This window comes from Micromonospora sediminicola, from assembly GCF_900089585.1.
GTDB lineage: Bacteria > Actinomycetota > Actinomycetes > Mycobacteriales > Micromonosporaceae > Micromonospora > Micromonospora sediminicola.
Map to the genome: position 1 here is coordinate 2,037,344 of NZ_FLRH01000003.1, position 113,603 is coordinate 2,150,946.

The 113,603-nt window shown below is 72.7% G+C and carries 101 protein-coding genes, 1 tRNA gene, 1 other RNA gene and 1 pseudogene (1 of these 104 cut by a window edge); 69 read left to right on the top strand and 35 right to left on the bottom strand.

Annotated elements, in window-relative coordinates; translation table 11 throughout:
- Window positions 1-73: 73 nt before the first annotated feature.
- From gltX to GA0070622_RS10260, 3 genes are all read right to left on the bottom strand, one after another.
- Window positions 74-1,483: a glutamate--tRNA ligase gene (gltX, locus tag GA0070622_RS10250; protein WP_091572589.1), complete on the bottom strand. Its 1,410-nt coding sequence runs from the start codon at window positions 1,481-1,483 to the stop codon at window positions 74-76.
- Window positions 1,484-1,598: 115 nt separating this feature from the next.
- Window positions 1,599-2,876, bottom strand: coding sequence for an MFS transporter (locus GA0070622_RS10255; RefSeq protein ID WP_091572592.1), 1,278 nt, complete (start codon window positions 2,874-2,876; stop codon window positions 1,599-1,601).
- A complete protein-coding gene (locus GA0070622_RS10260) occupies window positions 2,873-4,183 on the bottom strand; it encodes a GH1 family beta-glucosidase (protein WP_091572596.1) in 1,311 nt (436 codons plus the stop codon). The genes GA0070622_RS10255 and GA0070622_RS10260 overlap by 4 nt, the downstream gene beginning before the upstream one ends.
- Before the next feature lie 202 nt (window positions 4,184-4,385).
- On the opposite strand from GA0070622_RS10260, the gene GA0070622_RS10265 reads away from it, so the two are divergent.
- On the top strand, window positions 4,386-4,832 hold the full coding sequence (locus GA0070622_RS10265) for an SRPBCC family protein (protein ID WP_091572600.1): 447 nt from the start codon (window positions 4,386-4,388) through the stop codon (window positions 4,830-4,832).
- Between the two features lie 138 nt (window positions 4,833-4,970).
- Here the strand turns inward: GA0070622_RS10265 and aceE are convergent, their stop codons facing one another.
- Window positions 4,971-7,715 (bottom strand): pyruvate dehydrogenase (acetyl-transferring), homodimeric type, encoded by a 2,745-nt coding sequence (gene aceE, locus GA0070622_RS10270; protein ID WP_091572604.1) that lies wholly within the window; start codon window positions 7,713-7,715, stop codon window positions 4,971-4,973.
- A 182-nt stretch (window positions 7,716-7,897) separates the two neighbouring features.
- On the opposite strand from aceE, the gene GA0070622_RS10275 reads away from it, so the two are divergent.
- Together GA0070622_RS10275 and GA0070622_RS10280 are read left to right on the top strand one after the other, a co-directional pair.
- Window positions 7,898-8,233, top strand: coding sequence for a hypothetical protein (locus GA0070622_RS10275; RefSeq protein ID WP_141684544.1), 336 nt, complete (start codon window positions 7,898-7,900; stop codon window positions 8,231-8,233).
- A gap of 23 nt (window positions 8,234-8,256) precedes the next feature.
- Window positions 8,257-8,661 carry a YjbQ family protein gene (locus GA0070622_RS10280; RefSeq protein WP_176558923.1) on the top strand — a complete coding sequence of 135 codons (405 nt, stop codon included), beginning with the start codon at window positions 8,257-8,259 and terminating at the stop codon, window positions 8,659-8,661.
- 89 nt (window positions 8,662-8,750) lie between these two features.
- On the opposite strand, the gene GA0070622_RS10285 is transcribed toward GA0070622_RS10280, so the two are convergent.
- Window positions 8,751-9,521, bottom strand: a complete 771-nt coding sequence (locus GA0070622_RS10285; protein WP_091572617.1) for an AraC family transcriptional regulator — start codon at window positions 9,519-9,521, stop codon at window positions 8,751-8,753.
- A gap of 87 nt (window positions 9,522-9,608) precedes the next feature.
- On the opposite strand from GA0070622_RS10285, the gene GA0070622_RS10290 reads away from it, so the two are divergent.
- The 7 genes from GA0070622_RS10290 (at window position 9,609) to GA0070622_RS10320 (ending at window position 16,201) form a co-directional block, all read left to right on the top strand.
- Window positions 9,609-11,030: an MFS transporter gene (locus tag GA0070622_RS10290; protein ID WP_218060572.1), complete on the top strand. Its 1,422-nt coding sequence runs from the start codon at window positions 9,609-9,611 to the stop codon at window positions 11,028-11,030.
- A 21-nt stretch (window positions 11,031-11,051) separates the two neighbouring features.
- Window positions 11,052-11,513 carry a MarR family winged helix-turn-helix transcriptional regulator gene (locus GA0070622_RS10295; protein WP_091572621.1) on the top strand — a complete coding sequence of 154 codons (462 nt, stop codon included), beginning with the start codon at window positions 11,052-11,054 and terminating at the stop codon, window positions 11,511-11,513.
- A 51-nt stretch (window positions 11,514-11,564) separates the two neighbouring features.
- Window positions 11,565-14,279: a thiamine pyrophosphate-dependent enzyme gene (locus tag GA0070622_RS10300; RefSeq protein ID WP_091572624.1), complete on the top strand. Its 2,715-nt coding sequence runs from the start codon at window positions 11,565-11,567 to the stop codon at window positions 14,277-14,279.
- Between the two features lie 111 nt (window positions 14,280-14,390).
- Window positions 14,391-14,828 carry a DUF3052 domain-containing protein gene (locus GA0070622_RS10305; protein ID WP_091572628.1) on the top strand — a complete coding sequence of 146 codons (438 nt, stop codon included), beginning with the start codon at window positions 14,391-14,393 and terminating at the stop codon, window positions 14,826-14,828.
- A gap of 43 nt (window positions 14,829-14,871) precedes the next feature.
- On the top strand, window positions 14,872-15,339 hold the full coding sequence (locus tag GA0070622_RS10310) for a peroxiredoxin (protein WP_091572632.1): 468 nt from the start codon (window positions 14,872-14,874) through the stop codon (window positions 15,337-15,339).
- A gap of 79 nt (window positions 15,340-15,418) precedes the next feature.
- A tRNA-Val gene (locus GA0070622_RS10315) sits at window positions 15,419-15,493 on the top strand.
- Window positions 15,494-15,721: 228 nt separating this feature from the next.
- A complete protein-coding gene (locus GA0070622_RS10320) occupies window positions 15,722-16,201 on the top strand; it encodes a hypothetical protein (RefSeq protein ID WP_245666170.1) in 480 nt (159 codons plus the stop codon).
- A 45-nt stretch (window positions 16,202-16,246) separates the two neighbouring features.
- Here GA0070622_RS10320 and GA0070622_RS31995 read toward each other — a convergent pair whose 3' ends face one another.
- Both GA0070622_RS31995 and GA0070622_RS10325 read right to left on the bottom strand, forming a co-directional pair.
- Window positions 16,247-16,432: a hypothetical protein gene (locus GA0070622_RS31995; protein ID WP_098746800.1), complete on the bottom strand. Its 186-nt coding sequence runs from the start codon at window positions 16,430-16,432 to the stop codon at window positions 16,247-16,249.
- A 297-nt stretch (window positions 16,433-16,729) separates the two neighbouring features.
- Window positions 16,730-16,936, bottom strand: a complete 207-nt coding sequence (locus tag GA0070622_RS10325) for a hypothetical protein (protein ID WP_091572641.1) — start codon at window positions 16,934-16,936, stop codon at window positions 16,730-16,732.
- Window positions 16,937-17,111: 175 nt separating this feature from the next.
- Between GA0070622_RS10325 and GA0070622_RS10330 the strand changes: the two genes are divergently transcribed.
- Window positions 17,112-17,447 (top strand): glyoxalase superfamily protein, encoded by a 336-nt coding sequence (locus GA0070622_RS10330; protein WP_091572645.1) that lies wholly within the window; start codon window positions 17,112-17,114, stop codon window positions 17,445-17,447.
- Window positions 17,448-17,453: 6 nt separating this feature from the next.
- On the opposite strand, the gene GA0070622_RS10335 is transcribed toward GA0070622_RS10330, so the two are convergent.
- Window positions 17,454-19,301, bottom strand: a complete 1,848-nt coding sequence (locus GA0070622_RS10335; protein ID WP_091572649.1) for a glycoside hydrolase family 15 protein — start codon at window positions 19,299-19,301, stop codon at window positions 17,454-17,456.
- Window positions 19,302-19,359: 58 nt separating this feature from the next.
- Window positions 19,360-20,346 carry an NAD(P)/FAD-dependent oxidoreductase gene (locus GA0070622_RS10340; protein WP_091577116.1) on the bottom strand — a complete coding sequence of 329 codons (987 nt, stop codon included), beginning with the start codon at window positions 20,344-20,346 and terminating at the stop codon, window positions 19,360-19,362.
- Window positions 20,347-20,425: 79 nt separating this feature from the next.
- Between GA0070622_RS10340 and GA0070622_RS10345 the strand changes: the two genes are divergently transcribed.
- The 3 genes from GA0070622_RS10345 (at window position 20,426) to GA0070622_RS10355 (ending at window position 23,610) form a co-directional block, all read left to right on the top strand.
- Window positions 20,426-21,010: a helix-turn-helix domain-containing protein gene (locus GA0070622_RS10345; RefSeq protein ID WP_091572654.1), complete on the top strand. Its 585-nt coding sequence runs from the start codon at window positions 20,426-20,428 to the stop codon at window positions 21,008-21,010.
- A gap of 229 nt (window positions 21,011-21,239) precedes the next feature.
- On the top strand, window positions 21,240-22,730 hold the full coding sequence (locus GA0070622_RS10350) for an NCS2 family permease (protein WP_091572658.1): 1,491 nt from the start codon (window positions 21,240-21,242) through the stop codon (window positions 22,728-22,730).
- 82 nt (window positions 22,731-22,812) lie between these two features.
- Window positions 22,813-23,610 (top strand): alpha/beta fold hydrolase, encoded by a 798-nt coding sequence (locus GA0070622_RS10355; RefSeq protein ID WP_091572661.1) that lies wholly within the window; start codon window positions 22,813-22,815, stop codon window positions 23,608-23,610.
- A 23-nt stretch (window positions 23,611-23,633) separates the two neighbouring features.
- Here GA0070622_RS10355 and GA0070622_RS10360 read toward each other — a convergent pair whose 3' ends face one another.
- From GA0070622_RS10360 to GA0070622_RS10375, 4 genes are all read right to left on the bottom strand, one after another.
- Window positions 23,634-25,061: an MFS transporter gene (locus tag GA0070622_RS10360; protein ID WP_091572665.1), complete on the bottom strand. Its 1,428-nt coding sequence runs from the start codon at window positions 25,059-25,061 to the stop codon at window positions 23,634-23,636.
- A gap of 73 nt (window positions 25,062-25,134) precedes the next feature.
- Window positions 25,135-25,605, bottom strand: coding sequence for a MarR family winged helix-turn-helix transcriptional regulator (locus GA0070622_RS10365; RefSeq protein ID WP_396837245.1), 471 nt, complete (start codon window positions 25,603-25,605; stop codon window positions 25,135-25,137).
- A gap of 118 nt (window positions 25,606-25,723) precedes the next feature.
- Window positions 25,724-26,671, bottom strand: coding sequence for a phosphotransferase family protein (locus tag GA0070622_RS10370; RefSeq protein ID WP_091572674.1), 948 nt, complete (start codon window positions 26,669-26,671; stop codon window positions 25,724-25,726).
- Window positions 26,672-26,794: 123 nt separating this feature from the next.
- Window positions 26,795-27,391 carry a dihydrofolate reductase family protein gene (locus GA0070622_RS10375; RefSeq protein ID WP_176710440.1) on the bottom strand — a complete coding sequence of 199 codons (597 nt, stop codon included), beginning with the start codon at window positions 27,389-27,391 and terminating at the stop codon, window positions 26,795-26,797.
- 64 nt (window positions 27,392-27,455) lie between these two features.
- Between GA0070622_RS10375 and GA0070622_RS10380 the strand changes: the two genes are divergently transcribed.
- Both GA0070622_RS10380 and GA0070622_RS10385 read left to right on the top strand, forming a co-directional pair.
- Window positions 27,456-28,034, top strand: coding sequence for a TetR/AcrR family transcriptional regulator (locus GA0070622_RS10380; protein ID WP_091572680.1), 579 nt, complete (start codon window positions 27,456-27,458; stop codon window positions 28,032-28,034).
- A gap of 92 nt (window positions 28,035-28,126) precedes the next feature.
- Window positions 28,127-29,272: a polysaccharide pyruvyl transferase family protein gene (locus GA0070622_RS10385; protein ID WP_091572684.1), complete on the top strand. Its 1,146-nt coding sequence runs from the start codon at window positions 28,127-28,129 to the stop codon at window positions 29,270-29,272.
- A gap of 10 nt (window positions 29,273-29,282) precedes the next feature.
- Here the strand turns inward: GA0070622_RS10385 and GA0070622_RS10390 are convergent, their stop codons facing one another.
- A complete protein-coding gene (locus GA0070622_RS10390) occupies window positions 29,283-29,489 on the bottom strand; it encodes a hypothetical protein (protein ID WP_091572688.1) in 207 nt (68 codons plus the stop codon).
- 83 nt (window positions 29,490-29,572) lie between these two features.
- Here GA0070622_RS10390 and GA0070622_RS10395 point away from each other — a divergent pair, with 83 nt between their 5' ends.
- Window positions 29,573-30,094, top strand: coding sequence for a DinB family protein (locus GA0070622_RS10395; protein ID WP_091572692.1), 522 nt, complete (start codon window positions 29,573-29,575; stop codon window positions 30,092-30,094).
- Window positions 30,095-30,097: 3 nt separating this feature from the next.
- Here GA0070622_RS10395 and GA0070622_RS10400 read toward each other — a convergent pair whose 3' ends face one another.
- Window positions 30,098-30,958: a carbohydrate kinase family protein gene (locus GA0070622_RS10400; protein WP_091572697.1), complete on the bottom strand. Its 861-nt coding sequence runs from the start codon at window positions 30,956-30,958 to the stop codon at window positions 30,098-30,100.
- Window positions 30,959-31,023: 65 nt separating this feature from the next.
- Here GA0070622_RS10400 and GA0070622_RS10405 point away from each other — a divergent pair, with 65 nt between their 5' ends.
- A complete protein-coding gene (locus GA0070622_RS10405) occupies window positions 31,024-34,308 on the top strand; it encodes a DEAD/DEAH box helicase (RefSeq protein ID WP_091572701.1) in 3,285 nt (1,094 codons plus the stop codon).
- Complete coding sequence (locus GA0070622_RS10410; RefSeq protein WP_091572705.1) at window positions 34,305-35,309, top strand: SWIM zinc finger family protein; 1,005 nt, start codon at window positions 34,305-34,307, stop codon at window positions 35,307-35,309. The genes GA0070622_RS10405 and GA0070622_RS10410 overlap by 4 nt, the downstream gene beginning before the upstream one ends.
- Before the next feature lie 51 nt (window positions 35,310-35,360).
- On the opposite strand, the gene GA0070622_RS10415 is transcribed toward GA0070622_RS10410, so the two are convergent.
- Entirely contained in the window at window positions 35,361-35,618 is a 258-nt protein-coding gene (locus GA0070622_RS10415) for a DUF3040 domain-containing protein (protein WP_091572710.1), read from the bottom strand.
- Window positions 35,619-36,192: 574 nt separating this feature from the next.
- Between GA0070622_RS10415 and GA0070622_RS10420 the strand changes: the two genes are divergently transcribed.
- The 5 genes from GA0070622_RS10420 to GA0070622_RS10440 are packed head-to-tail and all read left to right on the top strand — an operon-like array spanning window position 36,193 to window position 42,451.
- Window positions 36,193-38,268: a DUF1800 domain-containing protein gene (locus GA0070622_RS10420; protein ID WP_091572714.1), complete on the top strand. Its 2,076-nt coding sequence runs from the start codon at window positions 36,193-36,195 to the stop codon at window positions 38,266-38,268.
- A gap of 14 nt (window positions 38,269-38,282) precedes the next feature.
- On the top strand, window positions 38,283-39,656 hold the full coding sequence (locus tag GA0070622_RS10425) for a DUF1501 domain-containing protein (RefSeq protein ID WP_245666580.1): 1,374 nt from the start codon (window positions 38,283-38,285) through the stop codon (window positions 39,654-39,656).
- Entirely contained in the window at window positions 39,653-41,068 is a 1,416-nt protein-coding gene (locus tag GA0070622_RS10430; RefSeq protein ID WP_091572721.1) for a ferredoxin reductase family protein, read from the top strand. Before GA0070622_RS10425 ends, GA0070622_RS10430 begins: the two co-directional genes overlap by 4 nt.
- Window positions 41,069-41,082: 14 nt before the next feature.
- Complete coding sequence (locus tag GA0070622_RS10435; RefSeq protein WP_091572726.1) at window positions 41,083-41,679, top strand: FMN-binding protein; 597 nt, start codon at window positions 41,083-41,085, stop codon at window positions 41,677-41,679.
- A 46-nt stretch (window positions 41,680-41,725) separates the two neighbouring features.
- Window positions 41,726-42,451, top strand: coding sequence for an FAD:protein FMN transferase (locus GA0070622_RS10440; RefSeq protein WP_091577119.1), 726 nt, complete (start codon window positions 41,726-41,728; stop codon window positions 42,449-42,451).
- Window positions 42,452-42,715: 264 nt separating this feature from the next.
- On the opposite strand, the gene GA0070622_RS10450 is transcribed toward GA0070622_RS10440, so the two are convergent.
- Window positions 42,716-43,387, bottom strand: a complete 672-nt coding sequence (locus tag GA0070622_RS10450) for a bifunctional DNA primase/polymerase (protein ID WP_091572730.1) — start codon at window positions 43,385-43,387, stop codon at window positions 42,716-42,718.
- A 217-nt stretch (window positions 43,388-43,604) separates the two neighbouring features.
- Between GA0070622_RS10450 and GA0070622_RS10455 the strand changes: the two genes are divergently transcribed.
- The 7 genes from GA0070622_RS10455 (at window position 43,605) to mctP (ending at window position 50,311) form a co-directional block, all read left to right on the top strand.
- A complete protein-coding gene (locus GA0070622_RS10455) occupies window positions 43,605-44,834 on the top strand; it encodes a helix-turn-helix domain-containing protein (protein WP_091572735.1) in 1,230 nt (409 codons plus the stop codon).
- 16 nt (window positions 44,835-44,850) lie between these two features.
- On the top strand, window positions 44,851-45,432 hold the full coding sequence (locus GA0070622_RS10460) for a flavoprotein (RefSeq protein WP_091572740.1): 582 nt from the start codon (window positions 44,851-44,853) through the stop codon (window positions 45,430-45,432).
- Window positions 45,433-45,521: 89 nt separating this feature from the next.
- Window positions 45,522-46,388: a Nif3-like dinuclear metal center hexameric protein gene (locus GA0070622_RS10465; protein WP_091572744.1), complete on the top strand. Its 867-nt coding sequence runs from the start codon at window positions 45,522-45,524 to the stop codon at window positions 46,386-46,388.
- Entirely contained in the window at window positions 46,385-47,122 is a 738-nt protein-coding gene (locus GA0070622_RS10470) for a zinc ribbon domain-containing protein (RefSeq protein ID WP_091572749.1), read from the top strand. The genes GA0070622_RS10465 and GA0070622_RS10470 overlap by 4 nt, the downstream gene beginning before the upstream one ends.
- Window positions 47,123-47,127: 5 nt before the next feature.
- Window positions 47,128-48,276 (top strand): bifunctional RNase H/acid phosphatase, encoded by a 1,149-nt coding sequence (locus GA0070622_RS10475; protein WP_091572752.1) that lies wholly within the window; start codon window positions 47,128-47,130, stop codon window positions 48,274-48,276.
- Between the two features lie 134 nt (window positions 48,277-48,410).
- Window positions 48,411-48,656 (top strand): DUF3311 domain-containing protein, encoded by a 246-nt coding sequence (locus tag GA0070622_RS10480; RefSeq protein ID WP_091572757.1) that lies wholly within the window; start codon window positions 48,411-48,413, stop codon window positions 48,654-48,656.
- Window positions 48,656-50,311: a monocarboxylate uptake permease MctP gene (gene mctP, locus GA0070622_RS10485; protein ID WP_091572762.1), complete on the top strand. Its 1,656-nt coding sequence runs from the start codon at window positions 48,656-48,658 to the stop codon at window positions 50,309-50,311. The genes GA0070622_RS10480 and mctP overlap by 1 nt, the downstream gene beginning before the upstream one ends.
- Window positions 50,312-50,370: 59 nt before the next feature.
- On the opposite strand, the gene GA0070622_RS10490 is transcribed toward mctP, so the two are convergent.
- Window positions 50,371-50,838 carry a MarR family winged helix-turn-helix transcriptional regulator gene (locus tag GA0070622_RS10490; protein WP_091572765.1) on the bottom strand — a complete coding sequence of 156 codons (468 nt, stop codon included), beginning with the start codon at window positions 50,836-50,838 and terminating at the stop codon, window positions 50,371-50,373.
- 57 nt (window positions 50,839-50,895) lie between these two features.
- Between GA0070622_RS10490 and GA0070622_RS10495 the strand changes: the two genes are divergently transcribed.
- Window positions 50,896-52,125: an MFS transporter gene (locus GA0070622_RS10495; RefSeq protein WP_091572769.1), complete on the top strand. Its 1,230-nt coding sequence runs from the start codon at window positions 50,896-50,898 to the stop codon at window positions 52,123-52,125.
- Window positions 52,126-52,132: 7 nt separating this feature from the next.
- Here GA0070622_RS10495 and GA0070622_RS10500 read toward each other — a convergent pair whose 3' ends face one another.
- Window positions 52,133-52,894: a sulfite exporter TauE/SafE family protein gene (locus GA0070622_RS10500; RefSeq protein ID WP_091572773.1), complete on the bottom strand. Its 762-nt coding sequence runs from the start codon at window positions 52,892-52,894 to the stop codon at window positions 52,133-52,135.
- Window positions 52,895-53,090: 196 nt separating this feature from the next.
- Here GA0070622_RS10500 and rnpB point away from each other — a divergent pair.
- The 3 genes from rnpB (at window position 53,091) to GA0070622_RS10515 (ending at window position 56,529) form a co-directional block, all read left to right on the top strand.
- Window positions 53,091-53,499, top strand: an RNA gene (gene rnpB / locus GA0070622_RS10505) — RNase P RNA component class A.
- A 609-nt stretch (window positions 53,500-54,108) separates the two neighbouring features.
- The gene (locus GA0070622_RS10510; protein ID WP_141684545.1) at window positions 54,109-54,951 is read left to right on the top strand and encodes a hypothetical protein; all 843 of its coding nucleotides are present in this window, start codon (window positions 54,109-54,111) and stop codon (window positions 54,949-54,951) included.
- Between the two features lie 693 nt (window positions 54,952-55,644).
- Window positions 55,645-56,529 carry a DNA adenine methylase gene (locus tag GA0070622_RS10515; protein WP_091572783.1) on the top strand — a complete coding sequence of 295 codons (885 nt, stop codon included), beginning with the start codon at window positions 55,645-55,647 and terminating at the stop codon, window positions 56,527-56,529.
- A 23-nt stretch (window positions 56,530-56,552) separates the two neighbouring features.
- Here GA0070622_RS10515 and GA0070622_RS32000 read toward each other — a convergent pair whose 3' ends face one another.
- Together GA0070622_RS32000 and GA0070622_RS10520 are read right to left on the bottom strand one after the other, a co-directional pair.
- Entirely contained in the window at window positions 56,553-58,106 is a 1,554-nt protein-coding gene (locus GA0070622_RS32000; RefSeq protein ID WP_141684546.1) for a hypothetical protein, read from the bottom strand.
- A gap of 413 nt (window positions 58,107-58,519) precedes the next feature.
- Complete coding sequence (locus GA0070622_RS10520) at window positions 58,520-58,942, bottom strand: GntR family transcriptional regulator (protein ID WP_176710441.1); 423 nt, start codon at window positions 58,940-58,942, stop codon at window positions 58,520-58,522.
- Between the two features lie 548 nt (window positions 58,943-59,490).
- Here GA0070622_RS10520 and GA0070622_RS33030 point away from each other — a divergent pair.
- The 4 genes from GA0070622_RS33030 (at window position 59,491) to GA0070622_RS10540 (ending at window position 61,879) form a co-directional block, all read left to right on the top strand.
- The gene (locus tag GA0070622_RS33030; RefSeq protein ID WP_245666171.1) at window positions 59,491-59,823 is read left to right on the top strand and encodes a hypothetical protein; all 333 of its coding nucleotides are present in this window, start codon (window positions 59,491-59,493) and stop codon (window positions 59,821-59,823) included.
- Between the two features lie 34 nt (window positions 59,824-59,857).
- The gene (locus tag GA0070622_RS10530; protein WP_245666172.1) at window positions 59,858-60,160 is read left to right on the top strand and encodes a hypothetical protein; all 303 of its coding nucleotides are present in this window, start codon (window positions 59,858-59,860) and stop codon (window positions 60,158-60,160) included.
- Between the two features lie 133 nt (window positions 60,161-60,293).
- Entirely contained in the window at window positions 60,294-61,115 is an 822-nt protein-coding gene (locus GA0070622_RS10535; protein WP_091572794.1) for a GntR family transcriptional regulator, read from the top strand.
- The gene (locus GA0070622_RS10540) at window positions 61,103-61,879 is read left to right on the top strand and encodes a glycosyltransferase family 2 protein (RefSeq protein WP_245666173.1); all 777 of its coding nucleotides are present in this window, start codon (window positions 61,103-61,105) and stop codon (window positions 61,877-61,879) included. Before GA0070622_RS10535 ends, GA0070622_RS10540 begins: the two co-directional genes overlap by 13 nt.
- Here GA0070622_RS10540 and GA0070622_RS10545 read toward each other — a convergent pair.
- A complete protein-coding gene (locus GA0070622_RS10545) occupies window positions 61,863-62,312 on the bottom strand; it encodes a hypothetical protein (protein ID WP_425412759.1) in 450 nt (149 codons plus the stop codon). The genes GA0070622_RS10540 and GA0070622_RS10545 overlap by 17 nt on opposite strands.
- A gap of 849 nt (window positions 62,313-63,161) precedes the next feature.
- Between GA0070622_RS10545 and GA0070622_RS10550 the strand changes: the two genes are divergently transcribed.
- From GA0070622_RS10550 to GA0070622_RS10590, 9 genes and pseudogenes are all read left to right on the top strand, one after another.
- A complete protein-coding gene (locus GA0070622_RS10550; protein ID WP_091572799.1) occupies window positions 63,162-63,557 on the top strand; it encodes a transcriptional regulator in 396 nt (131 codons plus the stop codon).
- Between the two features lie 355 nt (window positions 63,558-63,912).
- Complete coding sequence (locus GA0070622_RS10555) at window positions 63,913-65,442, top strand: FtsK/SpoIIIE domain-containing protein (protein ID WP_091577128.1); 1,530 nt, start codon at window positions 63,913-63,915, stop codon at window positions 65,440-65,442.
- 6 nt (window positions 65,443-65,448) lie between these two features.
- Window positions 65,449-65,703 (top strand): hypothetical protein, encoded by a 255-nt coding sequence (locus GA0070622_RS10560; RefSeq protein WP_091572803.1) that lies wholly within the window; start codon window positions 65,449-65,451, stop codon window positions 65,701-65,703.
- A 5-nt stretch (window positions 65,704-65,708) separates the two neighbouring features.
- A complete protein-coding gene (locus GA0070622_RS10565) occupies window positions 65,709-65,900 on the top strand; it encodes a hypothetical protein (RefSeq protein ID WP_091572807.1) in 192 nt (63 codons plus the stop codon).
- Window positions 65,897-66,442 carry a DUF2637 domain-containing protein gene (locus tag GA0070622_RS10570; protein ID WP_091572810.1) on the top strand — a complete coding sequence of 182 codons (546 nt, stop codon included), beginning with the start codon at window positions 65,897-65,899 and terminating at the stop codon, window positions 66,440-66,442. The genes GA0070622_RS10565 and GA0070622_RS10570 overlap by 4 nt, the downstream gene beginning before the upstream one ends.
- Window positions 66,439-68,192 (top strand): annotated as a pseudogene (locus GA0070622_RS10575) (replication initiator). The gene GA0070622_RS10570 and the pseudogene GA0070622_RS10575 overlap by 4 nt, the downstream one beginning before the upstream one ends.
- Window positions 68,189-68,371, top strand: coding sequence for a helix-turn-helix domain-containing protein (locus GA0070622_RS10580; RefSeq protein ID WP_069088959.1), 183 nt, complete (start codon window positions 68,189-68,191; stop codon window positions 68,369-68,371). The pseudogene GA0070622_RS10575 and the gene GA0070622_RS10580 overlap by 4 nt, the downstream one beginning before the upstream one ends.
- The gene (locus GA0070622_RS10585; protein WP_091572815.1) at window positions 68,371-69,588 is read left to right on the top strand and encodes a tyrosine-type recombinase/integrase; all 1,218 of its coding nucleotides are present in this window, start codon (window positions 68,371-68,373) and stop codon (window positions 69,586-69,588) included. The genes GA0070622_RS10580 and GA0070622_RS10585 overlap by 1 nt, the downstream gene beginning before the upstream one ends.
- A 32-nt stretch (window positions 69,589-69,620) precedes the next feature.
- Window positions 69,621-70,250, top strand: coding sequence for a hypothetical protein (locus tag GA0070622_RS10590; protein ID WP_091577131.1), 630 nt, complete (start codon window positions 69,621-69,623; stop codon window positions 70,248-70,250).
- Window positions 70,251-70,436: 186 nt separating this feature from the next.
- On the opposite strand, the gene GA0070622_RS10595 is transcribed toward GA0070622_RS10590, so the two are convergent.
- A complete protein-coding gene (locus GA0070622_RS10595) occupies window positions 70,437-70,667 on the bottom strand; it encodes a hypothetical protein (RefSeq protein WP_091577133.1) in 231 nt (76 codons plus the stop codon).
- A gap of 100 nt (window positions 70,668-70,767) precedes the next feature.
- On the opposite strand from GA0070622_RS10595, the gene GA0070622_RS10600 reads away from it, so the two are divergent.
- On the top strand, window positions 70,768-71,691 hold the full coding sequence (locus tag GA0070622_RS10600; RefSeq protein WP_091572819.1) for a hypothetical protein: 924 nt from the start codon (window positions 70,768-70,770) through the stop codon (window positions 71,689-71,691).
- A gap of 151 nt (window positions 71,692-71,842) precedes the next feature.
- Here GA0070622_RS10600 and GA0070622_RS10605 read toward each other — a convergent pair whose 3' ends face one another.
- On the bottom strand, window positions 71,843-72,328 hold the full coding sequence (locus GA0070622_RS10605; RefSeq protein ID WP_091572823.1) for a roadblock/LC7 domain-containing protein: 486 nt from the start codon (window positions 72,326-72,328) through the stop codon (window positions 71,843-71,845).
- Window positions 72,325-72,696 (bottom strand): hypothetical protein, encoded by a 372-nt coding sequence (locus GA0070622_RS10610; protein WP_091572826.1) that lies wholly within the window; start codon window positions 72,694-72,696, stop codon window positions 72,325-72,327. Before GA0070622_RS10610 ends, GA0070622_RS10605 begins: the two co-directional genes overlap by 4 nt.
- A 648-nt stretch (window positions 72,697-73,344) precedes the next feature.
- On the opposite strand from GA0070622_RS10610, the gene GA0070622_RS10620 reads away from it, so the two are divergent.
- From GA0070622_RS10620 to npdG, 3 genes are all read left to right on the top strand, one after another.
- On the top strand, window positions 73,345-74,064 hold the full coding sequence (locus GA0070622_RS10620; protein WP_245666174.1) for a histone: 720 nt from the start codon (window positions 73,345-73,347) through the stop codon (window positions 74,062-74,064).
- A gap of 83 nt (window positions 74,065-74,147) precedes the next feature.
- Window positions 74,148-75,584: an RNB domain-containing ribonuclease gene (locus tag GA0070622_RS10625; RefSeq protein WP_091572833.1), complete on the top strand. Its 1,437-nt coding sequence runs from the start codon at window positions 74,148-74,150 to the stop codon at window positions 75,582-75,584.
- Between the two features lie 99 nt (window positions 75,585-75,683).
- Entirely contained in the window at window positions 75,684-76,382 is a 699-nt protein-coding gene (npdG, locus tag GA0070622_RS10630) for an NADPH-dependent F420 reductase (protein ID WP_091572837.1), read from the top strand.
- Between the two features lie 66 nt (window positions 76,383-76,448).
- On the opposite strand, the gene panB is transcribed toward npdG, so the two are convergent.
- The gene (panB, locus tag GA0070622_RS10635; RefSeq protein ID WP_091572840.1) at window positions 76,449-77,294 is read right to left on the bottom strand and encodes a 3-methyl-2-oxobutanoate hydroxymethyltransferase; all 846 of its coding nucleotides are present in this window, start codon (window positions 77,292-77,294) and stop codon (window positions 76,449-76,451) included.
- Window positions 77,295-77,411: 117 nt separating this feature from the next.
- Complete coding sequence (locus GA0070622_RS10640; protein WP_091572845.1) at window positions 77,412-79,172, bottom strand: NAD+ synthase; 1,761 nt, start codon at window positions 79,170-79,172, stop codon at window positions 77,412-77,414.
- A gap of 208 nt (window positions 79,173-79,380) precedes the next feature.
- On the opposite strand from GA0070622_RS10640, the gene glnA (GA0070622_RS10645) reads away from it, so the two are divergent.
- The 6 genes from glnA (GA0070622_RS10645) to GA0070622_RS10670 all read left to right on the top strand — a co-directional run bounded on the left by glnA (GA0070622_RS10645) (window position 79,381) and on the right by GA0070622_RS10670 (window position 89,065).
- Entirely contained in the window at window positions 79,381-80,730 is a 1,350-nt protein-coding gene (gene glnA, locus GA0070622_RS10645; RefSeq protein ID WP_091572849.1) for a type I glutamate--ammonia ligase, read from the top strand.
- 82 nt (window positions 80,731-80,812) lie between these two features.
- Window positions 80,813-81,238: a DUF350 domain-containing protein gene (locus GA0070622_RS10650; protein ID WP_091572853.1), complete on the top strand. Its 426-nt coding sequence runs from the start codon at window positions 80,813-80,815 to the stop codon at window positions 81,236-81,238.
- 33 nt (window positions 81,239-81,271) lie between these two features.
- Window positions 81,272-81,964 (top strand): helix-turn-helix transcriptional regulator, encoded by a 693-nt coding sequence (locus GA0070622_RS10655; protein WP_091572857.1) that lies wholly within the window; start codon window positions 81,272-81,274, stop codon window positions 81,962-81,964.
- Window positions 81,965-82,032: 68 nt separating this feature from the next.
- Entirely contained in the window at window positions 82,033-85,389 is a 3,357-nt protein-coding gene (locus tag GA0070622_RS10660) for an NACHT domain-containing protein (RefSeq protein ID WP_091572860.1), read from the top strand.
- A 93-nt stretch (window positions 85,390-85,482) separates the two neighbouring features.
- Window positions 85,483-85,854 carry a VOC family protein gene (locus GA0070622_RS10665; protein WP_091572864.1) on the top strand — a complete coding sequence of 124 codons (372 nt, stop codon included), beginning with the start codon at window positions 85,483-85,485 and terminating at the stop codon, window positions 85,852-85,854.
- A gap of 202 nt (window positions 85,855-86,056) precedes the next feature.
- Complete coding sequence (locus GA0070622_RS10670) at window positions 86,057-89,065, top strand: carbohydrate binding domain-containing protein (RefSeq protein WP_091572868.1); 3,009 nt, start codon at window positions 86,057-86,059, stop codon at window positions 89,063-89,065.
- 111 nt (window positions 89,066-89,176) lie between these two features.
- Here the strand turns inward: GA0070622_RS10670 and GA0070622_RS10675 are convergent, their stop codons facing one another.
- On the bottom strand, window positions 89,177-89,638 hold the full coding sequence (locus GA0070622_RS10675; protein WP_091572872.1) for a hypothetical protein: 462 nt from the start codon (window positions 89,636-89,638) through the stop codon (window positions 89,177-89,179).
- A 182-nt stretch (window positions 89,639-89,820) separates the two neighbouring features.
- Between GA0070622_RS10675 and GA0070622_RS10680 the strand changes: the two genes are divergently transcribed.
- Window positions 89,821-90,708 carry a Vgb family protein gene (locus GA0070622_RS10680; RefSeq protein ID WP_091572877.1) on the top strand — a complete coding sequence of 296 codons (888 nt, stop codon included), beginning with the start codon at window positions 89,821-89,823 and terminating at the stop codon, window positions 90,706-90,708.
- A 78-nt stretch (window positions 90,709-90,786) separates the two neighbouring features.
- On the opposite strand, the gene GA0070622_RS10685 is transcribed toward GA0070622_RS10680, so the two are convergent.
- On the bottom strand, window positions 90,787-91,716 hold the full coding sequence (locus GA0070622_RS10685) for a S66 peptidase family protein (RefSeq protein WP_091572881.1): 930 nt from the start codon (window positions 91,714-91,716) through the stop codon (window positions 90,787-90,789).
- Window positions 91,717-91,782: 66 nt separating this feature from the next.
- Between GA0070622_RS10685 and GA0070622_RS10690 the strand changes: the two genes are divergently transcribed.
- From GA0070622_RS10690 to GA0070622_RS33035, 4 genes are all read left to right on the top strand, one after another.
- Window positions 91,783-92,550, top strand: coding sequence for a type 1 glutamine amidotransferase (locus GA0070622_RS10690; RefSeq protein WP_091572886.1), 768 nt, complete (start codon window positions 91,783-91,785; stop codon window positions 92,548-92,550).
- 1 nt (window position 92,551) lies between these two features.
- Window positions 92,552-95,575, top strand: a complete 3,024-nt coding sequence (locus GA0070622_RS10695; RefSeq protein ID WP_091572890.1) for a bifunctional [glutamine synthetase] adenylyltransferase/[glutamine synthetase]-adenylyl-L-tyrosine phosphorylase — start codon at window positions 92,552-92,554, stop codon at window positions 95,573-95,575.
- A gap of 87 nt (window positions 95,576-95,662) precedes the next feature.
- Window positions 95,663-96,646 carry an RNA polymerase subunit sigma-70 gene (locus tag GA0070622_RS10700; protein WP_091572895.1) on the top strand — a complete coding sequence of 328 codons (984 nt, stop codon included), beginning with the start codon at window positions 95,663-95,665 and terminating at the stop codon, window positions 96,644-96,646.
- A 5-nt stretch (window positions 96,647-96,651) separates the two neighbouring features.
- Window positions 96,652-97,344 carry a DUF6069 family protein gene (locus GA0070622_RS33035; protein ID WP_091572899.1) on the top strand — a complete coding sequence of 231 codons (693 nt, stop codon included), beginning with the start codon at window positions 96,652-96,654 and terminating at the stop codon, window positions 97,342-97,344.
- A gap of 9 nt (window positions 97,345-97,353) precedes the next feature.
- Here the strand turns inward: GA0070622_RS33035 and GA0070622_RS10710 are convergent, their stop codons facing one another.
- Complete coding sequence (locus GA0070622_RS10710; RefSeq protein ID WP_091572903.1) at window positions 97,354-98,991, bottom strand: hypothetical protein; 1,638 nt, start codon at window positions 98,989-98,991, stop codon at window positions 97,354-97,356.
- On the opposite strand from GA0070622_RS10710, the gene mptB (GA0070622_RS10715) reads away from it, so the two are divergent.
- Together mptB (GA0070622_RS10715) and mptB (GA0070622_RS10720) are read left to right on the top strand one after the other, a co-directional pair.
- Window positions 98,890-100,440, top strand: coding sequence for a polyprenol phosphomannose-dependent alpha 1,6 mannosyltransferase MptB (gene mptB / locus GA0070622_RS10715; RefSeq protein WP_176710541.1), 1,551 nt, complete (start codon window positions 98,890-98,892; stop codon window positions 100,438-100,440). The genes GA0070622_RS10710 and mptB (GA0070622_RS10715) overlap by 102 nt on opposite strands.
- Window positions 100,441-100,451: 11 nt before the next feature.
- Window positions 100,452-101,945, top strand: coding sequence for a polyprenol phosphomannose-dependent alpha 1,6 mannosyltransferase MptB (gene mptB, locus GA0070622_RS10720; protein ID WP_091573165.1), 1,494 nt, complete (start codon window positions 100,452-100,454; stop codon window positions 101,943-101,945).
- 73 nt (window positions 101,946-102,018) lie between these two features.
- On the opposite strand, the gene glnA (GA0070622_RS10725) is transcribed toward mptB (GA0070622_RS10720), so the two are convergent.
- Window positions 102,019-103,443, bottom strand: coding sequence for a type I glutamate--ammonia ligase (gene glnA, locus GA0070622_RS10725; protein ID WP_091573166.1), 1,425 nt, complete (start codon window positions 103,441-103,443; stop codon window positions 102,019-102,021).
- Window positions 103,444-103,635: 192 nt separating this feature from the next.
- Between glnA (GA0070622_RS10725) and GA0070622_RS10730 the strand changes: the two genes are divergently transcribed.
- A complete protein-coding gene (locus GA0070622_RS10730; protein ID WP_091573167.1) occupies window positions 103,636-104,034 on the top strand; it encodes an RDD family protein in 399 nt (132 codons plus the stop codon).
- Between the two features lie 62 nt (window positions 104,035-104,096).
- On the opposite strand, the gene GA0070622_RS10735 is transcribed toward GA0070622_RS10730, so the two are convergent.
- Window positions 104,097-104,786, bottom strand: a complete 690-nt coding sequence (locus GA0070622_RS10735) for a DUF4191 domain-containing protein (protein ID WP_091573168.1) — start codon at window positions 104,784-104,786, stop codon at window positions 104,097-104,099.
- A gap of 216 nt (window positions 104,787-105,002) precedes the next feature.
- Here GA0070622_RS10735 and GA0070622_RS32495 point away from each other — a divergent pair, with 216 nt between their 5' ends.
- On the top strand, window positions 105,003-105,173 hold the full coding sequence (locus GA0070622_RS32495; protein WP_176558921.1) for a hypothetical protein: 171 nt from the start codon (window positions 105,003-105,005) through the stop codon (window positions 105,171-105,173).
- A 170-nt stretch (window positions 105,174-105,343) separates the two neighbouring features.
- On the top strand, window positions 105,344-108,265 hold the full coding sequence (locus GA0070622_RS10740; protein ID WP_245666175.1) for a helix-turn-helix transcriptional regulator: 2,922 nt from the start codon (window positions 105,344-105,346) through the stop codon (window positions 108,263-108,265).
- Between the two features lie 36 nt (window positions 108,266-108,301).
- Here GA0070622_RS10740 and lipA read toward each other — a convergent pair whose 3' ends face one another.
- Entirely contained in the window at window positions 108,302-109,348 is a 1,047-nt protein-coding gene (gene lipA / locus GA0070622_RS10745) for a lipoyl synthase (RefSeq protein ID WP_176558920.1), read from the bottom strand.
- 355 nt (window positions 109,349-109,703) lie between these two features.
- On the opposite strand from lipA, the gene aspS reads away from it, so the two are divergent.
- A complete protein-coding gene (gene aspS, locus GA0070622_RS10750; RefSeq protein WP_091573170.1) occupies window positions 109,704-110,990 on the top strand; it encodes an aspartate--tRNA(Asn) ligase in 1,287 nt (428 codons plus the stop codon).
- A 329-nt stretch (window positions 110,991-111,319) separates the two neighbouring features.
- Here the strand turns inward: aspS and lipB are convergent, their stop codons facing one another.
- Both lipB and GA0070622_RS10760 read right to left on the bottom strand, forming a co-directional pair.
- Window positions 111,320-111,961 (bottom strand): lipoyl(octanoyl) transferase LipB, encoded by a 642-nt coding sequence (lipB, locus tag GA0070622_RS10755; RefSeq protein ID WP_091573171.1) that lies wholly within the window; start codon window positions 111,959-111,961, stop codon window positions 111,320-111,322.
- Window positions 111,962-112,013: 52 nt separating this feature from the next.
- Window positions 112,014-113,603, bottom strand: partial view of a DUF6311 domain-containing protein gene (locus tag GA0070622_RS10760; RefSeq protein WP_176710442.1) — the 3' portion only. 228 nt of this gene lie beyond the right edge of the window; 1,590 of the gene's 1,818 nt are visible here — the last part of the coding sequence; its start codon lies off the right edge, out of view — the gene reads right to left on this strand; its stop codon occupies window positions 112,014-112,016.

The following is a 113,603-nucleotide window of genomic DNA, read 5'->3' on the forward strand; positions in this document are numbered from 1 at the left end:
GGCCCGCCCCGCCGGAGGGCCCGGTCGGGGCGTCCGCGGAGCGACCGTCACGGGGCGACCGCGCCGGGCCGGGTCAGACCAGGCGTACCCGGGCGGCGCGCAGCCGGGTGAGCGTGCGGTCGCGGCCGAGCACCTCCAGGGACTCGAACAGCGGCAGCCCGACGGTGCGTCCGGTGACCGCGACCCGGACCGGCGCCTGTGCCTTGCCCAGCTTCAGCCCGCGCTCCGCGCCGACCGCCTCCAGCGTGGCCTTCAGCGACTCGGCGTCCCACGAGCCGAGCGCGTCGAACGCGGCGATCGCGGCGTCCAGCAGCTCGGCGGCGCCCTCCTTCATCGCCTTCGCCCAGGCCGCCTCGTCGATCAGCGGGTCGGCCAGGAAGAGGAAGTCGACGTTCGGCACGATCTCGCTGAGGACCGCGATCCGGGTCTGCGCCAGCGGGGCCACCGCGGCGAACGCGGCCGGGTCGAACTCGGCCGGCTGCCACGGCGGCGGGGCGATCGTGTCGGTGCCGGTGAGCCACGGCTGGCAGGCGGCGACGAAGTCCTCCAGCGGCAGCGCCCGGATGTACTCCCCGTTGAAGGCCCGCAGCTTCTTCTCGTCGAAGAAGGCGGGGGAGGGGTTGACCTCGTCGAGCCGGAACTCGTCCTCGATCACCGACCAGGGCACGATCTCCCGGTCGCCGGAGGGCGCCCAGCCGAGCAGCATCAGGTAGTTGCGCATCGCGTCGGCGAGGTAGCCCTCGTCCCGGTACGCCTCCAGGGCGACCTTGTCGCGCCGCTTGGACAGCTTCTGCCGCTTCTCGTTGACCACCACCGGCACGTGCGCCCAGATCGGCGGCTTGACCCCGAGCGCGTCCCAGAGCAACTGCTGCTTCGGGGTGTTGGGCAGGTGCTCCTCGGCCCGGATCACGTGGGTGATCCCCATGGTCATGTCGTCGACCACGTTGGCGAGCAGGAAGACCGGCGACCCGTCTCCACGGGCGATGACGAAGTCCTCGATCAGCTTGTTCTCGAACGTCGGCTCGCCCCGGATCAGGTCGACCACCACGGTCTCGCCCTCGTCCGGCGTACGGAAGCGCAGTGCCCGGCCCTCGCCCGGCCCCAGGCCGCGGTCCCGGCAGAAGCCGTCGTAGCCACGCTGCTGGGGGCCGGTACGCGCCTGCACGTCCTCGCGGGTGCAGTCGCAGTAGTAGGCCCGGCCGCCGTCGTACAGGCGCTGGGCGGCGGCACGGTGCTCGCCGGCGTAGGAGGACTGGAAGTACGGGCCCTCGTAGCTGCCCCGCGAGATGCCGATCCAGTCGAGCGCGGAGAGGATGCCCTCGGTCCACTCGGGCTTGTTGCGGGCCGCGTCGGTGTCCTCGACGCGGAGCACGAACACCCCGCCCTGCTGCTTGGCGAAGATCCAGTTCTGCAGCGCCGAGCGGGCGCCGCCGACGTGGAACATTCCGGTCGGGGAGGGGGCGAAGCGTACACGTACCGTCACGTCCCCCAGCCTACGGCGGGCCGCGACCGAGAAAGGAAGGGCCCCTTCTTAACGCCTCCGGAGGTGAAGGGGCCCCCTTTTAACACGCGCCAACAGGCGCGACGGCTGGCGGGCGTCACGGCACGGAGCGGATCTTCACCACCAGGGCGCTGCCGAGCAGGGTGACCGCCGCGGTCACCGCGTACAGCGTCGGGTAGCCGCCGAGGTGCACGACGATCGGCGCGGACAGCGCCGGACCGAGCACCTGTGGCGCCGAGTTGGCAATGTTGATCACGCCGAGGTCCTTGGCCCGGTCGGTGGCGGCCGGCAGCACCTGGGTGATCAACGCGGCGTCCACCGCCAGGTAGACGCCGTAGCCCGCGCCGAGCAGCAGCGCGGCCACGATCGCCATCGGCCAGACCGGCGCGACGGCGAGCAGCGTCGCCGCCACCGCCATGATCAGCCCGGACACGATCACGAAGACCTTGCGCCGGCCGGAGCGGTCGGAGAGTCGCCCGGCGACCACGGCGGTGAGCATCATGCCCAGCGTGTAGAGCAGGATCAGCACCAGCAGCGAGCCCTCGGGGTCGGCCACCCGCACCCCGTCGGTGAGGAAGTAGAGCAGGTAGAGCGTGCCGAGCGCGTTGCCGGTCTGCACCAGGAAGCGGGTGAACCAGGCCCAGGCGAAGTCGGGGTGGCGGCGCGGGCTGATCCACATCGAGGCGAGCAGGGCGCGCAGCCGCACCGGCGACCGGTGCTCCCGGGGCAGCGGGTCGTCCTGGGTGAGCAGCGCGAACGGCAGTGACAGCAGCAGCACGGCGAGCGCGATCGCCGCGTACCCGGCCGCGTTTCCGGTCACCACGGCGGTGACCAGCACCGCGCCCAGCACCAGGCCGAGCGCCTGCGGGATGCCCACCCAGCCCGAGACGCCGCCGCGCTGCGCCACCGGCACCCGGTCCGGGATCGCGGCGGTGAGGCTGGCCAGCATCGCGTTGAAGCAGACCTGCGCGGCCACCCAGGCCACCGCCACCCCGGCGATGCTGTCCTGCCGGGCCAGCAGCACCAGGGCGGCCGCGCCGACCACCGCGCCGGTCGCGGTCCAGACGTGCCGGCGGCCGAAGTGCCGGTTGGCCAGCCGCAGCGAGGTACGGTCCGACAGGGCCCCGGCGAGCGGGTTGGCCAGCACCGCGGCGAGCGCGCCGAGGCCGGTCACCACCGCCAGCATGGCCTCCTTGTCGCCCGGCGCGATCCGTTCCACCTGCTGCGGCAGCAGGACCTGGATCGGGGTGAAGAACGCCATCCAGACGCCCAGGTTGGCCGCGAAGATCAGCGCGATCCAGCTCCGCCGGACCGGCACCGTCGGCTCGGCGAGCGCCGCCGGCAGCGAGGCCGGCGTCGGGTTCACCGTGGTCATCGCCGCACCAGGTCACGGAACCAGGCGTACGACGACTTCGGCGTGCGCCGCTGGGTCGGGTAGTCGACGTGCACCAGGCCGAAGCGCTTGGTGAACCCCTCGGCCCACTCCCAGTTGTCCAGCAGCGACCAGACGAAGTACCCGGTCACCGGCACGCCCGCGCCGATCGCCTCGTGCACCGCGCGCACGTGCCCGTCCAGGTAGGCGATCCGCTCCGGGTCGTCCACCCGGCCCTGGGCGTCGGGCGCGTCGTCGTACGCGCACCCGCTCTCGGTGACCTGGATCTCCGGCAGCGCGTCGCCGTACCGGTCCCGTAGCTGGAGCAGCAGCTCACGCAGGCCGTCCGGGGCGACCGGCCAGTCGAACGCGGTACGCGGGTAACCGTCCAGCGGCACGATCTCGAACGGAAGCGGCGACCCTTCCTCGGGCGCGCGGATGCCCGTCGGGTTGTAGTAGTTCACGCCGAGCACCTCGATCGGCGCGGCGATGACGTCCAGGTCGCCGTCGCGGACCACGGTCGGGTCGACGCCGGGCGCGTCGGGGTAGCCGAGACCGAGCAGCGGGTCGGTGAAGAGCCGGTTGTGCAGCGCGTCGTACGCCGCGGCGGCCCGGTCGACGTCACTGTCCCCGGCCGGCCGCACCGGCGAGTAGTTGTTGGCGATCGCCACCGGGCTCGCGGTGCGGGCCCGCAGCGCGGCCACCGCGAGACCGTGCCCGAGGAGCTGGTGGTGCGCGACCGGGAAGGCGTCGAAGAGCAGCACCCGGCCCGGCGCGTGCACGCCCATGCCGTGTCCGAGGCTCATGTGGATGAACGGCTCGTTGAGGGTGATCCAGAGCTTCACCCGGTCGCCGAGGCGGGCCGCGGTCACGTCGGCGTACTCGGCGAAGCGGGCCGCGGTGTCCCGGTTCAGCCAGCCGCCGGCGTCCTCCAGTGCCTGCGGCAGGTCCCAGTGGAAGAGCGTGGCGACCGGGTCCACGCCGGCCGCGAGCAGACCGTCCACCAGCCGGTCGTAGAAGTCCAGCCCGGCCGTCAGGGCCGGACCGGCGCCGGTGGGCTGGATCCGGGGCCAGGAGATCGAGAACCGGTACGCGGACACCCCCAGCCCGGCCAGCAGCGCGGTGTCCTCGGCGTACCGGTGGTGGTGGTCGCACGCCTCGTCGCCGGTGCTGCCGTCGACGATCCGTCCGGGCTCGCGGGCGAACGTGTCCCAGATGGACGGCCCGCGACCGTCGACGGTGGTCGCCCCCTCGATCTGGTACGCGGAGGTGGACACCCCCCAGCGGAAGCCGGCGGGGAAGTCGGGCATCGGCGCGGTCGTCAAGTCACCCTCCCGAGACGTGAAGCGTGTTCGCGACTCTAGGGCTCCGACGACCGCCGCGCCATAGGCCGGAAAGCGTCGACGGCACAAGGGTTTCCGGCGTGTCTTCTCCGAACTCGTCCGCTTAAGTCCGATTTACACATAGAGTGCCGAATATCGCGGATGTGATTTAAGTGGGGGAAAGATACTCATGATCCTCGTGGAACGCAGCGCACACGTGGCGGCGCCGGTGGAAGTGGTCTGGGACGTCGTGCAGCGGGCCGAGCAGCTGCCGGCCTGGCTGGCGGGGGTCCGCGCGGCCGAGGTCCTCTCGGGGGAGGGATTCGGCCGGCGACAACTGGTCCAGGCCGGACGCGGCTCCGCGCACGAGGCCGAGGTGATCGCCTACCAGGAGCCGACCCTGATCGGCTGGCGCGAACGGGCCAAGGGCGCGGGCGCCCGGGCCGAGGCGCGCACCGAGATCTACGTCCAGCTGACCGCGGACGAGGAGGACGGTGGCACCGTCGTACGACTGATCGTCGTGCGGTGGCCCGCCGGCCCCGTCAAGGCCGCCCTGCTGCGGCTCGGCCTGCGCCGGGTCGGCGCCGACCTGGAGGACTCGCTGGCCCGGCTGACCGACCTGGCCGCCGTCGGCTGACCGAGCCCGTCCCGGCGTCGCCCGCGATGGTGATGGTCCGGCGTCCCCGCCAGGGACGCCGGACCATCGTCGTCTGTGCCCGAAGTGTTAAGAAGGGGCCCCTTCTCTACCGGAGGCGTTAAGAAGGGGCCCTTCCTTTCAGCTGTCGCCGCCGGTTTCGCCGACCGGGGCGGCAGTGACGTCGTCCAGCGCGTACTTGCGGGCGGCGTCGGCCGGCACGTGGGCCGGCACCGTGCCGCGCAGGGCGAGCTGGCGCAGCGTGGCGACCGCGATCGACTCGGCGTCGACGTGGAAGTGACGACGCAGCGCGTGCCGGGTGTCCGACATGCCGAAGCCGTCGGTGCCGAGCGAGGTGTAGTCACCGGGCACCCAGCGGGAGATCAGGTCCGGCACCGCGCGCATCCAGTCGCTGACCGCGACCTTCGGCCCGTCGGCGTCGGCCAGCTTCCGCGCGATGTACGGCACCCGCTGCTCCTCGCCCGGGTTGAGCAGGTTGTGCTCCTCGCACTGCACCGCGTCGCGGCGCAGCTCGGTCCAGGACGTCACCGACCACACGTCGGCGGACACGCCCCAGTCCTCGGCGAGCAGCTGCTGGGCCTTGAGCGCCCACTGCATGCCGGTGCCGGAGGCGAGGATGTTCGCCTTCGGCGCGTCGTCACGAACCTGCGGCGCCGGCGAGTAGCGGTAGATGCCCTTGAGGATGCCCTCGACGTCCACACCCTCCGGCTCGGCCGGCTGGAAGATCGGCTCGTTGTAGACGGTGAGGTAGTAGAAGACGTTCTCCTGCTCCTCGCCGTACATCCGGTGCAGGCCGTTCTCCATGATGTGCGCCAGCTCGAAGGCGAACGCCGCGTCGTAGGAGACCACCGCCGGGTTGGTGGCGGCGAGCAGCAGCGAGTGGCCGTCCTCGTGCTGGAGGCCCTCACCGTTGAGCGTGGTCCGGCCGGCGGTGGCGCCGAGCACGAAGCCCCGCGCCATCTGGTCCGCCGCCGCCCAGAACCCGTCGCCGGTGCGCTGGAAGCCGAACATCGAGTAGAAGATGTACAGCGGGATCATCGGCTCGCCGTGCGTGGCGTACGCCGTGCCGGCGGCGGTGAACGAGGCGACCGAACCGGCCTCGTTGATGCCCTCGTGCAGGATCTGCCCGGTGGTCGACTCCTTGTAGGACAGGAACAGCTCCCGGTCCACCGAGGTGTAGCGCTGGCCGTGCGGCGAGTAGATCTTCTGGGTCGGGAAGAGCGAGTCCATGCCGAAGGTGCGGGCCTCGTCCGGGATGATCGGCACCCAGCGCTTGCCGAACTCCTTGTCCTTCATGATGTCCTTGAGCAGGCGGACGAACGCCATCGTGGTGGCGACCTTCTGCTTGCCCGACCCGCGCTTGACGTCGGAGAACCGCTCGCTGCCCGGCACGGCCAGCGTCTTGCGCGCGGTGTTGCGCGTGGGCAGGTAGCCGCCGAGCTGCTGCCGTCGGTCCTTGAGGTAGGCGATCTCGTCCGACTTCTCGCCCGGCGTGTAGTACGGCGGGAGGTAGGGGTTCTCCTCCAGCTGCTTGTCCGGGATGTCCAGGTAGAGGCGGTCGCGGAAGAGCTTCAGGTCCTCCAGCGTCAGCTTCTTCATCTGGTGGGTGGCGTTACGGCCCTCGAAGTGCGAGCCCAGCGTCCAGCCCTTGATCGTCTTGGCGAGGATCACCGTCGGCTGGCCGGTGTGCTCCGTCGCCGCCTTGTAGGCCGCGTAGAGCTTGCGGTAGTCGTGACCGCCCCGCTTGAGGTTCCAGATCTCGTCGTCGGAGAGGTGCTCGACCATCTTGCGGGTGCGCGGGTCGCGGCCGAAGAAGTGCTCCCGCACGTACGCCCCGGACTCCGCCTTGTAGGTCTGGTAGTCACCGTCGGGCGTGGTGTTCATCAGGTTGACCAGCGCGCCGTCGGTGTCCGCCGCGAGCAGCGGGTCCCACTCGCGGCCCCAGACGACCTTGATGACGTTCCAGCCGGCGCCCCGGAAGAACGCCTCCAGCTCCTGCATGACCTTGCCGTTGCCGCGGACCGGTCCGTCCAGGCGCTGGAGGTTGCAGTTGATCACGAAGGTGAGGTTGTCCAGCTCCTCGCGGGCGGCCACGCCGATCGCGCCGAGCGACTCGACCTCGTCCATCTCACCGTCGCCGAGGAACGCCCAGACGTGCTGCTGGGAGGTGTCCTTGATGCCGCGGTGGTGCAGGTAGCGGTTGAACCGCGCCTGGTAGATCGCGTTCAGCGGGCCGAGGCCCATGGACACGGTGGGGAACTCCCAGAAGTCCGGCATCAGCCGCGGGTGCGGGTACGACGGCAGCCCGCCGCCGGGGTGCGACAGCTCCTGCCGGAAGCCGTCGAGCTGGCTCTCGCTGAGCCGGCCCTCCAGGAACGCCCGCGCGTACATGCCGGGGGAGGCGTGACCCTGGTAGAAGATCTGGTCACCACCGCCCGGGTGGTTCTTGCCCCGGAAGAAGTGGTTGAAGCCCACCTCGTAGAGCGACGCGGAGCTGGCGAACGTGGAGATGTGGCCGCCGACGCCGATCTCCGGCCGCTGCGCCCGGTGCACCAGCATGGCGGCGTTCCAGCGGATGTACGCCCGCAGCCGCCGCTCGATGTGCTCGTCACCCGGGAACCACGGCTCCCGCTCCGGCGCGATCGTGTTGATGTAGTCGGTGGTGGTCAGGGACGGCACCCCGACCTGGCGCTCGCGGGCCCGCTCCAGCAGGCGCAGCATGACGTACCGGGCGCGCTTGGTTCCGCGCTCGTCGATGACACCGTCGAGCGACTCGACCCATTCGCTGGTCTCTTCAGGGTCGATGTCCGGAAGCTGGCTCGGCAGACCAGCGGTGATCACCGGGCGCTTGCGTTCCGTAGCCACAGGCGTTCCCTCGGTTCTGTGTGGGATAGGTCTCTAGCGCCATCCTGCCCCCTCGTGGCGCTCGTCGTCACGTCTCCCTCCCCCAGACGCGACGCTGAACACAGGTACCCACCAGTAACTTTGTGCGATCACCGGATGCGCTAGCCGGGTCGCCGGTGGCGGTCCACGGCTACCCTGCCGGCATGCGGCGGGATCCGGTTCTGGTCGGCGGCGCGATGACGGCGCTGGGGGTGCTCGTGGCGCTCGTCGCCGCGGTGGGGTTGGCGCGGGAGATCGCGCGCACCCCGGAGTGGGGGCCGGAATGGATCTTCGTCCTGGGCGGTGGCGTGCTGCTGGTCCTCGGCGGCGTCGGCGAACTCCGGCACCAGCGCCGCTACCGGGAGGCGGCGGGCGGGGGCAGCGCCTTCGACTACGTCCCACCCGGCCCGCACGGCACGAGTGGGGAGATGCCCAGCTACGGCGACAGCGGCGGGGGCGGGGGCGGCGACTGCGGTGGCGCTGGTGGCGGCGGGAACTGAGCGGCTGCGGCAGAATGCGCCGTATGCGCAGTGAGGTGATCAGCGTCCGGACCGGGTCCCGGCCGACCGTCCGGGACATCACGGCCGAGGCCGAGCGGTTCGTCGCCGGGGCCGGCGACGGGCTGCTGCACGTCTTCGTGCCGCACGCCACGGCCGGGCTCGCGATCATCGAGACCGGCGCCGGGTCGGACGACGACCTGCTCCGGGCGCTCGACGACCTGCTGCCCACCGACGACCGGTGGCGGCACCGGCACGGCTCGCCCGGCCACGGCCGCGACCACGTGCTCCCGGCGTTCGTGCCGCCGTACGCGACGCTGCCGGTGCTCGACGGGCGGATCCAGCTCGGCACCTGGCAGTCGATCTGCCTGGTCGACCCGAACGGCGACAACCCGGACCGTCAGGTGCGCTTCTCGTTCCTCGCCGGCTGAGCGGCCGGGCCGGGCGCGCCCCTACCCGCCGGGGGAGCCGGGTGTCGATGCCGTGTGGGATCGAGGTGCGGCCGCGAGAGGCGGCGATGTCAGCCGAGCAGTCGGCGCAGCTCGCCCGGCGTGTGGCCGAGGTGGGCGCGGACCGTGCGGGTCAGGTGCGCCTGGTCGCTGAAGCCCAGCTCGCCGGCGAGGTCGGCCAGGCGTACGTCACCCTGCTCGATCCGGTCCAGCGCCCGGGCGACGCGCAGCCGGTTGCGGTAGCGGGTGAGCGGCACCCCGGTGCGGGCCTGGAACTCGCGGCTGAGCCGGTAGGGCGACACGTCGAGCGCCCGGGCCAGCGGGAGCAGCCCGGCGGCCTCCGGGGCGTCGTCGTGCAGCGCCGCCCGGGCCCGCTCCACCAGCCGCCGGCCCGGCCCGCCGCCGCCGGCGACCGGCGTGACGGCGCGCCCGACCAGCCGTACCAACCGCTCGGCGGCGGCGTTGTCGGGGTCGGCGGCGTCCCGCAGCAGGAGCCGGTGGGCCAGGTCCAGCCGGCCGTCCACGTGCACCGTGCCCGGCGCCGGCCGGTCGTCGAACAGCTCCCGCCACAGCCGCTCCGACAGGTGCACCGACGTGCACTCGTCGCCGCCGGCCGGGTGCGCGAACCGCTCCTCCTCGCCCGGGACCGTCAGGTAGGCCACCGTCGACCCGACCCACGTGGCTCCGTGGCGACCGGCCCGCCGGAAGGCGCCCCGCCGGGCCAGCACCAGGCCGTACGCGTCGGCCGGCTCGGGCGTGGACCAGCCGCGGTGGTCGTCCCGGCAGCGCACCACGGTGACCCGGAAGTCCGGTCGGGCCAGCAGCCGGGTGGCGGTACGCATGCGGGTCAGCGTAGGCCGCCGCGAGGACGGAAACGCCCCGCAAGGATCGACAAGACCGGGGACGGCCGGCCCGGCAGGGTGGCCGGCGTGACCACTTCGCACCGCCGACCCGCCGCCCTGCTCGTCGTGCTGCTCACCGGGCAGGCCATGGCCTCCATGGACACCTCGATCACGGCCGTGGCCGCGCCGGCGATCCGGGCCGACCTGGGTGGCTCCGCCGCCGTCCAGCAGCTCGTGCTGGCCGGCTACACGCTCACCTTCGCCGTGCTGGTGGTGATCGGCGCCCGCCTCGGCGCCCGGCACGGCGGCCCCCGCGTCTTCCTGTTCGGCCTGGCCGGTTTCACGCTCGCCTCGCTGGCCTGCGGCCTGGCTCCGACCCCCGTCACGCTGGTGCTCGCCCGCGTCGCCCAGGGCGCCGCGGGCGCGCTGATGGTGCCGCAGGTGCTCGCGCTCATCCGGGCCGCGCTGCCGGACGCGGCCCGGGCGCGCGCGATCGGGGCGTACTCGATGGTCCTCGCCCTCGGCGTCGCCGCCGGTCAGGTCCTCGGCGGGCTCCTCGTCACGCTCGACCTCGGCGGCCTCACCTGGCGGCTGGCGTTCCTGGTCAACGTGCCGGTCGGGGTGGCCCTCCAGATCGTCGGCCGGCGGGTGCTGGCCGGCCCACCGGCCGCGTCACCCCGGCGGGAACCGCTCGACCTGACCGGCGCGGCGCTGCTGGCCGCGGCGATGCTCACCCTCGTGCTGCCGCTGGTGTTGGACACGCCCACCGGGATCCGCGTCGCCGCGGTCGCCGCCGGTGCCGTCGGGCTGCGGCTCTTCCTCGGGTACGAGCGCAGGCGGGCCGGTCGCGGCGGCGCCCCGCTGCTGGACGTGACGGTGCTGCGCCATCCCGGGGTCCCGGCCGGGCTGCTCGCCTGCTGCGTGGTGATGGGCTGCTACGCGGGCTTCCTGTTCGTGTTCACCCTGCGGGCGCAGGACGCGCTGGGCCTCAGCCCGCTCGCCGCCGGGCTGGCGTTCCTCCCGTACGCCGCGGGTTTCGCCCTGTGCGGTCTGGCGGTCGCACGACTGCCGGAGGCGGCCCGCGCGGTCCTGCCGGTGGCCGGGCCGCCGGTGCTGGCCGCGGTGGCGGTGCTCCTCGCCGCGCTTTCCGCCCGGGGCTGGCCCTGGGTGGCCGGCGGCGCGTTGCTGCTGCTCGGCGGCGCGGCGCACGCGGCGGCGTTCAGCCCGCTGGTCACCCGGCTCACCGACGCGGTGCCGGCGGGCGCCGCCGCCGCCCTGTCCGCGCTCGTGTCCACCGGCACGCTGCTCGCCGCCGTGCTCGGGGTGACCGTGGTCGGCGGCGTCCATCTGGCGCTGACCGCGGCCGACCTGCGGGGGGCCGCGCTGGCCCTGCCGCCGGCGGTCGTCACCGCCGGGTTGCTGCTGGCCGGCACGGTAGCCGCCCGGCGGGCGCTCCGGCCCGCCCGACCGGTCGCGCCGGAGCATATAGTGGAGCAGGTCAATTGTTGATCGGTCACGTACGATCGAGGCATGGAGTCGCCGTCCCCCGACGATCGACCCGGCCTGGCCGGGGACACGGTGCGCCGGATCCTGCACGTCGCCGCCGCGCTGCGGCACCACCAGGATGAGGCGGTCGCCGCGCTGGGGCTCACCCCGGCGGCCGCCCGGGCCCTGCACGAGCTGGACCCGGACCATCCGCTGCCGGCCCGCGACCTCGCCGAGCAGTTGGGCTGCGACCGGTCCAACGTCACCGGTCTGGCCGACCGGCTGGAGCAGGCCGGGCTGGTCGAGCGGCGGGTCGACCCCACCGACCGGCGGCAGAAGACGCTGGTGGTCACCGGGCACGGACGCGAGGTCCGCGAGCGGGTGGGGCGGGTGATGTCGGACTCCCGACTCCTCGACGGGCTGACCACCGCCGAGCTGGCCGCCCTGCGTGAGCTGGTCTGGAAGGTCTCCGACGGCGGCTGCCCGGAGGAGTGCGGCGAGGTCTGAGCCACACCGGGCGGAACGTGTCCGACTGGGCGCGGCGGGCGTGAGTCGGTAATGCTGTCCGACGTGACCACCCCGCACGATCTCGACGACCGGCTCCGCACCGACCTGGCCGCGCTCGGCGCGCCGGAGCGGCGGCGTGACCTGGCCGAGCCGCTGCCGGACGGCGGGCCGCTGACCGGGGCCCAGCTGTTGGCCCTGTTCGACGCGCAGCTCACCAGTCGGCTGCTCGACCTGGCCGGGCGCTGGCTGCGCGGCTTCGGCGAGGGGTACTACACGATCGGCTCGGCGGGTCACGAGGGCAACGCCGCGGTCGCCGCCGCGCTCCGGCCGACCGACCCGGCGTTGCTGCACTACCGCTCCGGCGCGTTCTACTGCCTGCGGGCCGCCCAGTCGGCCGGCGACTTCCCGCCCGGCCCGCCGCCCCCGCCCCCCGACGCGCCGCCCTCGGACGATTCGGCGGCGCCCCTCCCCGACGGCTCGCCCGACTCCACGTCTACCGGTTCCCGGGATGAGCTTCCCGAATCGCGGGAGATGTCTGGATCTGGGAACGAAGGGGCCTCCATGGGGGCCACGTCCCTCCACGATCCGGATCCGGCGGCCGGCACCCGTCTGCGGGGCGCTCGGCCGGGTGTCGAGGGGATCGAACCGTCGGCCGAGGCGGTGCGGCTCCCGCCCGGAGCCGGCGTGACCGTGGACGCGGACGGCGACGCGACGGTCGGCGTGACGCCGGCCCGGGGTGGTGACGCGAGGGGCGGCGTGACCGTGGACGCGGCCGGCGACGCGACGGCCGGCGTACCCGATCTGCCCCCGCCGGCCCCCGACGACGCCTACGCGGACGCGGCGCGCGACGTGCTGCGCGGAATGGCCGCCTCGGCCGCGGAACCGATCGCCGGCGGCCGGCACAAGGTCTTCGGCCGGGCCGACCTCGCGGTCGTGCCGACCACCTCCACGATCGCCTCGCACCTGCCCCGGGCGATCGGCCTGGCCCTGGCGCTGGAGCGGCCGCGCCCGGGCGGCCCGCGCGCCGACGGCGAGCCGGCGGTGACGTCCTGGCCGGCGGACGCGGTGGTGGTCTGCTCGTTCGGCGACGCCTCGGTCAACCACGCCAGCGCCACCGCCGCGTTCAACACCGCCGGCTGGTACGACCACTCCGACCTGCGGGTCCCGGTCCTGTTCGTGTGCGAGGACAACGGGCTCGGCATCAGCGTGCGCTCGCCCGAGGGATGGGTGGCGGCCACGCTGCGGTCCCGGCCCGGCATCCGCTACTTCGCCGCCGACGGGACGGACGTGGTGGAGAGCCACCGGGTGGCGGCCGAGGCGGCGGACTGGGTGCGCCGGCACCGCCGGCCCGCCGTGCTGCACCTGGACACGGTCCGGTTGATGGGGCACGCCGGCGCGGACGCGGAGACCGCGTACCGGAGTCCCGCCGAGATCGCCGCCGACGCGGCCCGGGACCCGCTGCTGGCCACCGCGCGGCGGCTGGTGGAGGCCGGGTACGCCGGCGGCGAGGATCTGCTCGCCCGGTACGACGAGCGGGGCTGGCAGCTGCGCCGGATCGCCGAGGAGGTGCTCGACGAGCCGAAGCTGGCCTCCCCGGTCGAGGTGGTGGCGGAGTTGGCGCCGCGCCGGCCGGCGCGGGTGTCCCGGGCGGTCGCCGAGGCGGCGGCCCGGGCGGTGGGTCCGGGCGCCGCCGCCCGGGCGGCGGCGTTCGGCGGCAAGCCGCCGGAGCTGACCGGGCCGCTGACGCTGGCGCAGAGCATCAACGCGGCGTTGGCCGACGGCCTGCTCGACGACCCCGGGATGGCCGTCTTCGGCGAGGACGTCGCCGTCAAGGGCGGGGTGTACGGGGTCACCAAGGGGCTGCGGGACCGGTTCGGCGCGGCCCGGGTGTTCGACACGCTGCTCGACGAGACCTCGATCCTCGGGCTCGGGCTGGGCGCCGGGCTGGCCGGCATGCTGCCGGTGCCGGAGATCCAGTACCTGGCGTACCTGCACAACGCCGAGGACCAGCTGCGGGGCGAGGCGGCCAGCATGCGCTTCTTCTCCCGGGGCGCGTTCCGCAACCCGATGGTGGTGCGGGTGGCCGGCCTGGCCTACCAGGAGGGCTTCGGCGGGCACTTCCACAACGACAACTCGGTGGCGGTGCTGCGCGACGTGCCTGGGCTGGTGATCGCGGTGCCGGCCCGGCCGGACGACGCCGCGCCGATGCTGCGGACCTGCCTGGCGGCGGCGCGGGTGGACGGCAGCGTGTGCATCTTCCTGGAGCCGATCGCGCTCTACCACGCCCGCGACCTCTACGCCGAGGGCGACGGCGAGTGGACCGCCGGGTACGCCGAGCCGGGCGCCTGGGCCGACCGGCACGTGCCGGTCGGCCGGGCCCGGGTGTACGGGGTCGGCTCGGCCGAGGACCTCACCGTCATCACCTTCGGTAACGGCGTGCGGATGTCGCTGCGCGCCGCGGCCACCCTGGCCGACGAGGGGATCGGCACCCGGGTGGTGGACCTGCGGTGGCTCGCCCCGCTGCCGGTGGCGGACATCATCCGGGAGGCCTCCGCGACCGGCCGGGTGCTGGTGGTGGACGAGACGCGGCGCTCCGGCGGGGTGGGCGAGGGGGTGCTGGCCGCGCTGGTCGACACCGGCTACGTGGGGGCGGCGCGCCGGGTGGCGGCACTTGACTCGTTTGTACCATTAGGTCCGGCTGCCCGTCAGGTTCTGGTCTCGGAGGAGGCCATCACCCAGGGTGCCCGTACGCTGCTGGCACGGTAAATTCCGTTCCACCCGGTGCGCCACTTGCGCGGCGAGCCGCAACTGTGTGGACTGGGCGCGACGGCGTCGCACGACGCCACGAGCAGGCATGAGATGAGGAGGCACGCGACAGTGAGCGCGACCGCTGGTCAGGCCGCCGACGGGGTACGCAGCCTGGCGGACCGGTTCGGGATCGAACCGGGCATGGTCGTCATGGAGATGGGCTACGACGACGACGTCGACACCGATCTCCGGGACGCCCTGACCGACCGCTGTGGAGAGCTTGTCGACGAGGACACCGACGAGGTGGTCGACGCGGTTCTGGTCTGGCACCGCGACGGCGACGGAGACCTCTTCGAGCTGCTCGTCGACGCCCTCGGGCCGCTGGCGGACAACGGGGTGGTCTGGCTCCTGACGCCCAAGGCGGGCCGGGACGGCCACGTCGAGCCGAGCGAGGTCGCGGAGAGCGCGCAGACCGCCGGCCTCCAGCAGACCTCCACCATCAACGCCGGCCGCGACTGGAGCGGTGCCCGCCTCGTGCTGCGGCGCGGGTCGAAGAGCAAGAAGTAGGGTCTCCCTGATCATTTCCTGACCCGATCCCGAGGGAGCGCGCATGCCCATCGAGGTTGGCGCCGAGGCGCCGGACTTCCTGCTCAAGGACCAGAACAACCAGGAGGTCCGGCTCTCCGACCTCCGCGGTCGTAAGACCGTGCTGCTGGTCTTCTACCCGCTCGCCTTCACCGGCATCTGCCAGGGCGAGCTGTGCGAGGTGCGGGACAACCTCAACGAGTACGTGAACGACGACGTCCAGGTGCTGACCGTCAGCGTCGACTCGGTCTACGCCCACAAGATCTGGGCCGACCGGGAGGGCTACCAGTTCCCGCTGCTGGCCGACTTCTGGCCGCACGGCGCGGTCGCCCAGGCGTACGGCGTGTTCAACGAGGTCGCCGGCATCGCCAACCGGGGCACGTTCGTCATCGACAAGGCCGGCGTGGTCCGGTTCGCCGAGATGAACATGCCCGGCGAGGCGCGCGACCAGCAGGGCTGGCGCAAGGCGCTGGCCGAGGCCGTCGCCGCCTGATCCACCCCGGGCACGTCGTTCGACCGGGCCGGAGGCCGGCAGGTAAGCTTGCCGCTCCGGCCCGCCGTTCGGGCGTTCCGGGCGCGTAGCTCAGTGGGAGAGCACTCGCCTTACAAGCGAGGGGTCGCAGGTTCGAAACCTGCCGCGCCCACCACACACCACCGGCGGACAGTGGCAGCAGGAGCAGTCATGAAAGCCGCCTGTCGAGGTTCCCAAGGGCCTGCCGGCGAGGCCGGGGCTCCAGCTGGTTCCGCCGGCGTCGGAGGACAACGGGATGCTCTCGGACCACCAACAGCGGCTGCGGGCGAGGTTTCTCGCCGCTCCGGTCGTCGCGCCGCCCGAGCCATGGCGACACCTCGACCGGACGCGCCGGTGCATACCGGTGGGCGGGCTGCAGGGCGTCGGCTTCGGTGTCCACCCGCAGACCGGCGTCGACCTGCTGATGGTCGTCTCGATGGACGGCTTCGGCCTGATCGACGCGACAACGGGTGCGACGATCGCCCGGGACCGTGACCCCGACCCCGACGACGCGTCGCCGTCCGGGCCGGACCTGGCCTGTCCGGGCATCGGCGTGCTGGTGGGCGCGCGGGTACGCGTCGCCGGGTTGTTCGGCGGTGGCCTGCACGCCACGACCGGCGACGGGTGGACCGTCGTCGTGGTGGCGCCCGAGTGGCCGAACGATCGTGTCCTGCTGTCCGCTGACGGCGGTGCCTGCAAGGGCCCACCGGGCACGTCCTGGTGGCACGTCTTCCATGCCGACTACTCCGAACTGCGCGCCGCCGGCTTCTCCCCGTCCGGCCGCACCCTGGCGATCGCCACCAGCAGCGACGTGACACTCATCGTCCGCCCCGAGTTCGCGTGACGGCTCGGGACGTGGGTGACACGTGAGGCGACGTGGTCGCGGCGTTCACAGGCGTCCGCGTTCCCGAACTGCGGCCTCTATGCGCAGCAGCAGCCCGCTGACCAGCGTGACGGCGGCCACGAAGCGCCACTCGGGGAAGCCGCGGTCAGCGAGCAACACGAGCCAGCAGGCACCCACCACCGCCGCGATCGTCCCGACGATGCCGATGCCCCGACTTGATCTCGTATCCACAGCGGCACTCTACGACCGGCGGCAATGGTGACGGCAGTTCGAGGAGGGCTTGACCTCAAGCGTGGTTGAGCGACGAGCGTCGTCGTCATGCGCCGACTCATCCATGTGATCCGGGACGTTCTGGCAGTACGCGGTAGGACGGAGTGGAACCGCACCGCACGTGTCGCGGCGGCGGCCGATCCGTCCGTGCCCCCACTGGCCCGTCTCCTTCTGCTCGCCCCGGAGTTGTCCGGGCAGGCTGCCGGCGAGCCCGGGCGGCGCGGACGGGCGGACGAGGGCCGATGACCGCATCAGCCCTTACGAGAGCCGTCGGGTCGCCCCGACGGGCGGCGTGGTTCGGCCCCGCACGTCCCACGGACCGCCCTCCGGGAACGCGGCGAGCGTGAGCCGGGCGACCGAAGCGGTGTGCAGCCGGAAGCCGATCGCGATCGTCGTCGCCAGGATCCCGAGCGGGACGGGCACCGCCGGCCACCACCGCGACGCGAACAGCACCACCGGCTCCACGCCGGCCCCCTCCCCTCCGCCATCCGACGGTGGTGCCCGCATCGGTCGCGATCGACACCTGCGGCGGCGGCCCGGAGCCATATGCCCGGACAGCGATATGACTGCTGGTCATATTCATGACTCAGCGGTATACCGACCACAACACCATGCTCCTCCGGGCTGGCACAATCGCGGGATGACCGAGCGACTGGCGCCGATCCTGCGGGTCCGCGACGCCGACGCCGCCGCGACCTGGTACGCCCGTCTCGGCTTCGCCCGCCTGTGGGAGCACCGGTTCGCGCCCGACCTGCCGCGCTATGCCAGCATCGGCCGGCCGGGCATGGAGATCCACCTGTCCGAGCACGCCGGGGACGCCCGGCCCGGGACGCTGCTCTACCTCTATGTGGACGACGTGGACGCGGCGGCGGCGGCCTGCGGCGGGGTCGAGGTGCGGAGCCAGGACTGGGGGCGGGACTTCGAGGTCACCGACCCGGACGGCAACCGCATCCGGGTCGGGACCGTGCCGTCCTGAGTGACCTCACTGGCGTCGGCGGGCGTCGGCCTCGACGTCGAGCAGGTCGTTCAGCGCCAGCGCGGAGTTGATCAGGGAGAGGTGGCTGAACGCCTGCGGGTAGTTGCCGATCTGCTCACCGGTCGCGGCGATCTCCTCGGCGTACAGGCCGAGGTGGTTGCTGAAGGTGAACATCTTCTCGAAGGTGAGCCGGGCGTCGTCCAGGCGGCCGGTGCGGGCCAGCGCCTCGACGTACCAGAAGGTGCACATGTTGAACGTGCCCTCGTGGCCGGGGAGGCCGTCGGGGGAGTGCACCGGGTCGTAGCGGTGGACCAGGCTGTCGGAGACCAGGTCCCGCTCGATGGACGCCAGTGTGGACTGCCACAGCGGGTCGCTGGGCGTGACGAAGCCGACCGCCGGCATGGCCAGCAGCGCGGCGTCCAGCACGTTCTCGTCGTACGCCTGCACGAAGCTGCCGCGTTCCCGGTGGTAGCCGCGGGCCATGACCTGGTTGTAGATCCGGTTGCGCTGTTCGACCCAGCAGGACATGTCGCCGGGGCGGCCGGTGCGGGTGGCCAGCCGGATCGCCCGGTCCAGCGCCACCCAGGACATCACCCGTCCGAACGTGTAGTTGCGGGGGTGGTGGCGGCTCTCCCAGATGCCGGCGTCAGGCTGGTCCCAGTTGTGGCACAGCCAGTCGACGAGCCGGACGGTGCTCTTCCACACCTGGTGCGACACCCGGATGCCCTGCTCGTCGGCGAGGTGCATGGCGTAGAGCGCCTCGCCGTGGATGTCCAGCTGAAGCTGGTCGGCGGCGCCGTTGCCGATCCGCACCGGCCGGGAGCCGCGGTAGCCCTCCAGGTGCTCGAGCACCTCCTCGTGCAGGTCGGAGGAGCCGTCCACCCGATACATGATCTTCAGCGGGTCCTGGTGGTCGCCGGCCTCGCGGATGCGCTCGTCCAGCCAGTCCATGTACCGGCTGACCTCCTCGGTGAAACCGAGGCCGAGCAGCGCGTGCACCGAGAACGACGTGTCGCGTACCCAGGTGTAGCGGTAGTCCCAGTTGCGGGTGCCGCCGACCAGCTCCGGCAGCGCGGCGGTGGGCGCGGCGATCATCGCGCCCGTGGGCGCGTACGTCATGAGCTTCAGCGTGATGGCCGAGCGCTCGACCATCTCCCGCCAGCGGCCGGTGTAGCGGGAACGCTCGACCCAGCGCCGCCAGTAGTCCCGGGTCCACTCGAACATGCCCTGGACCTCTTCGGGCGGGATGATGCGCGGTTCGATGCCGCCCGTCTCCAGCACCACCCCACCGGTGTCACCCTCGTTCAACGTGCCGTACGCGACCAGGTCGCCGTCGTCGAGGTGCACGTCGCCGGTCTGCGAGATGAGCCGCCGCACCGGGTCGACCGGGTGGAAGGTGAGCGACTCCGTGCGGCCGCGGAAGACGTAGCCGTTGCGGTGCCGCTCCAGCTGGTGCTTCTCCCGCGCGTAGTCGAACCGGGGCCGGCACTCCACCCTGAACCGCATGCTGCCCCGCACCATGTTGACGATGCGGACCAGGCGGTGCGAGTCGGTGGCCCGCTCGCCGGTGACCGGCATGAAGTCCATCACCTCGGCGACGCCGTCGGCGCTGATGAAGCGGGTGATCAGGATCGGCGTGCCGGGGAGGTAGAGCTGCTTGGTCACGTACCGGACCTCGTGCGGGGCGATCCGGAAGTAGCCGCCCTTCTCCTTGTCCAGCAGCGCGGCGAAGATGCTCGGCGAGTCGAAGCGCGGCGCGCAGAACCAGTCGATGGTCCCGTCACAGGTCACCAGCGCGGCGGTCTGCAGGTCCCCGATGAGCCCGTGATCCTCGATCGCCGGATAGCTCTCCACGTCGCCCCCCGGTCTCGACTGCCTCCTGCGCCTTCAACCTAGGGGAAGAATTGTCGGGTTAGGCGGGATTCGCGGGGAGCCCACCCGCTCGCGCGCGCCGGTACGCCTCGACGGCCCGGCGGGTCTCCTCGGCCACCAGGTCCGCGTTGATCATCGCGGCGGTCCAGGCGCCGGCCGCGGCGGCGGCGCCGACCTGCGCGGACAGGTCGGTCACGTTGCCCGCGACCCACACCCCGGGAACCTCGGTACGCCCCGTCGGGTCGGCCGGCACGTGCTCGCCCGCCCCGCTCGCGTGCGGCGCCGGCCGCAGGCCCAACCCGGTCAGGAACCCGGCCCGCGCCACCATCCGGGGCGCGACGGTCAGCACCTCGCGGGCGACCGTACGGCCGTCGCGCAGGCGTACCCCGGTCAGGTGGTCCCCGGCGACCTCGACGGCCGCGACCTCGCCCTCGACCACCGGCACGCCGCGCGCGGCGAGCTGCTCCGCCTGCTCGTCGGTGAGCTGCGGCGCGCTGTGGCGGAGATAGACCACGTCGTCGCTCCACTGCCGGAACAGCAGCGCCTGGTGCACCGACAGCGGGCCGCTGCCCAGCACCCCGATCGCGCGGTCGCGCACCTCCCAGCCGTGGCAGTAGGGGCAGTGCACCACGTCCCGGCCCCAGCGCTCACGCAGGCCCGGCACCTCCGGCAGTTCGTCCACCAGGCCGGTGGTGACCAGCAGGTGGGCGGCGCGCACCCGGCGGCCGTCGGCCAGCGTCACGTCGAACCCGTCGTCGTCGCGGGACACCGCTTCGACCTCGCCGGTGAGCAGGTCCCCGCCGTAGCCGCGCACCTCGTCCCGGCCGCGTGCCAGCAGCTCGGCCGGCGGCATGCCGTCGCGGGCCAGCAGGGCGTGCACCCCGTCGGCCGGGGCGTTGCGCGGGCTGCCCGCGTCGACCACCAGCACCGACCGTCGGGCCCGGGCGAGCATCAGCGCGCCGCTCAGGCCGGCCGCGCCGCCGCCGATCACCAGTACCTCGTAGCCGTCCGTCCGTACCTCGGTCATGTCGACCACCTCCGCGACCAGCCTGCGGCCGGCACCGGCAAATCTGCAAACTCCGTTGCCGATCTGGCAAACTGGCGGAATGGACGACGACCTCAACGGCGCGCTCGACGCGGTCGGCCCCCGGTTGCGCGCGTTGCGCCGCGAGCGGGAGACCACGCTCGCCGACCTCTCCGCCGCCACCGGCATCTCGGTGAGCACCCTGTCCCGGCTGGAGTCCGGTGGACGCCGGCCCACACTGGAGCTGCTGCTCCCGCTCGCCCGGGCGCACGGCGTCACCCTCGACGAGCTGGTCGACGCGCCGCCCACCGGCGACCCGCGCATCCACCTGCGGCCGGTCGCCGCGTTCGGGATGACCATGCTGCCGCTCACCCGCCGGCCCGGCGGCATCCAGGCGTACAAGCTGATCATCCCGGCCGGCGGCCGGGCCGTGCCCGAGCCGAAGACCCACGAGGGGTACGAGTGGGTCTACGTCCTCAACGGGCGGCTGCGCCTGGTGCTCGGCGAGCACGACCTGGTGCTCGAACCGGGTGAGGCGGCCGAGTTCGACACCCGGGTGCCGCACTGGTTCGGTCGCGCCGACGCCGAGGGCGTGGAGTTCCTCAGCCTCTTCGGCAGCCAGGGCGAGCGCGCCCACCTGCGCGCCCGTCCCCGTACCCGCGAGTGATCCTGCCCACGCCGCGCGCTCAGCAGCAGGTCGGCCGGGGTTACCCGGCGGTTAGGGTGGCGGCGCGAAGTCGCTCCCGGGACCCGGGACGCGGCTTCGTAGTGCTTCACGGCGTCCGTGGAGCCCAGCCGTCCCGACGTTCTCCGGGCCAACCGCACCGGGACGGCTGCACCCCCACCGCCCGTCCGGCACGACCGGCGGGCCAACCCGGAACGGAGCAAGCCACGCCATGAGCGTGACGACGCAGGATCATGCTGCCCCGGTGGAGCCGACCGAACCCGCCCCGCGGGGTCGCCTCGACCGATACTTCGAGATCACCCACCGCGGCTCGACCGTGCGGCGCGAGGTGCTCGCCGGGCTCACGACGTTCGCCACGATGGCGTACATCGTGGTGCTCAACCCCCTGATCATCGGCACCGCGCCGGACGCCGACGGCAACCTGCTCGGCATCGCCCCGGTCGCCGGCGTCACCGCCCTGGTGGCCGCCGTCATGACGATCATGATGGGCGTCGTCGGCCGGGTGCCGTTCGCCGTCGCCACCGGCCTCGGGCTGAACGCGTTCGTGGCGTACGCGGTGGCCTCGCAGATGTCCTGGGCCGAGGCCATGGGCCTGGTGGTCGTCGAGGGCCTGATCATCACCGTGCTGGTGCTCACCGGCTTCCGCAAGGCCGTCTTCCGGGCCATCCCGGCTGAGCTGAAGGCCGCCATCGCCGCCGGCATCGGCCTGTTCATCGCCATGATCGGATTCGTCGACGGCGGCCTGGTCCGACGCGTGCCGGACGCGGCCGGCACCACGGTTCCGGTGCAGCTCGGCGGCGACGGCACGCTGCGCGGCTGGACCACCGTGGTCTTCGTGGTCGGCCTGCTGGTCACCGGCATCCTGGTCGCCCGCAGGGTCAAGGCCGGCGTGCTGGTCGGCATCGTGGTCACCACGGTGGTCGCGGTGATCGTGAACGCGCTGGCCAAGCCGGGGCCGGCGTTCGTCGACGGCAAGCCCAACCCGGAGGGCTGGCGGCTCAACGTGCCGACCCTGCCCGACCCGCTGATCCAGAAGCCCGACCTGCACCTGCTCGGCAACGTCTCGTTCGACGCGTTCGCCAACGTCGGCCTGATGACCGCGCTGCTGCTGGTCTTCACGCTGGTGCTGGCCGACTTCTTCGACGTCATGGGCACCACGGTCGGGCTCGCCAAGCAGGCGAACCTCGCCACCGAGGACGGCACCGACATGCCCCGCCTGGGCAAGGTGCTCTTCGTCGACGGGGTCGCCGCGGTCGCCGGTGGCGCCGGCAGCGCGTCGTCGGCCACCACGTACGTGGAGTCGTCCTCCGGCATCGCCGACGGCGGCCGGACCGGCCTGACCAGCGTGGTCACCGGCGTGCTCTTCCTCGGCGCGCTGCTGCTCACCCCGCTGGTGTCGCTGGTGCCCAGCGAGGCGGCCGGGCCGGCGCTGGTGGTGGTCGGCGCGCTGATGATCCGCCAGGTCAAGGACATCGACTTCACCGACCTCGGGGTCGCCGTGCCGGCGTTCCTCACCATGACGCTGATGCCGTTCACCTATTCGATCACCAACGGCATCGGCGCCGGCTTCGTCAGCTGGGTGGCGATCCGGGTGGCGCAGGGCAAGGCCCGCCAGATCCACCCGCTGCTCTGGGCGGTCGCCGTGGCGTTCGTGATCTACTTCGGCATCAACCTGGTCAAGGCCGTCACCGGCGTCGGCTGACCGCGCCGTCGGGTGCGTTTCCGGTCGTCCCGGCGACCGCAAACGCACCCGGAGCGCGCCCCCGCGGCGGCACGATCAGCCGGTGGGCTACGTGGACGTGGGCGGGCGGCAGGTCTGGTACGAGGTGCACGGTGCCGGCCGGCCGCTGGTGCTCCTGCACGGCGGCTACGGCTCGACCGAGACGTTCGCGCCGGTCCGGCCCGCGTTGGCCGCGCGCCGGCGGCTGATCGCGGTCGACCTCCAGGGACACGGCCGGACCCCCGACGCGGACCGGCCGCTGCGCCACGAGTCGATGGCCGACGACCTGGCCGCCCTGCTGCGCCGGCTCGACCTGCCCGCCGTCGACCTGCTCGGCTACTCGCTCGGCGGCGGGGTGGCGCTGCGCACCGCGATCCAGCACCCCACCCTGGTCCGCCGCCTCGTCGTGGTCTCCGCGCCGTGCCGGCGGCGCGGCTGGTATCCGGAGGCGCTGGCCGCGATGTCCGCCCACGACGAGCGGGCCGCCGAGCGCATGCGCGGCACCCCGGCGTACGAGCGGTACGCGCGGGTCGCGCCCCGACCGCAGGACTGGCCCACGCTCTGGGCCAAGAGCGGTGACCTGCTGCGCCGCGACTACGACTGGTCGGCCGAGGTGGCCGCGCTGCCGATGCCGGTGCTGCTGGTCTTCGCCGACGCCGACGCGATCCCCACGAGCCACGTGGCCGAGTTCTACGGCCTGCTCGGCGGTGGGCGCCGCGACCCGGGCGGCGACGGGTCCGACCGTCCCGCGTCCCGGCTGGCCGTGCTGCCCGGGCTCACCCACCGGGAGGTGGTCGCGTCGCCGGCGCTGCCGGCGGCGGTGCTGCCCTTCCTCACCCACACCGTCCGCGCCCCCGGATGAGCGGCGCCGCACGCCGGGGCGGGTCAGGCGGCGAGCGCGTCGGCGTTCTCCGCCGGGGCTGCGCCCGCCGTCACCCGAGGGCGCGGCAGCGCGTACGCGAGGACGACGGCGACCACGACGAGCCCGGCGCCGACCGCGAACGCGAGGTGGAAGCCGCTGGTCAGCGCGGTGGCCCGGTCGTCGCCGTGCGCGACCCGGTCGGCGGTGCGGGCGGCGGCCAGGGTGGACAGCACCGCGACACCGAGCGCCATGCCGAGCTGCTGGGTGGTGTTGAACAGCCCGGAGGCCAGACCGGCGTCCTCGGCGCGGGCGGCCGACATGCCCAGCGCGGTCAGCGCCGGCAGCACCAGACCGAACCCGGCGGCGAGCAGCATCACCGGCAGCACGTCGACGAGGTAGCTCCCGTCCGCCGGCACCCGGGCCAGCAGCGCGAACATGGCGGCGAGCAGGACGAGCCCGGCCACCAGCACGGCCCGCTCGCCGAAGCGTCCGTTGAGCCGGGCGGAGACGCCGAGCGACACCGCGCCGATCGTCACCGCCGCCGGCAGCAGGGCCAGCCCGGTGCGGGTGGCGTCGTAGCCGAGCACCTGCTGGAGGTAGAGCGTGACCAGGACCTGGAACGCGAACGTCGCGGCGACGGTGAGGACCTGGACCACGTTCGCCACGGCGACGCCGCGGGAGCGGAGGATCCGCAGCGGCATCAGCGGCCGGCGCGCGGTCGCCTGCCGCAGCACGAAGCCGGCGAGCAGGGCGACGGCGAGGGCGCCCAGGCCGAGGGTGCGGGCGGACGTCGCCCCGTACCGCTCGATCGTGACCACCGCGTAGATGCCGGTCACCAGGCCGGCGGTGACCAGCAGCGCGCCGGCCACGTCGGCGCCGGCGGCGAGACCGATGCCCCGGTCGGCCGGCAGCGTGCGGGCGGCGAGCGCGATCGTGACCAGGCCGATCGGTAGGTTGATCAGGAAGATCCAGTGCCAGCCGAACGCGTCGGTGATCAGGCCGCCGGCGACCTGACCGATGGCGGCGCCGGCGGCGCCGGTGAAGCTGAACAGGGCGATCGCCCGGGCCCGCTCGGCGGTGCCGGGAAAGAGCGTGACCAGGATGCCGAGGCTCACCGCGGTCGCCGCCGCGCTGCCGACGCCCTGCAGGAACCGGGCGGCGACCAGCACGGCGGGGGAGCCGGCCACGCCGGCCAGCGCCGAGGCCGCGGTGAACAGCGCGGTGCCGGCCAGGAACATCGCGCGGCGGCCGAGCAGGTCACCGAGGCGGCCGGCGAGCAGGAGCAGGCTGCCGAACGCGATCAGGTAGGCGTTGACCACCCAGCTGAGGCTCGTCGGGGTGAAGTCCAGGTCGCGCTGGATGGCGGGCATCGCGATGGTGACGATGCTGCCGTCGAGGATGGTCATCAGAGCGCCGGTGGCGAGCACGCCGAGGGCGAGGCCGCGAGACATGGGGTCCTCCTGTCGGAAGGGGTGACAGGAGGACCGTAACGGATAGTTCCGTTACAGACAATCTTTTAGAGAACTACTGGCGTGCGCGGCGTACCGGTCGGGGATTCTGCGCCGGGGTGGCCAGGTGGTCGGCGGCCAGTCGCTCCAGCGCGCGGACGAGGACCTCCCGCTCGTCGTCGGGCAGACTGGCCAACGCCTCGGCGTGCACCCGGTCGACGATCTCCTGGCTGCGCTCGGCCACCCGGGCGCCCTCCTCGGTCACCGCGATGATCCGCGCCCGCCGGTCGGTGCTCGACGGGCGGCGGACGGCCAGCCCGGCCTGCTCCAGCGCGTCCACGGTCACCACCATGGTGGTCTTGTCCATGTCGCCGATCTCGGCGAGCTGGATCTGGGTGCGCTCCTCGGGCAGCGCGTGCACCAGCACGCAGTGCATCCGGGCGGTCAACCCGATCTCGGCCAGGGCCGCGGCCATCCGGGTGCGCAGCACGTGGCTGGTGTGGTCGAGCAGGAAGGACAGGTCCGGGGTGGTACGCGTCGGGCCCATGGCGGTCATGACACCAGCGTACCGTTGGTTCCGTGCCGGATGATCCGGCACGGAACGGCGTGCCGTGGTGGGGACCGGCGGGGTCGCGTGGCGGCCGGTGGACGGCGCGCGGCCCGCGTCAGTGCGCCGGCCCGTCCAGCCGGCGGGCCAGCCAGGGCAGCAGCGCGTCGCCCTGCAACCGCTGGAACGCCCGGACGGTCGGGATGCCGGGTGGCGGCGGTTGGCGGGCGCCGTCGAGGAAGAACCCGGTGAGGCCGGCCAGGACGCCGGTCAGGTCGGTCGGGTCGACGTGCGCGGTCAGCGGGCGGGTGGCCAGCAGCTCGTCCGGGTCGTGCCCGCCGTACACCTGGACGTTGACCACGGTGAGCAGGGTGTCCAGCCAGGCCGGGCCGCGACAGGCCCAGGGCCAGTCGACGACCGTCACCGTGCCGTCCGGGCCGAGCAGCAGGTTGTCGGCGCGTACGTCGAGGTGGCAGAGCGTGTCGCCGGTCAGCGCGGTGAGGCCGTGGTCGGCGGCGGCGCACAGGTCGGACAGGCGGGCCCGGGCCCACGGATCCAGGTCGGCGGGCGGGTCCTCGGCGATCCGCCGCCAGCCGCCGAAGTCGGTCGCGAGCCGCTCGGTGGCGGTGGCGGTCGCGGCGGAGGGGGCCGGGGTGAGTGCCGCGGCCATCGCCTCCAGCGTGGACAGCGCGGCGTCCAGCTCGCCGGCGTCCCACGGGGTGACCGGGTGCCGACCCTCGACGTCGGCGAAGACCAGCGCGATCCAGTCACCGTCGTCGTGGCTGCCGAGCAGGCGGGGTGCCGGCGCGTCGGCGGGCAGGGCGGCGGCGATCCGGGCCTCGGCGCGGTGCATGTCGGGGCTGCGGTCGTTCTGCGCCGGGCTGACCGCCTTGACGAAGGCCCGGCCGCCGCGCGCGGTGCGGACGCGGTCGGCGGTGCCGGGGGAGAAGCCGCCCGGCTGCGACTCCGCCGCCACCACCCGGTCGTCGAGAATGGTCTCGATCGCTGTGCGGACGTGGGCCGGCAGCTCGTGCCAGTGGAGTCGGGTCTTGCTCGGGCCGGTCACCGCCCCACGGTGACGTGTCGCCGCCCGCCGCGGCAACCGGATTGCAAGGAAGGGCCCCTTCTTAACGCCCCCTGTTAAGAAGGGCCCCTTCCTCTACCGGATGCGTTAACAGGGGGCCCCTCCTTACCGCGTGTAGCGCAGCACCACCACGCCGCTGTCGAAGGGGTGCGTGGCGGTGAGCGTGAACCGGCTCGGCGAGAAGCCCCGGTCCACCAGCGGGATGCCGCTGCCGACGACGACCGGGTTCAGCTTGACCACCAGCTCGTCTACCTCGTCCAGGAGTTGGCCGGCGAGCTGGCCGCCGCCGCAGAGCCAGATGTCGGCCCCGGGCCGCGCCTTCAGCTCGCGGACGAACGGCACCGGGTCACCGGCGACGATCCGCACGTCCGGATGGTCGGCCGGGGCGAGGGAGCGGCTGAAGACGTACTGCGTCAGGTGGTCGTAGGGGCTGGGGAAGCCGAGCGTCAGGCCCGGCTCGTAGGTCGCGCGTCCCATCAGGACGGTGTCGAAGCGGCCGGCGGGCGGCGAGTCCACGCCGAGCTGGGCGTGGGCGAACGTGGGCAGCGTCTGCGGCCACTCGGAGACCAGGTAGGGAGCGACGTCGGGCTCCAGCGGAAGGAAGTCGAAGGACCCGTCGGGGGCGGCGATGAAGCCGTCGAGGGTGCTGGCGACGAAGTACACGAGCTTACGCAAACCGACTCCGATGTCCGGGGATTTCACGACGGCTGTCGTGGTTCGGCGACGAATGTACAACACCTGTCGTGGTTGTTGCTACTGTGTTCGCGTGGCCAGGAACCCGCAACGCCGTACCCAGCTCGCCGACGCCGGCCTGACGGTCCTCGCCGCCGCCGGCGCGCGCGGACTGACCCACCGGGCGGTCGACGCCCAGGCGGGCGTGCCGACCGGCACGACCTCCAACTACTTCCCGTCCCGGGCGGCGCTGCTCGCCGGCCTGGCCGAACGGATCTTCGACCGGATCGCGCCCGACCCGGCGGTGCTGGCCGACCTGGGGCGCCGGGAGCCGTCGCTCGCGCTGATGACCGACTACCTGCGCGACATCGTCGCGCGCACCACCCGCGAGCCCGACCTCACCCGGGCCCTGATCGAACTGCGGCTGGAGGCGGCCCGCCGGCCCGAGCTGCGGGCCGCGCTCGGCGGCGTGCTCCGCCGGGGGTACGCCGACGACGTCGCCTTCCACGTCGCCGCCGGCCTGCCCGGCGGGGCGTACGAGATCGCGCTGCTGCACTACGCCGTCGACGGGCTCCTGCTCGACCTGCTCACCACCTCGATCGACGCCGGATTCGACCCCGACCAGGTGGTCTCCACCCTCGTCTCCCGTCTGGTGGGAGCCGCCCCCGACTGAGCGCCGTCGCCGGCCCAGCGCCGACCCGGCAAGTTATGCCGGCCCGGCCAGCGGGAACGCGGGCCGGGACGTTCCCCGGGAAGGAGCAACGGATGCCGGATCGCACCGGACTGACCATCGGCGTGCTCGGTTCGTACGGCGGTCGCAACCTCGGCGACGAGGCGATCCTCACGGGTCTCCTGGCCGACCTGCGCCAGCACGAGCCGAACGCGCGGATCATCGTCTTCTCCCGCAACCCGGCGCACACCGCGCTGGCGCACCCCGACGTCGAGGCGGTGCCGTGGGAGGGCGTCAGCCGGGTCGACTCCTCCCAGGTGCTCAATCAGCTCGACCTGCTCATCCTGGGCGGCGGCGGCATCCTCTACGACAAGGAGGCCCGGCGCTACCTGCGGGTGGTCCGGGTCGCCCAGGAACGGGGGCTGCCCCTGCTCACCTACGCGGTCGGCGTCGGCCCGCTCACCGACGGCATGGACACCGGCATGGTACGCGAGACGCTGGCGCAGGCGGTCGAGGTGACCGTCCGCGACCAGGAGTCGCGGATGGTGCTGGAGGAGGCCGGCCTGGTCAACCCGATCACCGTGACCGCCGACCCGGCGTTCCTGCTGGAACCCGAGGAGTTCCCGGCGCAGTGGCTGCGCGAGGAGGGCGTGCCGGCCGGTGCCCGGCTCGTCGGCCTGAGCGTGCGGGAACCGGGCCGCGCCGCGGAACGGCTCGACGTCGACGGCTACCACCGGCTGCTCGCCCAGATCGGCGACTTCCTGGTGCACCGGATCGACGCGTACGTCCTCTTCGTGCCGATGGAGCGCGACGACATCCGGCACTCGCACGGGGTGCTGTCGCACATGATCGCCGCCGACCGGGGCCGGATCCTGCACGGCGACTACCGGCCGGCGCAGATCCTCGGCCTGATGCGCCACTTCGACCTGGCGGTCGGCATGCGGCTGCACTTCCTGATCTTCGCCGCCATGATGAACACGCCGTTCCTGCCGCTGCCGTACGCCGGCAAGGTCTTCGACCTGGCCCAGCGGCTCGGCGTACCGGCGCTGCGTGGCGTGGAACGGGAGGTGGAGGGCCCGTTGCTGGCCGAGGTGGACCGGCTGTGGGACGAGCGGGCGGCCCGGGCCGACGAGACCGCCCGGCGGGTGGCCGAGGTGTGCGACCAGGCGCGGGGCACCTCGCAGGTGACCCGCAGCGTGCTGGACAGCATCCGGGCCCGGGCGCTGACCCCGGCGGCCTGACCGGGTCCGGTCAGACCGCCGGGCCGCGCCAGGTGTAGACCCACTCGTGGTCCGGCCGGTCATCCGACTCCAGCTCGTAGATCTGCGCCTCCGCCAACCCGCCCGGCCCGAGGTGGTGGTGGGTCAGCGGCGGGCGGCCGTTGCTGTCCAGCTCGACGGTGACGGTCTCGCCGTCGGCCGTGCCGCCCACCAGGGGGATGTGCACCGAGGAAGCCATGCGCCCATCCTGCCCCGGCCGGCCGGGGCGCGCAGCGGATCACGGGGCAGCGGGCGGGCCACGGTGGCGACTAGGGTCCGGGGATGGCGAACTCGACGATCGACCCGGCACTCGGTCCGGTCCTCGCCCGCACGGGCGACGAACGGGCGATCCTCGACGCGTTCCTCGACTTCCACCGCGCCACCGTGCTGCGCAAGGCACGCGGCCTCGCCGACGCCGACGCCCGCCGGCGCCTGGTGCCCTCGCTGACCACCCTGGCCGGGCTGCTCAAGCACCTGACCCTGGTCGAGGGCAACTGGTTCGGCCGGTTGTTCGCCCCCGAGCCGGGCGACGTCTACCTGACCTCGCAGGAGGAGGCCGACGCCAGCTTCACGCTCGGCCCGGCCGACACGGTCGAGGCGCTCACCGTGGCCTACGAGGCGGCCTGCGACCGGTCCCGGGCCATCGCCGCCCGGTTCGACCTCGAGCACGTGGTGCCGCACCCGCAGCTCGGCGAGGTGTCGCTGCGCTGGGTGCTGGTCCACCTGATCGAGGAGACCGCCCGGCACGCCGGCCACGCCGACATCCTGCGCGAGCTGACCGACGGCGAGACCGGCGCGATCTGAGGCTCAGCGCCTCGGGAGCAGCCCGTCCGGATACTCCATCCCGTCGTGGGTGCACGCCGCGGCGGCCACCCGGGCGGCGTACCGGGCCGCGTCGAGCGGGGCGGCGCCGCGCAGCCGGGCGGCGATCAGGCCGGCGGCGAAGGCGTCCCCGGCGCCGTTGGTGTCCACCACCGGCGCCGGCGGCTCGGCCGCGGGCACGTGTGCCGGCGGGGCGTCCGGGGCGTACAGCGTCGCGCCGGCGGACCCACCGGTGACCAGGACCGTGCGCGGCGCCAGCGCGGCCGCCTCCTTGCCGGCCCGCTCGCCCAGCTTGACGTCACTGACGAAGACCAGGTCGGCGGCCTCGGCGAAGGGCCGGTGGTAGTCGTTGTCGCCGTCCCAGTCGTGCAGGTCGGTGGAGAGGGAGGTGGCGGCGCGCAGCACCGGCAGCGCGTCCCGGGCCCAGTCCATGATCGACACGTGCACGTGGGCCGCGCCGGCGACCAGCGCCGCCAGCTCCGCCGGCGGGAACGGCGCCGGACCGGACCAGGGCCGCGGGTCGTAGAGCGACATCCGCCGGCCCGCCGGGTCGACCAGGTTCACCGAACGGCGGGTGCCGGCGGGCGCGTCGACCAGCACGGTCCGCACCGAGGTACGGGCCAGCGCCGCCCGGACCACGTCGCCGGCCGGGTCGGCGCCCAGCACGTCGACGAGCGTCACCCGGAGGCCGAGCGCGTGCGCGGCCAGGGCCACCCCGGCGCCCGTGTTGCCGATCCGCAGCTCGACCGGGGGCACGGTCAGCGAGTCGGCGGCGGGCAGCGGCAGGGCGGGCACCCGGGCGCGGACGTCCACGCCGAGTCCGCCGATCACGAGGAGGTCGACCATGGCGCCGACGATAACGCCGACCGGCCGCCTATCCTGGCCCCGGGCGTCGTCGAGGGGGAAAGCACGTGCTGGTCATCCACGGGCTGTGGCTGCCCGGCGCCGGGCTCGCCCTGTGGGCCGAGGACGGCACGCTGCCGGCCCGGGCGCCCCGCCGACCCGGCCGCGTGCCGCGCGAACGACCGCACCCGTTCGCCGCCGACCACGCCACGCTCGCCGCCGCGCTCGACGGGCCGCCGGGCGAGCCGGTCTCCGTCCTGCTCGGCCTGCCCACCCGCGCCGGCTCGCCGGTCGACTCGCCCGAACTGGTCCGGGCCGCCGTCGAGGAGCCGGTCCGCGGCCCGGTCACCCGCGCCGGCTGGCGGGTGCCCGCCCTGGCGTACGCCCCGGACGACGCGTACGCGCTGCTGCGCGCGGGGTGGCCCGGCCCGGTCGGGGCAAGCCTGCGCCACCTGGGTGAGCTGGCCGACTTCGCCGCCGACCTGGTGACGCGGGGTCGGGTGCTGCCGGGCGTCGTCGACGCGTACCCCGGGGGTGGGCGGCCGGCGTCCGGCCGACGGGCCGACGGGCCGGGCGGCGCGGTTCCCGGCGGGCCGCTGTCGACGGCGCTCGCGGCCCCGGGCGGGTCGGCGCCCGGACGGCAGGCGTCGGCGGCGGTCCGGGCCGGGGGCGGGCGAGGGCTGCGGGTGGTGGCCGAGACCGACGTGGCGACCGCGCTCGCGGTCTGGCGGCCGCTGCTCACCGGCACCGACGCGGCGTGGGCCCGCGACCTGGCACTGGCCCTGCCCCCGGCGACGCGGGCGGCCCGCGAGTGGCAGCCGGAGGCCGCGGGCGCGCCCGTGGTCGCCCCGGCGACGACAGGCGCGCCCACCGCAGCCGGTGCGGGGGCGGGGGAGCTGGTCGCGGAGGCGCTGGACGCGCTGGTCGACGCCGCCGCGCGGGTGGCCCTGGCCGACACCCGGCTGCACCGGGGGATGCGCCCCGGCGGGCCGGTGCCGCGCTGGCTGGCCGCGCTCACCGGCCCGGAGCGCGCTTTTCCCGCCGAGCCGGCCGCGCTGGAGACGCTGCGGGCCGAGCTGGACGCGTGGCAGCGCGACGCCGCCGGCGGCGCGGTACGGGGCACGTTCCGCCTGGTCGAACCGGCCGTCGATCCGGTCGCCGAACTGGTCGAGGGTGCCACCTGGCGGGTGGAGTTCGGCCTGCACCCGGCCGACGAGCCGGGGCTGGTGGTCGACGCCGGGCACATCTGGCAGCGACCCGCGCCCGCGCTCGCCGCACGGGGCGTGGACCCGCAGGAGACGCTGCTGGCCGAGCTGGGCCGGGCCAGCCGGCTCTGGCCGGAGCTGGAGGCCGCGCTGCGCTCCGCCGCCCCCGAGGGAATGGAGCTGGACGCCGAGGGCGCGCACCGGTTCCTGCGCGAGGGCGCGCACCGGTTCCTGCGCGAGGGCGCGCCGGTGCTGCACGCGGCCGGGTTCGGGGTGCTGCTGCCGTCCTGGTGGCGGCGTTCCTCGTCCCGGCTCGGCGCGCGGCTGCGGGCGCGCAGCCGCACCGCTCCCGGCGCGGTGGCCACCACCACCGGCGGCCTCGGGCTGGACGCGCTCGTCGACTACCGCTGGGAGGTGGCGCTCGGCGACCAGCCGTTGACCGCCGAGGAGCTGGCCTCGCTGGCCGACCTGAAGTCGCCGCTGGTCCGGCTGCGCGGCCGGTGGGTCGAGCTGGACGCGCAGCGCCTGGAGGCCGGGCTCCGGCTGCTCCGCTCCTCGGGCGAGCTGACCGTGGCGGACCTGCTGCGGATGGGGCTCTCCGGCGACGACCGGGCCGGTGAGCTGCCGGTGCTCGACGTGGTCGCCGACGGGGCGCTGGGCGAGCTGCTGGCCGGCGAGGCGGAGCGGCGGCTCACCCCGGCCGACCCGCCGCCGGGCTTCGCCGGGACGCTGCGGCCGTACCAGCGGCGCGGGCTGGCCTGGCTGGCCTTCCTCCAGTCGCTCGGGTTGGGCGGGATCCTCGCCGACGACATGGGCCTGGGCAAGACCGTGCAGCTGCTCGCGCTGCTCGCCGGCGACCCGCCGGAGGTCGGGCCGACGCTGCTGGTCTGCCCGATGTCGCTGGTCGGCAACTGGCAGCGGGAGGCGGCGAAGTTCGCGCCCGGCCTGCGCGTGCACGTGCACCACGGCGCCGAACGCGCCCGGGGCGACGGCTTCGCGGACGCCGTGCGGCAGGCTGACCTGGTGCTCACCACGTACTCGGTGGCCGCCCGGGACGCGTTCGAGCTGGCCGGCGTCGACTGGCACCGGGTGGTGGTGGACGAGGCGCAGGCGATCAAGAACGCCGCGACCCGGCAGGCCGAGGCGGTCCGGTCGCTGCCCGCGCGGCACCGGGTCGCGGTCACCGGTACGCCGGTGGAGAACCGGCTCGCCGACCTCTGGTCCATCATGCAGTTCGCGAATCCGGGTCTGCTCGGCCCGGCGGCGACGTTCCGCAAGCGCTTCGCCGAGCCGATCGAGCGGCACGGGGACGCCGAGGTGGCCGAGCGGCTGCGCCGGATCACCGGCCCGTTCGTGCTGCGCCGGCTCAAGACCGACCCGTCGATCATCACGGACCTGCCGGAGAAACTGGAGATGGAGGTGGTCTGCAACCTCACCGCCGAGCAGGCCGCGCTCTACCGGGCCGTGGTCGACGACATGATGGCGAAGATCGAGTCCAGCGACGGGATCGAGCGCCGGGGGCTGGTGCTGGCCACCATGACCCGGCTCAAGCAGGTCTGCAACCATCCCGCCCAGCTGCTGCACGACGGGTCCGCGCTGGTCGGCCGCTCCGGCAAGCTGGAACGCCTCGACGAGATCGTCGACGAGGTGCTCGCGGCGGGAGAGAAGGCGCTGCTGTTCACCCAGTACGCCGAGTTCGGCGGCATGCTGCGCGGGCACCTGTCGGCGCGTACCGGCCGGGAGGTGCTGCTGCTGCACGGCGGCGTCGGCAAGGCCGAACGGGACGCGATGGTGACCCGGTTCCAGTCCCCGGACGGGCCGCCGCTGTTCGTGCTCTCCCTCAAGGCCGGCGGCACCGGCCTGACGCTCACCGCCGCCAACCACGTGGTGCACGTGGACCGGTGGTGGAACCCGGCGGTCGAGGACCAGGCCACCGACCGGGCGTTCCGGATCGGACAGCACCGTCGCGTCCAGGTCCGCAAGTTCGTCTGCGCCGGCACGGTGGAGGAGAAGGTGGCCGCGATGATCGCCGACAAGCGCAGCCTGGCGCGGTCGGTGGTGGGCAGCGGGGAGCAGTGGGTCACCGAGCTGTCCACCGCGACGCTGCGGGAGCTGTTCACGTTGGAGTCCGGGGCGGTGGTCGAGTGACCACACCGGACGACCGGCCGGCCCGCCGGTTCGACGAGTACGGGCCGCCGCTGCGGGTCGAGGGCGGCCTGCGGGCCCGCAGCACCCGGGGCGCGATCGGGCAGTCCTGGTGGTCGCGCCGCTTCCTGGAGGTGCTGGAGTCGTTCGCGCTCGGCTCCCGGCTCACCCGGGGCCGGGCGTACGCGCGCCGGGGGCAGGTGCTCCGGTTGGACGTCTCGCCCGGGGAGGTCACCGCCGAGGTGCAGGGGTCCCGGCCGACGCCGTACCCGGTGCGGATCGGGCTGGCCGCCTATCCGGAGGAGGTGTGGCGGCGGATCGAGGCGGAGCTGGCCGGGCAGGCGTTCTTCAGCGCCCGGCTGCTCGCCGGCGACCTGCCGGCCGAGTTGGAAAGGGTGTTCGCCGAGGCGGGCGCGCCGTTGTTCCCCGAGCGGGTGGGCGAGTTGGCGCAGCGCTGTGGCTGCCCCGACTTCGCGGTGCCGTGCAAGCACCTGGCGGCCACGTTCTACCTGCTGGCCGAGGCGTTCGACGCGGACCCGTTCCAGCTGCTGCACTGGCGCGGCCGGTCCCGGGCCGACCTGCTCGACCGGCTGCGGTCACTGCGCGGGGCGCACCCCGCCGACACCCCGCCGGATGCCCTCATGCCGGACGCCCTCATGCCGGACGCCCTCATGCCGGACGCCCTCATGCCGGACGTCGGCACGCCGGACGTCGGTGGCGCGGTGCCGGTGCTCGGAGCCGCCCGCGCGACGGCCGGGCTGCCGGCCGTCGAGCCGGACGAGGAACTGGCCCGGTTCTGGCTGTCGCCGACACCGTTGCCGGACCGGCCGCCCACCCTGGCCACCGGGCCGGAGCTGCTGCTGCGCCAGCTCGGCCCGCCGGGCGCCGGGATCGGCGGGCCGGGCCTGGCCGAACGGCTGCGGCGGGCGTACCGGGAGTTCGGTCGCGGCGAGGCCGCGTCGCCCAGGGAGTTCGGTCGCGGCGAGGCCGCGTCCGAGCGTTAAGCGGGGGCCCCTCCTCTACCGGAGGCGTTAAGCGGGGGCCCTTCCTTACGCTCACAGCAGGCGGCGGCGGAACCGCCACATCAGGGCGGCGTTGGCGACCAGCACCACCGCGCAGATCGCACCGGCCAACCTCCCGGCCAGCACGGTCATCGCTGGCAGCGACGCCCACAGCACGATCGTCAGCAGCATCATGTACCGGCCCCGGCGACCCTTGACCCGGTTGTCCAACCGGGCGAAGAACCGCGGATCGCTCTCCCGCAGCTGGCGGGTGATCTGTTCGAACCTGCGCTGATCCTCTTGGCTGAGCATGGCGGTGCCTTCCCCTCACGGCTTCAGCGGTTCGGCGGCATACCCGGATCGAAGGGCGGTCACGCGCCGCCGCTGCTCCTGTTTCGACGAGCCGGACACGGGTGCACACACGGCCCGGTGGCCGGTCGCGGCCGGGACGACGACGCCGCAAAGTGCGATATACCGCTGAGTCATAGATATGACCAGGCGGTATATCGCCCAGAAATCGTCGTCCGGCTGTCCAGCAGTCCGGATGTCCGGGACCTCAGCGCAGGCTTATCCCTACCTTAAGTTTGCGTGAGGTGGTGAACGCGGCCGGCAGCGTCGCGTCGGGTCGAAACGTCACGTCCGGGCGGTCGGCGCCCGGGTAGCCCCTGCTCCGGACGGTCGGCGGGTGGCGTCGGGGTGCCCGGCCTCTTGCAGTCGGCCTGAGCACCGTCTTAAGTGCGCGCACGGGCGCTTCCGGCGCGCCTTGAGCGGCCGGGGAGCGCTGGCTACTTTCCCGTAGCAACTCTCCGGCAACCGTCGCCGCCCCTCCGCCACCCAACCCCCGGGTGGCCGGCGTGCCGGCGCTCGAAGAAAACGGGATAGGTACATGGCCGACCTGAACGTGCCACCGCGTCGACCCCGGGACGACCGCGGCTGGGACGGATACCAGCACCCCCATCCGGACGGGTACCGCGATTTGGACTCCGCCGCGCCGTACGCCGGCGGCCACCCCGCCCCGGCGCCGCAGTCCGGCGCGGGACCGCAGTGGGTGGGGCCGAACGGCTTCGCCCCCGCCGGCCACGCGCCCGGTGGCTACGCCCAGCCCGCGCCCGGCGGCTACGCCCAGCCCGCCGGCGGGTACGGCCCGCCGCCCGGACCGGGACTGCCCAGCCTGGACGACGACGGTGCGGACGCGCCGCGCCGCGGCCGGCGTCGCGCCCTGGCGACCCTGGGCGGCGCGGCGGTGGTCGCCGGTGGCGCCGCCCTGGCCCTGTCCCCGCAGATCCGTGGCCTGTTCACCGACGAGGCGGCGGGTGACGCCACCGGCACGGTGACCACCGACGGCACCACGGCCCGGCCCAGCGGCCAGCAGCCCAGCACCGTGCGGACCTACACCGAGCAGAACGAGAGCTACATGGGCTCGCGGGCCGGTGCGGCGCTCAAGCGCAACGCCCCGGCCGGTGGCCGCCTGTTCGGCAGCCCGGCGGCGGCCGCCGAGGCGACCGAGGTGACCGTGAAGACGGTGCTCGCCAAGGACCCGATCACCCACCTGGCCCGCCGGACCACCTTCGGCCCCACGTCCAAGGTGATCGCCGACATCAAGCGGCTCGGCATCGACGACTGGCTGCGCCAGCAGTTGGAGCCGGAGAAGATCGCCCCGACCAAGGGCGAGCTGAAGCTGGCCGAGCTGCCCTCGCTCAAGCTGAGCCCGACCCAGCTGCGGGACCAGCGCGAGCAGCTCAACGAGCGCGGCGTCGACCCGGCCCGGGAGACGGTGGACGCCACCATCGCCCGGCAGATCTGGTCCGACCGCCAGCTCTTCGAGGTGATGGTCGACTTCTGGAACGACTTCCTGCACGTGGCGGCCGACTTCGACGGCGGGGAGAACTACCGCAACGCGTTCGACCGCGACGTCATCCGCAAGCACGCGCTGGGCAGCTACCCGGACATGCTGGTCGCCGCGAACAAGCACCCGGCACTGCTGCTCTACCTGAACCAGGTCGACTCGCGCAAGGACGCGATCAACGAGAACCTGGCCCGGGAGAACCTGGAGCTGTACTCGGTCGGCGTCGACGGCGGCTACACCGAGAAGGACGTGCGGCAGGCCGCGATGCTGCAGACCGGCCGGGGCGTCGCCGACGGCAAGTACATGTTCTTCGCCGACCGGCACTACGTCGGCAAGGTGAAGATCCTCGGGTTCACCCACGCCAACAACTCGAGCGACCCGAAGGTCGCCGACAAGGTGATCGACTCGTACATCCGGTACATCGCGCTGCACCCGTCGACCGCGAAGTACGTGGCCCAGAACCTGGCCACCCGGTTCGTCTCCGACACGCCGCCGAAGTCGATCGTGGACCGGCTGGCGAAGGCGTACACCACCAACAAGGGCAACATCCGCCCGGTGCTGGCGACGCTGTTCAGCTCGTCGGAGTTCTGGGCCGCCGTCGGCCAGAAGGTGCGCCGGCCGATGGAGTACCTGGTCGCCACGTACCGGTCGCTGGGCGTGGGCCCGGACGCGACCGCCGGGTTCGAGGGCGACAAGCGGCGTACGCCGTTCGCCCAGGGCCTGCGGCAGATCCAGGACAAGATGCGCGAGCTGGGCCAGTACCCGATGGGTAAGCCCACCCCCGACGGTTACGCCGACGTCTACCTGGCGTGGACCTCGGCCGGCACCATGATCGACGGCTGGAACGAGGCCGGCGACCTGCTCGGTGGCTGGCGCAAGCAGTTCACCTACGTCAAGCCGGAGAAGCTGGTGGCGAAGCCGCCGGCGACCGCCGGGGCGTACGTGGACGCGCTGGCGCAGAAGCTCGTGCACCAGAAGCTGAGCGCCAAGGAGAAGAAGCTCGTGCTCGCCGTGGCCGGGGTCACCGAGAGCACCAAGGTCGACGCCACCTTCAACGGGGCCATCGCCGCGGTCGCGCGGACGATCCTCGCGTCCCCCCAGCACCACCTCCGGTGAGGCATTCGATGGAGATGACCGTGAACCCGTACCCCCTGCACCCCGAATGCCCCGACCTGCGGCGGCTGGCCGACAACCCGGCCGAGGCGCTGCTGCGCGCCGAGGCCGACATCGTCGCGGCCGAGAACGCGGCCGAGGCCGACCGGTACCGCCGCCTGGAGGAGGTCGAGGAGGCCCAGCAGGACGGCCGGGGCGTCACCCGGCGTACCTTCGTCGCCGGCGCCGCGGCCACCGCGACCGCGCTGGCCACCGCGCAGTTCGTCACCACCTCGGCGTCGTTCGCGGCGACCAAGACCGGCACCCTGATCCACGTCTTCCTCTACGGCGGGCTGGACGGGCTCAGCCTGGTCGCGCCGGCCGACGACCCGGTGCTCGCCAAGGCCCGGCCCGACCTGCTGCTCGGCAACGACTCGCTGGCCCTGGGCCGTGGCTTCAAGCTGACCAGCGCGTTCGCCCCGCTGGACAAGTGGCTCAAGGCCGGCCAGCTCGGCTTCGTGCCGGCGGTCTCCGACCCGCGGCTGTCGCGCAGCCACTTCCAGGCCGCCGACGCCTGCAACCTGGGCGGCCTGCCCGGTGAGACCGGTGGCCGGGGCTGGCTGGACAGCCTGGTCGACACGCTCGGCAAGGGCACCGCGTTCCGCAGCGTCGGCATCGGCAGCACGCTGCCCCGCTCGCTGGTCGGCGTGAACGGCGCGATCTCCCTCAACAGCGTGGGGGAGCTGCGGCTCAACGGCGACGACAAGTACCGCGCCGCCACCGAGAAGGCGATCCGTGGCCTGTTCACCGGGATCAACCACCCGGTGGAGGAGTCGGTCCTCGAGGGGATGGGCGCGCTGGCCACCGCCCAGAAGCTCGCCGCCAAGCCGTACACCGCCGCCGCCGGGGTCAAGTACGAGGGCGTCGGCAACGCGTTCCAGCAGCTCGCCCAGCTCATCAAGGGCGGGGCGAACGTGCGGGTGGCCACCGTCGGCATGGGCGGCTACGACACCCACGAGAACCAGGGCACCAGCCAGGGCGGCCAGCTCTGGCGTCGGCTCAACGAGCTGGCCAACGCCATGGCCGCGTTCTTCACCGACCTGGGCGACCGGGCGTCGGACGTGACGATCATGGTGTCCAGCGAGTTCGGCCGCCGGGTCGGCTCGAACGGCGGCGGCACCGACCACGGGCACGGCGGCGTGGTCACCGTGCTGTCCGGGCGCAAGCTCGCCGGGTCGCTGCTCGGCGCCTGGAACGGCCTGGACAAGCTGGACAGCGGCGACGTGCCGGAGTACAACAACATGTTCAACGTCTACGGGTCGGTGGCGCAGGGCCGGTTCGGCCTGACCGCCGCCCAGGTGGACAAGGTCTTCCCCCGACAGAAGTTCACCCCGATCAAGATGTACGCGTGACGTATCAGGACACCCGCGCCGCCGGCCGCCGTACCGGGCACTCCGCCCCGTACGGCGGCCGTCCGGCTGCTCCCGTACCGCCGGGCCGGCCGCGCCGCGGGCCCGGCGGCCGGCGTGCGCTGGCGGTGGTGTTCTGGCTCGGCCTGGCCGCCGCGGTCCTGCCGTGGTGGCTGGACACCCCGGCCGGCTCGCTGACCGACACCGCCGACGTGCTCACCGCCGGCGGTCGGGTCACCGGCCTGGTCGCCGGCTACCTGCTGCTGGCGCAGGTGCTGATGATGAGCCGGCTCGGCGTGCTGGAACGCACGCTCGGCGGGGAGCGGATCTCCCGGCTGCACCGGGACCTCGGCGCCACCCTCCTGGTGGCGGTGCTCACCCACATGGCGCTGCTGGTGGTGGGCTACGCCCGGCAGGAGAAGAACTCGGTCCTCGGCGAGGTCGGCGCGCTGCTGACCGACTACGAGGACATGGTCTCCGCGTTCGTGGCCGCCGGCGTCATGGTGGCGGTCGGGGTCACCGCGGTGCGTGGCGTACGCCGCCGGCTGCCCTACGAGCTCTGGTACGTGCTGCACCTGACCAGCTACCTCACGCTGCTGCTCGGGTACGCGCACCAGTTCAGCAACGGCGCCCAGCTCTACGAGCCCGGGCCGGTGCGCACCGGCTGGATCGCCGCGTACCTGCTGGTGGTGGCCGCGCTGGTGTGGGGCCGGATGGTCGCGCCGCTGGTGTTCAACCTGCGGCACCGGCTGCGGGTGGCCGACGTGGTGGCGGAGAGCCCGGACACCGTCTCGATCTACCTGACCGGGCACCGGCTCAACCAGATCGACATGCTCGGCGGCCAGTATTTCCGCTGGCGGTTCCTCAACCCCGGCTGCTGGTGGCAGTCGCACCCGTTCTCCGTCTCGGCGGCGGCGAACGGCCGCTGGCTGCGGCTCACCGTGAAGGTCGTCGGCGGCCACACCGCCGAGCTGCGCGACCTCACCCCGGGCACCCGGGTGTGGGCCGAGGGCCCGTCCGGCACGTTCACCGCCGCGCACCGCACCCGCGAGCGGGCCCTGCTCATCGCCGGCGGCAGCGGCATCGCGCCGCTGCGGGCGATGCTGGAGGAACTGCCGCCCGGCGCGGCGCTGATCTACCGCGCCCGCACCCCGGCCGACGTCCTGCTGCACCGGGAGCTGGACTGGCTGGCCCAGGCCCGGCAGACCTCGGTCTGGTACGTGGTCGGCCGCCGCGACGACCCCGGCCCCCGGCAGGTGATGAACCCCGAGGGCCTGCGCCGGCTGGTGCCCGACCTGACCCGGCGCGACGTCTACCTGTGCGGCCCTGGCGGCCTGGTCGACGAGGCCGTCAGGGCGTTGCGCGCCGCCGGCGTGCCCCGCCGCCAGATCCACCTCACCGCGTTCGAGCTGTAAGAGAGGCACCACCCATGCGTCGCGCGCTCCTCGCGATCACCGGCCTGGCCGCCGGCACCACCGCGCTGGTGGTGCTCAAGGGCGCCCCGGGCACCGGTCAGGCCTCCCAGGACCTGCCGGCCGCGCTGGCCCCGGCCGCCCCGGGCGGCTCGCCCGCGCCCGGCGGGCCGACCCCCACCGCGCCCGGCGCGGTGACACCCTCGGCCGCGCCGAGCGCGTCGGCGAAGCCCAGCGCCAAGCCCTCCGCCGACCGGAAGCCGGCCAGCCGGGGCGGCACCCGGACCAGCAGCGCCCCGGCCGCGCCGAGGACCACCACCAAGGCGCCCGCGCCCACCACCCGCACGGTGACCGGCCGGTCGGTCAGCTACGAGTACGGCTCGCTCCAGGTGAAGATCACGCTGAGCGGCAGCCGGATCGTCGACGCCACCGCGATCGGCATGCCGCTGGGCGGGCAGTCCGGTCAGCGCAGCGACGACGTGCAGGCGCGCTACAGCGGCAGCTCGGGTGAGGTGGTGGCGAAGCAGAGCGCGAACCTGAGCACCGTCTCCGGCGCCACCTACACCAGCACCGCCTACAAGCAGTCGCTCCAGTCCGCGATCGACAAGGCCTAGTTTGGCCGCCGCCGGTCGGCCCGGGCTGCGCCGGGTCGAGCAGATCATGGGTACGGCGATCAGCCTCGACCTGGCCGACGAACTGCCCGCCGCCGTCCTGCACGAGTTGGCCGAGGACACGTTCGACTGGCTGCGCGAGGTGGACGCGCGGTTCAGCACCTACCGGGACGACAGCGAGGTGTGCCGGCTGGACCGGGGCGAGTTGGCGTTGGCCGACGCCTCCGACCACCTGCGGGCCGTGCTCGAGTGCTGCGCCGACCTGTGGTCCGCCACTGACGGCTTCTTCGACGCGTACGCGACCGGGCGGCTGGACCCGTCCGGCTACGTCAAGGGCTGGGCGGCGCAGGTGGCGTCGGACCGGCTGCTGGCCGCCGGCGCCCCGAACCACTGCGTGAACGCCGGCGGCGACGTGCGGGTACGCGGCCACACGGCCACCGGTGAGCCGTGGCGGATCGGCGTGCGGCATCCCTGGGACCCGGCGGCGACCTGCCTGGTGCTGACCGGCACCGACCTCGCGGTCGCCACGTCCGGGGTCTACGAGCGCGGTCACCACGTGGTCGACCCGCGCCGGGGGACGCCCGCGGTCGGACTGCGCTCGGTCACCGTGGTCGGCCCGGACCTGGGGCTGGCGGACGCCTACGCCACCGCCGCCGTCGCCATGGGTGAACCCGGCATCGCCTGGCTGGACCGCCTACCGACCCCCTGGCAGCACGCCGTTGTCACCGACACCGCCCGCCTCCTCCACTCCCGCACCCTCCCGGTGACCCCCTGACGGGGACGGGGGCTCAGCGGAGGGGGCGGTGGAGGATGGCGGGGCGGGAGCCCGGCGGTCGGGGGCGGCCGGGGCGGGCGCCTCGGGGGCGGGTGAAGCCCCACGGGTGGGGGCGGCGGCGGTGCCGCGGTGGCTCGGTGCCGCCGGTGTGGCGGGCCGCGTCGTCCCTGGACATCGTCAAACCCCCGCTCTGGCGCGTGCGCGCCCTCGGCAGGCTCAACGAGTGCGGTGCCGGGGAGGTCGCTGTCGGGCAGTTGTCCCGGCTCAGCGGCCTCGGCGAGGCAGGGGGAGGTGGCCGGGGAGCAGGTCCGGGGTGAGCGTCACCCCGGCGGCCCGTAACGCGGCGATCAGCGCGTTCTGCACCAGGTAGGAGTCGGGGAGCTGCCACCGGGCCTGCTCCGGCGCGACCGCCCAGCGCACGGTCCCCTCCGGCAGCCGGGTCGGCGGCGCCGGGATCCACGAGCCGGGGCCGTGCCGCACCACGTGGAAGCAGTGTTCCAGCTCCGGCCGGAGCGGGTCGCCGGGGCGGACCAGGAACATCCAGCGGCCGGTCGGGGTGACCAGCACCGGCCCTCGTACGCCGAGACCGGCCGGGTGGGTGGCGACCGTGTCCAGCACCCGCCGGCCGAGGTGGGCGGCGACCTCCAGCACGTCGAACGCGTGTCCGGTGGGCAGCAGCACCCCGTGCGGGCGGTCCCGCCACCAGGTGGCCACCCGGGCCGGGTCGGCGCTGGCCGCGCGCTCCCAGTCCTCCAGGGCGGGGTGGCAGCCCACCGTGGGACAGCCGGCCCGCCCGCAGACGAAGCGGCTGTTGGCCAGGCAGGCGCCCGGGGTGACCGGCCAACCGTGCAGCGCGTACCGGACGGCGACCCGGCGCAGCCGGACCCGCTCCAGCGGCGACAGGTGAGCGACGCGCGGTCGGACGTTCCCCCACATGTGTGCCATCCCCTCTCGCCCCGCCGAACCGTCCACATGCCACACGTCGAAAGCCGTCACTGCCGTAACCCACGTTCGTTGAGCTGACGAACGGCCGGTGCAACTTGCACGAAAACTACGAGAATTGGCTGGACGGCTGACGCACAACCTGTGCGACCAGGGCAAACCTGATGGACGTGGGGGGACCGGCCGGCGCCGTGAGGGGGAGGGAGCAGGGATGGACGAACTACCCATAGGCCGGCGGGTGGCGTACTGGCGGAGTCGCCGCAAGATGTCCCAGCAGGTCTTCGCCGACCGGCTCGGCAAGTCCAAGAGCTGGGTGGACAAGGTGGAGCGCGGCGTCCGCCGGCTGGACAAGTTCTCGGTCCTCTACGAGATCGCCGACATTCTCCAGATCGACGTGCAACTGCTGCACGGCAAGGACCCGGAGCGGCGCACCGACGCGCTCAACTGCATCGACCAGGTCGAGGTCGAGGAGATCCGCACCGCCCTGGAGCGGTACGACTCGATGAGCGCCTACTTCGACGCCGCGCCCTACCCGCCGCCGCTGGCCGACATGCACAAGGCGGTCAACCACGCCTGGCTCACCTACCAGTACGGCCGCTACGGCATGCTCACCCGCGCGCTGCCCAAGCTGCTGCGCGACGCCCAGGCGGCCGACGCCGGCTATGGCGGCGACGACCAGGCCCGGGAGGCCGCCCACCTGCTCGGGCAGGTCTACCAGATCGCCTCCTCGGTGCTGCGCAAGCTCGGCGAGTGCGACCTGGCCTGGCTGGCCGCCGACCGGTCCATGGCGGTGGCCCAGCGGGCCGACGACCCGCTGCTCGCCGGCATCGCCACCACCCGGGTCTGCAACGCCCTCGTCGCGATGGGCCGCCCCCGCCCGGCGCTCGAGCTCAACGTGCGGATCGCCAACCGGCTCGCCCCCGGCGGCGACAACGACGTCCGGCCCGAACGCCTGTCCGTCTACGGCATGCTGCTGCTCCAGGGCGCGATGGCCGCTGCCCGGATCGGCGACTCGGCGACGGTCGACGACCTGCTCACCGGCGCGGGGGAGGCGGCCACCCTGCTCGGCGCCGACCACAACCACTACTGGACGTCGTTCGGCCCGACCAACCTGGAGCTGCACCGGGCCGCCGCGGCCGTCGAGCTGGGCGACGGCGGCCGGGCCGTGGAGACGCACCACCGGCTGGCCGAGCCCGCGTTCAACGCGCTGCTGCCCGAGCGGCGCGCGCACCACCTGCTCGACCTGGCCCGGGGCTACGCCCAGATCGGCGACGTCGCCAACGCCGGCGACATGCTGCTGCGGGGCGACCGGCTCGCGCCCTCCGAGATCCGTTGCCGGCCCATCGCCCACGAGGTGATGTCGGACGTGCTCCGTCGCACACGGGGTGCGCCGCCTCCGCCCATCGCGGAGTTGGCTGAGCACATGGGAGTAGGAGTATGAGCGCGGGTCGGGTCGGATGAGCGGTCCGCACACCAGCAACGGGCACCGCCGGGTGCTCTACGTCATCGCCTGCGGCTCGCCGCTGGCCCGTCACGTCGGCCGGCTGGTCGACCTCGCCCAGTCCGACGGCTGGACGGTCTGTGTGGTCACCACGCCGGACGGCGCGAAGTTCGTCGACCGGACGGCGCTGGCCCGGCAGACCGGCCACCCGGTCCGGACGCACTACAAGAACCCGGGCGACCCGGACGTGCTGCCCCCAGCCGACGCGATCCTGGTCTGTCCGGCGACGGTCAACACGGTCAACAAGTGGGCGGTGGGCATCACCGACACGCTGGCGCTCGGCCTGCTGGTCGAGGCGCAGGGCCTCGGCGTGCCGATCGCGGCCGTCCCGTACACCAACGAGGCGATGGCCGGGCACCCGGCGTTCCGGGCGAGCCTGGCCCGCCTCGGCGAGTGGGGCGTGCGGGTGGTCTTCGGCGACCACGTCGTCCGCCTGCACCCGCCGGGGACCGGTGAGCGGCACCTGGACGCCTTCCCCTGGGACGCGGGCCTGGCCGCCCTGGCCGGCGCGGCGCGGCCGGTCGCCCCGGTCGGCTGACGGGTGGGCGCGGGGCCCGTCGACGTCCGACGGCCCCGCGCCACCGCGGTGGGCGTGTCCCCGGCCGGACGCCGGTAAGCTGGCCCGCCGTGAGCACAACCGGATCGCCACCCAGCGTCGCCGACGTGGTGGCCGCCCTGGACCGCCGCTACCCGCCGGCCTGGGCCGAGGAGTGGGACCGGGTCGGCCTGGTGCTGGGCGAGCCCGACCACCCGGTGCGCCGTGTCGCCTGCGTGGTCGACGTGGTCCCGGAGACGGTCGACGAGGCGCTCGCCGCCGGCGCCGACATGATCGTCGCGCACCACCCGCTGCTGCTGCGCGGCGTCTCGTCGGTGGCCGCGACCACGTACAAGGGCCGGATCGTGCACCGGTTGATCAAGGCCGACGTCGCCCTGTACGTGGCGCACACCAACGCCGACGTGGCCGCCCCCGGGGTGTCCGACGCCCTGGCCGCCCGGTTCGGGCTGACCGGGCTGCGCCCGCTGCACCCGCCCCGCCCCGGTTCGCCCGCCGACGGGCCCGGCCGGGGCATCGGCCGCATCGGCGAGCTGCCCGCCCCGACGACGCTCGCCGAGCTGACCCGGCGGGCCGCCGACGTGCTCCCGGTCACCGCCTGGGGCGTTCGCGCCGCGGGCGATCCCGGGCGTATGGTTCGTACCCTCGCCGTCAGCGGTGGCTCGGGGGACAGCTTCCTCGCCGAGGCGACCGCGGCCGGGGTGGACGCGTTCCTCACCGCGGACCTGCGCCACCATCCGGCCGGCGAGCACCTCGCCGCCGGCGGCCCGGCCCTGCTGGACGCCGCCCACTGGGCGACCGAACGACCCTGGCTGGACGACCTGGCCGCCCACCTGCGGGACGAGCTGGGCGTCGAGGCCGTGGTGTCCGACCTGGACACCGACCCGTGGACCGTGCACGCCGCCGCGCCCCGACCGGACGACAAGGAGCCCCGACCGTGAAGGCTGACCCGAAGGTGCAGCGTCGCCTGCTCGACCTGCAGGCGATCGACACCACCCTGGCCCAGCTCGCGCACCGCCGCCGGAGCCTGCCGGAGCGGGCCGAGCTGGAGGCGCTCGCGCGGGAGCTGTCCGCGCTGGAGGACGAGCGGGTCCGCGCCCAGGTGGCCGTCGACGACCTGGACCGGGACATCGCCCGGCTGGAGAAGGACGTCGACCAGGTGCGGGCGCGCAAGAGCAAGGACGAGGCCCGGCTGGCCTCGGGCAGCGGCCCGGCCCGGGAGCTGGAGGCGCTCCAGCACGAGCTGGTCTCGCTCAACCGCCGGCAGAGCGACCTGGAGGACGCCGAGCTGGAGCTGATGGAGCAGCGGGAGACCGCGCAGGGCGTGCTCGACGGCATCGAGGGGCGGATCGCCGACGCCCGGGAGCGCCGGGCCGCGGCCGAGCAGCGCCGCGACGACGCGCTGGCCGAGATCGCCAAGGAGGAGGAGTTCAAGCGCACCTCCCGCCAGCCGCTCGCCGGTGACCTGCCGGCGGACCTGGTCACCCTCTACGACAAGATCCGCGCGGACACCGGGCTGGGCGCGGCGCTGCTCACCGGGGGCCGCTGCGGCGGCTGCCGGCTGGAGCTCTCCGGCGCCGACCTGGCCCGCATCCGCAAGGCCGACCCGGACGACGTGGTCCGCTGCGAGGAGTGCCGCCGGATCATGGTCCGGACGAACGAGTCGGGGCTGTAGTCGCCGTGGCGGTGCGCGCGGTGGTCATCGAGGCCGACGGCGGCTCCCGGGGCAACCCGGGGCCGGCCGGCTACGGCGCGGTGGTCCGGGACCCGGAGACCGGCGAGGTGCTGGCCGAGCGGTCGGCGTCGATCGGCACGGCGACGAACAACGTGGCCGAGTACCGGGGCCTGATCGCCGGGCTGGAGGCCGCCGCCGAGCTGGGCGCGGTCGAGGTCGAGGCGCGGATGGACTCCAAGCTGGTGGTCGAGCAGATGTGCGGCCGCTGGCAGATCAAGCACCCCGGGCTGCGCCCGCTCGCGGCCCAGGCCGCCGGGCTGGTCGGCCGGTTCGCCGCCGTACGCTTCGTCTGGGTGCCCCGCGAGCGCAACCGGCACGCCGACGCCCTGGCCAACGCGGCGATGGACGCGGCGGCCGCCGGCGCGCCGGCCGAGGCCGCGGCGACGCCGCCGCCCGCGGCGACGGTGGCCCGGGCCACCGGCACCGACCCGGCCACCACCCCGGCCTCGTGGGAGCCCCGCGCGACCGAGGAGGGCACCCGGCTGATCCTGGTGCGGCACGGGGAGACCGAGCGCACCGTGCAGAAGCGCTACTCCGGCCGGGGCGACGTGCCGCTGACCGAGCGCGGGCGGGCGCAGGCCGCGGCCACCGCCGCCCGGGTGGCCGAGCTGGCGCCGTCCGTCGCGGCCGTGGTCAGCTCGCCGCTGTCCCGGTGCGTGGCCACCGCCGAGGCGGTCGCCGCGCGGATCGGCGACCCACCGGTACGCACCGACGACGACCTGATCGAGTGCGACTTCGGGATCTGGGAGGGACGCACGTTCGCCGAGGTGCGCCAGGGCTGGCCGGGCGAACTGGACGCGTGGCTCGCCTCGACCCGGGTCGCTCCGCCGCAGGGCGAGTCGTTCACCACCGTCGCCGAGCGGACCGGGCGCGCGGTGGACCGGCTGCGGTCGGCGTACCCGGGGGAGACCGTGGTGGTCGTCTCCCACGTCTCGCCGATCAAGCTGGTGCTGCGCGACGCCCTCGCCGCCGGCGACGCGTTCCTGCACCGGCTCTACCTGGACACCGCGGGCGTCTCGGTCCTCGACCTGTACCCGGACGGCGGCGTCGCGGTCCGCCTCGTCAACGACACCGCGCACCTGCGGAACCTCTGAGCCCCGGGCGGCCGTTCGGCGCACGCCGGCGGCCGCTCGGCGCATCGGCGTCGGTCTGTCGAACGTGACCGCGCTCACAGGGTCGTAGCCTCCGGCCGTCACATGGCCCGCTACGACTGCCCGGAGGGTGTCACATGGCCACACCGGAACCGGAGGCGCTGGACACGGCGCGATCCAGGGCGAAGGACAAGAGTCCCTGGAACTGGTTGCTCTTCATCCCGATCGTGGTGCCGCTGATCCCGGCCTTCTTCAACGCGGACTCGCCCCGGCTGTTCGGGTTCCCGCGCTTCTACTGGCTGCAACTGGCCTGGATCCTGCTGGGCGTCGGCACCACCACGCTGGTCTACCAGATGACCAAGAAGAAGCGGGGTGACCGCTGATGTGGCGCGACCACCTCACCGAGATCATCGTCTTCTCGCTGCTGTTCCTCCTGGTCAGCGCCATGGGTTTCGTGGCGGCCCGGTGGCGGCGACCGCAGGACATGGCCCACCTCGACGAGTGGGGTCTGGGCGGGCGCAGCTTCGGCGGCTGGATCACCTGGTTCCTGGTCGGCGGTGACCTCTACACCGCGTACACGTTCGTGGCGGTGCCGGCGCTGATCTTCGGGGCGGGCGCGGCCGGCTTCTTCGCCGTGCCGTACACGATCGTGATCTATCCGCTGGTGTTCCTGGTGCTCTGCCGGCTCTGGTCGGTCTCGCACCGGCACGGCTTCGTCACCCCGGCCGACTTCGTGCGCAACCGGTTCGGCTCGCCGATCCTGGCGCTGCTGGTGGCGATCACCGGCATCGTCGCCACCATGCCGTACATCGCGCTGCAGCTGGTCGGCATCGAGGCGGTGCTCAAGACCATGGGCGTCACCGGCGACAGCGCGCTGGCCCGGCACCTGCCGATCATCATTGCGTTCGCCATCCTGGCCGCCTACACCTACCAGTCCGGGCTGCGCGCGCCGGCGCTGATCGCCTTCGTCAAGGACTCGCTGATCTACGTGGTGATCCTGGTGGCGGTCGTCTACCTGCCCTACAAGCTGGGCGGGTGGGGCAGCATCTTCGACGCCGCGGACGCCAAGTTCCAGGGCACGGCCAACAATCCCAACGACGGCATCCTGCTCAACGCCAACAATCAGCTCCAGTACGTGACGCTGGCGTTCGGCTCGGCGCTGGCGCTCTTCCTCTACCCGCACAGCATCACCGGCGTGCTGGCCAGCCGGAACCGGGACGTGATCAAGCGGAACATGTCCGCGCTGCCGGCGTACAGCCTGTTGCTCGGGCTGATCGCGCTGCTCGGCTACATGGCCATCGCGGCGAACGTGAAGCCGTTGCCCGGCGCGAAGGAGGGCAGCGTCGACGGCAACACGGTGGTGCCGCTGCTGTTCGACCAGCAGTTCCCGGACTGGTTCGCCGGTGTGGCGTACGCGGCCATCGGCATCGGCGCGCTGGTGCCGGCGGCGATCATGTCGATCGCGGCAGCGAACCTGTTCACCCGCAACATCTACAAGGAGTACCTGAAGCGGGACGCGACGCCGGCCCAGGAGGCCAACGTCTCGAAGATCACCTCGCTGGTGGTGAAGGTCGGCGCGGTGGCCTGCATCGTCTTCCTCGACCCGCAGTTCTCCATCGACCTCCAGCTCATCGGCGGCGTGATCATCCTGCAGACGCTGCCGGCGGTGGCGCTCGGCCTCTACACCCGCTGGTTCCACCGGGGCGCGCTGATCGCCGGCTGGGTGGCCGGCATGGGCCTGGGCATGTGGATGCTCTACCAGATCGGCAACCCGGCGACCGGGAAGAAGCACTTCGCCGGGTCGGCGTTCCCGCTCTCCGAGTTCGGCTTCGACACCAAGAAGACGATCTACGTGGGGATCGTGGCGGTGCTGGTGAACCTGGTGGTGGCCGCGCTGGGCACGCTGGTGCTGCGGGCGGCGAAGGTGGCCGACGGGCCGGACGGCACCACGCCGGACGACTACTTCGCCGACGAGGGGGACCCGCGGGTCACCACCTCCGCCGACAGCGCCGACTCCGCGCGCGAGCCGGTCGCATGAAAGGAGGGGCCCTCTCTTAACGCATTCCGTAGAGGAGGGGGCCCCTCTTAACAACCGCCTCAGCGGCGGCGGTTTCGCGCGTCGAGCGCCTCGTTGAGGCGGTGCAGCAGCTCCGCCAGGGTGTCCCGGTCCGCCTCGGACCAGGAGGCCAGCATCTCGCCGTAGAGCCGGGTGCGGGCGGCCCGCACGGCCGCCATCCGCTGGAGCCCGGCCGCCGTCGCGGAGATCACCGTGCCGCGCCCGTCGGCCGGGTCGGGGGTACGCGCGATCAGGCCGTCGCGCTGGAGCGCGGAGACCTGCCGGGTGACCGTGGACCCGTCCAGGTTGAGCCGGGCGGCCAGCGCCGAGACGTTCTGCGGCCCGGCCTGGTCGAGGTGGCGCAGGATCACGTACGCGGCGCGGTCGAGCAGCCGGTGCTCCATGGTGCCGGTGCCCCGCCGGGTCGCCTCGCCCAGTCGCATCAGCAGCGCGACCTCGGTTTCGATCCGGCCGAGTGTGACCTCTTTCGCGTGGGCGTCGTCGCTCATAGCTGTATGATACAAGAAAATTACCTGTACGATACAGCTATCTGGGGAGGTTGCGGAGTGGATCGCCGATCCGAGCCCAACCGCAGTGCCATCTACGCCACCACGCTCGTGGCGTTCCTCGCCATCGCCGGCATCGCCGTGGTGGACCCGATCCTGCCCGCCATCGGCGAGGCGATCGGCGTCACCGCCTGGCAGGTCGAGCTGCTCTTCACCGCGTACATCGCGGTCATGGCCGTCGGCATGATCCCGGCCACCCTGGCCAGCGGAAAGTTCGGCTTCAAACCGGTGCTGATCACCGGCGTCTCGGTGGTCGGCCTGGCCGCCATTCTCGCCTCGTTCAGCAACGACATCGTCCAGCTCTCCGTGCTGCGCGGCGTCTGGGGCCTGGGCAACGCGATGTTCTTCGCCACCGCCACCGCCATGGTGGTGCTGGTCAACCTCGCCAACGACTGGGAGTGGGTGGTCGGCCTCTTCGAGACCGCGCTCGGCCTCGGCTTCGCCGTCGGCCCGCTCATCGGCGGCCTGCTCGGCGAGGTGAGCTGGCGGCTGCCGTTCTTCGTCTGCGGCGTGTTCATGGTGCTCGCGCTCGGCGTCGCCGCCCGCAAGCTCCGCGAACCCACGAACAAGCAGGCTCCGGTACGCGTGGGCCAGATCTTCGCCACCTACCGCCGGCCGGCGTTCATCACGCTCTGCGTGGTCACCGCCGCGTACAACTTCGTCTTCTTCGTGGTGCTCGGCTACACGCCGCTGTTCCTGCGCCTCGACGTCATCCCGCTGGGCCTGGCGTTCACCGGCTGGGGCCTCGGCCTCGCCGCCGGCATCCTGCTGATCGGGCACCGGCTGGCCCACCGCATCGGCGCGGTGCAAACCGTCGGTGTGGCCATCGTCGGCCTGCTGGCCTGCATGGTGCTGTTCGCCACCTCCACCGGCACCGCCATGTCGCTCGTCGTCCTGGTCGTCGCCGGCCTGTTCATGGGCCTGGCCAACGCCAACCTCACCGACCTGGCGCTCGGCCTCGGCTCCGCCGACCGCCGCATCGCCACCGGCGCGTTCAACCTGGTCCGCTGGGGCGCCGCCGCGCCCGCCCCGATCATCTCCGGCAAGCTGGCCGAACACGGCCTGGCGCTGCCGTTCTGGGTCGGCTTCGGGGTGCTCGCCGTCGGCGTGCTGGTCTACCTCGGCTTCGGCCACCTGATGGCCGCCGGCTACGGCGAGCGGGTGGTGTGGAACCGGGCCGCCCGCACCGCCGAGCACGCCCCGGAGGAGCCGGTGGGGGAGGCGTACTGACCGACCGTCAGGTCAGCGCGCGCCACAGCAGGTAGAGGCCGATGGTCGTGCCGAACAGCACGATGACCGTCTTCAGCACCACCGCCGGAAGCCGGCGGGCCAGCCGGGCGCCCACGTACCCCCCGACCAGGGTGGCCGGCGCGACCACCGCGACGGCCACCCAGTTCACCGGGCCGAACAGGGCGAACACCACCAGCGTGGTCAGCCCCACCACGGCCGACAGCAGGTTCTTCACCGCCGTCACCCGGGCCAGCGTGGCGTCCAGCACCAGGGCCAACCCGGCCACCAGCATCACCCCGAGCGCCGCGCCGAAGTAGCCGCCGTACACCGCGCCGACCGCGACCATGACCTGCACGGTGACCGTACGGCGGCGCGGGCTCAGCTGCGCCGGATGACCCACCAGCCGGCGCAGCGGGTCCTGGAACGCCAGCACCGCCGTCGCGCCCAGCACCAGGAACGGCACCACCAGCTCGAACGCGCGGGCCGGGGTGGCCAGCAGCAGCACGCAACCGACCACCGTGCCCACCGCGGCGGTCGGCAGCAGCGACCACAGGGCCCGCCCGCGCGGCAGGTCCGCCCGGCTGCCCGCCACGCTGGCCAGGTAGCCCGGGAAGACGGACACGGAGTTGGTGACGTTGGCCGGCACCGGCGGCAGGCCGCTCGCGATCAGCGCCGGGAACGTGATCAGCGAGCCGCCGCCGGCGACCGCGTTCACCGTGCCCGCGGCGAGGCCGGCGGCGAGCAGCAGCGCGGCGTCGGAGAGATCCATGATCTCCGAGGCTAGTACGCCCCGGGCCGGGTCGCCTGCCTGGTTCGGGCTCGGGTTGCGCCAGGGTCCCGGCCGGGTCCCGCGGCTGGGTCCCCGGCCCCGCGCTGTCGCCACCTCGGCGAACTCGCGGTCCGCCGTCGCGCCCGGGTCGGAAATGCGCGTGACGGGTGCGTCGTTAGGATGAGAGCGCGACGGACGAGTCGACCGGGCGGTCGCGTCGACGGGCTCCGGCCCGTCGCCGAGGAACGTCCGGACTCCACAGGGCAGGGTGGTTGCTAACGGCAACCCGGGGTGACCCGCGGGACAGTGCCACAGAAAACAGACCGCCGGCCCGTCACGGGACGGTAAGGGTGAAACGGTGGGGTAAGAGCCCACCAGCACCCCGGGTGACCGGGGTGGCTCGGTAAACCCCACCCGGAGCAAGGCCAAGAAAGGGCCGTCACCGCAAGATGACGACCCGCGCAGACGCTTGAGGGCTGCCCGTCCGATGTCTGCGGGTAGGCCGCTGGAGCCTGCCGGCGACGGCAGGCCTAGATGGATGGCCGCCGCCGGCGCGTTCTCGGACGCGCCGGGCACAGAATCCGGCGTACAGGTCGACTCGTCCGTCGCCCACCAGCTCAGAGACCTGATCAAGGCTCCGAGCTGGTTCTATGTCCGGGCGTCGATGGTCGTCGTTGGTCAACTTTGGCTGGCGTTTGACGCCCTGACGACGCCCTGACGCCCTGGAGACGCCCTGAGCGGTGGCTCAGTTGACCTCGTCTCGGCCTGGCTGACTGTGCCGCCGTAGGGCCTCTCCGGGCCGGTGCTTCGGTTGTTCCGGAGTCGGGGGCCGGCGGCGGTGGGGGAGAGCCGTTCACGTCCTGGCGTGGAGCTGGCGCCGTGACCCGGTGACTCGGTGGCAAGCCAGTCCCGGGGTTGGACTGGCGCGGCAGCCGGAAGCCCCGACCACTTGGTTAGATCGCGCTGCCGGCTTCCGTCACGGCCTCGCTGAGACTGGTTCCTTCACCCGAGGGGGCGGTGTCCCGGCGGCTGTCGGTGGCTCACCGCCCCGGCCGCCTACGGCGCCGGGGCGGCTTGCCGCCGGCCGGGCTTGCCGCCCCGCACCGCGCGGAGCGCGGTGCCTTGATCCAATACAGGCTAATTCGGCAATTTACTTCAGCGGCACATGCCGATACATTAACTACTTCCGGGATCGCTCTAACGAAGTAGGCCGAGTGGTTGAAGTCAAGTATGCGGAGTATCGCGATTACCTGCAAAAGCGTCAAGCGGCGAACAGTTCTATCATGGCGCTCTTGGCAGGATCAAAGCTCGCGGGTCATCTACTCTCCCTCACCGCAGGCTCGAATAAGACCTTGTCCGAAATCTTTCCAAGAGTCGATCATATTCGTAGCTTCAATCTGAAAAGCCAAGTGGCAACGGACATCCTCGAAGACGCAGAGCATCACCTGGGCCTGATGGCAGTGCCATACCTGCTCGCCATCCATGAGGATTACCTTAAGGAGTGCCTTTTCCTACTTAGCGATGCAGGACTAATCAGGCGGCGGCAGGCGAGGGACGCCAAGGCGGCGACGGTCCACGCGCTCTTCGAAACCCACTCATCGACCGCCCTGCCCGTTGAGTCAATCGAGCTGTATGACCTAATCAGGCTAATGCGGAACTGCGTAATTCACAGGGGTGGCACCGCTAGCGAGGAGTTGGCTAAGGCGTCGTCTGAGATTTCGCCGTTGGCAGCCACCGCCTGGACAAAAATGACTACGCAGTCTCCGCCGACCTTCGCCAAGCTAGATCGCGTGCGGTTGGGCTACTCAGAGACGGTCGCAACTCTCGCCGTCACGAAGAAAATTGCTCGTGCCGTTAACGGCGGTCTTGCTACCTGTTGCCCTAGGGAGATGTGGCTTGAGCGCCTTCTGGAGGACTATGAGGCTCACGCAAATCGACCGACGACGCCTGATAAGCGGATGAGGCTTGCTCGCGGCATTAGCAACTTTAACTACTTTCCATTGCAATTCAAGGACGTCGAGATCCGAGCTGCATTGAAAGAGCGAGGTCATCTATAAAAGAGGGACACCGCCTAAGCGGTGTCCCTCTTTTCTGTAAAAGCGGGGCTCTTCCAGTTGAGCTACATCCACCAAGGAAGGGTGGCGCTGGGATTCGAACCCAGATCTCCCGTTTTCGTGAAGGCTGGAACTGTGAGTCCCTAGGGCTGCACCCGCCTCCGTGTCGAGGACAGTACCACGGCACAGTATGTGACCACCAGGGTCTAGACACAGGAACCTGCTGTACGGCTAGCCGCGCAACTAGCTTGGCAGGTCTGACCAGCCGATGTCTTCGTTGCTCAGCAGTGTTGCGGTGCCCTGCGGCCGTGCCTGACCCGGCAACGGTGATACCCCAACTGGCCGCCGGCGGGCACCTGGCGGCCGGACAAGATCGCCCGCTGCGGAACTTCTGGCTGACCGAGCCGCAACCGCGTCTGCTGGGATCAGGCGGGGCGACCAGGCGCCGATGTCGTGCCGCTCGAACGCCCTCGGCGTACAGTTCCGCCCTTTCGCGCGTAAGAGCAGGCGAAGGGGGGTGGTCCGAGGTGATCATGCGCCGAATACTTGCGGTCCACCCGGAAGATCCATCAGTCTGTGCGATACGGGGAGCGCGTTCCCTGTGTCTGCTCGTGCACTTGGTCGCCAAGCTGACATCAAGCAGCGGCTGTCGCACGGCACCAAGCTCGTCGGCAACATTGCTCAGGGAGGTTGCAGGTGACAGGGTCGAGTACCGCGCCTCTAGAGGTTAGGGCATGGGGGAGAACCGCAGCGGCAAGCCCGCTCAGGTACCCAGGCGGTAAGGCTGCGCTTGCTGGCCTCTTCAAAGAGCTCATCGGTCGGCTCGGTGCCGACTCCGCCCGTTATGTCGAGCCTTACGCTGGTGGGGCAGGCGCTGGAATCGCTTTGCTGAAGCGTGATGTGGTTCAGGAACTAGTTATCAACGACATCGATCCTGCCGTCTATTGCTTCTGGATTGCGGTTACCTCCAAGCCCCACGATTTCGCCGCTAAAATCTGTGATACGCCGTTGAATGTGGAAGAGTGGCGGAAACAGAAGCAAATCTACCGGGACGCGGACGAAACAGATCCACTGTCGCTGGGCTTCGCTTTCTTCTACCTCAATCGTACTAACCGCTCCGGCATACTTCATGCCGGCCCTATTGGCGGTGTCCATCAGAACGGAAATTACAAAATTGATGCCCGATTCAATCGAGACCAACTTGCTGAGCGGGTAGCTATAATTGGCGGGCTTGCCTCACGCATTACTGTATTTGGTCGCGATGGAATGTCGATTGTGAAGGAGTTTGTTGAGGATGGCTCCACCTTCATTTACGTCGATCCGCCGTATGTCGAAATGGGTGGAAGTCTCTATCTAAATGCGTTTACTCACCGGGATCACTCGGATCTTGCGCAGGTCCTTAATGGTAATCCCGACGGTAACTGGGTAGTAACCTACGACCCATCTGATCTGGTTCGTCAACTGTACAAGGACTGTCATGTCAGGGAGTATCAACTCAGTTATAGCGCTCATCGAGCGGGAAGGGCACGAGAGCTCTTCATCGCCTCGCGCCCTATGGCTCGTCAACTGCTTCCCGTCTAGCGCCGGAGGGTTTAGTGTGTTGACTAGCTTCCCACGATTTCGATCAAGATCGGCTTGATGCGATCCCACGCTTCGTGGGCGTCCACACTTGCGACGAATGAGTCGGGCTCGTGGTTGCTTGCATTTAGGGAAAGAGTGGTCCCGGAATATTGAGCTGCCGGCATTTTGCCTTTGCGATTGACCGCATTTATTAGCGATGTCATTCGCTGATCGGTCTGATACGCAGAAGCTAGCTCCGTCATGCAGAAGCCCAACGTCCTGCCGGTTAGCCGCACATGTCGAACAGTCACGAAGTGGTCCTTTATGGAGCATTCGAGTACAGTGCGTAGCAGATCATGGGCGGCGTTAGGAAAATCTCGGACATCCAGGCGTCGCAACTCCTCAAATCGCCGCCGCAAGCCCGGTGAAGACCCCTTGTACTCGAAGCCTTCCATGTCAAGTCTTGAACGAGTTTCGCCCCGGTTGGGGCCACGCGGGCTTGGCTGCCTTTCTGTTGAACCTGTCTGATTAGCTGGTCCACCCGGCCCTGTCCCCGAGCCCGTCCCACCGCTATGTTCGCCACCAGTCGAGCCAGTTCCGGGTTTGGGACTGCCGCCGATGTTGCGTTCTGACCCATTTGGCGCGTCGGAGCCGGGCTGGAATCCATCAGTTGGCCCGTGCTGCCTTGCCTGAGCTGATTCCTCGACTCCTGTCGCATTTGACGTCCCGGTCTCAAGAACGCCGACAAGTTGGTGCAGGCGCTCTACCAAAATGTCATGTTCCGGTTTGGATGATTTGAGTTCAGGGGACCGAGTATTCAGCCTCTTGGCACGGAATTCTCCTAGTAGGTACATCAGGCCGCGACGCTGCCCCTCAGACAGTTCTTTGTCGGCTAGTAGCCCATCTTTGTTGAAGTTGAGACCAAGGGCCTGCCGGATCTTGGGTAGCTCATAGGCATACTCGAATGAAGCCATCTTCAACTGGCTTGTTTTGACAAAATCTTCGAGGCCTGGATCGTCGAACTTCATGCCGCGAATCAGCTCACGCATCTCACCCATTCGAATGAAGCTGGCGATCGGGGTGGTCCCAATCGGGTAGATTGTACGCAGGTCGTCGACAGAGACTGAGGATGACAATTGGGAATGGTAGAAGACGGCTTGCTGCTCACGCAGCCAAGCTTTTTTCGCATTCCGTGTGTGCAGTCTTGCCAAAAGTGGTTGGGCTGCTTCGCGAGACGGCGCCACCATCACCCGAACTTGTGTCGGCTTGTCGGCGTCGGGATAGCGGCTCAGTAGTCGCTCAACTCGCGGGGCGGACTTCCCGAGCAGCCCAGGGTTTTGAATAGCCTTAAGCGCAGTGATGCGTCGGTTTCCCTCTACAACAACGTGCCGGCCGTTTTCCAGCACTACAACGGGCAAGTCGTTGTCCAAGTAACCGTCGCGGAGAATGTCACGCACCAAGTCTAAGAGATCCTCTGCTTCGACGAGGTAGTTCGCGATCGCAGACTCGTTGATAGTCTCGGCTGGAATTCTGACATTGCGAAGGTCGAGCTCTAGCTCGTAAAGCTCCCGATCCTCGATCGGCCAACGCGTTCCCATTCTCTTGCATCTCCTTACCGACCCCCTCCTGCTGGCCGCCAAAGTTGGCCAGTTATCGATTCGGGGCCTTAGTGCACCAGTTTCGATACCCTAGTCGAACGATGAGGGCTTGACCATCCCGTGCATGGTGCCGGTCCTAGGCGGCCTCACGAAGTGTTACGGCGGGATGGCTGCCGAGTGGGGCGCGCATTATCGCGCACGCAAGGGGGCGCTCCGGCATTTCTGTCCGCTGGCCGACAGAAGCGTGCTCTCCCAAATCTGTCGCATCGCTGGCGGCCTGCGACCTGTCGAGGTGCAGCACTGGAAGTTGAGATGCATGCGAGCCGATGTATGCCTGGGTCGACCCCGCTTGCGAGGAGAGCATGCCTGAATGGGAGTAGCTTATGAGGGGCGCATTGGAGCTGTAAGAAGGTCTAGCGGCTTGGTCGAAGCAATCGGTAGGTTCTGGCCACTGCCTCGACGACTCCGTCCTTGCGGTCGATGCTCTGATGCTCGACCAGAGCCGTGCCGACCTCGACGGCGAAAATGGCCGCAAGCTCTGAGTCTGCGGCGACTTCCCGCGATCTAGCCTCTGCCTGACTGCCTCTGGCTGCACTTCTGCCCTTCGGGCGCAGGCTTGCATAGGTGCCGCGACCGTGCTCTGTGAAGACCAGGGCGGCTTCGCGCAGGACCGCTATGGCTTGGCGGATCGTCCCGCGACTTGCCCTGAACTCGGCAGTGAGGACGCTCTCGGCTGGCAAGAGGGCGCCGGGCGGAATAACCCCACTTTCAATACGTCTCTCCAGCTCAGTGGCGATGACGCGGTAGCGGGGCTGTCCGTAGTGCGGGGTGGGCACTTGCTCACCGTACCTGGCACTTGTCTTACCAAGCGCCAACTAAGAGGCCCTTTTCGACGCCTAGACAACTCATCCACTTGTAGATACGTTTCGTGGTGTGCGGCCAGGGTGACGGCTCGTGTCAGGGGTGGTCTCGTGCTGGCCCTGGCCGCACCTGACGCGCGGCGTCCTGTCGGACCGGTTGCGGTAGCCGCGCGGACAAATTGGCTCGGCGATACCCGACCCGTCCTGGTCGGACGGTGCGTCGTGCCTTCATTCGAGCCGGTGGCCGGCTGCATTTCCCCCGTGGTCGGCCGCCGGCTCTCTTCTACCTGTGGAGGTTCAATGTCCAGCCGTCCTCGACGACGCCGCAGGCTCTCCCTGTGGTGGCCCCGAAGGCGGTACCCGACGCGGTCAGCCAAGGGCAATGTCCCACCGGGTGCATGCCCGGCGGTCCCGATGTCGGCGCGATGGTCGGTCGAGCAGGCACGGGAGTCGTCCGCAGTGCCGCCTACCCCGCCGATCGTGCGAGTCCAGGTCTACCGGGACGGCGTCGGGCGGTGGCCGCGGTGACGCCGACGAACAAGCCTGCCGGCGTCACGGACCATCCGGACTGGTGTGCCCCCGATCGCTGCGGTCGCCTCGTGCCGCCGCTGATGACGGAGATGACTCGCCACCATCGCGGTGCGATGCATCGGGTCGGCAACGCTCGCGCGGGCGGCATGGTGGTCGCGTACCTCATCGGCGTTGATGTTCGGACGCCTCTGATCGCGGTGCACGCGTCGTGTCGGGCGGGCGTCGGCTGGGCTGAGCTGTCCCTGACGCAGGCCGCTGAACTGATCGAGCGCCTCAGCGGCCTGGTGGTCGAGGCCGGTGGAGATCTCGGGAGCCATGATGACTGATTCAGAGAGTACGCCGGAGTACGCCCTGGGGTCGGTGACCGACATCGTCGGATGTCCCGCGTGGTGCCAAGGGTGCGGGCCGAACGATCCGATGCACCGAGGCTTCCTTGCCACCGTTGGTCAGGAGCGGACGGGGTGGGTCAGCGTTCAGATGCTGCTCGACCGGTTCGGGCGACGGGACCTGGTCGTGAAGCTCGACGCCACCCGCGACGGAGCAACCCAGCCCGTCCTGCTCGACCGGGTTCGTCTGGACCGCCTCATCTACGAACTGACCTACGTCCGCCTGGTGATGATGACCAAGGGCCTACACCTGGAAGAGCGCGATGAGCATCCCTGACCGCCGGCGCACCGGCCGGCCGCCCTCCCTGGCCGGGCGACAGACCAAGCGGCCTGCGCCTCCGGTCGCCCCGATCCCAGAACGCCCAGCCAGAGGGACCACCTGGCAGACGTTGGAACGTCTAGGGGGTACGGTGACCGGTGTGCAAGGCCGGGACTGGCGCCCTCGATACCTGCAACTCGCGGAAGAGTTGCGGGCAAAGATCATGGGCGGAGAACTGGCTCCCGGCACCCTGATGCCGAGTGAAACCGAGCTTGCCGAGTCATCCGGCCTGTCTCGGACCAGCGTGCGTAACGCGATCCGGCAGCTCCGCGAGTGGGGCTTGGTCCGCGCCGAGCAGGGACGCGGCACCTACGTGCGGGCACCCCGCCAACGGGTACGCCGACGCAACGCCGAGCGCTACCAGTGGGAGAAGGATCGGGTCCTGCTCGACGAGGACGAGAGGCTGAAGACCGGCGCCACCGAGCACGACACCGGCCTGACCGTCGATGATCTTAAGTTTCACGCCGAGTACACCCGCGTGGAAGCCGATATGGAGATGGCGGCGGCCTTGCAGGTTGACTCGGGTACGCCGCTGCTGCGCCGGGTTTACTGGACTTCCTCCCGGCATGAGAACGCGCCGCTGACGGTGTCGTACTCGTACCTGCCGTACGACTTGGTGGCCGCGAACCCGGACCTGCTCGACGAGGGCAAGGAGCCGTGGCCGGGCGGTACACAGCACCAGCTTCACACCATCGGCATCGAGCTGGACCGGATCGACGACGAGATCCGCGCACGTCCGCCGTCGCCGGACGAGGCCGAACTCCTGGACATCGACCCGGGCGTCTCCGTCCTCACCGTCCGGAAAACCTCCGTCGACACCGCGGGCCGCGTTGTCGAGGTCGCCGACGTCGTGATGCCCGGTGACCGCACCGAGCTCGTCTACTCCCACAAACTCCAACGGTGGAAAACTTGACGCAGCTCGTCTCCGTCGTCACTCCGGTCCACGCGCCCAGCATCGAGCACCTTGCCGGTGCCTACGAGTCGTTGGCCAAGCAGGAAATGCCCACCGGGTGGGACTGGCAATGGCTCGTCCAGGAGGACGGACAGACCGGCGCCCTGGCCGACACGCTGCCCGACGATCCCCGGATCAGTCTCGGCACCGGCCGTCCCGGTGGGCCTGGCGTCGCCCGTACCCTCGCTCTTTCCCGGGTCTCGGGTGACCTCATCAAGGTCTTGGACGCTGACGACCAGCTGACCCCCGGTGCGCTCGCCCGGGACATCGCCGCATTCGACGCGCACCCACAGATCGGCTGGACCACCTCGCGGGTACTCGATCTGCTGCCCGACGGGTCAACCGCCGGCTGGGACAAGGATCCGGCCGGCGGGGTGGTCGACCGCGGTTCAGTCCTGTCGTTCTGGCAAGCCAACGACTACCGGGCATCGGTGCACCCGGCGACGCTGTGCCTGCGGCGGGATCTCGTCTTCGCCCTGGGCGGCTGGATGGCGCTTCCCGCCTCCGAGGACACGGGCCTACTGCTCGCAGCCAACGCCGTCAGCGCCGGCTACTTCACCCGGGAGTACGGGCTGCTCTACCGCAAGTGGCCCGGCCAGGTCACCAGCCAGGCAGCGCACCGAGAACCGGCCGAGTATCAGGCGCGAATGAGGATCATCGGGGCCAGAGCTAAAGCCCTGGCCTCGATGCTGCCGAACGGTCTACCGCTCACTCCTCTGGCGTAGCCTCATGCCCCGGCATGCCGTGGGTACGACGCCGCTCCTTCGACTCCGCCTCGTAGATGTGCCGCCGGCCGCCGGCTAGCTCCTCCCGAGCTTCCCGCTCGATCTGCTGGAACGCGGCGTAGTAACCGTCGTCGAACTCCTCCACGATCTGGAAGGTCCAGCGGCCCGGGAGCACGTTGCGACCCAACAGCTCGCGTTCCACACGGCTGGCCATCACATCGTGGCCTGCCTGACGTAGTAGTTCGACCGCCCGGTCAAGGGTCAGGTCTGCGCCGCCCACGAGCTGATGAAGGGCATACAAGTGTCCGCGGGCTCGATGCACGGTCTCTAACGCCTTGCTGAGTTCCCCAAGGGCTTGGACGGTCAGGTCATCTACTCCGCCGGGCCTTGAATGATCACTGTCTATGGACATATTGCCACGCTTGTTGACCATGATGCCGCTCAGTTTACTGGGTACACGTTCTGCAGCGTGGTCCGGGGATGCACACAAATGTGAGCGCCTGTTAGATTTGCGAACCTGCTGCGGTGTCGCGCTATTATCTTGGCTGCGCTTCACCCGAATGCCCGAGTGGCTCGGCGTGAACAATTCTCTCAATCTAATGAGAGGATCATTCTAATCAAGAGGAGGAGCAAGCTGTCTGTGAAACGAGAGAAGGACTCATATCGCGTTCGACGGCGGAAGCCCAAAAATCAGTCCCGCTCAGGAAGCTGTCTACGGGATGACCTGGTCTGGTACGTCCGGCTGGTCTCGCCCATCATCGCTTCCCTGGTCACGGACTGGTTCCAGGGTGGTAACGGGGGCCGGCCTGCCTAGCTGTCCGGCTAGCTGATCGCACATTCCAGCCCCCGGGGGTCGCATTGCACTCGTGACGTGCATGCGGCCCTCGCCCTGTTGGGGTGGCCTCTAGGGCGTCGATCACCCCGCTGATCGCCAGGTTATTGAGTTGAACGTTTAACGCGTCTCGAAGACCTCGATTGGGGCCTTCGCCGCCTCGGCCAAGACCTTACTTGATAGTTGTAAGAACTACCAAATCCTTGGTGACATGAAGTGCCAAATTTTTGGCCTCAGCGTTCCGGTGCCGACCGTTACCGAAGATTAGTCGGATTTCTAGGTGGGTCTGAGCTGAGGGCTACTCGCGTACCTCGACCCCTTCGGCAAGTTGGGCGAACCGCGGTAGGCGGCCTACGCCCACCCCTCCACGAGACCTGTTGACTTGTCTGCCAAGTGCCGTCTACCTTGGACTGCAACTTGGCAGACAGGTTAACAAGTGGAGGTTGAGCGATGGCTCTGCGAGGCGGAACCCGGTTCGCCGTGCGGTTCGAGGACGTGTTCCCGGCTGGGTGCGCGTTGGTGCCCGAGTCGATGGGTGAGGTCGAGGACTACGACGAGAAGACGGGCCGGCGTAGCCCGGCCAAGGACAAGCTGACCGGCCAGCGGGTGTGGCAGGTCCGCGTGATGGACCTGGATCCCGAGCTGGGGAAGCGCTCGCGGGAGACGACGGTGAAGATCTCCGCCGATTACCAGCCGGTGCCGCCGACGGGTGCGCCGTTCGAGGCGGTGGAGTTCGACGGGATGACGGTCACGCCGTACGTGAGCAACAACAACCGGATGGCGTACTCGCTGCGCGCGAGTGGGCTGCGGGCGCCAGCGGGCATGACCAAGAAGGCGGCGGCGTAGCCGCATTTGGTGGGGGCGGGGCTGTCAGGTCTTGGCGGACGGCAGCCCCGCCCTCTGTCTCTTTCCCCGGCTCTGTCGAGAGAGGTAGTGACGTGTCCAAGGGTATGCGTCCGGCTGGCCGCGGTTGGCCTCGGTGTGACGCGTGTCAGTCCCGGTTCGATCCGGCCACCGGTGCCGACGGCCGGTGTGACGGCTGCGTGGGGCAGCTCGTGCTTCCGTTTCCTCCGGTCCGGGATGCGTCGGGCCGGTTCGTGTCGCTGCGGGGTGCCAAGTGATCGGGCGGCCTCGCGGTGAGGTGGTGACGACCTCGACCGGTGACCTGATCGTGTTCCGTCCGAGGCGGTTCGAACTGCCGATGTGGGCGGTGGTGCTCGGCCTGGTGCTGCGCTGGTCCGGGCGGGTGCTGTGGTGGTGCCTGCGTCATCCGGTGGCTACCGGCGCGGTGGTCCTGGCGCTGTGGCTGTACGTCGAGTTCGACTGGCTCGGCCTGGTGGTGCCGCTCGTGGTGGTGTCGACGGTCTCGGCGGTGTGGCGCTGGCGCGATGAGTCGTCCTGGTGGACCTGGCTGGCGGGTCCGCTGCTCGGGTCGTTCCGGCGAATCTTCGTTTACCGGCGGGTGTGGCGTGAGGCCATGACACTCTGCGGGCTCACCGATACGTTCGACCGCCGGCACGTGCTCCCTGAGCTGCTGCGGGTCCGCTCGGATCAGGCCCTCGATGTGCTGACGGTGCGGATGGTTCGGGGTCAGACGCCGGAGCAGTTCCAGCGGATGAGCGCGAAACTGGCGTACGCCTTCGGCCGCCGGCACGCCCGGGTCTACGCGGAACGTCCCGGTGATCCGCCGACGCGTACGGGTCGGGGTGCGTGGGTGCTGCGGCTGGTCGATCGGGTGCGGTATCGGGACCGGCCGACGGTGGTCTATGTGGCGTTGGTGCGTACCGATGCGCTGCGCACGCTCGTGCCGCCGTTCCCGGTGCCGGCGGTGCCGGACTTCACCGCGCTGCCGCTGGCCCGGCGGGAGGACCTGCGCCCCTGGCCGCTGCATCTGCTCGCGACTCACGTCCTGGTGGGCGGCGCCACCCGGTCGGGGAAGGGCTCGGTGCTGTGGTCGCTGGTCCGGGTCCTCGGCGGCGGTGTCGCCTCGGGGCTGGTGCGGCTGTGGGTTGTCGACCCGAAGGGCGGGATGGAGTTCGCGCTCGGCCGGCCGATGTTCGCCCGGTTCGCCTGCAAGTCGTTCGAGGCGATGGCGGACCTGCTCGACGAGGCCGTGACCGTGCTGCGGGAGCGTCAAACCCGCCTGGCCGGAAGGGTTCGGGTGCATACGCCGACCGAGGCTGACCCGCTGGTCGTGGTCGTCGTCGACGAGATGGCCGCGCTGACCGCCTATTTGCAGGATGTCGAGCTGCGCAAGCGCATCGCCGCCTCGTTGGGGGTGCTGCTGTCGCAGGGGGCGGGCGTCGGCGTGCTGGTGGTGGCCGCGTTGCAGGACCCGCGTAAGGAGGTGCTGCCGTTTAGGGACCTGTTCCCGACCCGCATCGCGCTCGGCCTGACCGAGGCGTCACAGGTCGACATGGTCCTTGGTGACGGTGCCCGCAACCGGGGTGCGCTCGCGGATCAGATGCCCCGATGGGCCAAGGGCGTCGGGTACGTGATCCTCGACGGCACCCCCGACCCGATGCGGGTCCGGTTCTCCTACGTCAGCGACGACGACATCCGCGACATGGCCCAGCGCTTCCCGGCGCCGGCTGACGCCTCGGACATCCTCGCCCAGGTCGGCCGGGAAACCGCCACCGAACCGGTCCGGATTCCGTTGTCGCGCAAGCCTTCCGGGCCGCTGCTGCCCGACGCGCTGCGCAACCTCCTCGACTCCGACGGCGGGGGGTGAGCCGCGGTGACCACCCCTGCGAACGGTCGCCGGTTCTACCGGCTGCGCACCCCGGAACCAGCCACCGCTGTGTCCGTCCGCGTCGACGCCGACCGGCCCGACCCGTACCCGGTCTATCTCGCGGTCGGTGCGGGCCGGCGACGGATGTCCCTGACCCCCGACGAGGCGTGGGCGCTGTGGCGCTGCCTCTCCGAAGCCGTCGCCACCCTCGGCACCCCTCCCGACTACATCCGCACCGACATCCGACCGGCCAGGAGGTAATCGCGATGACCACCCTCACCCGCATCGTCAACCGGCTCCGCCGTCCGCTGCGCATCCGCCTCGTCGGCCCGGCCGACCAGACCGCCGCCGCCCTGCACGGCCTGGCCCACATGGTCAACCGCCGCCCCGACATGAACGACCGGCGCATCCACATCGACCTCACCATCCGCGAAAAGCCGCTGGAGGAATGGCGATGACCGAGCGCACCGAATCCGCCGTACGCCTGGCGATCCTGCTCGCCATCGGCGCCATGGCCGGCGCCGCCGCCTTCACCCACGTCCACGACCTGTCCGTCGCCCACGGCCAACCCAACTGGATCGGCTGGGCCAACGCCGTAGCGGTCGAGCTGATGACCATCTACCTCGGCCTGGAACTGCGCGCCCGCCGTCGTACCGGTCGACCGGTCGGCCTGGTGGGCTCGCTGCTGGTGGCGTTCGCGTTGTTGTCCCTCGCCGCCCAGGTCGCGGAAGCCCATCCGTCGGTGTGGGGATGGGTCGTGGCGGCGGTGCCGTCGCTGGCTTTCCTCGCCCTGGTGAAGGTCGTCCTGTCCAACGCTCCAGTCACGCCGCCGGCTGTCGAGTCAGACCAGCCCGATGCGTACCGGTACGAAGAGCTGGCGGAAGCCACCGATGTTGAGCCGGCCCGCCCGACTGTGCCGGCGTCGCCCGTCGTGCCGGCGGTGCTGCCTCCGCGCGCTGTCCAGTCCAACCGGCCGCACGTCGTCGGGATCATCCGATGACCGCACTGACCCTGCCCGGCCTCGCGCCGGCCGCCGCGCCGACCCCGGTTGCTCCTCGGCCGGGGTCGCGGGCGGCCCGCATGGCGCTCCCTCGCTCGGTCGACGTGCTCAAGGAGATCGCCGCCGAGTACGGCGTCTGCGTACGCCCCCTCGCCATGCGCCGCACGGATCTCGACACCGGCCTGACCGAGGTCATCGACCTGCCCTGCGGCGCGACCCGGGAGGACAAGTGCGCGCCGTGCGCGAAGAAGAACCGCCGGCTGCGTCAGGCCCAGATCCGGGAGGGCTGGCACCGCGACGACGAACCACTACCGCCCCCGGAACCGGCGACCGAGGAACAGGAATCCCTGATCCTGTTCCGCGCACACCTGGAGTTCTCCCGCGACGAGGCATCCCGGGCATGCCAGTGGGACCAGGTCGACGACCTCGACGAGGCGATCCGCGAAGTGGAAGAAGCGATCGCGGCCGAAGGGCTCCGGGGACGCGTCGCCCCTCCGCACGCCAGCGTCAACGAGGACCAGGGCGACGACGACACCGGCCCGCGCCGCAAGCGTTCCACCCGACGGCGTCAGGACGCCCCGGAACTGCCTCGCCGCAAGGTCGAGGCGCGCACGGTCGGCAGGACGTACACCGCTGCGGACGGGGCCACCTACCGGCCGTCGATGTGGTTGACGCTCACCCTCGACTCCTACGGCCCGGTCCGCCCCGACGGCACCCCGCTCAACCCCGACCGGTACGACTACCGCCGTGCCGCGTGGGACGCGGTGCACTTCCCTCGGCTGCTGGATCGGTTCTGGCAGAACCTGCGGCGGTGTGAGGGCTGGAACGTCCAGTACGCCGGCTGCGTCGAGCCGCAACGCCGACTCGCCCCACACGCGCACTTCGCTATCCGGGGCACGATTCCCGGGACATCCTGCGCACCGTCGCGGCGGCGACCTATCACCAGGTGTGGTGGCCGGCGGTCGACGTCGCGCGGTACACCGTCGAGCGGCCTCCGGTGTGGGACGAGGACGCCTCGGCGTGGGTCGACCCGGACACTCGTCAGCCGCTGACCACCTGGACGGAAGCGCTCGACGCCATCGACGCGGAACCCGACGCGGAACCGGTGCACGTGGTCCGCTTCGGCGCCCAGGTCGACGCCCGCGGCGTCATGCCCGGCACCGAGGACGCGGAGCGGACCATCCGGTACGTCACGAAGTACATCACCAAACACACCGGCGACTGCCACAAGGCCACCACCGACCGGCAGCGGGCACATCTGGACCGGCTGTGGCGGGAACTGCGCGTGACCCCCTGCACCGACCGGTGCGCGAACTGGCTGCTGTACGGCGTCGCGCCGAAGAAGGCGCACGCGAAGCTCAAGCCGGGCCGCTGCAAGGGCAAGGTCCACCAGCGGGACACCCTCGGCATCGGCGGCCGGCGCATCCTCATCTCCCGCGACTGGTCCGGCAAGACGCTCTCCGACCACAAGCACGACGTGCGGGCCTGGGTGCGGGCGCTGCTCGGCGTCACCGTCGGACTCGATGGCGTTGACGACCAGGGCGCCACCGTCGAACCGGTCCGCCACGCCTGGGAACTCGCCCGCCCCGATGATCCGGACGTGCCGGCGATGGCTCACCGGCTGCTGCGGTCGATCAGCGAACGTGCCCGTTGGCGCTCCGAACTGCTCGCCGCTAAGGACCGCGCCGCCCAGCTCCCCGCAGACGCCTCGACGACGGAAGCGGACGACAAGACGGGGGAGGGGCTGTGATGGCCAAGGACGAGCTGTGGACGGTTCGGGACGTGTCGGCGTACCTCCGGGTCCCGCAGGAGACGCTGTACCGCTGGCGCAAGGTCAAGTACGGTCCGCCGGCGGCCCGGGTCGGCCGACACCTGCGCTACGAGCCGGAAGCGGTCCGGGCCTGGGTACGCGAGCAGGCGGCGGCCTGATGGGGCACGTCGAGGATCGCTGGTACAAGACGCTGCGTCACGAGGGCGGGCGGAAGGAGCGGGTCAAGACGCAACTGTTCGGCAAGGGTCTGCGCTACCGGGTGCGGTACATCGGCCCGGACGGCAAGGAACGCAAGAAGTCCTTCCCGGACCGGGCCAAGCGTGAGGCTGAGGCGTTCATGGTCTCCACCGAGACGGACAAGCTCCGGGGCTCCTACGTCGATCCGCTCGCCGGCCGGATGACCTTCGCCGAGTACGCCGAAACGTGGCTGCGGACCCGTTCCTTCGACGAGTCGACGCGGGAGGTCACCGAGCATCGGGTACGCAAGTACCTGCTGCCGTTCTTCGGCTCTCGGCAACTGGCGTCGATCAAGCCGGGTCACATCCGGGAGTGGGACGCCGCGTTGGTCGGCAAGCTGGCCCCGGCGACCCGGGCCGTCATCTTCGCGCACCTGCGGACCATCCTCGGCGCGGCCGTCGACGACGAACGGATCGCGAAGAACCCCTGTTCGGCAAAGTCGGTCACCCCGCCGCGACCGGTGCAGCGCCGGATAGTGCCGCTGCGCTACGACCAGGTTTCGGCAATCCGCGGTGGCCTCGCCCAGCGGTACCGGGCGATGGTCGACCTGGGCGCCGGCTGCGGTCTGCGGCAGGGCGAAATCCTGGGGCTCGGCGTCGACGACATCGACCTCGACGCGGGATGGGTGCACGTCACGCGTCAGGTCAAGCTCGTCCGCTCCCGGCTCGTCTTCGGCCTGCCCAAGAACGACCGGGACCGCCGGATACCGCTGCCCGACTCCGTCGCCCTGGTGCTGCATCAACACATCGACGACTTCCCGCCGGTGGTGCTCACCCTGCCGTGGGAGAACCCGGCCGATGAGGAGCGGGTGACTGTGCCGCTGCTGTTCACCACCACCCGCCGGGGTGCGATCAACCGGCACACCTTCGACGACAAGAGTTGGCGCCCGGCCGTACGGGCGGCCGGCATCACGCCGACCCGGGCCACCGGCATGCACGCGCTGCGCCACTTCTACGCCTCGTCGCTGCTGGACGCGGGGGAGAGCATCAAGGCCCTCGCGTCGTACCTCGGCCACGCCGACCCGGGCTTCACGCTCCGGGTCTACACGCACCTGATGCCGGCCAGCGAGGAACGCACCCGCAACGCGATCGACAACCTGTTTGGGCCAGCCACTGAAGGGCCAGGATCACGCTCGTGACAGCGCGGTACCTGAAGGTCAGACTCGTCCGGGTGGAACTCGTTGAGTTGGGTGTGGTCGCTGCTCCATCCGGTGTCTTGGTCCTCGCGACGGTCGGGCACCTCGACTACATCTGGCCGAGTGTTGGCGAGCAGCTTTCCGATCGTGCAGCGGCGGTCGCTGCCACCGGTGGTGGCCATATCCAGGAATGGCTGTTCGAGGCGGTCGCCGTACCTGTCGAAGCGAACCGTCCCCTACCCGTGCTGGCGGCTACCCAGCCGTCCCCGTTCTTCGGTGAGGCTGCCATCACGATGCTTGAGGTTCGTCTTGGCGGAGAGAGCGCCGGCCGGTTGCTCGGTGACCTTCCGGCCGACCGGTGCGGCATGGTCCTGGGCGATGCCGTCGCACTCGATTCGTGGGTCGGCCTCTCCGTGCCGCCGCATACCGACTACGACAACTTTCGCCGGTCCGCCAAGAAGCATCCGCTGCACGTCGGCGCGGTTGAGGTCGCCGGCTGTTCCCTTCTCGGCATCGGCTGGGGCGAGGGTGACCACTCGATGCGGCACCGGGGAGAGCGGGCGGCGGGTCACGTCTACCCGGTGACGATCATCCGTGACCACTCGTCGGGGGTCGTTCTGCGGTGGGATGTTGACCCCGCCAAGATTCGACCTCAGACGGCCTGAGGGCGGCGGCGTGGTCCTCTCTGACGCCCTGGCGACGCCCTGGGAGGGTGTCAGGAGGGTGAAACGCCTGCTCAGAGTGCGTGCACCCTTCACAATCCGGCGTACAGGTCGACTCGTCCGTCGCCCTGTCGCCCCGGAGATCGCATCGCTACCGCCCTTCTCGGACGTGACCGCCAGTCCCTCCCATCAACCGATGTGCCGCTCGACGACCTCTCGTACCTGACGACGGAGGTCCGGGTGCTCGCCGCCGCTCATCCCCTCGGCCTCGAAGATCGCGTCGGTGAAGCCGTCCACCCCACCCGGAGGCGACTCGCGGAGCCGGCGCCTCTCCTCCGGTGGCAGGCAGAAGCCCAGCTTGACGCAGAGTTCGTCGAGGAGCCGGCGCACGTCGGACTCCCGGTCGTCACGGTGGCCCATGGAGGACAGCATGACGAACCCGGGACGTGGCCCTCCCTAGGGGGATCATGGGTGCTGCTCCGGATGTCGGACGGCGTGCCCGCCGCGCAGGATCGGAGGCATGAGCCTGCCCAGACCGCGCCGCCCGCTCCGGGACGCCGACGGCGTACGCCGGTTCCGGCTCTTCCTGGTCGCCGCCGTGCTCACCGTGGCGGTGACCCGGCTCTACCTGGCGGCCACCGGCTTCCCGCAGCTCGGCTCCGGCGACCTGCACGTGGCGCACCTGCTCTGGGGTGGGCTCGGCATGCTCGTCGCGCACCTGCTCCCGATGCTCTTCCTGGGCCGGGCGGTGCGTACCGCCGCCGCGGTGCTGGCCGGCGTGGGCTTCGGGCTGTTCATCGACGAGGTGGGGAAGTTCGTGACCCGGGACCACGACTACTTCTACGAGCCGGTCGCCGCGCTGATCCACGCCACGTTCCTCGCCGCCTGCGTGTTCGTGCTCCTCGTGGTGGGCCGTCGGCCGCCCACCGAGCGGGAACGGCGGGCCAACGCGGCCCAGGCCCTGGCGTACGCGGTGGCGGCGGGTGGCGTCCACCGGCCGGGCTTCCGGTGGCCGGACCGCCTGCGTACCCCTGTCGAGCTGATGTCGGGAACGACTCGGACGCCCGCGCTGGACCGCGCCACCGTGGTGGCGGTCGGGCTGCTCGCGGTGTTCTCGCTGGGCCGGCCGCTGGTGCTGTTGTCCCGTGAGCCAGGGCTGTGGCGCGGCGCCCACCTGGCGGCGGCGGTCGCCGCGCTGCTCGTCACCGCCGTCGGGCTGATCCGGTGGGCGGCGGGCCGGCGGGCGTCCGCGCTCGGGGCGCTCACGTCCGCCCTGGTGCTGCAGTTGGTCGTGGTGCAGTTCTTCTGGCTGCTCGACCACGAGTTCGCCGGCTTCGCGCTGGTGCTGGTCACGCTCGCCCTGCTCGGCCGCTGCCGGGGAATGGCCGCCCGGCAGCGGGCGGCGGCGGGTGACGCGGACGGTCGGGTGCGGGTCGCGGCCTGAGTCGTTGGTGATATCAGCTCGACAGGCGGCGAGGACCGAGGTCCGTCCGCCCCGGCGGGATCGCCGACCGTCGGTCCCCCTCCGGGGGAGGGCACGGGTACGGGCCGGCGCCGGTCGCGCCGACCGCTGGGGCCGGCGCGACCGGCGCCGGTCAGGTCGTGGTCGGGGTGACGCCGTCGAGCAGGTCGGCCAGGCGGGCCGCGGTGGTCGGGGCGTGCAGGTGCAGCCGCGCCACGTTGATGCTGTCCGTGCCGACCACGGCGAGCAGGGCTTGCGGGCTCACCGCGTAGACGCTGAGATAGCCGCCCTCGTTGCGCACGGTGGACTGCTGGAAGTCGCCCTGGCCCAGCCGGGATCCGACCTGCCGGCCCAGCCCGAACATGGTGGCGGCCAGCGCCGCCAGGTCGTCCGGGTCGGCGCCGTTCTGCAGGTTGTGCGTGACGAGCAGCCCGTCCACGCCGCCGAGGACACAGCCGTGCACCCCGGGGATCTGCAGCCGCAGCGCCGACAGCTCCTGCCCGATGGCCGGGTACGGCAGGGCCGGGTTGCCGGCCAGCGAGGGCGGCAGCGTGCGCGGGGGTGGCAGGGCGCCGGCCCGGGCCGGCGTACGGCGGGGGAGGTCGTCCACCCGGCTCACAGCTCCAGGGTCTCCTCGATCACGCGCAGCTGATGCCGGGCCATCGCGAGGTTGGCCCGGCTCTTGCTCACCATCAGGTAGAGGAACAGTCCCTTGCCGGTGCGGTTGCTCAGCGGTCGGATCAGGTGGTACTGGCTGCCGAGCGTGATGAGGATGTCCTCGATCTCGTCGTCGAGCTTCAGCATCTCGATGGTGCGCAGCTTGGCCCGGACCACGTCGGTGTTGCCGGCGGCGGCGACGGTCAGGTCGATCTCGCCGGTGCCCCCGGCCACGCCGAGGGTCATGCCACTGGTGTAGTCGACGAGCGCGGCTCCGATCGCCCCGTCGATGCTCATCGCGTTCTTCAACGCGACGTCAAGATTGCCCACGGTTCTCTCCCCAGGTCTGACGGGATGCGCCGGCGGGCCCGCTCGCGGTGTCCGGCGGGGCTGACAGCCGACGTCTCCCGCGAATATGCTCCGTCGAGGCTTGCACAACGCCGTCCGCCCGGCACCGGCTCGGGCGATGATCCACCGAAGCGGAGCCCCCGGCTCGGCCGCCGGTCCCGTAAGTGGGACTCACCGTCGGATGGTCGATCCTGCCTCCTGCTGCTAGAGCGGGGACGTGTCGTCCCGCGTGCCCCGTCTTCCGTCGTTCCCCGTCGCGACCGCCACGACCAGGTCTAATGTGGAGAGGGCGACGACTATTTGTGGCGTTCCGGTGGCGGCCGGGCGGTTCCCGGTGCACAGTGATCGCATGAGCGACGACGGAAGTGGTGGGCACTACTACTGGTGCACGCGACACCACCGGGTCGAGACCGATGCCGACGTGTGCCCCGCGAGGCACGTTCTCGGACCGTACGCCTCAGCCGCCGACGCGGAGAACGCCTTGCAGCAGGTGCGGGAGCGTAACGAAGCGTGGGATGCCGAGGACGCCCGTTGGGCCGGGGAGGGCCGCTAGACGGCGCGGGAGGGCCCGCGTCGAGGTGATCCGTGCTCCGCGAGGGCGAGAGCACGTCCCCAGGAAAGGGAACCGAGATGGCCGAAGCACAGCAGGCCACCCGCCCGGCCGCGAAACGGACGACCGCGAAGAGGACCACCGCGGGCAGGACGACGACGGTCACCAAGGCGTCGCCGAACGCCTCGGGCGCCGGCGCCGGACGGACGCCGGCGAAGAAGGCGGTGGCGAAGAAGGCCGCCGCCAAGAAGGTCGTGTCGGCGGCGCGCAAGGCGCCGGCCACCAGGGCCACGGCAGCCAGGACGACCGCCAAGAAGACCGCGGCCAAGAAGACCGCCGGTCGGACGGCGCCGGCCACGAGGACCACCGCCAAGAGCGCGCCGGCCAAGAAGGCCACCGCGAAGAAGACGGCGGCGAAGAAGGCGCCCGCGAAGAAGACCACGACGGCGGCGAAGAAGACCACCGCGGCGAGGAAGACCACGGCGGCCACGAAGACCACGGCGGCCCGGAAGACGACCACCGCCCGGACGACCACCGCGAAGAAGGCGCCGGCGAAGAAGACCACCGCCGCGAAGAAGACCACCGCCGCGAAGAAGGCGCCGGCCAAGAAGACCACCGCCTCGACGCGCCCCGCGGCGCGCAAGACGGCGGCCAAGAAGGCCCCGGCGAAGAAGACCACCACCGCGCGCAAGACCACCGCCGCCAAGAAGACCACGGCGGCCAAGAAGGCGCCGGCCCGCAAGACCACCACGGCCAAGCGGACCACCACCGCCCGCAAGGCCCCGGCCCGCCGGGCCTGACCCCGACCGCTCACCCGCGCGGCGGGAGCTGACGCCGTCGCGCCGGTGAGCGGAACGTGCGGGGCGCTGTCAGGATTGACCGCGTGGTGATCCGACGCGTACTGGCGCCCCGCATCGACTTCGGCGCGCTGCGCCGCGAGCTGGGACTGCCCGAGAGCTTCCCGGCCGCGGCGCAGCGCGAGGCCGACACGGCGGCGGCCGCGCCGCCGCCGGCCGTCGCCGACCGCACCGACGTCCCGTTCGTCACGGTCGACCCGGCGACCTCGCGCGACCTCGACCAGGCGATGCACCTCGCCCGCCGTCCCGGTGGCGGCTACCGCGTGCGGTACGCGATCGCCGACGTGTTCACCCACGTACGCCCCCGCGGTGAGCTGGAGGCGGAGACGTGGCGCCGGGGCCAGACGGTCTACCTGCCGGACGGCAACGTGCCGCTGCACCCGCACACGCTCAGCGAGGGGGCGGCCAGCCTGCTGCCCGACGCCGACCGGGCCGCGGTGCTCTGGACCATCGACCTGGACGCCGACGGTGGCACGGTCGCGGTCACCCTGGAACGGGCCCTGGTGCGCAGCCGGGCGAAGCTCGACTACGGCGGGGTGCAACGCGACGCCGACGCCGGCCGGCTGCCCGAGCCGATCGCCCTGCTGCCCGAGATCGGGGCCCTGCTCACCACCCGTGGTCTGCACCGGGGCGCGATCAATCTGCCGCTGCCCGAGCAGGACGTCGAGCCCGACGGCGACGGCTGGCGGCTGGTGCTGCGCGGCCCCGGCGCGATGGAGGAACACAACGCCCAGATCTCGCTGCTGACCGGCATGGCCGCCGCCGACATCATGCTCGCCGGCCGGATCGGGCTGCTGCGGACGATGCCGCGTCCCCGCGCGGAGGCGGTCGAGCGGCTGCGGACCGCCGCCGGCCCGCTCGGCGTGCCGTGGCCGGACGGTGTCCCGGTCGGTCAGGTGCTCGCCGGGCTGGACGCGTCGCGACCCCGGGCCGCCGCCTTCGTCGACCAGGCCGCCGAGCTGATGCGCGGGGCCGCGTACACCGCCTTCGACGGCGCGGTGCCCGAGCAGCCCGAGCACGGCGGGGTGGCCGCCGCGTACGCGCACGTCACCGCGCCGCTGCGCCGGCTCGCCGACCGCTACGCCACCGAGGCGTGCCTGGCCCTGCACGAGGGCCGGGAGGTGCCCGAGCACGTCCGGGCCGCGTTGCCGAAGCTGCCGGAGGTGATGGCGACGACCGACCGTACCGCCGGCGCGGCCACCCGGGGCGCGATCGAGCTGGCCGAGGCGGTGCTGCTGGCGCACCGGGTGGGGGAGACGTTCGAGGCGGCGGTGCTGGACGTGGACGAGCCGCGCCCGGCGGGCAACGGCCGCGCCGGCCGGCCGCCCGGCGGCACTGTCGCGCTGGACGAGCCGCCGGTGCGGGCCCGCTGCGTCGGCGACCTGCCGCTGGGCGAGCGCGTCCGGGTCCGGCTGACCGTGGCTGACCCGGTGGAGCGCAAGGTCGCCTTCGAACGCGCCTGACCGGCGGTGGATGTCCCGCACCCGACCCGGCGACCGGGGCGGGGATTGTCACAGCGCCTCGACGCTCCGACGCCGGGCACCCTTTGCGAGGATGACCGCATGGCTTACGACGCGACCACGCTGCCCGACGTCTCCGGGCTGACCGTCGGCATCATCGGTGGCACCGGCGACCAGGGGCGGGGACTCGCCTACCGGTTCGCCCGGGCCGGGCAGACCGTGCTGATCGGCTCCCGCGCCGCCGACCGGGCCGCCCAGGCCGCCGCCGAGATCGCCGCCCTGCCCGGGATGCCGGCCGGCGCGACGGTCACCGGTGCCGACAACGACGAGGTCGCCCGGCGCAGCGACGTGGTGATCGTGGCGGTGCCGTGGGACGGGCACGCCGCCACCGTCGCCGCGCTCGCCGAGCCGCTGGCTGGCAAGATCGTCGTGGACTGCGTCAACCCGCTCGGCTTCGACAAGCAGGGCCCGTACGCGCTCACCGTGGCCGAGGGCAGCGCCGTGCAGCAGGCCGCCGCGCTGCTGCCCGACTCCCGGGTCTGCGCCGCGTTCAACCACGTCAGCGCGCCGCTGCTGGCCGACCCGGAGGTCGACCGGATCGACCTCGACGTGCTGATCTGCACCGAGGACCGGGACCTGGTGGGCGTGGTCGCCGCGTTGGCCGCCCGGATCCCCGGGATGCGCGGCATCTACGCCGGCCGGCTGCGCAACGCCCACCAGATCGAGGCGTTCACCGCGAACCTGATCGCGATCAACAAGCGCTACAAGGCGCACGCCGGCATCCGGGTCACGGATCTCTGAGCGGCGCTTGTTAAGAAGGGGCCCCTCCTCTACGCCAGGCGTTAAGAAGGGGCCCTTCCTTACACCTCAGAAGGTGTGTTCGGGGGCGGGGAACTCGCCGCCGCGTACCTCGTCGGCGAACCGGCGGGTGGCGTCGGTGAGCGCGCCGGCCAGGTCGGCGTAACGCTTGACGAACCGGGGCGCCCGGCCGGTGCGCAGCCCGGCCATGTCCTGCCAGACCAGCACCTGACCGTCGGTGTCCGGGCCGGCGCCGATGCCGACGGTGGGGATGCGCAGCTCGCCGGTGACGCGCTTGGCCACCTCGCCCGGCACCATCTCCAGCACCACCGCGAACGCGCCCGCCTCGGCCACCGCCCGCGCGTCGGCGAGCACCTCCTCGGCGGTGTCGCCCCGGCCCTGCACGCGGTAGCCGCCGAGCGTGTGCTCGCTCTGCGGGGTGAAGCCGATGTGCGCCATCACCGGGATGCCGGCCCCGACGATCGCCTCGATCTGGGCGGCGCAGCGCCGGCCGCCCTCCAGCTTCACCGCGTGGCAGCCGCCCTCCTTCATGAACCGCACCGCGGTGCGCAGCGCCTGCGCCGGCCCCTCCTCGTAGGAGCCGAAGGGCAGGTCGCCGACGATCAGCGAGTGCCTCGTGGCCCGCACCACGGCGCGGACCAGTGGCAGCAGCTCCTCGGCGGTGACCGGCAGCGTGGTCTCGTAGCCGAAGACGTTGTTCGCCGCCGAGTCGCCGACCAGCAGCACCGGGATCCCCGCCTGGTCGAAGATCGAGGCGGTGTACTGGTCGTACGAGGTGAGCATGGCCCACCGCTCGCCGCGCTCCTTGGCGGCGATCAGGTCACGGGTGCGGATCCGCCGGGTGGCCGGCCCGCCGTAGAGGGCGGTCACCTCGGTCGGGGTGGACTCCACCATGACAATCTCCTTCCTCGAGGCCGCGCGCGCGGTCCCCGGGTTCCCCGCGATCGTCGCACCGGGCGGCCGGTCGGGGGCAGGTCGGAGTGGAGGAATTCACTCCCGGCCGAGGCCCGCTCAGCCGTCCTCGCGCCAGCGGTTGGTGATCGGCAGTCGCCGGTCCCGCCCGAACGCCTTCATGGAGATCTTGGTGCCGGGCGCGGACTGCCGCCGCTTGTACTCGGCGGTATCCACCATCCGCAGCACCTTGTCCACCACCGCCGGGTCGTGGCCGGACTCGATCAGGCCGTCGCGGCCCAGGTCGCCGTCGACGTAGCCGATCAGGATCGGGTCGAGCACGTCGTAGTCGGGCAGCGTGTCGCTGTCGAGCTGGCCGGGGCTCAACTCGGCCGACGGCGGCTTGCCGATCGAGTTCTCCGGGATCGGCGGGGTCTCCCCGCGCCGGGCCGCGTCCGCGTTGCGCCACTTCGCCAGCCGCCAGACCAGCGTCTTCCACACGTCCTTGACCGGGTTGTAGCCGCCCACCGAGTCGCCGTAGAGCGTCGAGTAGCCCACCGCCAGCTCGCTCTTGTTGCCGGTGGTGAGGACCAGGTGGCCCTCCTGGTTCGACAGCGCCATCAGGATCACGCCGCGCACCCGGGCCTGGAGGTTCTCCACCGCCACGCCGGACAGCGACATGTTGGCCAGGAACGTGTCCACCATCGGCTGGATCGGCTCGACGCGGTAGTCGAGGCCGGTCCGCTTGGCCAGGTCCTCGGCGTCGGTGCGGGAGTGCTCGGAGGAGTGCTGGCTGGGCATCGAGACGCCGACCACCCGCTGCGGGCCGAGCGCGTCCACCGCGAGGGCCGCCGCCACCGCCGAGTCGATGCCGCCGGAGAGGCCGAGCACCACCGAGGGGAAGCGGTTCTTGTCCACGTAGTCGCGCAGCCCCAGCACCAGCGCCTGCCACACCTCGGCCTCGTCGGCGACCGGCTCGATGATCCCGCCGGTCGCCGCCTCACCCGTCGGCCCGGCCGGGATGCCGGAGACATCGTGGCGGACCAGCCGCATCCCGTCGGCCAGGTCGGTGGCGCCGCCGGTCGCCTCCGGCGCGGCGGGCAGCTCCACGTCGTGCACCAGCAGGTGCTCGACGAACTGCGGCGCCCGGGCCAGCAGCGTCCCGTCGGCGTCCACGATCAGCGAGTCGCCGTCGTAGACCAGCTCGTCCTGGCCGCCGACCATGTTCACGTACGCGATCGCCGCGCCCGCCTCGGCGGCGCGCCGGCGCACCAGCGGCAGCCGCGCGTCGTCCTTGTTCAGCTCGTACGGCGACCCGTTGATGCTCAGCACCAGCCCGACGCCGGCCTGCCGGGCCACCGCGAACGGGCCGCCGGCCTGCCACAGGTCCTCGCAGATGGTCAGCGCCACGTCGACCCCGCCGACGCGCACCACGGTCAGCGTGTCGCCGGGGACGAAGTAGCGGTCCTCGTCGAACACCCCGTAGTTGGGCAGGTGGTGCTTGAAGTAGGTGGCCACCACCTCGCCGCGGTGCAGCAGCGCCGCCGCGTTGCGGGCCCCCCGGCCCGGCTCGGCGTCGGAGCTGACCTGCGGCGGCCCGTCCGCGTCCAGGTAGCCGACCAGGACCGGCAGGTCGCCGAGGCCGTCGGCGGCCAGGTCGGCGGCGAGCCGGTGCAGCGCGGCCCGGGACGCGGCGACGAAGGACCGGCGGAAGACCAGGTCCTCGACCGGGTAGCCGGTCACCATCAGCTCGGGGAAGAGGGCCAGCTGGGCGCCGGAGTCGGCGGCCTTGCGGGTCCACGCGCGGACCCGCTCGGCGTTTCCGGTGAGGTCGCCGACCGTCGGGTTGACCTGGCACAGGGCGAGACGCAGGGTGGGCATGTCCCCATCTTCCCCCAGTCGTCCCGCCCCAGTCCCGCCGGTCGTGGGAGACGCGGGCCACCGCCCGCCCGGCGTCCCCCGGGGCGGGACACGGCAGGACGACCCGCCGGGGAAGGGCGTAACGTCGGCGTAACGAGGCCGGTGAAGACTGAGCGGTCAGCCGGGCCGGCCCGACCGGTGCAGGACGTACGTGTCACGAGGGGTGGATGTGGACCGTCAGCAGGAGTTCGTCCTCCGTACGCTGGAGGAGCGGGACATCCGTTTCGTCCGGCTGTGGTTCACCGACGTGCTCGGCACGCTGAAGAGCGTCTCGGTGGCCCCGGCGGAGCTGGAGGCGGCCTTCGAGGAGGGCATCGGCTTCGACGGCTCCGCCATCGAGGGCTTCGCCCGGGTCTTCGAGTCGGACATGGTGGCCATGCCCGACCCGACCACGTTCCAGGTGTTCCCGTTCGAGGGCGGGGTCAGCGGCGAGAGCGCGCGGATGTTCTGCGACATCCTGCTGCCCGACGGCAGCCCGTCCTGGGCCGACCCGCGCCACGTGCTGCGCCGGATGCTCTCCCGGGCGGCCGACAAGGGCTTCACCTTCTACACCCACCCCGAGATCGAGTTCTTCCTGCTGGAGAACGGCCCGCAGGACGGCTCGGTGCCCGTCCCGGTGGACACCGGCGGCTACTTCGAGCACACCACGCACGCCGTGGCGCGGGACTTCCGCCGCCAGGCCGTGCTGGCGCTGGAGCGGATCGGCATCTCGGTGGAGTTCAGCCACCACGAGGTCGCCCCGGGTCAGCAGGAGATCGACCTGCGCTACGCCGACGCGCTCACCACCGCCGACAACATCATGACGTTCCGGCACGTGGTGAAGGAGGTGGCGCTCTCCACCGGGGTGCAGGCCAGCTTCATGCCGAAGCCGTTCACCGACCAGCCGGGCAGCGGCATGCACACCCACCTGTCGCTGTTCGAGGGGGAGCGCAACGCGTTCCACGACGCCGGCGACCCGATGAAGCTGTCCAAGGTCGCCAAGTCGTTCATCGCCGGGCTGCTCACCCACGCCCGGGAATACACCGCGGTCACCAACCAGTGGGTCAACTCCTACAAGCGGCTGTTCCCGCAGGCCCTGCCGGACCGGATCACCGAGAGCCCGGCGTACGTCTGCTGGGGTCACCTGAACCGCTCCGCGCTGGTCCGGGTCCCGGCCTACGGCAAGCCGAACTCGGCCCGGGTCGAGGTGCGGTCGCTGGACTCGGCGACCAACCCCTACCTGGCGTTCGCGGTGATGCTCGGCGCCGGCCTCAAGGGCATCGAGGAGGGCTACGAGCTGCCCCCGGGCGCCGAGGACGACGTCTGGTCGCTGAGCAGCGCCGAGCGCCGCGCCATGGGCTACGAGGCGCTGCCGGAGAACCTGTCCGAGGCGATCGACGTGATGGCCGGTTCCGAGCTGGTCGCCGAGGTGCTCGGCGAGCACGTCTTCGACTTCTTCCTGCGCAACAAGCGGGCCGAGTGGGAGCAGTACCGCCGCGAGGTCACCCCCTACGAGCGGCAGCACTACCTCTCGCTCTAGATCACCGTGGCGCGGTGCCGCTATCGTCTGCGGCACCGCCCGCGCACCCGCGCCGGGCGAACGGAGCCGGGGAGGGCGTTCGGTGCTGGGAGACCTGCTCAACGGGGCGTGGCAGAGCATCGTGTTCGGGGTCGTCGGGGTGGGCCTGATGGCCGCCGGGTTCCTGCTGGTCGACCTGCTCACGCCGGGAAAGCTGCGGGAGCTGATCTGGACGCGCCGCAACGGCAACGCGGCGCTGCTGCTCGCCGCCAACCAGCTCGGCATCGCCGGCATCGTGTTCACCGCCGTGCTGACGAGCTACAGCTCCTTCGCCAAGGGGCTGGCCTCCACGGTGATCTTCGGGCTGGTCGGTCTGCTGGTGATGGCGCTGGCGTTCCTGGTGCTGGACCTGCTCACCCCGGGCAAGCTCGGTGACGTCATCGCCGCCGACGAGCCGCACCCGGCGGCCCGGGTCAGTGCCGCCACCCACTTCGGCGCCGCGCTGATCGTCTGCGCCTGCATCGCCTGACGGTTGTCGGACCCGGGGCATAGCGTCCGGGAGGTGAACCGCACCGACCGTCTCTACGCCCTGGTCGAGGAGCTGCGGGCGGTGTCGCCGCGCCCGCGCAGCGCGCGTTGGCTGGCCCACCGCTTCGAGGTCAGCACCCGCACCGTCGAGCGCGACATCAGCGCGTTGCAGGGCGCCGGGGTGCCGATCTGGGCCGAGCCGGGCCGCACCGGCGGCTACGTGGTCGACCGGGCGCGCACGCTGCCGCCGGTCAACCTGACCCCGGCCGAGGCGGTGGCGATGGCCGTCGCGCTGCACCGCCTCGGTGGCTCCCCGTTCGCCTCGGCGGCCGGGGCCGCGCTGCGCAAGCTGGTCGCGGTGATGCCGCCCGCCGCGGTGGCCGAGGCGCACCGGCTCGCCGGCCGGGTGCACCTGGTGGGCGACGGGCCGGGCACCCCCGTCCCGGCCGCCGTCGCCGACGCGGTCGCCGCCGGGCGCGTGCTGCGCCTGCGGTACGCCGACCGCGACGGCGCCGACTCGGCGCGCGACGTGGAGCCGCTGGCCTACCTGGGCAACGCGACGCACTGGTACCTGGTCGCCTGGTGCCGGCTGCGCGACGGGCTGCGGTGTTTCCGCACCGACCGCATCCGTTCGGTGCACCCGCTGGCCGAGCCGGTGACCCGGGAGCTGCGCCCCGACGACCTCGACCTCCCGGTCGACCGGGTCCGCCCGCTCACCCTGGTCTGAAACCCGACAGCGTTTCCGGTCCGGATGGGGGAGGCTGGCGGGTCTGCCGCCCCGGGGGAGGAACACGCGTGCCCGACACGCTCAGCTACGCCGACGCCGTACGCCTGTTGGGCGGGGAGAAGAGCAAGGTCGTCGACTGGTTCGACAAGCTGACCGGGGGAGTGCTGCTGGCCGCGTCGGTGCCGGTGCCGGCGCTGCTCGGCCTCTTCGACGCCAAGGCGGAGTTCGTCCGGCTCGGCCACGAAGTGGTACGGGTCGCGTCCGAGAAGCGCTCCGGGCTGTCCCGGTACGGGCGCACGCAGCGGTTGGAGGCCGCGCACGCGGTGATCGCGGTGACCGCGTTCTTCGAGGCGCTGGCCGAGGCGGACCTGCCCTTCGACTTCGCCGACCTGGAGCTGCGTCGGTCCGAGCAGCTGACCCTGGCAGGGGCGGGGCCGGAGAGCAGGCGGTCCGTCGCACGGGTCCTCTTCGAGGTCCCGGCGCCGCTCCCCGCGCCCGAGGTGCCCTATGCGAGGCTGCGGGAATTGCTGCGGAACCACTACGTGCTCCTGGTCGGGCGGGTCGCGGACTTCGTCGACGGGCTGGCCGTGGGCGAACGGCTGACCGACGGGGAGAAGCAGTCGCTGCGGCAGGCGCTGGAGCGGTTACCGGAGTTCGCGGTCGGGCGCCATCGTGATCTGCTCACCGCCTTGGCGGCGGATTTCCCGGAGGTCGCGTTCTGGGCCGGGTTGCACGAGCACGAGGCGACCCGCGGAGAGGTACGCCAGCTCGCGGTCGGGCTGGTCGAGCTGCGCGAGACGTTGGCGGCGATGGCCACCGGCGGCACGCCCAGCGACTGGCGGGAGGCGTTGGCCCGCTCGTACCGCGCGCAGCTCGACCGGCCGATCATCAACTCGGGTGAGGTGCCGGACGGTCTCCGGGTCCCGGCGCTCGGCGTCGCGTACGTGCCGCCCTCGTACCGGGTGGCCGCACTGGGCGAGCAGTCGCGGCCGAGCGACGAGTCGTGGTGGGCGGTGCAGCCGGCCCGCGAGGATCTCGTCCAGTTCCTGATCGGGCATCTCACCTCCCCCCAGGCGGTTCACGCGCCGTTGTTGGTGCTGGGTCAGCCCGGTTCCGGCAAGTCCGTGCTGACCCGGGTCCTCGCGGCCCAGCTGCCGGCCCGTGACTTCCTGGTCGTCCGCGTGGTGCTGCGGGAGGTCCGGTTGGAGGCGGACCTTCAGGATCAGATCGAGCAGGCCGTGCGGGACGCCACCGGGGAGCGGTTGGCATGGCCCAAGGTGGCGCGGTCGGCCGGCGACGCCCTGCCGGTGGTGCTGCTGGACGGCTTCGACGAACTGCTCCAGGCCACCGGCGTGACCCAGACGGACTACCTGCTCAAGGTGGCCCAGTTCCAGCAGCGCGAGGTGGATCAGGGGCGACCGGTGGCGGTGCTGGTCACGAGCCGGACCAGTGTGGCCGACCGGGCGAAGCCGCCGCCGGGGACCGTCGCGCTCCGGCTGGAGCCGTTCGACCCGGCACGGGTCGCCCGCTGGGTGACCACCTGGAACGCGGCCAACTCCGACGGTTTCGCGGTGCTCGGCGTGCCGCCGCTGGATCCGGCGGCCGTGCTGACCCACCGCGAGCTGGCCGGGCAGCCACTGCTGTTGCTCATGCTCGCCCTCTACGCCGCCGACGGCAACGACCTGCGGTCGGCCGGCACGCTCGGCCGGGGTGAGCTGTACGAGAAGCTGCTGCGTAGCTTCGCCCGGCGTGAGGTGGTCAAGCACCGGGAGGGGCTGTCCGAGCGGGAGTTGTCCCGCGCCACCGAGGCGGAGCTGCGCCGGCTGGCCGTGGTGGCCTTCGCGATGTTCAACCGGGGCGTGCAGTGGGTCACCGAGGAGGAGTTGGAGGCGGACCTCGGCGAGCTCGCGTTCCTGGCGGGCGGGGCGCCGCAGGCGCGCGCCGACGGCAGCCTCCGGGTGCCGTTGCGGGCCGCGGAGATCGTGCTGGGGCGCTTCTTCTTCGTCCACCGGACGCAGGCGCTGCGGGGGGACCAGCGGACGGAGACGTACGAGTTCCTGCATGCCACGTTCGGCGAGTTCCTGGTCGCCCGGACGACCGCGCTCGTGCTGGAGGAGTTGGCTGCCCGGGAGGCGGCGACGACCATGTTGCGGAGCGCGTCGGTCGACGACGATCCACTGCACGCGCTGCTGTCGTTCGCGACCCTGACCGGGCGGGCGCCGGTCGTCGCGTTCCTCGTCGAGGCTCTCCGGTCGTCTCCGGGCGATCACGCGGCGGGCATCCTCGACGTGCTGCTGCGCCTGTTCCAGAGCGTGCACCACGGACGGCCCGGGCGGACGTTCGCCTCGTACCGGCCCCGGGCGCTGTCGGTGCCCGAACGGCACGCCGTCTACAGTGCGAACCTGCTCGTGCTGGCGCTCTGCGCGGTCGAGGAGCTGTCCGGCGGTCAGCTCTATCCGGCGGAGCCGGACGTCCGGGTGCCCTGGACGCGCCAGGCACTGCTCTGGCGCTCGCAGCTCGCCGAGGGCGAGTACCGGAGTCTGGTGAACGCCGTCGCGCTGGACCGGCGGGGCGACGGCCGGCGCCGGGAGATCGGCCTGAGCCTCGCTCCGGAGGGATGGAGACCGCCGGACGTGGACCTCGGGTGGACGTTCCGGCCCACCTCGTCGTCGGAGTCGAACTGGTTGCAGGTGGAGTCCGGGCCGGACGCCGCCTTCCTGCGTTCGGTGGCCAACTTCGAGTGTGGCGTCGCCGGTGACGCGGTCCAGCACGCGCTGGAGCCGCTGGTGGAGATGTTCCCACCGGGGTTCGCCTGGGTGGTACGTGGTGGCGACACAGGGCAACTGTCGGTGGGCCGCATGCTCGTGACGACGGTCCTGGGGATGCCGGGCCTCGGGCCCGCGGACCGGGCGGCACACTATCGCGTGGTCGCGTCGCTGGTGATCGCCTTCCACGGCTCGGACGAGCGGGACGAGGTCGACATGGCGGTGGTGCTGCTGGACCGGCTCGCCGCCGATCGCCTCGTGACCCGGGCCGCCGCGATCGCGGTGCTGAGCAGTCTCGAGTTCGTGCCGACGGCCGGGGACCGGGCCGCCGGCGCCTTCCTCCGCTGTTGCCTCGCGCTGATCGGCGCCGACGACCCGGAGACCCGTCAGGTCGCCCGCATCGTGGGGCGAACGTTGCACGCCGACCAGGGCTCGTGGAGCGCGTACACCGAGGAGTTGGCGGTGGAGGCGGTGGTCCGCCTCACCGAACTGGGGATCGACGAGTTCCACCTCAGCCCGGCGGAGGCCGACCGGCTCGCCCGGCTGTTCGCCGGACGCCGCCCGGATCTCGTCGATCGGATCCGACCGCTGGTGCTGGCTCCCGTGCCGCCACGACCGTCCACCGGACGGGCGTTGCCCGGCGGTGACGTGGCGGTGTGATTCCGAAACACCGACAGGACGGTGTCGCGGCGGCCGCTCAGGCTGACTTCTGACGACGCCGGCCGAACGGCCGGCGCGACGACAGGAGGCAGCATGTCCAGCACACCCGTGACCTGGTTCGAGATCGGCTCCGACCGGCCGGACGAGGCGCAGCGGTTCTACGCCGACCTGTTCGGCTGGACCTTCGAGGAACAGGGCGGCCCGGGTGGGTCGTACCGGCAGACGGCGGCCGGCGGGGAGCCGGGGATCGGCGGCGCGATCCGGGGCACCGACTCCGCCGCCGACAACTACGCGATCTTCTACGCGCAGGTGACCGACGTGGCGGAGACCTGCCGCCGCGCCGAGTCGGCGGGCGGCACGGTGCTCGCGCCGCCGGTCACGACGCCGAGTGGGCTGACGCACGCCCGCCTGCGCGACCCGTCCGGCAACCTGCTCGGCGTCTTCACCCCGCCGGCCGCCGGCTGACCGCACCCTTGCTCCCGGCCGGCGGGCCAGCCGGGAGCAAGGCGTTGCGGTGGGTGCAAGTGGTTGCGCGCATCGTCGATTGTGAACCTCTGGTTTCCGCGGATCGAAGCTGGTAACTTCCTGGCACCACGCGTCGCAAGTTCTTGCAACGCCTTCATCCCCTTGCGCCCGTCGTGCGGGGCGGGGGTGTCAGGAGAGCGCCATGAGGGGCACCACCACCACCCGCCGCCGGTGGGGAGCGCTCGCGCTCGCCGCCGGCGTGCTCGCCGCGCTGCTGCCGTTCACCGCCGCCACGGCGGCGAACACCGTCACCGTCTACTACCAGCCACCGGCCGCCTGGGGCGCGTCGGTCAACATCCACTACGGGGTGGACGGGCAGGCCTGGACGCCGGTGCCCGGCGTACCGATGGACACCGCCTGCGCCGGGTGGCGTCGCCGGACCGTCGACCTCGGTGCGGCCACCGGCCTCCAGGTCGTGTTCACCAACGGCAGCGGCGTCTGGGACAACAACAACGGCGCCAACTACCGGCTCGCCGCCGGCACGGTGACCGTCGCCGCCGGGCGGATCGGCGCGGGCGACCCCTGCGCCACGCCCCCGCCGACGCCGACGCCGACACCGACCGGAAGCACCGGCGGCGGGAACACCGCCGAGGTCTGGTACCACCTCACCCCGCGCGGCTGGTCCACCGCGAACCTGCACTACCGGCCCACCGGCGGCACCTGGACCACCGCGCCGGGCGTGGCCATGGAGACGCGCTGCGCCGGTTGGGCCCGCCGGATCGTCGACCTCGGCGCCGCCACCGGGCTCACCGCCGCGTTCAACAACAACGCCGGCACCTGGGACAGCAACGGCGGCGCCGACTACACCCTCGGCGTCGGGCGCAGCGTCGTCGACAACGGCCGGGTCACCGCGGGGGCCGCCGACCCGTGCGCGCCGGTCGTGCCGGACACCGGCCCGCCGTCCACGCCGGGCGGGCTCACCGCCGTCGCCGACGGGCTGGCGGTCACCCTGAGCTGGACCGCCGCGACCGACGACCGGGCCGTCACCGGCTACGAGCTGACCCGCACCGGGGGCGCGGGCACCGTCACGGTCACCAGCACCACCACCCGGTACGTCGCGTACGACCTGCGGCCCGCCACCACGTACACCTGGACGGTGCGGGCGCTCGACGCGGCCGGCAACCGGTCGGCGGCGAGCGCGCCGGCGTCCGCGACCACCGGCAACCCGCCGGCCGGCGGCGCGCCACTCGGCGGCGATCCGCGCGAGGACAGCATCTACTTCGTCATGACCGCGCGGTTCGCCGACGGCGACCCGACCAACAACCGGGGCGGCAGCCAGCACGTCGCCTCGGGAAACGCGGCGAACGACGACCCGATGTTCCGGGGCGACTTCAAGGGGCTCGTCGACAAGCTCGACTACGTCAAGGCGCTCGGGTTCTCCGCCATCTGGATCACGCCGGTGGTGCTCAACCGCTCCGACTACGACTACCACGGCTACCACGGATGGGACTTCTACCGGGTCGACCCGCGGCTGGAGAGCGCCGGCGCGTCCTACCAGGACCTGATCAACGCCGCGCACGCCAAGGGCATCAAGATCTTCCAGGACGTGGTCTACAACCACAGCTCCCGGTGGGGCGCGAAGGGCCTGTTCACGCCCACCGTCTACGGCACCCGCGACGACCAGTGGAAGTGGTACTACGACCAGCCACAGGCCGGCCGGGCCTACGACCCGATGGTCGAGGCCACCGGCACCGACCCGGCGCTCACCCCGGCGCAGAACGCCAAGGCCAAGGGCCGACCGTACAACGGCGACGTCTGGTCGTCCGCCGCGCCCGCCGGCAACCAGTGCCTGAACTGGGGTACGCCGACCGGCGGGCGCAGCGCCGAGGGCTACACCCTCTACCAGTGCCAGTGGCCCACGCCGACCAGCAGGCTCTTCCCCGCCGACAAGTACCACCAGTGCTGGATCGGCAACTGGGAGGGCGAGGACGCGCGCAGCTGCTGGCTGCACGAGGACCTGGCCGACTTCAACACCGAGAACGCGCAGGTGCAGCGCTACCTGATCGACGCGTACAACCGGTTCATCGACATGGGGGTGGACGGCTTCCGGATCGACACCGCCGTGCACATCCCCCGGGTCACCTGGAACCGGCGCTTCCTGCCCGCCATCCAGCAGCACGCCGTGTCGAGGTTCGGCGAGAAGGGCCGGGACTTCTACGTCTTCGGCGAGGTCGCCGCGTTCGTCAACGACAAGTGGAACCGCGGCTCCGTCAACCACTCCGCCCAGTTCTTCACCTGGTCCGAGCGCAGGGAGTACAGCCCCGACGACGTGCGGGCCGCGATCGAGCAGTACGACTACGAGCAGCTGCTCGGCCCGTCCGGGCAGCCCACCACCGACAACGCGTTCCTGCGCGGCAACGCGTACCACGCGCCGGACCACTCGAAGTTCTCCGGCATGAACGTGATCGACATGCGGATGCACATGAACTTCTCCGACGCCGGCAACGCGTTCGGCAACGGGAAGGACTCCGACGACAGCTACAACGACGCCACCTACAACGTGGTCTACGTCGACAGCCACGACTACGGGCCGAACAAGTCCTCCACCCGCTACGCCGGCGGCACCGACGCCTGGGCGGAGAACATGAGCCTGATGTGGACGTTCCGCGGCATCCCGACGCTCTACTACGGCTCGGAGATCGAGTTCCGCAAGGGCGCCCGGATCGACTGCGGACCGAGCTGCCCGCTCGACACCACCGGCCGGGCCTACTACGGCGACCACCTCGCCGGCAGCGTCACCGCCGCCGACTTCGGAGTGATCGGCTCGGCCAGCGGGGCGGTCGCCACCACGCTCAGCCAACCGCTGGTGAAGCACGTGCAGCGGCTCAACCTGATCCGGCGGGCCGTGCCGGCGCTGCAGAAGGGGCAGTACTCGACCGAGGGCGTCAGCGGCGCGATGGCGTACAAGCGGCGCTTCACCCAGGGCGCGGTGGACAGCTTCGCCCTGGTCACCGTGTCCGGCGGCGCCACGTTCAGCGGCGTGCCGAACGGCCGGTACACCGACGCGGTCACCGGCGACGTCCGCACGGTCACCAACGGCACGCTGACCGCCTCGGTCAGCGGCCGGGGCAACCTGCGGGTCTACGTGCTCGACCTGCCCGGCAACCCGGCCCCGGGGAAGGTCGGCGGGGACGGGCCGTACCTGCGCTGACGACAGCGTGGCGGGGTCCGGACGTGTCCGGACCCCGCCCTCGCCTGGGTGGCCCCGCCGGGGCCGGCCGGGAGGGAGGTGCGGCCGGCGAGGGGAGGCGGGGCCACCGGGTCACTCGCCGGGCCTGCCGTCCTGGCCGTGCCAGCCGCGGTGGCCCATGCCGCCCGGGCCCGGGAACACGCCGGCCTCGGCGGCCTTGAGCACCGCGTCGGCCTGCTCCTGGGTCAGCTTCCCGTCCTTGACGGCCTGGTCCAGCCGCTCCTTCAGGGCGGCCTGCCGGTCCTGCGTCGACGGCGGCTGCGGCCGCTCCGGCCGGTCGGCCTGGCGCTGCTCGCGCAGCTTCTCCAGCGCGGCGGTCACCTTGTCGGCCGGGACGCCCAGCTCCTTGGCGAGCGCGTCGGCGAACTCGGCCTGCCGCTGCTCACGGTCGCCGGTCCGGTCGGTGCTGGTGCTGGCGCTCGGAGTGGGGGTCTTGTCGTCGGCGAGCGCCACCGTCGGGGCGGCGATCCCGACGCCGAGCACCCCGGCGGCGGCGAGGCCGACCAGCAGGCGCTTCCTCGTCGTGCGGATCATGCGATTCTCCTGTTCGGTGGTGGTGCGATGACGTCACCGACAGTGACCGCCGGAGCTGGGGGCAACCCGTGGTGAACCTGTCAGCGAGCTGGCAATCGGGGCCACCGATCCGGACAAATGCGGTTGCGGGGCCGCCGGGGCGGCCGTGAGGCTGGGCGGAATCCCGACGGAAGGCATCCCTCATGACTCAGCCCGTCATCCGCGAGGTCCCGCTCACCGGGCCGGGCTCCGGCCCGTACGCGATCACGGTCGGGCCGGACGGCGCGCTCTGGCTGACGCTGGCCGGCTCCGGCGGCGTCGCCCGGCTCGGCCTCGACGGCGAGGTGCGGACCTACCGCGCCGACCCGCCGGAGAGCCGGCCGCTGATCATCACCACCGGCCCGGACGGCGCGCTCTGGTACACCCGCTCCGGCGACCACCGGCTCGGCCGGATCACCGTCGACGGCGAGAGCGGCTCGGTCGCGCTGCCGCCCGGCTGTTCCCCGTGCGGCCTGGTCACCGGGCCGGACGGGGCGCTCTGGTACGCCGGCATGGGCGACGACACGGTCGGCCGGGTCACCGTCGACGGGGAGGTCGCCACGTTCCCGCTGCCGGTCACCAAGGCGTTCCCGTCGATGCTGGCCGTCGGGCCGGACGAGGCGCTCTGGCTGACGCTGAACCAGGCGAACGCGATCGCCCGGGTCGACCTCGACGGGTCGGTGGCGGTGCACCCGCTGCCCACCGACGCGGCCGGCCCGGTCGGCATCACCCGGGGCGGCGACGACGCGCTCTGGTTCGTCGAGATCGGCGCCGGGCAGCTCGGCCGGATCACCCCGGACGGGCGGATCGACGAGTTCCCGCTGCCGGACCGGACGTCCCGCCCGCACGCGATCGTCGCCGACCCGGCGGGCGGCTGCTGGTTCACCGAGTGGGCCGCGAACCGCATCGCCCACGTCGCCCCCGACGGCCACGTCACCGCCCACGCCCTGCCGACGCCGAATTCCGAACCCCACGGCCTGACCGTCACCCCCGACGGCGCGGTCTGGGCCGCCCTGGAAGCCGGCGCCGTCGCCCACCTCACCCCGCGCTGACGTCGATCATGAGGTTGGCGGCGCTGTGGAGATCGACAACTGCCGCCAACTTCATGATCGACCGGGTGGGGGTGGGGGTCAGCGGACGGCGGGGGTGACCGTCAGGGTGGCGGCGGTGGTGTCGAGGACGGCGGGGGTGCCTACCGGGACGGTGAGCTGGTTCCGGCCGTGACCGACGGGGAGGCCGCCGAGGACCGGGACACCGAGGTCGCCGAGGCGGTCGGTGAGCACGTCCACCACCGTCGTGTCCCAGCCGTCGGCGCACTCGGTGAACTGGCCGACCGCCACCCCGGCGAGCCCGTCCAGGGCACCGCAGCGGCGCAGGTGGGTCAGCATCCGGTCGATCTTGTAGGGCGGCTCCTGCACCTCCTCGACCAGCAGGATCGCGCCGCGCAGGTCGGGCATGTCCGGGGTGCCGATCGACGCGGTGATCAGGCACAGGTTCCCGCCCAGCAACCGACCCTCGGCCCGGCCGGGGACCCGCACCGGATACGTCTCCTCCGCCTCGACCGCCGCGACGGTCACCGGTTCGGTGCTGGTCAGCGCCGCGTGCAGCGACTCCGCCGAGCGGATCGGGGTGCGCTCGTCCCGCCAGGCGGCGCCCGGACCGTGCACCCCGGCCAGCCGCGCGCCGCGCCAGAGCGCGAACTGCAGCGCGGTGATGTCCGAGAAGCCCGCCACCACCTTCGGGTCCCGGCGTACCGCGGCCATGTCGATCAGGTCGACCACCCGCTGCGCCCCGTAGCCGCCCCGGGTGCAGATCACCCCGCGGATCTCCGGGTCGGCGAACGCCGCGTTCAGGTCCGCGGCCCGCAGCGCGTCGTCGCCGGCCAGGTAACCCCGGCGGGCGTACGCGTTCGGCGCGGGCACCGGCCGCAGGCCCCAGCCGGTGAGCAGCTCGACGCCGCGGGCCACCCGCTCCGGGCGGGTCGGGCCGGACGGCGACACCAGCATCACCGCGTCGCCGGGACGCAGGGCCGGTGGGCGCAGGCAGTCGTCGGTGGGCACGACCGGGAGCCTAGTGCGGCCGAGCCGGACCGTCCGCCGTCGGGCGCACCGGCTAGCCTCGACGTCGTGGCGACCGCGCTGGTGATCGAGAACGACCCGACCGACGACCTCCGCCGCCTGGGGGAGTGGCTCACCGAAGGGGGTCTGGAGCTGCGCGTCGTGCGCCCGCACGCCGGCGACGCGCTCCCCGACGACCTGGAGGGATACGCCGCCCTGGTGGTCCTCGGCGGCGACCAGCAGGCCTACCCGCTGCCCGACGACAGCCCCGGCGCGGCCTGGTTCCCGGCGCTGGAGGGGCTGCTGCGCAAGGCGGTCCGCCACCGGGTGCCCACGCTGGCCATCTGCCTGGGCGCGCAACTGCTCGCCACCGCGCACGCCGGCCGGGTCGAGCGCAGCCCGTCCGGGCCGGAGATCGGCCCCACCGTGGTGGGTCGGCGCGACGCCGCCGAGACGGATCCGCTGTTCCGCTACGTGCCGCTGATGCCCGACGTGCTCCAGTGGCACGCCGACGAGATCACCGAGCTGCCGCACGGCGCGACGCTGCTCGCCGCCTCCACCCGCTACCCGCACCAGGCGTTCCGCCTCGGCGACCGGGCCTGGGGCCTGCAGTTCCACATCGAGTGCGACACCGCGATGATCGCCGAGTGGTCCCGCGACTCGGCCACGCTGGCCGAGCTGGGCTACGACCCGGAGCTGGTGGTGGCCGCCTGCGACCGGGCGATGGCCGACGTCGAGGAGGCCTGGCAGCCGTTCGCGATCCGGTTCGCCGCGCTCGCCCTCGGCGAACTCGGCGACGACAGCACCCGCCGCAGCCTGCCGCTGCTCGGGGCGTGACGTGACCCGGCCGGCCCGCGGACGCCTGGCCCGCTACGGCTTCGCCGAGGGAGACGGCGCCACCCGCGCCGCCGACCTGCTCGGCCCGGACGGGCTCGACCTGTGGCGCCCGGAGGCGCAGGAACCGGCCGACGAGCACGCCGCCGAGCTGCTCACCGCGCTGTCCCGGGCCGCCGACCCGGACCTGGCCCTGCGCCAGCTGCACCGGCTGGTCGAGTCGGAGCGGCGCGCCGGGGACGAGGTGGCGGTCCGCGACGCGCTGGCCGCCGACCCCGGGCTGCGCCGCCGGCTGGTCGCGGTGCTCGGCGCGTCCTCGGCGCTCGGCGACCACCTGGTGGCCAACCCGGGGCAGTGGGCCGTGCTGGCCACCGAGCCGGACGGTCTCGCCCCCACCGCCGACGGGCGGCTCGACCTGACCGTGGCGGCCCGGCTGACCACCCTCACCGGCGCGGTCCCGCTGCTGCGCCAGGCGTACCGGCTGGCGCTGCTGCGGATCGCGGCGGCCGACCTGACCGGCGGGCGGGGCCTGGAGCAGACCATGGCCGCGCTCTCCGGGCTGGCCGACGCCACCCTGGCCGCCGCCTACGACATCGCCGTCGACGAGCTGCCCGAGGGCACCCCCCGGCCCCGGCTGGCGGTGGTGGCGATGGGCAAGTGCGGGGGCGACGAGCTCAACTACGTCTCCGACGTCGACGTCATCTTCGTCGCCGCCGCCGACGACGACCTGTCCGCCGCCACCCAGGTCGCCACCCGGCTGATCCACATCTGCGGGCTCGTCGCCTGGCCGGTCGACGCGGCGCTGCGCCCGGAGGGCAACCGGGGCCCGCTGGTCCGCACGCTCGCCAGCCACCTGGCCTACTACAAGCGCTGGGCCCGCACCTGGGAGTTCCAGGCGTTGCTCAAGGCCCGCCCGGCGGCCGGCGACCTGGACCTGGCCCGGGAGTGGATCGAGGCGCTCGCCCCGCTGGTCTGGACCGCCGCCGAGCGGCCGGAGGCGGTCGAGGACGTCCGCGCCATGCGCCGCAAGATCCTCGACAACGTGCCGCCGAAGGAGCTGGAACGCGAGATCAAGCGCGGTCCGGGCGGGCTGCGCGACATCGAGTTCGCCGTCCAGCTGCTCCAGCTCGTGCACGGCCGCGGCGACGAGTCGCTGCGGGTGCCCGGCACCGTCCCGGCGCTGCGCGCCCTGGTCGCCGGCGGCTACGTCGGCCGCGCCGACGGCGAGGCGCTGCTGCGCGGCTACCGCTTCCTGCGCGCCGTCGAGCACCGGCTCCAGCTCCAGGGCCTGCGCCGCACCCACACCGTGCCGACCGAACCGGCCGCGCTGCGCTGGCTCGCCGCCGCGCTCGGCTACGCGGCCACCCCGGGCCGCAGCGCCGTCGAGGAGTTCCGCGCCGAGTGGGTCACCCACGCCGCCGAGGTACGCCGGCTGCACGCCAAGCTGCTCTACCGGCCGCTGCTGGAATCCGTCGCCCGGGTGCCGGCCGAAGGGCTGCGCCTCACGCCCGAGGCGGCCCGGCACCGGCTGGAGGTGCTCGGCTTCGCCGACCCGGTCGGGGCGCTGCGGCACCTGCAGGCGCTCACCGGCGGGGTCAGCCGCACCGCCGCCATCCAGCGCACGCTGCTGCCGGTGCTGCTGGACGAGTTCGCCGACGCCCCGGAGCCGGACCGGGGGCTGCTCAACTACCGGCAGGTCTCCGACAAGCTCGGCAGCACCCCCTGGTACCTGCGCCTGCTGCGCGACTCCGGCCCGGTGGCGCGCCGGCTGGCCCGGGTGCTCTCCTCCTCCCGCTACGCCGCCGACCTGCTGGCCCGCGAGCCGGAGGCGCTGCGGCTGCTCGCCGAGGACACCGAGCTGACCCCGCGCCCCCGGGACACCCTGGTCGAGGGCTTCACCGCCGCGGCGGCCCGGCACGACGACCCGGTCGAGGCCACCCGGGCGGTCCGCGCGTTGCGCCGCCGCGAGCTGGTCCGGATCGCCTGCGCCGACGTGCTCAGCCGGGCCGGGTCGCTCGCCCCGCTCACCCCGCGCCCGGTCGGCGGCGGGGAGCGCCGGCCGACGGTGGTCGACGTGACAGCGGTCGGCACCGCGCTGTCCCACGTCACCGACGCCACGCTGGCCGCCGCGCTGCGCGCCGCCCGGGCCGCCCAGCCCGGCCCGCCCGGCCTGCGCTTCGCGGTGATCGGCATGGGCCGGCTCGGCGGGTACGAGTCCAACTACCTCTCCGACGCCGACGTGCTCTTCGTCTACGACCCGCCGGCCGGGACGGAGGAGAGCGCGGCCAGCGCCGCCGCGCACGCGATCGCCGAGGAGCTGCGTCGGCTGCTCTCCGCGCCCGCCCCCGACCCGCCGCTCGGCGTCGACGCCGACCTGCGCCCGGAGGGCCGGCAGGGCCCGCTGGTGCGCAGCCTGGCCGCGTACGCCCAGTACTACGCCCGGTGGTCGCGGGTGTGGGAGGCGCAGGCGCTGCTGCGGGCCCGCTTCGTCTGCGGCGACGCCGACCTGGGCGCGCAGTTCGAGGCGATGATCGAGCCGGTGCGCTACCCGGCCGACGGGCTGACCCGCGAGCAGGTGGTGGAGATCCGCCGGATCAAGGCGCGGGTGGAGATCGAGCGCCTGCCCCGGGGCGCCGACCCGGCCACCCACACCAAGCTGGGCCGGGGCGGCCTCGCCGACGTCGAGTGGGCAGTGCAGCTGCTCCAGCTCCGGCACGCCGGCCGGCTGCCGGCGCTGCGCGGCACCCGTACCCTCGACGCCCTGGCCGCCGCCCGTGACGCCGGCCTGCTCGACGGCGACGACGCGGCCGAGCTGGCCGCCGGCTGGACCCTCGCCGCGCAGGTCCGCGACGCGTTGATGCTGGTCCGGGGTCGGGCCGGCGACCAGCTGCCCCGGCACGGGGTGGAGCTGGCGGGCGTGGTGCGCCTGCTGGGTCACGAGGACCCGGGCGAGTTCCTCGACGAATACCTGCGCACCGGCCGCCACTCCCGCACCGTCGTCCAGCGCATCCTCGAAGCCCCGCTCTGACGGGCGAGATCCGCTCCGGGTGATGAGTTCTCGCGCCCGTGCCCGTCACACCTCCGACGGCACACGACGAGACGTGAGGATGACCAGATGAGTGCGGACACGCGGCCCGCGGGGTGGGGCGAGGTCGACGAACCGGTCTTCTCCGGGCTGACCGAGCGGCACCGGCGGGAGCTGCACGTGCACTGCTACCGGATGCTCGGGTCGTTCGAGGACGCCGAGGACGCCGTGCAGGAGACGTTCCTGCGGGCGTGGCGGCGCCGGGAGACCTACGCGGGACGGTCGACGGTGCGGGCCTGGCTCTACCGGATCGCCACCAACACCTGCCTGGACCTGCTCGCCAAGCGTCGCCCGCAACCGGCGACCGGCGGCGAGGTGCCCTGGTTGCAGCCCTATCCGGACCGGCTGCTCGACGAGCTGCCCGCCGGCGACGCGGACGAGCCGGAGGCGGTCGCCGTCGCGCGGGAGACGATCGAGCTGGCGTACCTGGTCGCGGTCCAGCACCTCGCGCCGCGCCCACGCGCCGTGCTGATCCTGCGCGACGTGCTCGGCTGGCCGGCGCGGGACGTCGCGGAGCTGCTCGGGGACTCCGTCAACTCGGTGAACAGCGCGTTGCAGCGGGCCCGCGCCGGCATGCGCGCGCACCTGCCCGCCGAGCGGCAGGACTGGACCGGCGGCGACGAGGACGCCGGCACCCGCGAGCTGGTGCGCCGCTTCACCGACGCCAGCGTCGCCAAGGACGTCGACCGGCTCGCCGCGCTGCTGCGCGACGACGTGCGCTGCTCGATGCCGCCCACGCCGGGCCTCCAGATCGGCCGCGACGCGGTGGTCGGCGACTGGGTCGCGGACGGCTTCCCGGAGCTGGGGCGCCTACGCGCCGTCCCCACCGCGGTGAACCGGCAGCCCGCCGTCGCCTTCTACCTCTGGCGGGAGGGGGAGGGCGCGTACCTGCCGCTGACGCTCGACGCCCTGCGCGTCACCGACGGGGCGATCACCGAGATCGTGACGTTCCACGCCGACCAGTTCCCCCGGCTCGGACTGCCCGAGCGCCTGCCGGCCGACGGCACCGAGTAGCCCCGGTGCGGACGCTCACGCTGCCCGGCGGCGCGCGCGTCGCCGTGGTCGCGGCCCAGTGGCGCGACGCGTTCGCCGTCGTCGCCCGCGGGCGGGTGCAGCTGGAGCTGCGCGACGGCGCACCCGGGCCGGTCCTCGGCCGCGACGCCTACTTCTGGCTGCGCGACACCGGCGTACGCGCGCTGCGCAACCCCGACCGGCGCACCGCGACGGTGCGCATCCACACCCCCGACAGCGGACCCTGGAGGAACGACATGACCAGCGGCAACGACACGGCGGTGGCCGCCGGACCGGCGGCGGGCCGGACCGGCCACCGCCTCCGCCGGCTCGCCGGCACCGGCCTGCTCGCCACGCTCGCGGCGGTGGTGGTCACCACGCTCGCCGCCGCGCTCGCCCGCGCCCTCGGCGTCGACTTCGCGATCCCCGACGGCGGCGAGCGGATCCCGCTGGGCGGGTTCGCGGTGGTGACCGGCTTCTTCTCGGTCGTCGGCGTGGTCCTCGCCGCCGCTCTGCTGCGGTGGAGCGCCCGCCCCGCCGCGCGGTTCGGGTGGACGGCCGGGACGCTGACCGCGATCTCGCTGGTCCCGCCGTTCCTGGTCGGGGCGGACGCCGCCACCGTCGCCGCGCTGGTCGGGCTGCACCTCGTCGCGGCGGCGGTGATGATCCCGGCGCTGACCCGGAGCCTGCGCGCCGGGTGAGCCGGCGGCTCAGCTGCCGAGCGTGTACGTGCCGGCGCGGGGGACCGTCACCACGGTCCACCCGCCGTCGGCGGCGAGCGTCGCGCCGCCGGTGACGGTCAACCAGCGGTCGTGCCGGACCCGGACCGGGACCGGGCCGGGCCCGGGGGCGCGGAAGGTGACCGAGGCGCCGTCCTGCCGGACCAGCTCGCCGGGCGCGCCCACGAGCGGGGTGGGGTCGGCCACCGCGTACAGCCGCCAGTGCCGGTCCGACCAGACCTCGGTCAGGTACGGCTGGCCCGCGGTCACCAGCTCCGCCTCCGGCCGCCCCACCCAGGACAGCTCGACGTCCGGCACGGCCACGTACTGCACCGCGTTGTCGGCCAGCCAGGCCCGGTAGGAGTCGGGGGTCAACGCGACGCCGGTGCCCGAGGCGCCGGGGACGGTGGTGAAGAACAGCGGGTTGCGGTCGATGTCGGCCTGCCGCAACCAGCCCCGGGCCAGCGGCACCTCGCCGAGGCGGGCGGCCTCCCAGTAGTTACGCGTCGGCGGCACCTCCACCCGCCCGGTGAGCCCGCGCCGGTCCAGCTCCGCGCGCAGCGGCGCGAAGTAGGCCGGATCGGCCGTCGGGTCGCCGGCGCTGCGCACGTCGGCGGTGACCACCGGCGGCTGCCACCAGCAGACCACCGCCAGCAGGGCGGCCAGCGTGACCGGGCCGGCGGCCCGGGGGAGCCGGCGCGCGGTCGGCCACCGCGCGGTGAGCCGGTCCGGCAGCGTCGCGGCGGCGGCCAGCACCGGCAGCGCGAACATCACCACCAGGCGGGTGGCGTTCAACCCGACCGGGGTGGGCAGCAGCGCGGCCGCCAGCACCCCCGCCCCGGACAGCAGCGCGCCCACCCGGACCGGCCGGTACGCCACCAGCGCCGCCACCAGCAGGCTCGTCACCACGGCGTGCGTCGTGTCCGCCCGGCTGATGTTCATCCAGCCGCCCTCGCCGAACAGCAGCCCGGTCACCGCCAGCGGGCCGGCCGCCGGCACGGCGAGCAGCAGGCCGTCGGCGTACCGGCGGGTCAGCAGCAGCGCGACGCCGGCCAGGCCGACGAAGAGCCCGGCCACCGGGCTGGCCGCGGAGGCGAGCAGCGCGGCGGTGCCGACGGCCGCGGCACGGACCCACCCGGCGCGGGACCACCGGGCCGGGCCGGCAGTCCCGGCGGTAGCGCCCGACGGCCGGCCGCCCGGGGCGGCGGGCAAGGTGAGCGCCAGCAGCGCGGCCAGGCCGAACGCGACGCCGAGGGCGTAGGTGACCCGGCCGGAGACCAGGTTGCCGGCGATGGTGACCACGCCGACCAGGCTGCCGAGCAGCGGGCGGGGCACCCGGAGCCGGACCAGCAGGGCCGCGAACGCGGTGGCCGAGGCGAGCAGGGCGAGCGCGCCGGTGGGGCGTACCCCGAGTGCCGCCATCAGCGGCGGCGAGACGAGGCTGTAACCCCACGGGTGCACCCCGCCGTACCAGCGCAGGTCGACCAGGGCGGACCCCTGCGCGGCGAAGAAGTCGGCGCGGGCGACCTGCGCGGACAGGTCCGACCCGGTGACCGGCAGAGTGAGCTGGAGCACGGCCAGGACGAGCGCCGACGCGGCGGACACCGCCACCACCCGAGTGCCCCGCATGCCCACCTCCTGATCGCGAACCACCGTACTGGCAGCATGTCGGACGTGCCTCACCACCTCTCGCGCTGGATCGGCCTGGCGGGCTCGGTGCTGCTCGCCGTGGCCGCCTTCCTCGGCGGCGCCCTGCCCGACGGCGAGCTGCGTCCCACGCCGGTCAGCATCTGGCAGGGCCCCAACGGCCCGCTCATCATCGGGCTCTGGCTGGTCGGCACCGGGCTGCTGGCGTGGGCCTGGTGGTCGCTGCGCGACCGGGTGCCGTCCGCCCGGTGGGTGCTGGTCACGGTCGCGCTCTGGCTGCTGCCGATGCTGGTCGCCCCGCCGCTGGGCAGCCGCGACGTCTACGCCTACGCCTGCCAGGGCACCAGCTTCTCGGCCGGCATCAACCCGTACGAGCAGGGCGTGTCCGCGCTGCCCTGCCCCTGGTTGGACACCATCTCGTTCATCTGGCGGGACACCCCGGCGCCGTACGGGCCGCTGTTCGTGCTGCTCTCCGGCGCCGTGGTCAAGGCCACCGGTTCGCTGTGGGGCGCGGTCGCGCTGTTCCGGCTGCTCGCCGTCGCCGGGGTGGCGCTGACCGCCTGGGCGCTGCCGGTGCTGGCCCGCCGCTGCGGGGTGCCGCCGGAGCGGGCGCTCTGGCTGGCGTTGGCCAGCCCGCTGGTGCCGGTGCACCTGGCCTCCGGCGCGCACAACGACGCGCTGATGGTCGGCCTGCTCGTCGCCGGACTGGCCGTGGTGGCGGCCCGACCGGGCCGGCCAGGTCCGCTGCTCGCCGGTGGCGTGCTGCTCGGCCTGGCCGCCGGTGTCAAGATCACCGCGCTGGTGGTGCTGCCGTTCGCGGCGCTGGCCGCGATCGTCGGGCCGTACCGGATCCGGGCGCTGGTCCGCGACGGCGCGTGGGTGGTCGGCGGCGCGTTGGCGGCGCTGGCCGGCGCGACGCTCGCCGCCGGGCTGGGGCTCGGCTTCATCAGCGGGCTGGAGCAGGGCGGCCTGGTGGTGGCCTGGACCTCGCCGCCGACCGCGGTCGGGCAGACCGTCGGCTACCTGCTGGCGCCGTTCGGCGTGCACGTGGACGCGCTGCCGGTGACCCGGGCGATCGGCATGGTGGTGCTGGTCGCGGTGCTGGTCTGGCTGTGGTTCCGGTCCTGGCGTCGGGGCGAGCCGTTCTGGCACGCGGCGCTGGCGCTGACCGCCACGGTCGCGCTCTCCCCGCTGTTCCACCCCTGGTACTGGCTGTGGCCGCTGGCGGTGCTGGCCGCCACCGCGCGGCGGACCCGGTGGTTCGCGATCGTCACCGTGGTGTCGTCGTTCCTGGTGCTGGCCGACGGGACCGGTTTACCCCGGTACACCAAGATGCCGGGTGCGCCGCTGATGACGCTGTTCGTGATCGTGCTGGTCGTGCGGTTGGTACGGTCGGCCCGGAAGGGTCGGCAGCCGGTTCCCGTGTCCTGAGGAGTGTGCCGGTGAGCGAGCCCGACGCGCCGGTCCGACCGGTCGCCGCCAGCGTCGCCCGATACGCCGGTCTCACCGGGGCGACCCTGCTCACCGTCGCCGGCTGGCTCGGCGGGGCGCTGCCCGACGCGCCGCCACGCGCCACGCTCTCCGATTTCTGGCAGGCCCCGCACGGGCCGGCGACGCTGCTCTGCTGGCTGGTCGGCACGGCGCTGCTGGTGGGCGCCTGGTGGTCACTGCGCTGGGGCGCCCCGTCGGGCCGCTGGGCGTACCTGACCGCCGGGCTCTGGACCCTGCCGCTGCTGGCCGCGCCGCCGCTGGGCAGCCGGGACGTCTACTCGTACGCCTGCCAGGGCTGGACCTGGACGCGCGGGGTCAGCCCCTACCGGGTGGGTGTCGCCGCGGCCGGCTGCCCGTGGACCGACTCGGTGTCGCCGATCTGGCGGGACACCCCCGCGCCGTACGGGCCGTTCTTCGTGCTGCTGGCCGGGCTGGCGGTGCTCGCCGGCGGCGGCCTGGTCGGGGCGATCGTGCTGTTCCGGCTGGCCACGGTGGCCGGGGTGCTGCTGGTCGCGCTCTGCCTGCCCGGCCTGGCCCGGGCGGCGGGCGTACCCACCCGACGGGCGGCCTGGCTGGTGCTGGCCTGCCCGCTGGTCGGCGTGCACCTGGTGGCCGGCGCGCACAACGACGCGCTGGCGCTCGGGCTGGTGCTGTTCGGACTGCTGGTGCTGATCCGCGGGCCGGGCAGGCCCCGCGCGCTGGTCGCGGCCGGGGTGCTGCTGGGCCTGGCGGTCGCGGTCAAGGCGATGGCCGTGGTGGTGCTGCCGTTCGCGGCGCTCGCCGCCGTGCTCGGCCGCTACACCTGGCGGGCGCTGCTGCGCGACGGCGGTCGGCTGGCCGCCGTGGTGCTCGGCACGCTCGTGGTGCTCTCGCTCGCCACCGGCCTCGGCCTGGGCTGGGTGGACGGGCTGGGCCGCAGCGGCGACTCGCAGCAGTGGACCTCACCGCCCACCGCCGTCGGTTTCGTGGTCGACTACGCCGGCGAGGCGGCCGGCCGGCGGCCGCACGCGGTGCCGGGGACCCGGGCGGTCGCATTGGCGCTGCTGGTCGCGTCGCTGGTGGCGCTCTGGTGGTGGGCGTGGACGGCGCTGCGACGGTGGAACGACGCCCGGCAGCGGGTGGCCCGGCTGACCGTGGCCCGACCCCGGGTGGCGCTGCTCGGCGCAGGGCTGGCGCTGACCGCGACCGTACTGCTCGCCCCGGTCTTCCACCCCTGGTACGCGACCTGGCCGCTGGCCCTGCTCGCGGTGTCGGCGGTGCCGCTGGCCCGGACCGTCTGGTTCGTGGCGCCCTGCGCGGTCGCGTCGGTGCTCGCGCTGCCGGACGGCACCAACCTGGCCCGGTTCACCAAGGCGCCCGGCGCGGTGCTGATGACCGTGCTGGTGCTGGTCGTGCTGGCGGCCGGCGTCCGGGCCGGGCTGCGCCGCCGTCGGGTCGACCGCTGAGCGACGGGGCACGCAGAAGGCCGGGCCGGCCCCGCGGAGGCGGAGCCGGCCCGGCCGGTGCTGACGAGCGTGCTCAGCAGTCGAAGTACATCGCGAACTCGTGCGGGGTCGGGCGCAGGCGCACCGGGTCGACCTCGTTGGCCCGCTTCCAGTCGACCCAGGTGGAGATCAGGTCGGGCGTGAAGACACCGCCGTCGAGCAGGTAGTCGTGGTCGGCCTCCAGCGAGTCGAGCACGGCCGACAGCGAGCCCGGCACCTGCTTGACGTCGCCCCACTCCTCCGGCGGGAGGTCGTAGAGGTCCTTGTCGATCGGGGCCGGCGGCTCGATCTTGCTCTTGATGCCGTCCAGGCCGGCCATCATCATCGCGGAGAAGGCGAGGTAGACGTTGGCCGACGGGTCCGGCACGCGGAACTCGACGCGCTTGGCCTTGGGGTTGCTGCCGGTGACCGGGATGCGGGTGCAGGCGGAGCGGTTGCGCTGGGAGTAGACCAGGTTGACCGGGGCCTCGAAGCCGGGCACGAGGCGCCGGTAGGAGTTGACGGTCGGGTTGGTGAACGCCAGCAGCGAGGGCGCGTGGTGCAGCAGGCCGCCGATGTACCAGCGGGCGGTGTCGGACAGGCCGGCGTAGCCGGTCTCGTCGTAGAACAGCGGTTCGCCGTTCAGCCAGAGGCTCTGGTGGGTGTGCATGCCGGAGCCGTTGTCACCGAACAGCGGCTTGGGCATGAACGTGGCGGTCTTGCCGTTGGCCCACGCCTCGTTCTTCACGATGTACTTGAAGAGCTGGAGCTGGTCCGCGGCGTGCAGCAGGGTCGAGAACCGGTAGTTGATCTCGGACTGGCCGGCGGTGCCCACCTCGTGGTGCGAGCGCTCCACGGTGAACCCGGTGTCGACCAGGCGCCGCACGATCGAGTCGCGCAGGTCGGCGTAGTGGTCGACCGGCGGGACCGGGAAGTAGCCGCCCTTGTAGGCGGTCTTGTAGCCGCGGTTGCCGCCCTCCTCGACCCGGCCGGTGTTCCAGGCGCCCTCGATCGAGTCGATGTAGTAGAACGACTGGTGCGCGGAGGTCTCGTGGCGGATCGAGTCGAAGATGTAGAACTCGGCCTCGGCGCCGAAGTAGGCGGTGTCGGCGATGCCGCTGGCGGCGAGGTAGGCCTCGGCCTTCTTGGCGACGTTGCGCGGGTCCCGCGAGTAGGCCTCCCGGGTGAACGGGTCGTGGATGAAGAAGTTGATCGCGACCGTCTTCTGCGCCCGGAACGGGTCGACGAAGGCGGTGGCCACGTCCGGGAGCAGGAGCATGTCCGACTCGTGGATGGCCTGGAAGCCGCGGATCGACGAGCCGTCGAACGCGAGGCCGTCGGTGAAGACGCTGTCGTCGAAGGACTCGACCGGCAGGTTGAAGTGCTGCATCACGCCGGGCAGGTCACAGAAACGTACGTCGACGAACTTCACGTCCTCGTTCTTGAGGTATCGCAGGAGTTCCTCGGGATTGGCGAACACACGTCCTCCTGGCAGGTCCACTCCGGTGGCTGGCTCCTGGCGACGCTATGGCCGGGCGGTTGCCCGGCCGTGTCTCCTCTGTTTCCGCCGTGTTACGTCGCTCGCGGAGCGTCATCCCCGCCCCGTTTGCGGTCATTTGTGGTTTTCATCGGATTTCCCGGTGGGTGCCGACGCGGCGCTACCCTGGCCGCTGTGACCGATACCGCCACCCCGGTGCCGCCCGCCACCGACCCCGCCTTCACGCCGCCCAGCCTCGGCCGTCGCTTCGGCGCGCTGCTCATCGACTGGATCCTGTGCCTGCTGGTCGCCGGCACCTTCGCCCACCCGACCCGCGACGGCTGGTCACCGGTCCTGGTACTGGTCCTGGAGTACGGCTTCTTCCTCGGCCTGTTCGCCCAGACCCCGGGCATGTTCCTGACCCGGGTCCGCTGCGTGGCCTGGGCCGACGGCGGCCGGATCGGGATCGTCCGGGCGCTGCTGCGCGGCCTCCTGCTGGCCCTCGTCGTGCCGGCCCTGATCATGGACGAGCACCGGCGCGGCCTGCACGACCGCCTCACCGGATCGGTCGTCACCGACGCGCCCCGCCGCTGACCCGCACCGAAAAGGAGCCGGCCCCCGTGGGGGACCGGCTCCTTTTCCGCGTACGTCGGAGGTCAGCGACCCCGGGTCTGCCGGAACGCGCCGCGCGGCGGCCGCATGTTCTTCGGGACCGCGCCCTTGGGCATCTGCGGCCGCGCGGTCAGCGCCTTGAGGCGCTTGTCGAGGGCGTTGACGTCCTTGGGGGAGAGGCTGCGGGGCAGCCGCATCAGCGTCATCCGCAGCTTGCGGACCGGCAGCTCACCGTCACCCTGACCGATCACGTAGTCGTGCAGCGGGGCGCTGCCGATCACCTTGGCCAGCCGGCGCTTCTCCTGGCCGAGCAGGCCCCGGACGCGCTGCGGGTTTCCCTCGGCCAGCAGGATCACGCCGGGCCGGCCCACCACCAGGTGCACCATGTCCATCTGGGTGGTGGAGCTGACCGCCGGGGTGACCCGCCAGTCGCCGCGCATGCTCTCCATGATCTGCGCCGCCGCGCCGGGCTGCCCCTCGGCGGCGTTCATCATCGCCTTGTTGGACCGCAGGTTGAGCACGATCAGCACGGCGAGCAGGGTGAGCAGGATGCCGATCGGCAGCCAGAGCCAGCCCCAGGCGAGCACCGCGACCACGGTGAGCGCGAGCGGGATCAGCACCGCCGCCGCCGTCAGCGGCGCGAACCACTTGTCCTGCTTGGCGGTGAACCGGAACACCATCCCGATCTGCTTCAGCCGCTGGCCGAACGAGACCTTCTCCTGGGGCTTTGCCATGCCGCAGAGTCTAGTGGTCGGCGCCCGGCCCGTTGATCCGTGGCCGCCCCTTCCGGCGCGGGCTGAGTACCTTACGGCCGCGCCGGCCCTTTCCGGTCCCTGGGTAAGGAGGTGGGGCGGGCGAAGATCAGGCACCGTACCCATGCCCCGGGGGCACCTTCGCGCGGAAAGTCGATGTCGACAGGGACGACACACCGCACGACAGGGAGATCGACGATGTTCGGCAACGACGCGGAATTTCTGCTCAGCATCCACCGCAGCCACGCCTCCGAGCTGCAGGCCGACGCGGCCCTCGACCGGCTCGCCCGGTCGCTGCCCCGCCGGCACGCGCACGGGTGGCTGAGCCGGCGCCAGCACACCGCCCGCACCACCGACGCCCGCCGGTGACCGCCCCGCCGGTCGCCGGCGCCGGCATCGAACCGGTCGTCACCGGATCGGCGCGGAGGCCGGAGACCACGGGCCCGGCCGTCGCCGGTCCGGCCGCCACGGGGGCGGCCGGACCGGCGACGCCGGCTGGACCGGTCACGCCGTCGGACCGCCATGGCATGCTCGACGGCGTGACCGTACGCGCCGCCAGCACCGTGCTCGTCGGCCGGCAGCCCGAGCTGGCCGTGCTGCGCGAGGCGCTGGCCCGGGCCCGCGGCGGCGACCCGACCACGGTGCTGGTCGGCGGGGAGGCCGGCGTCGGCAAGACCCGACTGATCGAGGAGTTCGGCGCCCACGTCGCCGCAGCCGGAGCGCGGCTGCTGGTCGGCCACTGCCTCGAACTGGGCGAGGCCGGCCTGCCCTTCGCCCCGTTCGCGGCCGCGCTGCGCGACGTGCTGCGGCACGACGGCCCGACGGTCTTCGCCGGCTACGAGGCGGAGTTCGCCCGGCTGCTGCCGGAGCTGGCCCGGATGCCGGCCGGCGCCGCCGCGCCCGCCGGGCCGGCCCTCGCCGACACCCCGCGCGGCTACCTGTTCGACCTGGTCGCCGACCTGTTCCGGCGGATCGCCGAGGAACGCCCGCTGGTGCTGGTGATCGAGGACCTGCACTGGGCCGACCGGTCCACCCGTGACCTGATCGGGTTTCTGGTGCGCGCCGCCCGCGCCACCCGCCTGCTGGTCGTCTGCACCTACCGCACCGACGAGCTGCACCGCGGCCACCCGCTGCGGCCCTTCCTCGCCGAGCTGGACCGGGTCCGGGGCGTGGACCGGATCGAGCTGGGCCGGCTCGACCACGACGGCACCGCCGCCGTGCTCGCCGACCTGCTCGGCGCGGAGCCGGCCGCCCGCGCCGTCGACGACGTGCACGACCGCACCCAGGGCAACCCGTTCTTCATCGAGGAGCTGGCCGCCGCCGGCGGGCCCATCGGCTGCGCCACCATCCCGGAGACGCTGCGGGACCTGCTGCTGGCCCGCGTCGACCGGCTGACCGAGCCGGCCCAGCGGGTGCTGCGGATCGCCGCCGCCGGCGGCACCCGCTTCGCCCATCAACTTCTCGCCGAGGTGGCCGGGCTGCCCGAGGCCGAGCTGGAGGACGCGTTGCGCGCCGCCGTCGCCGGTCAGCTCGTGGTCGCCGACCCGGACGGGGACTACGAGTTCCGGCACGCGCTGGTCCGCGAGGCGGTGCACGACGACCTGCTCCCCGGCGAGCACGCCCGGCTGCACGCCCGCTACGCCGCCGCGATCGAGGCGCAGCCGCACCTGGTGGCCGCCGGTCGCGCCCCGGCCGAGATCGCCCACCACTGGTACGCCGCACACGACCACCCCCGCGCCCTCACCGCGGCCCGGGTCGCCGCCGCGGCGGCGGCCGAGCGATACGCGTACGCCGAGCAGAGCCGGCTGCTGGAGCGCGTCCTCGAACTGTGGGAGCTGGTCCCCGACGCCGCGGACCGTCTCGGCATGGACCACCTGCGGGTGCTGGAGGAGACGCTCACCGCCGCCGTCACCGCGGGTGACCTCGGCCGGGCGCTCACCCTCACCCGGGCCGCGCTGGCCGAGGTCGACTCCACCGCCGAGCCGCTGCGGGCCGCCGCCCTGCTCGACCAGCGGGGCCGGCTGCTCGCCCTGCTCGGCAAGAGCGACGGCGCCGCCGAGCTGCGTGAGGCGTACCGGCTGGCGGCCGGCGCGCCGGGCGGCGCGGACCGGCTCGGCGTGCTGGCCGACATCGCGGCGCACCTGATGAAGGTCGACCCGGGGGAGGCCGCCTCGGTGGCCGCCGAGGCGATGGCCGGCGCGGCCGAGATCGGCAGCATCGACCTGGCGCTGCTGCCCACCCGGATCGCGGTGCTGCACCGCACCGAGGACACCCCGGATCTCGGGCTGGCCGAGCTGCGCCGGGTGGAGGCGCGGGCTCGGGCCGCCGGCGACTCACGGGCGCTGGTCAGTGCCCTGGTCTTCCTCTCCGACGTGCTCTACGAGCTGGGCCGGTACGCCGAGTCCGAGGAGGCCGCGGCGGCCGGGGTGAGCGAGGCGCGCCGGGTCGGGATCAGCCGTTCGATCGGCGCCTACCTGCTGTCCAACCGGGCCGAGGCGCTGATCGCGCTGGGGCGGTGGGACGAGGCCGACGACACCTGCGCGGAGGCGGCCCGGATCGATCCGCCGGGGGTATCCGGCCTGCACTGGCTGCAACTGCGAGCCGGGCTCCGGCTGGCTCGGGCGCATCCCGCGGCCGACGAACTGGTCGGGCGGGCGCTGGCGTTCCTGGGTCGGCCCTATCTCTGGCCGAACCACCGCCTGCCGCTGCACGAGCTGCGCGTGGAGGCGGCCCTGGCGGCCGACGACAAGGTGGAGGCGGTACGCGCGGCCTGCGCCGCCCTCGCCGACGCGCACCTGGCCGACCGGCCCCGGGAGGGGTGGCCGGTGCTCCACGTGGCGGCCCGCGCCGCCGTGTTGGCCGGCGACGCGGCACTGGCCGGTGAGGTCTCCGCGCTGGCCGCCGTGCTGCCCGTACGGCACCCGGCCGAGCGCGCCCACCGCGCGCAGGTCGCCGCGATTCTGACCGGCCCCGGCGCCGGCGGTGAGGCACTGGGCGCGTGGCGGTCGGCGGTGGCGCAGTGGCGGGAGACCGGGCAGCCGTACCCGTTGGCTCGGGCGCTGCTCGGGCTGGCCGAGGCCGCCGCGGCGGCCGGCGAGCGGGACGAGGTGGCCGCCGCCGTCCGGGAGGCGGCCGAGGTGGCCGACCGCCTGGGCGCCACCCCGCTGGGGGAGCAGGTGGCCACGCTGGCGCGCCGGGTCGGGCTGCGCGGCACCGGCCGGCCGGGGCCGGACCTGTTGACCAGCCGGGAGCGGGAGGTGCTGCGGCTGGTCGCCGAGGGGCACAGCAACAGCCGGATCGCCGAGCGGCTCTTCATCTCGCCGAAGACGGCCAGCGTGCACGTCTCCCGGATCATCGCGAAGCTGGACGTGACCAACCGGGTGGAGGCCGCGGCGCTGGCCCACCGGCTGGGTCTGCTCGACCCGCCGCCGCCCGCACCGACACAGCGCCGGGCCCGGTAGTCCTCCGCGCCGACCGGCGGCGCGGAGGACGATCCGTCAGCGGGTGGTGACGACCTCCTGGCGGGCGGCGAGCGCCTGCTGGTAGAGCCGCCCGGCCCGGTACGACGAGCGGACCAGCGGCCCGCTCATCACGCCGGCGAAGCCGATCTCCTCGGCCTCCTCGCGCAGCTCGACGAACTCCTCCGGCTTGACCCAACGGGTGACCGGGTGGTGCCGGGGGGAGGGGCGCAGGTACTGCGTGATGGTGATCAGCTCGCAGCCGGCCTCGTGCAGGTCGCGCAGCGCCTGGGAGATCTCGGCGCGCTCCTCGCCCATGCCGAGGATGAGGTTGCTCTTGGTGACCAGGCCGTCGGCCCGGGCCTGCCGGATCACGTCGAGCGAGCGCTCGTAGCGGAACGCCGGGCGGATCCGCTTGAAGATGCGCGGCACCGTCTCGACGTTGTGCGCGAGCACCTCCGGGCGCGAGCCGAAGACCTCGGCGAGCTGCTCGGGCACCGCGTTGAAGTCGGGGATCAGCAGCTCGACGCCGCAGCCGGACTGGAGGGCATGGATCTGTCGGACCGTCTCGGCGTAGAGCCAGGCGCCGCCGTCGGGCAGGTCGTCACGGGCCACGCCGGTGATGGTCGCGTAGCGCAGGCCCATCGCGGCGACGGACTCGGCGACCCGGCGCGGCTCGTCGGCGTCGAACTCGGCCGGCTTGCCGGTGTCGATCTGGCAGAAGTCACAGCGCCGGGTGCACTGGTCGCCGCCGATGAGGAAGGTGGCCTCCCGGTCCTCCCAACACTCGTAGATGTTGGGGCACCCGGCCTCCTGGCAGACCGTGTGCAGCCCTTCGCGCGAGACGAGCCCGCGCAGCTGGGTGTACTCCGGCCCCATCTTGGCCTTGACCTTGATCCACGGCGGTTTGCGCTCGATCGGCGTCTCGGCGTTGCGCGCTTCGATCCGCAGCAGGCGCCGCCCCTCCGGGGCGGCGGTCGCGGTGCGCGCTGGCTGCTCAGTCGTCGGCGCGTTTTGCTCGATCGTCACGAAATCGAGCCTACGCCGGTCGGCGGCGGTCGATGAACGTCGGGCGACGGCCGTCACCCCGGAAACGTTGTGACACCGGACACGAGCGGTCAAAAAACCCCGTCACATTCCGGCGATCGTGGTGCTAGCGTGCCGGGCAGAGCTGCGACGGAGCCGAGTAGCGGACCGACCCGCCAGCCCAGAGAGCCGCCGGTTGCTGCGAGGCGGTCTGGCGCCGGCCCGCGAAGACCCTCCCGAGCTGCGGGAGGAACGGCGTCCGCGCCCAGTAGAACCCGCCCGGCCGGCCCCGGTGAAAAGGCGACGAACGAGGCTCCCGCCGCGGCGGGGGCGAAGGTGTGGTGGCACCGCGAGGTTCCCGCTCGCCCACACCTCCCTGGGGATCGCGTTGCGATTGACCGAGGAGGTAACCGCCGTGCAACGCATCCTGTCCGCCCAACTTCCCACCCACGTCGGCGCCACCGTCCGGCTCGCCGGGTGGGTCCACCGCCGCCGGCTGCTCAAGTCGGTGGCCTTCCTGATCGTCCGGGACGCCGCCGGGCTCGCCCAGGTGGTGGTCGCCGCGCCCGCCGTGCGCGCGCAGGTCGAGGCGCTGCCCGAGGAGACCGTGGTCGAGGTGGTCGGCACGGTGGTCGCGAACCCGACCGCCCCCGCCGGGGTCGAGGTCGTCGAGCCCGAGGTACGACCACTCGGCCCGCCCGCCGTCCCGCCCCCGTTCGACCTCTACCGGCCGGTGCTGACCGCGAGCCTGCCCACCCAGCTCGACCACGCGCCGACCGCGCTGCGGCACCCCACCCGGTCCGCCGCGCTGCGGATCTCGGCCGCTGCCGTGTCCGGATTCCGGGCGACCCTCGACGCGCGGCGCTTCGTCGAGGTGCACACGCCGAAGGTGGTCGGCTCGTCCACCGAGAGCGGCGCGAACGTGTTCGCGCTGGACTGGTTCGGCCGGCCCGCCTACCTGGCCCAGTCGCCGCAGTTCTACAAGCAGCTCATGGTGGGCGTCTTCGAGCGGGTGTACGAGGTGGGGCCGGTGTTCCGCGCCGAGCCGCACGACACGGTCCGCCACCTGGCGCAGTACACCTCGCTCGACGTCGAGCTGGGATTCGTGACCGACCACCGGGACGTGATGGCGGTGCTGCGGGACACGGTGGCCGGGATGCTCGCGGCCGTGGCGGACCGGGCCGGCGCCGCGCTGGACACGCTCGGCGTGACGGTGCCGCCGGTGCCCGCCGAGATCCCGGCGGTGCACTTCACCGACGCGCTGACGATCGCCGGCGCCCCGGCCGACGAACCCGACCTGGCCCCCGCCCACGAGCGGGCGCTGGGGGAGTGGGCCCGCGCCGAGCACGGCAGCGACTTCCTGTTCGTCACCGGCTACCCGATGGCGAAGCGGCCCTTCTACACCCATCCGGACCCGGCCCGACCGGCGTACTCGAACGGTTTCGACCTGCTGTTCCGCGGCATGGAGCTGGTCACCGGCGGGCAGCGGCTGCACCGGCACGCCGACTACCTGGCCGCGTTGACGGCCCGGGGCGAGCCGGTGGAGCCCTACGCCGGCTACGTGGACGCGTTCCGGCACGGGATGCCGCCGCACGGCGGCTTCGCGATCGGGCTGGAACGGTTCGTCGCCCGGCTCACCGGCGCGGCGAACGTCCGCGAGGTGACGGCCTTCCCGCGCGACCTGCACCGCCTCACACCCTGACCCCGCGCCGACGGACGGTCCTGATCCGGACCGTTCGCCGGCGCGCCGCCCGGGAAGCGGCAGGGCACAGGAACGGGGTGAGCGCAAACGTCATCGCGCGCAGCGGCGTGGCCTGCGCCCAGGGCCACGGGCGCCGGGGGTGTGGGTTCGGTCGCCTGGCCGATCACGACCTTGCACGCCCCGCGCGATATACCGCCTGGTCATACTTATGACTCAGCGGTATATCGCACCCGGGGGCATTGTCGTGCCGACGGCGACACGCCCGGCGCGGGATGCTCGCGCGACGGGATGACGGGCATCGACCGACGGCGGCCGGGAGCCGTACCCGGTCAGACCCGGGTGAGGGTGGGCAGGTGCCGCTCGACCACCGGGAGCACGTCGGCCACGGTGACCGCCCGGCCCAGTTCGGCGGTGAGCGAGGTGACCCCGGCGTCGCGGATGCCGCACGGCACGATCCGGTCGAAGAAGCCCAGGTCGCAGTCGCAGTTGACGGAGAAGCCGTGCAGCGTGACGCCGCGGGCCACCCGGATGCCGATGGCCGCCACCTTGCGGGCCGGGCCCCGGTCGTCCTCCGGCACCCACACGCCGCTGCGCCCCTCGACCCGGCCGGCGGTCAGCCCGAACTCGGCGCAGACGTCGATCAGCAGCTGCTCGGTGCGTCGCACGTAGGCCACCACGTCGACCGGGTCGGGCAGCCGGACGATCGGGTAGCCGACGAGCTGCCCCGGACCGTGCCAGGTGATCTTGCCGCCGCGGTCCACGTCCACCACCGGGGTGCCGTCCACCGGCCGGTCCCACGGCTCGGTCCGCTTGCCGGCGGTGTAGACGCTGGGGTGCTCCAGCAGCAGCACGGTGTCGCCCTGCTCGCCCGCCACCACGGCCTCGTGCAGCCGGCGCTGCTCGTCCCAGGCGGCCTGGTAGTCGAGCAGGCCGGCGCGGACGGCGGTCAGCCCGGAAGTCGTCACGCTCACCCGTCCAGCCTAGTCCCGCCGGCCGGGACCCCGACCCGTGACGCTCGTCGCGTCACGCCGCCGGCACCCGCCACACCCAGACGTCCTCGACCCGCTCGGGCGGGCCCAGCAGGGCGGTGGCGGTGCGGCGCAGCGCCTCCTCGTCGACGTCGTACTTGGCGCCGTGCACCCGGTCGGCCAGCACGACCGCCCGCACGTCCCAGTAGCGCAGGTCGGCCCGCGACTGCTGGATGCTGCCCTCGGTGACGATCGGCACCAGGCCGGTCCGGCCCGCCTGGTCCATCAGCGTGTCGAAGGTGCGCGGCACCGGGCCGATCCGGCCCCGGCCGTCCGGCCCGCCCGGGCCGAGGAAGAAGCCCGCCGGGATACGGAACTCGCCCTGCCGGTGGGCCAGGGCGTACGCCTGCCAGCGCTGGCCGTCGGGGTAGACGTCGACGGTCAGCGGCAGCGGGGTGAGCACCCCGTCGGGCGGGACGTAGCGCGTCCAGGCGCCGGTGGTGATGAACGCCGGGACCGGTTCGCGCACGCTGGTGAGCAGCGGGGTGGGCAGCAACGGCAGCAGCGCGACGGCGAACCCGACCGTCCAGGCCGCGCCACCGAGCCGGCGCCGGGGCGGCCGGGCCCGCAGGCTGTCGACCGCGTACGCCAGCAGCAGGCCGATCACCGGCGCGACGACCAGCGCCAGCCGCGACGGCAGCGCCGCGTTGACCACCGGCAGGTTGTCCAGCACCCCGAACGGCAGCAGCTGGTCGGTGCGCCGGCCGTTCCACTTGGCCGTCGGCCCCCAGGAGAGCACGGCGAAGACCACCGCGGTGACGCCGAGCGCGGCCAGCGTGGCCCGGAACGCCCGGTCGGCGCGCCGCCAGAGCAGGGCGAAGCAGGCGACCGCGAGCAGCAGCAGCGCGACGCCGAAGAAGGAGTTCTCCTCGGTCGGGTTGGGCGCCAGCGAGGTGCCCCACCCGGCCCAGCCGGCCAGCGAGCGGCGCGGGTACGCCCCGTAGGCGGCGATGTCCTCGGAGTGGACCAGCGGGTCGAAGCCGGTGCCGTGGAACCGTTGCGGCCCGGCGAAGTGCAGCCAGAGCGGGTACGCCAGCAGCGCCCCGGCCACCAGCGCGGTCACACCGAGCCCGGCCGCCATCCGCGGCAGCGCGGCGCGCGCCTCGGCCCGGCGCGCCGGGGCCAGCGCCCAGGCCAGCAGGAACACGCCGAGCGCCAGGGCGGTGAAGAACAGCCCCTCGGCGGCGATCGAGAAGGCGACCGCCACCAGCAGCCCCAGCACGATCCCCCCGGTGACCGCGCGCCCCGGCCGCCGCAGCCGGAACACGCCCCAGACCAGCAGCGGCACCAGCCAGCCCGCGGTCCAGTTCAGGTGCGCGTTGGCGTGCGACACCATCGCCGGGCAGTAGGCGATGAACAGCGCGCCCACCCCGGCGGCCAGCCGGCTGGCCACGAGGTGCCGGCTGAGCAGCCAGTACCAGGCCACCGCCGTGGCGGCCAGGTTGAGCGTGAGGATCACCAGGAACGTCGCAGGCGGCCCGACCAGGTACGTCAGCGGCGCGAAGACCGCCGCGTACACGGTGATCGAGGTGTTGACCGCGAGGTTCACGCCGTCCGGGACGTTGATCAGGTGGGTGAAGAGCGG

What these genes read in the sequence shown, in the direction of transcription:
- GA0070622_RS32000 (WP_141684546.1), bottom strand. Translation starts at nt 58,106, where the DNA reads ATGGGAACGCGTTGGCCGATCGAGGATCGGGAGCTTTACGAGCTAGAG.
- GA0070622_RS10460 (WP_091572740.1), top strand. Translation starts at nt 44,851, where the DNA reads ATGAGCGGTCCGCACACCAGCAACGGGCACCGCCGGGTGCTCTACGTC.
- GA0070622_RS10345 (WP_091572654.1), top strand. Translation starts at nt 20,426, where the DNA reads ATGGACGACGACCTCAACGGCGCGCTCGACGCGGTCGGCCCCCGGTTG.
- GA0070622_RS10310 (WP_091572632.1), top strand. Translation starts at nt 14,872, where the DNA reads ATGCCCATCGAGGTTGGCGCCGAGGCGCCGGACTTCCTGCTCAAGGAC.
- npdG (WP_091572837.1), top strand. Translation starts at nt 75,684, where the DNA reads ATGGCTTACGACGCGACCACGCTGCCCGACGTCTCCGGGCTGACCGTC.
- GA0070622_RS10255 (WP_091572592.1), bottom strand. Translation starts at nt 2,876, where the DNA reads ATGACCACGGTGAACCCGACGCCGGCCTCGCTGCCGGCGGCGCTCGCC.
- GA0070622_RS10595 (WP_091577133.1), bottom strand. Translation starts at nt 70,667, where the DNA reads ATGGGCCACCGTGACGACCGGGAGTCCGACGTGCGCCGGCTCCTCGAC.
- GA0070622_RS10735 (WP_091573168.1), bottom strand. Translation starts at nt 104,786, where the DNA reads ATGGCAAAGCCCCAGGAGAAGGTCTCGTTCGGCCAGCGGCTGAAGCAG.
- mctP (WP_091572762.1), top strand. Translation starts at nt 48,656, where the DNA reads ATGTGGCGCGACCACCTCACCGAGATCATCGTCTTCTCGCTGCTGTTC.
- GA0070622_RS10700 (WP_091572895.1), top strand. Translation starts at nt 95,663, where the DNA reads ATGAGTGCGGACACGCGGCCCGCGGGGTGGGGCGAGGTCGACGAACCG.
- GA0070622_RS10675 (WP_091572872.1), bottom strand. Translation starts at nt 89,638, where the DNA reads ATGATCCGCACGACGAGGAAGCGCCTGCTGGTCGGCCTCGCCGCCGCC.
- GA0070622_RS10280 (WP_176558923.1), top strand. Translation starts at nt 8,257, where the DNA reads ATGCGCAGTGAGGTGATCAGCGTCCGGACCGGGTCCCGGCCGACCGTC.
- GA0070622_RS10480 (WP_091572757.1), top strand. Translation starts at nt 48,411, where the DNA reads ATGGCCACACCGGAACCGGAGGCGCTGGACACGGCGCGATCCAGGGCG.
- GA0070622_RS10570 (WP_091572810.1), top strand. Translation starts at nt 65,897, where the DNA reads ATGACCGAGCGCACCGAATCCGCCGTACGCCTGGCGATCCTGCTCGCC.
- GA0070622_RS10665 (WP_091572864.1), top strand. Translation starts at nt 85,483, where the DNA reads ATGTCCAGCACACCCGTGACCTGGTTCGAGATCGGCTCCGACCGGCCG.
- GA0070622_RS10295 (WP_091572621.1), top strand. Translation starts at nt 11,052, where the DNA reads ATGGAGTCGCCGTCCCCCGACGATCGACCCGGCCTGGCCGGGGACACG.
- GA0070622_RS10265 (WP_091572600.1), top strand. Translation starts at nt 4,386, where the DNA reads ATGATCCTCGTGGAACGCAGCGCACACGTGGCGGCGCCGGTGGAAGTG.
- GA0070622_RS10340 (WP_091577116.1), bottom strand. Translation starts at nt 20,346, where the DNA reads ATGACCGAGGTACGGACGGACGGCTACGAGGTACTGGTGATCGGCGGC.
- GA0070622_RS10420 (WP_091572714.1), top strand. Translation starts at nt 36,193, where the DNA reads ATGGCCGACCTGAACGTGCCACCGCGTCGACCCCGGGACGACCGCGGC.
- GA0070622_RS10555 (WP_091577128.1), top strand. Translation starts at nt 63,913, where the DNA reads ATGTGGGCGGTGGTGCTCGGCCTGGTGCTGCGCTGGTCCGGGCGGGTG.
- GA0070622_RS10710 (WP_091572903.1), bottom strand. Translation starts at nt 98,991, where the DNA reads ATGCGGGGCACTCGGGTGGTGGCGGTGTCCGCCGCGTCGGCGCTCGTC.
- GA0070622_RS10300 (WP_091572624.1), top strand. Translation starts at nt 11,565, where the DNA reads ATGCTGTCCGACGTGACCACCCCGCACGATCTCGACGACCGGCTCCGC.
- GA0070622_RS10670 (WP_091572868.1), top strand. Translation starts at nt 86,057, where the DNA reads ATGAGGGGCACCACCACCACCCGCCGCCGGTGGGGAGCGCTCGCGCTC.
- GA0070622_RS10440 (WP_091577119.1), top strand. Translation starts at nt 41,726, where the DNA reads ATGGGTACGGCGATCAGCCTCGACCTGGCCGACGAACTGCCCGCCGCC.
- GA0070622_RS10565 (WP_091572807.1), top strand. Translation starts at nt 65,709, where the DNA reads ATGACCACCCTCACCCGCATCGTCAACCGGCTCCGCCGTCCGCTGCGC.
- GA0070622_RS10600 (WP_091572819.1), top strand. Translation starts at nt 70,768, where the DNA reads ATGAGCCTGCCCAGACCGCGCCGCCCGCTCCGGGACGCCGACGGCGTA.
- GA0070622_RS10330 (WP_091572645.1), top strand. Translation starts at nt 17,112, where the DNA reads ATGACCGAGCGACTGGCGCCGATCCTGCGGGTCCGCGACGCCGACGCC.
- GA0070622_RS10680 (WP_091572877.1), top strand. Translation starts at nt 89,821, where the DNA reads ATGACTCAGCCCGTCATCCGCGAGGTCCCGCTCACCGGGCCGGGCTCC.
- GA0070622_RS10425 (WP_245666580.1), top strand. Translation starts at nt 38,283, where the DNA reads ATGACCGTGAACCCGTACCCCCTGCACCCCGAATGCCCCGACCTGCGG.
- GA0070622_RS10365 (WP_396837245.1), bottom strand. Translation starts at nt 25,605, where the DNA reads ATGGGCCCGACGCGTACCACCCCGGACCTGTCCTTCCTGCTCGACCAC.
- GA0070622_RS10640 (WP_091572845.1), bottom strand. Translation starts at nt 79,172, where the DNA reads ATGCCCACCCTGCGTCTCGCCCTGTGCCAGGTCAACCCGACGGTCGGC.
- GA0070622_RS10285 (WP_091572617.1), bottom strand. Translation starts at nt 9,521, where the DNA reads ATGCGTACCGCCACCCGGCTGCTGGCCCGACCGGACTTCCGGGTCACC.
- GA0070622_RS10360 (WP_091572665.1), bottom strand. Translation starts at nt 25,061, where the DNA reads ATGTCTCGCGGCCTCGCCCTCGGCGTGCTCGCCACCGGCGCTCTGATG.
- GA0070622_RS10550 (WP_091572799.1), top strand. Translation starts at nt 63,162, where the DNA reads ATGGCTCTGCGAGGCGGAACCCGGTTCGCCGTGCGGTTCGAGGACGTG.
- GA0070622_RS10450 (WP_091572730.1), bottom strand. Translation starts at nt 43,387, where the DNA reads ATGTGGGGGAACGTCCGACCGCGCGTCGCTCACCTGTCGCCGCTGGAG.
- GA0070622_RS10585 (WP_091572815.1), top strand. Translation starts at nt 68,371, where the DNA reads ATGGGGCACGTCGAGGATCGCTGGTACAAGACGCTGCGTCACGAGGGC.
- GA0070622_RS10415 (WP_091572710.1), bottom strand. Translation starts at nt 35,618, where the DNA reads ATGCTCAGCCAAGAGGATCAGCGCAGGTTCGAACAGATCACCCGCCAG.
- GA0070622_RS10455 (WP_091572735.1), top strand. Translation starts at nt 43,605, where the DNA reads ATGGACGAACTACCCATAGGCCGGCGGGTGGCGTACTGGCGGAGTCGC.
- GA0070622_RS10350 (WP_091572658.1), top strand. Translation starts at nt 21,240, where the DNA reads ATGAGCGTGACGACGCAGGATCATGCTGCCCCGGTGGAGCCGACCGAA.
- GA0070622_RS10385 (WP_091572684.1), top strand. Translation starts at nt 28,127, where the DNA reads ATGCCGGATCGCACCGGACTGACCATCGGCGTGCTCGGTTCGTACGGC.
- GA0070622_RS10545 (WP_425412759.1), bottom strand. Translation starts at nt 62,312, where the DNA reads ATGGTCAACAAGCGTGGCAATATGTCCATAGACAGTGATCATTCAAGG.
- GA0070622_RS10395 (WP_091572692.1), top strand. Translation starts at nt 29,573, where the DNA reads ATGGCGAACTCGACGATCGACCCGGCACTCGGTCCGGTCCTCGCCCGC.
- GA0070622_RS10490 (WP_091572765.1), bottom strand. Translation starts at nt 50,838, where the DNA reads ATGAGCGACGACGCCCACGCGAAAGAGGTCACACTCGGCCGGATCGAA.
- GA0070622_RS10435 (WP_091572726.1), top strand. Translation starts at nt 41,083, where the DNA reads ATGCGTCGCGCGCTCCTCGCGATCACCGGCCTGGCCGCCGGCACCACC.
- GA0070622_RS10260 (WP_091572596.1), bottom strand. Translation starts at nt 4,183, where the DNA reads ATGCCCGACTTCCCCGCCGGCTTCCGCTGGGGGGTGTCCACCTCCGCG.
- GA0070622_RS10390 (WP_091572688.1), bottom strand. Translation starts at nt 29,489, where the DNA reads ATGGCTTCCTCGGTGCACATCCCCCTGGTGGGCGGCACGGCCGACGGC.
- GA0070622_RS10500 (WP_091572773.1), bottom strand. Translation starts at nt 52,894, where the DNA reads ATGGATCTCTCCGACGCCGCGCTGCTGCTCGCCGCCGGCCTCGCCGCG.
- panB (WP_091572840.1), bottom strand. Translation starts at nt 77,294, where the DNA reads ATGGTGGAGTCCACCCCGACCGAGGTGACCGCCCTCTACGGCGGGCCG.
- GA0070622_RS10400 (WP_091572697.1), bottom strand. Translation starts at nt 30,958, where the DNA reads ATGGTCGACCTCCTCGTGATCGGCGGACTCGGCGTGGACGTCCGCGCC.
- GA0070622_RS10275 (WP_141684544.1), top strand. Translation starts at nt 7,898, where the DNA reads ATGCGGCGGGATCCGGTTCTGGTCGGCGGCGCGATGACGGCGCTGGGG.
- GA0070622_RS32495 (WP_176558921.1), top strand. Translation starts at nt 105,003, where the DNA reads ATGTTCGGCAACGACGCGGAATTTCTGCTCAGCATCCACCGCAGCCAC.
- GA0070622_RS10620 (WP_245666174.1), top strand. Translation starts at nt 73,345, where the DNA reads ATGGCCGAAGCACAGCAGGCCACCCGCCCGGCCGCGAAACGGACGACC.